Origin of the sequence: Heyndrickxia ginsengihumi (assembly GCF_011008565.1) — a bacterium.
Classification (GTDB): domain Bacteria; phylum Bacillota; class Bacilli; order Bacillales; family Bacillaceae_C; genus Weizmannia; species Weizmannia ginsengihumi.
The window spans coordinates 1-84,276 of record NZ_JAAIWK010000018.1 but is presented as its reverse complement, the minus strand read 5'-3'; the positions used below and the strand labels follow the sequence as shown (position 1 = coordinate 84,276).

Below are 84,276 nucleotides of genomic sequence, written 5' to 3'. Positions count from 1 at the left end.
AGTTCGACGTTGACGTGGCATAATAGCACGCTCCCTTAGGTTAGTATGTTAAGTGTACTAGCCCTTATAGTATCTGTCCAACTTAGTGTAGCCGATTCAGAACTTCCAGAAGATAGGGGCGAGGAGGCAACGTCCTGAAATGGGAATTAACGATTTCTTTGATGGGTAAAGCAATAAAGAGTGTCGACCAGTATAAGAAAATGGATGAGATCGCTATTTCAATTTTTCATAGACGTTGTTTATTGCAACTTAATTGATTCATTATATTACAGTATGGGATGAGACTTCTACGGGATCAGCGGTTAGCACGAACCACTTAAATTGATATCAACGACTGAGTAAAGGAGAACTACTCAAAGAGATAGTAAGCAAATCATAGTGATAAAAGAGAGGTCTCTTAGACAATTTTATAACAGTTAAATCGAATTTATTTAATGGTGTTTCGAATAAAATGAGAAAAATGCTAAAAAATAAAGAGGATGTATGTTTACATTCTTTACTAACATTGACATGAAAGGGAGATATAATGACAAAAGTATTATATATTACAGCGCATCCTCATGATGAGACACAATCTTATAGTATGGCGGTAGGAAAAGCTTTTATCGAAGCTTATAAAGAGGTTAATTCTGATCATGAAATCGTGAATATTGATCTTTATAAAGAAAACATTCCACATATTGACGGTGACGTTTTTAGTGGGTGGGGGAAACTTCGATCTGGAAAAGGATTCGAGGAACTTTCATCAGAGGAAAAAACAAAAGTTGGGCGGTTATCAGAGCTATGTGAACAATTTATCACTGCAGATAAATATGTATTCGTTACGCCATTATGGAACTTCTCATTCCCGCCAATTATGAAGGCATATATTGATGCGATTGCAGTTGCAGGGAAAACATTTAAATATACTGAACAAGGATCAGTTGGATTGTTAACTGATAAGAAAGGTTTGCACATTCAAGCGCGTGGAGGTATTTATTCAGAAGGCCCAGCAGCAGAATTGGAGATGGGACATCGCTATTTAAGTATCATTATGAATTTCTTCGGTGTTCCTTCATTTGAAGGGCTTTTTGTAGAGGGACATGCCGCAATGCCTGATAAAGCGCAAGAAATTAAAGAAAATGCTATCACACGCGCAAAAGATTTCGCACAAAAGTTTTAATCAACATGAGTCAAAAGGGCTCTTATTTCAGTGTAACCCCTATTGGATTATTCGATAGGGGTGTTCTTTTTCTCCTAAGATATGAATTGACTAGAGATTCTTCAATAACAATTTGCTATTTCTTTACGTGTAGGAGCGAAAGGATATATCTACTATGTAGAAATTTTCTAACCCACTGAGGGACAACCCGCTGTAAGCAAATACTTTACTTTCTCATTTAATCTTTCGAAAAAAGGATCAACCGTACAGATAAGAAATAGAATATCTTTCATGATATAAAACTGACCTATAAAAGCGGCTACAAAAAAGGATTTAAAACTGATCATTCTATTAGTTCGGAAACTCCTGTGGGAAAAGAAACATTCGAGACTTTGCTGTAGCGTAGTGACGAAGTAGCTCGGCGCTTGCCCGCGGAAAGCTTTAAAGAACAACTATTTAGAACTCTTAATTTTTGCTATTCATTTGAATATCTTTTATGAAGATTGGTGGGAAACAGTTATTGTAAAATGATAGCTTAAAAAAAGTAGAGTTCCGCTCATTCAAGTAGTTTACTTTTCCTTCCATCTCCTAGCGCTTTTTTTAGGAGCGCATTAAACAAATTTTTAAGTAACATTTCTCAAGTAGGTTAATGAGTGTTACCCGAATTTAGATAATGTCTTAAACAGGAGATCTATTTCAACATAAGAAATGGATTTATTTTACATCCAGTCAAATTGATTGTTTGGAATGAATAAAGTGTTTCCGTTTTGGGCTGATATCCATTTCTCTTTGAAGTTGGATACATACACTATGTTCGAATGACTTTGAGGAGGAGATATTAAAATGCAGAGACAATTATTTGGTAATTATAGTATGGGATTACCTGGAGGATTTCCGGGAATGGGAACAGGAGGTTATCCCGGCGGAGGATTTCCAGGAATGGGAACAGGAGGCTATCCCGGCGGAGGATTTCCAGGAATGGGAACAGGAGGTTATCCCGGCGGAGGATTTCCAGGAATGGGAACAGGAGGCTATCCCGGCGGAGGATTTCCGGGAATGGGAACAGGAGGCTATCCCGGCGGAGGATTTCCGGGAATGGGAACAGGAGGCTACCCCGGCGGAGGATTTCCAGGAATGGGATTAGGAGGCTATCCTGGAGGAGTAGGACATGGAAGTTACCCAGGAATGGGAACAGGAGGCTATCCTGGAGGAATAGGACATGGAAGCTACCCAGGAATGGGCATGGAGTCTGAAGGTTATCCAATGGGCATGAGTCAAGGAAGATATCCAGAAATGAGTATTGAATCTGAAGATTATTATCAGGATGGATATTACCAGGATTATACTTGGTAATTTCACATAAAGTTATGTGAAATTAGAAAGAACATTGAATGCTTTTTAGAGGCTGGGACAAAACTCAAAAGTGGTTAGCTAAAGACTAAAGACGAACATTGCACAAATCAGTTCCGAAAATATATGTAAACTCCTGCGGGAGGATAGGCCCACAAGCCTCCTGAAAGTGGAGTATATTTCCGGAGCAAAATTTGAGCGCAAAATTCAGATTTTCTTTAGTTAATATACTTTTGCCCCCAGCCTCTTAGCATTCTAGGCATTATGTGGAAGGATATCATTCATCATCATAGTAAAGGAAATATTATTTGAGGATTTTACGAATGTTGTTTCTAAAAAAATAAAAAATAATGTTTAGCCATTTAAAAAATGGGTAATGAATAAATGCTCACATAATACATAGCTTCTTAATAAAGTGAAATTTTTTTCACAATTATTTAGAAGTACAACTTCTTCAATTTTTTTAACCTCTACCCTATTATAGGTAGAGGCTTTTTTTAGGATTGTACTCCGCCCATTAGTAAACTTAAATATAACAAAAAGTTGGCCATAAATTAGAATATTTTGTAAAAATTACTGTTTTTTCTTTCAAAGATGCTCGCTGAAATCGCCGAGGAATAAAAAACTATTGCATGTTAGTTCCTGAAAATGCTCTTTCACACAGTTTTATATTACATTTTTAAAACTTGCATGATGATTCAACTTCAAAGGGATATTTACTCCTCTAGCTGGATATCCACCTTTTTTTCAATACGCAATAACTTCCATAAACCGTATGAAATGGCCCAAGCTAATATAAATAAACAAACTAAAATATATCCAAGTGAGCCAAAGTTTAACTGTTGTATCCATTTCCAAAAACCTTCTGTAAGCCCTAATTGTGGTGTAAGTACTTGAACTAATTCCACGATACCTACCAATAATGCTGTAACGACCGCTAAAGCAGTAACCGTCAAGTTATAGTAAACTTTTCGAATCGGTGAGATAAATGCCCAGCGGTAAGTAGATGTCATAAATATTCCGTCCACTGTGTCAAATAAACTCATGCCAGCTGCGAATAATAAGGGAAGCGCCAATATTCCTGTTACAGGAATAGCGCTTTTTGCAGCTCCAGCTGATATTGCTAGTAATGCAACTTCGCTAGCCGTATCAAAGCCTAAACCAAATAGAAACCCGATTGGATATATATGCCAGCTTTTAGTAACAAGCTTTAAAAGAGGAGCCACAAAGCGCGCTAACAATCCTCGTGAGTCCAATAGATTTTCTAATTTTTGTGCGTCAAAATTCCCTTTCCGCATAACGATGAATACTCTATAGATATTATACATAATGAATAAATTGATAATCCCCATTATTAAAAGAAAAATACCTGAAACGGATGTTCCGATGATTCCGCCAATATGTTGAAATTCCGGGATTTTTTTTATCGCCCATTGCGAGGCAAAGGCAGTTACAATTGCTATTAAGCATACTACAGTGGAATGACCTAAAGAAAAGAAAAAACCTACTCCTGATGGATTTTTTTGTTGCTGAACCAATTTTCTTACAGTAGTGTCAATTGCTGCAATATGATCTACATCAAAGGCATGACGTAAGCCTAATGTGTAGGCAACTAATCCGAGACCAAACAGGACTGTATGATCTTGTACTGAAATAAGAAGACACAAGATTCCAATGATATGTAACATTATGACGCATATTGCATAGCCAAACCAATTTTTTTTAACGTTTTTTTTCATAAGTTAGAGATCTCCTTATTTATATAAAATATTAAAAAAGTAGATTATTATAAATATTTTATATTTCAACAAAAAACTTCAAATTCCTTTTTTGATTAAAATCAACTTAAATGTTTATGATGTAAAGCCACCTTTTAAAAAAGATTAGAGGTAGCCTTATTACAAAAGATGTTTCCGCACTTCTTTTGTAATAAGGCTAAAAGAACGAATCAATAATAAAAACGTAATGTATCTGCTATTGAACATTAGTAAATTAAATTCCAATAGTCAGCATTCATAAAGTCAAGGTTCCAAATAGCAGAACCCGCTAGATGGAGTTTTGAAATAAGGTTTAGGTAAGCATGGTAAGAGATTGCAGTTGGTAGCCAAATTTTATAGTACATATTGTTGGCTGAATAAGTGATATAGTACTCACCGAGAGCGGAATTCCAACTTAAGTTCCTATGATTTTGCGTCACTAAGTTTGCGACATAATCAACAGAATAAGCAGGATCTTTCACAATATATCCTTGTTTGTCCTGTTCCCAAATTCTTGTATAAGCTGGCAATCCTAAAATAATTTCCTTAGATGGGATGCCTGTTTGAATAAATTCTTGCAAAGTGCTTTTTAGCCATGGCAATGATGTAATTGGACCAGGAGTAGGATCTGTTGACCAATGTTGATCATATCCCATAAACACAACATAATTACAATATTTTCCGAGGACCGCATGGTCAAAAGGAGATTTCTGATTTCCAGCTTTTGGATCTGGGGGGAGATCAATAGATAAAACTGTATTAGATTGCTTTAAACGATTGGACATCTGCTCGATAAATTGGGAGAATTGGTTGCGATCACGAACATCTACATTTTCTATATCTACATTTACCCCATCCCAATGCCCTTTACTGGCTGCTTCGCAAACTTTATTGATTACCGCTTGTGTTGCGGTAGAATTGGTCAGTAGCTTATGAATACTTGTTTTTGTATCTGTTTTCATAATAAGTCGTACCCAAACTTTTTTTCCTTGTTTATGAAGCGAGTCTATTGTGTTAGGCTCCGCAGTTACATGCAGTGCGTCATCATTGTCGATAGAAGCGAGTGCTGGAGAAACAATTTTAAGGTTTTGATAATCAGCGATTTGCGTCATTGTTTCTCCATTACCAGTTATCCACCCTAAAGTAAGAGAAGAACTTGATGAAGTAACGGATTGCTTATTTAGCAAAGATTGCTGTTGTATTAAGAGATTATTTGAGCTCCGATTAGGATTATTTACTGCAGAAACGATGATGCTTGGAATCAAAATAATTAGCATAAAAAAGAAAAATAAAGTGAATGAATATTTATGTATTAGTCGGTTTCTACCTGACTTATTAGAATTATTCATAAATGATTAACCTCCGAAAAAGGCGCTTGTAAATCTTTATTCTATTTTGTTTTTTAGCATAAAATACAAATCGCTTCTATTTAACAGATTCATTAATTATATATATGAGAGGCGCGCTGGAAAATGTATCGTTTTGTCCAAATGAAATGGACTATGGTTAAAAATAAAACGAAACATGAATGGACATGTGGTAACCTTGCATGATAGATGAAGGCCGCTTATTTTCGATAATATGTAACAATCTAAATTGAAAAGCAATCAAAGCGGTTGATGTGTGATAGAATTGCGGATAAATCGCTTGTCCCACGTACAAGACATCGCATGTTCGCAATCCCTCCATTTAAAAACAATTTCAGTGAGTCTTACTAAATTCTCCGTGTTTTTACATTCGTTATACCGATACATAATTCTTGATCTCCAGACCATAATAGTGATGATGTTTATTTTCAATAGGAGGAGATCAAAAACATGATGCAAAACCAACAGGAACAAATGCACCAAAATATGCATACAGGGGCTGTACCACCGCAAATGAACCATGGTGGTCATGAAGTATTTGATGTTCATGAAGTATTATCTGGGGCTGTAGGTACAATGGAACAATATATGCTGTTGCGCCAACATGTAAAAGACCCGGAATTACTTAGCATTCTTGATCGTCAATATCAATTTATGCAAGATGAATACAATATTACAGTTGAATGCTTTAAATCAGGACAAAATCCGTCCAAACCAACACAAAGTTATAAAATGAATCAAGATAATGACTTTGTGTACGGTTTAACACCATCACAACCTAAAAAGCCTGCGCAGTCTCCTGCAGAGCTCACTGATGCTTGTGTTTCAAGTATGATGCTTGGTAGTATAAAATCAGGTGCATCGATGAAAACAATAGCCGCACTAGAAACAACGAATCCAGTTGTTCGCCGCGTGCTTGCTGATTCTATACCAAATTGCATTGAAATGGCTTATGAACTCTCCATTTATCAAAATAAACATCATTATTACCAAGTACCACAGCTTGCGCAGCAAGATATGATGCAAATGGTAAATTCCTTTGCTCCTGCGCAAGGAATGATGCAGCAAACAACTAATATAAATAATATTAGTCATTAAAAGAGGATCGACAAAAAAGGGATTCAGAATCATTCATTCTGAATCCCTTCCTATTTTAAAATATACTAATGGTTTCAATATAAAAGTCAATTATTTAAACTCATTAAGAGGTGAGACTCCTGCGGGAAATTACGTTGAAGGGAGATCTAGCAGGAGCTTGTTACGAAGAGGTTTCAGAACCCGCCTGCGGAAAGCGAACCGTTGGAACGGAAGTCATTTATGGCAATGTTATGTCATTCATTATATTTGAGATTTTTTTATTCTTTCGTAATACTTCTATAAAGATTTCTGAAGCTTTCGTTTTAAAAGGTGTTTTCTGTGTGATAAAGGAAAATTGACGTAAAAAGGGTAATTCAGGTAATTGAAGAATTTGTAAAGTTCCAAGTGCAAGTTCTTTTCTAACGGCCCATTGAGAAAGCAACGAGATCCCAAGTCCTGCTTCAACAGCTTCTTTAATAATCTGTGTACTGCCAAATTCCATTATCTTTTCGGGACGAAGTTGAAATTCAGAAAATAATTTTTCAATTGCTTCTCTTGTCCCAGATCCTTCTTCACGTGCAATCCACGTTTCTTCCATCAATCGTGAAAACTGTAAATCCTTTTCATTTATAAAACGATGGTTCGCTGAGACAACAATAAACATGGAGTCCTCCGCAAAAGCTTCAAAGTATAGATCTTTATGTGTAATTCCACCTTCGATAATGCCAATATCGAGTTGGTGTCCTGCTACTAATTCCTCAATTTCCTTAGTGTTAGCAATCGTTATTGTTGGTTTAATCAAAGGATACCTTTCGTTCATGTAGGCAATTACATGCGGGAGGATATACTCACCATATGTATAGCTTGCGCCAATACTTAGATTCCCAATTGCATGATTCATGAGGTCATCTACTAAACATTGCATCCGGGTATAGATACCCAATATTTCTTTTGCATGATGATAAACAATTTCCCCAGCCTTATTTAATCGTACAAACTTGTTACTTCTATCTAAAAGTCTTGTTCCAATCGTTTGTTCCAACTGCTGTATATGTTGGCTTACTGCTGGCTGCGTCATATGTAGCTCATCTGCAGCTCGTGTAAAGTTTTCTTTTTCGACGACGGTTATAAAGACAAGTAAAAGCTGTTCCAATATTGGTTCCCCCTTATTATGTTTAAGCGTAACTCTATTATATAGAATTACTTATGATTATGATTATAATCATTTATTTTTCTTATTATAAAACATCCTTTATTCTAGAGATATAAGAAATGGAGATGAGGATATGAAATATAACAGTAGGGAAGAAAATGTGAGAGCTTATGCTAAAATATCATCTTTACTACGCACGTATATAGCAGGAATTTGTTTTACAATGATGATTGCCTTGTTTGGCTATGGATTAGGAAAAGTACCAGTGTTTAATTATGTTGGTCAAATGGCATGGGCCATCATTATAGCTGTGGTTTATCGGCAAATATTGGGCTATCCAGAAAAATTGCGTGCTGGAATTCAATTTTCTTCAAAAAGATTGTTACGCATGGCAATTATACTATTTGGATTAAAATTAAATATCGATGTAGTATTTCATCAAGGACTAATATTATTAATAAGAGATGTAGGTACCGTATTTTTTTCAATCATAATCACGATGTTATTAGCAAAGTGGTTGAAAGCAGATCTTCATTTATCAATTCTGTTAGGAATAGGTACAGGGGTTTGTGGGGCAGCAGCAATTGCCGCTGTATCTCCAATTCTAAAAGCAAAGGAGGAAGATACAGCACTTGGAGCAGGTATTATTGCCCTAGTTGGAACCATATTTGCAATCATGTACACAGTGTTGCGCCCATTTTTGCCTATAACATCATTGCAATACGGAATTTGGTCTGGCATAAGTCTGCATGAAATTGCTCATGTTGCATTAGCTGCATCTCCAGGAGGTCATGATGCATTAACAATTAGCTTATTAGCTAAATTAGGTAGAGTTTTTTTACTGATACCACTAAGTTTTCTTTTACTTTATTGGATGAAACGAAAAGGGAAACGTCAGCATAACACAAAAATAGAATTCCCTTGGTTTTTAATAGGTTTTCTTGCGATGAGTTTTTTTGGTAGTTTTATTGTTGGCAAATATCTTATCCTTCCAAAAAATATTATCAATGATATCTCTACTATAACAACATATATGTTAACAATGGCGATGGTAGGGTTAGGATTAAATATTCATTTAAAAGACTTACGAACGAAAGCACTACGTCCATTGCTTGCAATGGTTATCGCATCACTTTTATTGTCGTTATTATCTTATTTTTCATTAAAACTTTAAAAATACTAAGTTAATCATATGATACGTAATGTTGGTTTCCCTTTTTTAACTGGAAACAGTTTCTTCCATACCTAGTTGCCAATTTCCAAGTTTATAATAGCAATAAGCATTGGAGAACCATCATTTATCTCATATAAATAAGATTGCCAGCAAACTTAAACATAGATTCAATGGGGAGCCACACTCTGATACCGCTATATTTTAGCGGTCATTTTTTTGTCTTTATATGTATTTATAAAATGAATCATTAAGAAATCTGTATCATCTATGTTTCATGGTTACAATGATCAAAAACATGTAAGAATTGCAGAATGATTCACGTTATTTAAAGAGAGTTCATAGTATAAAGTAAAAGGGAGGAGATCTATGTGTTAAATAAGCTATTTAAATGTATAACGGTACTAGCTCTCTCCTTCGGGGTCGCCTTACCGTTTAGTTTCAACGCACAGGCAGCAACAAGTCCCGATGTGGATTTTATTGATGTATCGCATCATAATAGTGAGTTAGGATTACCGCTAGCATTCTATCAGACAATTAAAAGTGCCGATGTTAATAGTGTTGTCGTAAAAGTAAGTGAAGGAACTTATTATGTTGATCCTGCAGCATCGGTAAATATTGCAAATGCCAAACAAGCAGGATTAATTGTAAATGCGTACCATTATGCCCGTTTTACTAGTAATGCAAGTGCAAAAGCTGAAGCTGACTGGTTCGATAAGAAGCTACAGTTAGTTGGCTTTGATAAAGAAAAAGACGGTTATGTTGTAGTCGATGTTGAAGATAACAGTCTCCCAAGCAGTCCGAGTAAATTAACAGAATATACGAACACATTTATTAATGAGATGAAGTCTCTAGGATATAACAGAGTGGATGTATATAGCGGTTCTTATTTCTATAATAATCGCTTACAGCCGAAAGCTTTAAGCGTTAGTAAACCATGGCTGGCAGCATATCCTATTAATCCTATGAAAAATCAGCCAACAGCAAATTTTTCAAATGGCATAGGAGCTTGGCAATGGTCACAAAGTTATCGATTTATTGGGATGAATGAATATGGTAATTTTGATGTTTCGGAGGATTATGCAGGAAAATATACAACAAAAACATCACCTGAACAGGAAATATCCAAAAATGTGAAAACAATCAAAACGATTTCTCTTATTGATTATCTCAAATCCAAGAATATAGATTCATCTTTTAAAAATAGAGAAAAACTTGCTAATCAGTACGGAATTGTTGATTACAGTGGAACAAGGGCTCAAAATCTAGCTTTATTGTCTAAACTAAAAAGTGGCTTGAAACCAGCTAAAACGAACATTACAAATAGCAAGTTAACGACTGACACTAGCATAACTACAACACCAGCGACATACACCGTTCGCAATGGGGATACACTTAGTGAAATTGCTGTAAAATTTAATACGACAGTTTCAAAACTGAAATCGTTAAATGGCTTGAATAATGCTAATCTTATATATGTCGGTCAAAAACTCAAAATTAGTGGGGCGAGCCAGACAAATTCTGGAACCAACTACTATACAGTGAAAAAGGGTGATGTGTTAAGTCAGATCGCAAGTAAATACAATACGACTGTTTCAGCCCTTCAATCGCTAAATAACTTGAAAAATGCCAATGTTATTTACGTAGGCCAAAAATTAAAAGTAAGCGGAAGTACTAGCAACAGTACTGCAAGCAAGTATTATGTAATAAAAACAGGTGACACGTTAAGCGAGCTTGCAATAAAATACGGAACAACTGTAAACAAACTACAATCGCTTAATCATATTAAAAATGCAAATAACATTTATGTAGGAGAAAAAATTCAACTGAAATAAACGGATTGCACATTGGAATTGAATAGATGGTAATTCAGTAAATCGTGCTAATTACCATCTATTTACTTTTGAAAAAAATGTAAGAAAAGAGAAAATATTTTTATAAAGGAAGATGCTGGAGAATTGGTTAATAGTTTAAAATAAATTATATATGGATAGTCATGCCATTCAAAGGGTCTATACATTCATCATTTAAGGAGATTCAGAAGCTTATGGAAAATGAAATGATAACACTTTGTAATGAGAAAAGGGAACATATTGGGGTTGCTACCCGTGCGGAAATACATAAAAAAGGTTATTGGCATGAAACATTTCATTGCTGGTTCTTGAGTAACAACGAAGGAAAAGTATTCCTATATCTTCAAATTCGTAGTGATCAAAAGAAAGATTATCCAAACCTTCTGGACATAACAGCAGCTGGACATATTTTAGCAGATGAATCAATCCATGATGGGATAAGAGAGGTAAAAGAGGAATTGGGAATTGACTTAGCAATAGATGATGTAGTGTCATTAGGTGTTTTTCAAGATTGCATCACGACAAACGCTATAATAGATAAAGAATTTGGAAATGTGTTTTTATATGCTCGAAATCATATTGATTTTTCGCAATTTCACTTGCAACAAGACGAAGTATCCGGAATTGTAAAAACGCCTATAACGGATTTTGAGCAATTAATTGCTGGTCATATTGAAGAAATCCTTGTAGAAGGTTTTAAAATTAATCAGCATGGGAAGAAGTCTTCCATTTCGACAATGATCAATAAACATTCCATCGTACCGCATGAGCAGTCATATTTTGAAAATGTACTATTTGCGATGAAAAAACATGTATAATCGTTTCTGCAAAAAGATACTGAAACGATTATACATTGAATTTAGTTTGTCACAAAAATCTTTTCTTACCATCTATGATAAAGGAAAGTCTGTATATAACGATTAAATATTGCGAAGCAGAAATGTTTCTATAAAGCACATAAATAGATCCATTAAGAATTGATGATCGTGTAAAAAAGGAAACGGTGTGATGTAAATCTAAAAATCCAAAAGGTTCCAATGGCAAAAATTCCATATGCAAAACTGATGTCTATCATATATCCCCAAGGTACAATATAATCATGAATCGTCCACAACTTATAAGTGCAGGCTATTTGAAAAATGATTGTCATGAGTAATGATGTGAAAATTGTAACAGACAGATATGTTCTAATGATTCTTTTTGATGCAAAGAACAAAGTACACCAGGGAAGCAATAAAGCGCTGATGAGAAGTATTTTCGCTGCCAAATTCAATCCCCCGTATCTTATGAGATTTATTTGGAATGCAATAAAAAATTACCATCTAACGTAAGCATAACTAATGAGTCATGCTTACGTTTATGCTATTTATTTATGTGATGCTTGTTATCTTCCGTTTTGGTTTCGAGTATGCCGTATAACCCATTCATTGTTTGTTCTTCAGGATCTGCCCCGAAAGCTGTATTCTCAGCTGCACTTTTTAGATCAAGATTATTTGTATTTTTTTTGTTAGACATAATATCCAACTCCTAAATTAGATTAAGTAAAAACATCATAAATATACGTCTTTTAAAAAGGCATTGAATTTTTTCAGCAAATCTTTATTTACAGAGTAGACGCTAAATGATATATAATCCATTAAACGGAAAATGATCAATAATGAGAAAGGCAAAATGGCCTCACTTTGAATATGATAAAATTACGATGAAATAATTTATAGAATAAATAATTAAATCGAAACATAATTAACTAATATAAATAAAGTTGATCAGAAAATGGGAGGAAAAATTAACGCTGCCTAGTGATGGAGATTTGGGGGATCTCGTCATAAACTATTGGCTGAACAGGGGAGGATGATCAACTTGTTTCATGACTGGATGGATTCCTATATTTCAAAAGTTACTGGTAAATCGTATATTGAAACAGAAATTACAGAAATTTTGATTGAAATTTTTTCAATTTTAGATCAAAAACTAAAGAACTTGCAGCAAACGAGTATTCAATTTGTTCCTAATGAAAGTAAAATTATGTTGCCTGATTGTTCATTGACGTTTAAGATTCATAACGCAGCACTTGATATTTATAAATTTGATCAAAGTAATAAGAAGCTTTGTAGCATTCGTGTGTTAGATAGTCTTGATGAATATCACGTAAAATTGCCGGATGATAAGATTTTGCTTGAAACAAAAGATTTAAAAAAAGCTTTAGATTGTGCGCTATTTTATTTGCTAGTAGAAAATAAAAATAAATAGAAGGGCCATACTCAAAGATGCTTCTTCTTTAAGATGTAAACAGACTCCTAACAAAGGAGTTTTTTTATTGGAACTGATTGCTGCTCCGGGGATTCGCTTTCCGCGGGCGTCCCGTACCCTTCTCGGTACGTGCCTGCAGACGTCTGACTCGTGTATTCGAATCGGCATAGTATACAATCTTTTGTTAGGAATGTAGTTTATTTCTTAAGGTGAGCAGATGATCATGACGTTAATAGTATACGGCAAGCTAGACTGGCTTACAGATAAACGAGAAAAAAGAAGCCTTTTTTATTTCTTCCATAGTATTATTTTACCCAAAAGTTGGAAAAGGATTTTAATTACGGCATGATTTATATATAATATAAGTGATAATGATTATCATTATTGATTACTTGGGGGTTCTTTTGATATTAAAATGAACGGAAAGATTCCATTCTTTGAAGGGAGAATGTATTGATATGGACAAAGACTTTACAGAAAAAAAGTTGTACAAACAAAATGGATGGAGCCGTTTATTCCATAGGCTTTTAGAGATAGATAGAATAAGAACAAGCGAACAATCTCCGAAATTAACAAATACGTTTGAATTAGTTGTCATTAAAGAGGGGAAAGGAAAGATTATGATTGAGCAAGAGGAATTTCTTGCACACAATCAAGACATTTTTGTTATACATCCAGCTGAAGTTTACAGTATTGCATGTGATAAGCAAACACCTTTCGAATACTTACAATACAGATTTGAAGTGTTTAGCTATCCAACGAATGACTCAATACAATCCTATCCTTTGAAGGGAAAAATAGTTGTTGCACAAATTGAAGGAATTTTAAAATTGGCAGAGGATATATTTTTAATGAAAGATCACCAAAGCGGTTTAGAACAATTTCATAGGCGGGGGTTGTTTGAACAGCTTATATATCAAATTGAGCAAAATAAAGAAGTTGCAACTGAAAGAGATACATTTACAGCCATTGAACATACTCGATTATACATAGAAAGTCAATTTCATAGACCGCTATCCATTAAAACGTTAGCAGCTATGGCAAGAATTAGTCCAAAGTATTATTCGTCGTTATTTAAAAAAGAATACGGTGTTAGTGTTAGTGAATATATTACAACTTTGCGAGTTAATAAAGCAAAAAGGCTGTTGATAAAAGGAACAGAGACACTATATGAAATTGCAAAGCAAGTTGGCTATAAAGATGAATTTTATTTAAGCCGTAAATTTAAACAAATTGTTGGAATAGCCCCATCTATATATAGATTAAAAAGGAAAAAGAAAATCGCTGCATATGATTTGTCAACAACGGGCTACCTGCTAGCACTTAATATTATTCCTTTTGCTGCCCCTATCCATCCTAAATGGACAAACTATTATTATAGAAAGTATCGCGATGAAATTCCGGTGCATTTAAGTGCCTTTAAAATAAATCAAGATTGGAGAGCGAATATTGCGAAGCTTTTTAGCGACCGACCAGATATGATTGTAACGAAAGATACAATTAGCGTGGAAGAAAAAAGATTGTTAGAGCAAATCGCACCAGTTTATTATTATGCAAGTGAAAAAAACTGGCGAAAGCAACTGCATACGATTGCTCAATTTTTAGGAGAAGAGAGAGAAGCAGAAGAATGGTTATATGATTACGACCAGCAAGTTCAATATGTGAAACGTTCATTGGCCCCACATGTGCAAACAAAATCTTTTATTGTATTACGTTTATATCATCATACTCTCTTTATTGATCGATCAAAAACGATAGAAGAAGTGCTTTCAGGTGATTTGAATATTAATCATGGGAATAAGTTTAATGGTTTATTGCATAACCAAGTGATTACGATTCAGGAACTTGCGCAAATGAACCCCGATTATGTGCTTTTAAATATATGTCAAGAAGCAGTGACATTAAGAAATTGGGATATGATTAAAAATTCTAGTGCTTGGAACAGTTTATCATTTGTTCAACAAAATCATTTCATAATGATTTCTTCCGATCCATGGCGGGAATACTCAGCATTTGCACACGAAAGAATAATAAGAGAATTTCCGCTTCAATTATTAGACCATTGTCCAACAATAAAACAAGAAATCGTCCATGTTCAATAAAAGGTAAGATCGCTATAATTTCAATTGAGAATGATTATCATATCATTTATAAAAAATAGAATACATACAAAGGGAGAGGGTTTCTACATGAATAAAAAATTTTTAGCGCTTTTCTTCTCAAGCTTGTTAGTCATAACCGCATTAACCGCTTGTGCAGAGCAACAAACTTCAAAGCAAGTATCAACAGAAGATCATAAATCTTCAGAAAACAAACAAACGTATCAAACGATCACATATCTAGGGAAAAAATACAAAGTGCCAGCTAAAGTGGATAAAATTGTAACAGCTAGTCAAGAGGCGATGGAGGATGCTGCAGTTTTAGGCGTAAAACCTGATGGTGCAATTGCAACAGCAGGGGAATATCCTCAATATTTAGGTGACTCAATGTCGAAAGCAATTCCAATCGGTGACAAAATGCAGCCGAGCACTGAAACATTATTAAAAATAAAACCAGATGTCATTTTAGGAACTTCTAAATTTCAGCCTAATGTTGTAAAAAGCTTAAATTCAGTTGCTCCAATGATACCAATTTCTCATATATCGACTAATTGGAAAGCGAATTTGCTCGTACTCGCAAAGCTTACCGGCAAAACAAAAAAAGCTAAAAGTATTATCAAGCAGTACGATACAGAAGTAGCGGCAGTTAAAAAACAGTTAGAAGGGAAATTAGATGGTAAAACAGTGCTCATTATTAGAATAAGAGGAGGAAATATCTTTATTTATTCAAAAGATATTTATTTTAATCCTGTATTATACAGTGACTTAGGTTTAGAAGTTCCTGCAGAGGTACAAGCTGCAACAAGTCAAGAAATGATTTCATTAGAAAAATTAGCACAAATGAATCCAGATTATCTTTTTGTTCAATTTGACAAGGCGGAAAACAGTGCAAAACCGGAAGCATTAAAAGATTTTCAAAAAAATTCACTATGGAAAAGTATGAAAGCCGTTAAATCTGGAAAAGTGTATATTAACTCTGTTGATCCTTTAGAAGCGGGCGGTACAGCATTAAGTAAAACAGATTTTATCAAAGTTTTAAAACAAACTTTGGCTCAATAAGGTGCTGAGTAACGATGCAATCTAAGAAATCATTTCATTATATTATTTTAATTTGTTCACCAATAGCAATATTGTTAGCAATATTTTTATCTGTCCGTAGTGGTTCAACAAATATTCAAACAGGGCAAATTATAAGTGCAATAACGGACTATGATTCGAATAATATAACCGACCACATTATATGGACATCAAGATTGCCAAGAGCACTAAGTTCACTTTTAGTAGGAGCGCTTCTTGCTATGTCAGGAGCGATTATGCAAGGGATGACAAGAAATTACTTGGCATCCCCTTCTATTTTAGGAGTAGCAGATGGAGCAGGTTTTGTCATAACATTAGCATTTGTATTTCTCCCCAGCATGACATCATTAAAGATGCTGGTATTGTCTTTCGCTGGGGCAGCATTAGGAGCGGCAATCGTATTTGGTATTGCCTCATTAGTGGAAAATGGTTTATCCCCAGTAAAACTTGCAATCATTGGGACGATTATTGGAAATTTTTTTAGCAGTTTATCAGCAATTATTGCTTCCTATTTTCAAGTGTCACAGTCAATGAGTTTTTGGTACAATGCTAGATTAAATCAAGTAAATAATGATGTATTGCTATGCTCATTGCCATTTGTAGCAGTTGGAATCATGCTCTCTTTAATATTATCAAACTCTATTTCTATTTTATCTTTAGGTAAAGAAACTTCTATTGGTTTAGGACAGCGGCCGTTTCTTGTGAAAGTATTAGCTCTCTTTTCCGTTATGTTAATGACAGGAATTTCCGTTTCATTAGTTGGAAAAATTGGTTTTATTGGATTGATTGTTCCTCATATTACGCGTTTTTTTGTTGGGAACAATTATAAATGGGTAATCCCTTGTTCAGGAATAATCGGGGGAATTTTTTTAACGATTTGTGATGTCATTAGCTTCTATATTAATTATCCATTTGAAACACCCATTGGGGTAGTGACGTCAATAATTGGCGTTCCCTTCTTCCTTTACTTAATCAAGAAGAAAGGAGCGAAAGGCCATGAATAAGCAACTGTCAAATCGGTATTTCGCGGCAATGTGCCTCACCTTTATTCTTGTGGTTTTGCTCGCATACATAAGTTTGACATCTGGAGTCTATAAGATGACTTTCACTCAAGTTATAGATACCTTTTTCCGTATTCATCCAAGTAAAGACCTAGATTTAATTATATTTCATTTAAGATTGCCAAGAATCGTTCTTGCTGGATTAATTGGACTCGGCTTGGCAATTGCTGGGGGCGTCCTTCAAGGCATTTCTCGAAATCCTTTAGCAGATACAGGTGTGCTAGGGATTAATAATGGTGCAGGGATGGCGATAGTCATTTTTATGTTCTTTGTACAAGGACAAGTTACAAATTTTAATTGGAAAATGATTATGCTTATGCCCTTTTTTGGCTTAATAGGAGGGCTATGTTCAGCTTTTATCATCTTTTTCCTTGTATGGGAAAGAGGAAACCTCGATACCCAGAAGCTTTTACTAACAGGAATAGCGATCGGCACAGGATTAGGTGCATGTTCAATGTACATCTCATTAAAAATGAAAGCATCTGATTTTGAAATGGCAACAGTGTGGCTAGCTGGAAGTATATATAGTGCCAATTGGTCATATGTTATTTCGATGATTCCGTGGTTTCTGATATGTTTACCAATTTTAATAATTAAATCTAACAAACTAGATTTGTTTCGCTTAAGTCAGGATTCTTTAATAAGTTTAGGAGTTGCGACTGAAAAGGAAAAAGCCGTTTTACTTTTTAGCAGTGTCGGCCTTGTCAGTGCTTGTGTTTCGGTGGCCGGAAGTATTGGCTTTATCGGCCTTATATCACCGCATATTGCAAAAATCATTATAGGGAACAAATATAAAAGAATTCTCCCTTTAAGTGGCATGATAGGGATGGCTCTTGTCATTGGATCAGATCTTATTGCTAAAACGATTGTGGCTCCAGCTGAGTTGCCTGTTGGAATGATTATTTCTATCGTTGGTGTACCTTATTTTATCTATATATTAATAAAAAAATGAAAAAACAATAAGTAAAGAAGGTTTAAACATATGAAAAATAATCAAAATCTATTAACAATGATTGAAAAAAATGAGAATAATAGTGGGTTTTCAATATTTGGGACAAATCAATACGAGATTACATCTAAATATAACGATGAAACATACCACATTTTTGTATATCAGCCAAGTGAGGCGCCTCCAAGCGAGAAAGGCTTTCCAGTTATTTATTTGTTAGACGGAAATGCCATTTTCGGCTCTGTTGTAGAGGCAGTACGTATCCAATCCCGGAGACCCGAAAAAACTGGAGTTATTCCAGCAATTGTCGTCGCGATTGGTTATCCAATTATTGAACCATTTTCACTAACTCGCTTTAAAGATTACACAATAGGGAAAAAGGCAGAATCAGAAGGCGTGAGGAGACCAGATGGCTCACCATGGCCTGAGCAAGGCGGTGCAGAACAGTTTTTAGCATTTATTGAGCATGAACTAATCCCGCAAATGAACGAGCGTTTCCATATCGATGCTAATAGACAAACGATTTTCGGTCATTCTTTAGGTGGCCTACTTGTATTGCATACACTTTTTACAAAGCCGCATTTATTTCAATCATATATTGCGGGGAGTCCGTCTATTCATTGGAATGAAAGCATGATTCTTAAAGAGGAGCAACAGTTTATTGAAAATCTAAAAAAAGACCATAAACAACTGAAGCTTTTCATTGGTTTAGGGGAACTTGAAAAATATCATAAAAATCAAATCAAAGATAAAGCGCAAAATATGTCAAAAAGACTATCAATATATGAGATTTTTGGCTTACATGTAGAATTTACAGAGTTTACGCAAGAAGGTCACGTCTCCGTATTGCTACCATTAATTAACAAAGCATTGCGCTTTAGCCTGCACCCATAAATATATTGTTTCAATGTTCTATGATTAGTACTATTGGAATATTTACACAAATAAGGAAGTTTTGTATAGTGATAACAAACACAATTGATAATGATAATCATTATCAATTGTGTTTTAAAATACTAAGAAAGGATGGATGAACATGCTTCAGTTAGAAGGAAAAGTGGCTATTGTAACAGGTGCTGCGCAAGGAATTGGTGCAGCTGTTATGAGAGTCTTACTCGAACAAGGGGCGCATGTTGCAGCAATTGATATTAATAAAGAAAAACTCAATCACCTTGTATCGCAACTAAATATAAAGAAAGATCGAATCCAGGGTTTTCACACTGATGTAAGTAAGAGTGCAGAAGTTGAACAAACTGTAGCAATTATAGAAGAACAGCTAGGATCCATTGATATTTTAGTCAACGTTGCGGGAATTTTAAGAATGGGGTCCATTGAGAATTTTAACGATGAGGATTGGAAAGAAACTTTTCAAGTCAATACTACTGGAGTTTTTAATATGTGCCGTGCGGTGAGTAAGAAAATGAAGTCCCGCCAACAAGGCGCTATTGTCACAATTAGCTCAAATGCAGCATCAGTTCCACGCATGTTTATGTCGGCTTATGCGGCATCAAAGGCTGCAACTACTATGTTTATGAAATGCCTCGGTTTGGAGCTTGCAAGCTATAATATTCGCTGTAATGTAGTATCACCAGGATCAACAGAAACAGAGATGCAGACATCGATATGGGAGAATGAGCACGGCGAAAGGACTGTAATAAATGGCTCTCTTGAACAATTTCGTGTCGGTATCCCTTTAAAAAAAATAGCACAACCAGTAGACGTTGCAAAAGCTGTATTGTTTTTAATTTCAGACGATTCAAGTCATATTACGATGCATGATATACGAGTGGATGGCGGTGCAACATTGGGCGCCTAACTAAAGGAGGGAATACGTTATGAGTAACACTACAAGGAATAAGACGGCCAAAGAGATCATTCATGAATATGAAATTGATTCTTCATTTTTCTTATCGACTCCACAAAGAACATTATTGACTAAAGGAATAGTTACTAAATATCCTGATGATGACCTAAACAATGGAACAGGACAGATGTTAGAACAGATCAGGAAAATGTTAAGTAATGCTAAACTACAAGGAATGAATGATCCAATCGTCGTTGGCGCAATTCCTTTTGATTATACGAAATCTTTGCAATTATTTGTGCCAAAAGAAGTAGAAAAGTTAGGGCCACTTTCATTCGTTGAGGAGATACGGAAAGAAGATTTATCCAAAATAAAGTACGAAATGACTCCTGTCCCGGAACGTAAAGAGTACGGGGAATACGTTGCAAAAGCATTAAAGAAAATTACAAATCATGAATTAAGTAAAATTGTATTGGCGAGGTCACTTCATGTCAAGGCTGACAAAAAAATAGCTATTCATAAACTCATTCAATCTTTAGTAGCACAAAATTCAAATGGTTATACTTTTGCAGTCAATTTGCCGCAATCTGGGTTACGGGAGCGGAAAAGAACCTTACTAGGAGCAAGTCCAGAATTGCTTGTTTCAAAATCAGGGTCATATGTATGTTCTAATCCATTAGCAGGATCTGCACCTCGTAGTAAAGATCCTAAAGAGGACCAGCGCCGTGCAGAACAATTACTGCATTCTAGTAAAGATCGTTATGAGCATAAGTTTGTTGTTGATGCAGTTGCTCAAACTTTAAAACCATTTTGTACAAATCTAGAAGTTCCGACAGAACCATCGCTAATCCAGACTGAAACAATGTGGCATTTATCAACGGAGATTCGTGGACAATTGGCTAATCCTTCAACTACTGCATTAGAACTTGGATTAGCTCTTCACCCAACACCGGCAGTATGTGGGGCTCCTACTAATCTTGCAAAAGAAGCGATCCAAGAAATAGAAGCATTTAATCGCGACTATTATAGTGGAATGGTCGGATGGAGTGATGCAGACGGAAATGGTGAATGGATTGTAACAATTCGTTGTGCTGAAGTAGAAGACGACTTATTGAAACTTTATGCAGGAGCAGGCATCGTTGCAGGATCAAAAGCAGATAGCGAATTGGCCGAAACTTCTGCAAAACTCCGTACAATGCTGTTATCAATGGGAATATCTAGTGAATATTAATCTTGGAGGAATGAACAATGCTAGATGGATGCACACCGTGGCCTGAAGATTTTGCTAAGTTTTATAGAAAAGAAGGTTGTTGGCAAGGTGAGACCTTTGGTGAAATGTTGAGAGAAAGGGGGAAAACATTCGGAAATAGAATTGCAATTACATGTCAAAATCAGCATATTAGTTATCAAGAACTTGACAGGAAGGTTGACCAACTTGCGGCAGGTTTTTGTCGCTTAGGAATCGGCAAAAATGATCGCGTAATTGTACAATTACCAAATAAAATAGAATTTTTCGAATCTATTTTTGCTTTATTTCGTATAGGGGCAATTCCAGTTTTTGCTTTACCATCACACAGGTATAATGAAATTCATTATTTTAGTGAATTCTGTAATGCAAAAGCCTATATTATTCCCGATGAATACATGGGATTTGATTATAGAGTATTAGCAAGGAAGGTTCAACAATCTATTTTAAATTTAAAGCATATTATTGTTGTCGGGGACTCAGAAGAATTTCTAGAATTGAGCAATTTATATATGGACCCCATGGTTTATCCAAAAATTCAGTCTGATGATATTGCATTTCTTCAGCTTTCGGGTGGAAGTACGGGAATATCAAAATTAATTCCGCGCATGCACGATGACTACATTTATAGTTTAAGAAAAAGTGTGGAAATATGTCGACTGAATTCGGATAGTGTTTATTTAGCTGTTCTTCCAATTGCCCATAATTATCCGCTAAGCTCACCTGGTGTATTAGGAACACTATATGCAGGTGGAAAAATCGTTCTTTCAGCTAGCCCAAGTCCAGATGAAGCATTTCCCTTAATAGAAAAGGAACGGGTAACGATTACAGCTGTCGTTCCGCCGCTGGCACATATATGGTTAGATGCGGTTTCCACTCGTTCGTTCGATTTATCAAGCTTGCAAGTTTTACAAGTTGGTGGATCTAAATTTAGTTCGGAAGCAGCCCGTCGAGTTAAGCCTATTTTTGGCTGCAAACTACAGCAAGTATTTGGCATGGCTGAAGGGTTAGTAAATTATACGAGGTTAGATGACCCTGAAGAAATTATTGTTAATACACAAGGTAAACCAATGTCTGAGTATGATGAAATTTTGATTGTAGATGAGGAAGATAATGAACTGAAGCATGGACGAGTTGGAGAATTGTTAACAAGAGGACCTTATACAATCCGAGGATATTATAAGGCGGACCATCATAATGCTAGAGCATTTACGGATGATGGTTTTTATCGTACGGGTGATCTAGCGAAAATGAATGATTCAGGATATTTAATTGTCGAGGGCCGCGCGAAAGATCAAATTAATCGCGGTGGTGAGAAAATTTCAGCAGAGGAAATTGAGAACCATTTATTTGCCCATCCTTCAGTGCTGGATGTAGCAGTAATCTCTATTCCCGATAAATTTCTAGGTGAAGCAATATGTGCATGTATGATAAGCCGAAAAAGATCGATAGAAATAACTGCTATAAGAGATTTTCTAAAAGAGCGCGGTCTGGCAACCTATAAAATTCCAGATCGAATCGAATTCGTCAATGATTTTCCGAAAACCCCTGTTGGAAAAATTAATAAGAGAGCTTTAAGAGAGATAATAACTAATCAGTTATATGTTGAAAATTCATAATTATTTTTATGTTGAAAGGGTGTGTTTTGATGGCTATTCCAGCTATCACCAGTTATAAAATGCCAATACAGTCAGAGTTACCAAAAAATAAGGTTGAATGGATACCTGATCCAAAGCGTGCAGCATTACTTATTCACGATATGCAATATTACTTCGTAAATGCTTTTACAGAAAAGCAATCTCCGCGATCCGAGCTTATAGTAAATATCAACCATTTAAAAAATGAATGTCGCAAATTAGGCATTCCAATCATTTATTCTAGACAGCCTGGTGGACAACGTGCAGATCAACGGGGATTACTTCAAGATTTTTGGGGGGATGGAGTTGAGAATCAATTGGCTCAAACAGCAATTCTTGATGAAATAGCTCCTGATGAAAGTGACATCGTCATTACGAAATGGCGGTATAGTGCTTTTAAAAAGACGAATCTGCTTAATATCTTACAAGAATCCGGAAGGGATCAGTTAATTATTTGCGGGATTTATGCGCATATTGGATGTTTGCTTACGGCAAGTGATGCATTTATGAAAGATATTCAACCATTTTTTGTTACTGATGCAGTGGCTGATTTTTCCTTAGAAGAACATAAAATGGCTGTCAACTATGCAGCAAAACGTTGTGCCTATACGATTTCAACTCAAAATATTGTTTCCATGATGAACAAGATGGATCAAGTTTTAAGTCAAGGATATTTACCAACAAGTTTACAAGATGTTCGTGAGCAAATTGTTGAACTAATGCAGGAATCTTCTACGAACATTTCTGATCACGAAAATTTAATGAATAGAGGGTTAGATTCAATTCGAATAATGAGTTTAGTTGAACAGTGGAGAACCGGGGGAGCTGAAATCACTTTTATGGAACTAATTGAGAACCCAACGGTTTCTGGATGGTGGCATCTCTTATCAACACGCATGCTAGATAAGATTAGCAATTAAAGATAAAAGTATTTGTGGGACAGATTGTAAAGATTAATGTGTCGGGCATTCCTAAATGTGATGCCTGACAGCAATATGTCATATCTACAGAGTTTTTTAGTATAGAACAACAAATAAGGAGTGAAGATATAGATGATAGATCGGAAAAATACTAGATTGCCTCTTACTGAGGCACAATCTAGTATTTGGTTTGCTCAACAGCTTGATCCTAGTAGTCCTATTTATAATACAGCAGAATATATCGAGATTTTTGGTGATATCAATCCTGACACATTTGAACATGCGTTAGAAAAAGTCATATTTGAAACAGAATCATTATTTACTAGATTCGGTGAAGATGAAAAAGGGCCATATCAAATAGTTGTACCATTTAAGGAGATGCCATTTCATTATATTGATGTAAGCACAGAACAAGATCCTCGTGAACAAGCGATAAGGTGGATGAAAGAAGAGTTTTCACATCCTGTTAATTTGGAAAGAGATTCCATATTCACGGAAGCACTACTTAAGCTGTCTTCTAATCACTATATTTGGTATCAACGCATACATCATATCGCAATTGATGGCTTTGGCGCAAAGCTTATCATTCAAAGAGTCGCCAATGCTTATTCAGATATCATAAATGGGCAGCCATATGGGGGAAAACCATTTGATCCTATTAGTAAAGTACTTGAATTAGATAGGAAATACAAAGAATCTGAACAGTATCGTGTTGATCAACAATATTGGAGGGAGAAATTTAAAGACGGTCCAACTGTCGTTGGCATGAAAGATCATATTGCAAATGCTCAACATTCGTTTCTAAGAAATTCGATACAATGGTCACTTGCGAGCACTACACAACTGAAAAAAAGCGCCCATGATCTTCATACAAATTGGTACGAACTAATGGTTGCGACTGTTGCCCTCTATATTCATCGACTGACTGGTACAAACGATATTATATTAGGATATCCTGTGCTGAATCGCCCAAGTATAGATGTAATGAATATTCCAGCAATGATGATGAATATGATCCCGCTTCGTTTAACATTACAAGCGGATATGCAACTATCACAATTATTTGAACATGTAAGGGAAGTAATAAAAGAAAGCATGGCACATCATCGTTATCGACATGAGGTGCTGCGCCGTGATCTTAAATTATTAGGAGAACATAAAAGATTATTTGGGCCGATCATCAATATTATGCCATTTAATAATGATCTTCGTTTTGGTTCTGCTAGAGGGGTTACATATAATTTAGGAAATGGCCCTGTCGATGATTTTACTATTAATTTGCATGATATAGAGGGGATCGGATTTAGAATGGATTTTGATGCAAATCCGTCTCTTTATTCGATTGATGAACTGAAATCACACCAGCAGCGATTTATCCATTTACTTAAAAAAGTAGTGTCCCATCAAAAAGAGCAGCGTTTAGGTAGCATTCATATATTACTTGCTGATGAATACCAGCAATTATTGGAGGAACGAAATCAAACAGTTCAAGCATTGCCACATGATGGATTTTTACATGTCTTTGAGAAACAAGTTTTAGAAACACCAAATGCTAAAGCCGTTATATGTGGTGATGAACAGTTAAACTATCATGAATTAAATCAGTGTGCTAATCGCTTGGCGCATTATTTGTTAGCACAAGGAGTAAAAGCAGAAGATTACGTTGCCATTACACTTAACCGTTCAATTGATATGCTAGTTTGTCTGTTAGCAGTGCTAAAGACCGGAGCGGCATATTTACCGATAGATCCAGAATATCCTGACGAACGAGTGGCACATATGCTAAAAAATACAAAACCGATTTGTATACTTACAAATATAGAGGCCCAAAGAGCTCGCTTTATTCAGCAGTTCACTAATCATGTAATTGTCATCGATGATCCGAGGACAAAGAATCTATTATTGAATGCATCTTCTTTCAATCTTCATAAACATGTTTCTTGCATGCATCCAGCCTATATTATATACACATCAGGATCAACAGGAGAACCGAAGGGTGTAGTCGTGACATTAGATAGTTTAAATAATGTATTGTTTTCAATGCGAAATAAAATGCCCATAACGGCGAATGATCGTATGTTAGCAGTTACTACCGTTTCGTTTGATATTTCTGCTTTGGAACTTTTTCTACCGCTCATTTGTGGGGCGAGGATCGTTATTGCTGAAAAAGATGTCAATAAAGATCCAGCAGCGATAGCCAATCTAATAAAAGAACACAACGTGACAATGATGCAAGCGACTCCTACCCTATGGCAAATGTTAGCCGCGAATCAGCCTCATAGTGTAAGAGGAATGAAAGTACTCGTTGGAGGCGAAGCCTTACCGGGGCAACTTGCTTCAACGTTAAAAAACTTAAATTGCAAGACGACTAATTTATATGGCCCTACAGAAACAACGATATGGTCGATGCTATCTAATGTAAACGATGAACAAAAACAGACGCCTTCGATTGGACAACCGATATGGAATACGGAAGTTTATGTATTAGATTCATGTTTACAGCCTGTTCCAGCGGGGGCTATTGGAGAGCTCTACATATCAGGAAGGGGACTTGCACGAGGTTATAACAACCGGCCAGCATTAACTGCTGAGCGTTTTATTGCGAACCCTTATGGAGCGCCAGGCAGTCGAATGTATCGAACAGGAGATCTTGTGCGTTGGAATGAAAACGGAACCCTTGATTATATTGGCCGTGTAGATTATCAAATTAAATTGCGCGGATTTCGGATTGAGACAAGTGAGATAGAAGAAATATTAATGAAACACAACTCTGTTGAAAAGGCTGTAGTGCAAATAGGTACAGATCATGCTGGCAGTCAGAGGTTAGTTGCCTATATTGTGCAAGGGCAACACACAGTTTTTAATGAAATGGAAATCCGTAGTTATATAAGTAATTATTTACCGAGTTACATGATTCCATCAATATTTATCGTAATAAAAGAAATGCCATTAACGCCAAATGGTAAATTAGATCGAAATGCATTGCCAAAGCCTGAATTTACGATGAAGGTGGAAACGAGGAAACCTAGAACTCCTCAGGAAGAGATGCTATGTAAATTGTTTTCAGAAACTTTGCAAATCCCTGAGATTGGAATCGATGATAATTTCTTTGAAATGGGCGGGCATTCAATACTTGCTGTTCAGCTCATCAATTTAATCCGTGAAGTACTAGGGAAAAATATGACCATTGCCAAATTATTTGAATATCCAACTGTTGCACAGTTAGTTGCTCAATTAGAAGACAATCAATTAAACAAACCAATTATAGAAAAACAACCACGGCCTAGTCAGATTCCCCTTTCATTTGGACAACGCCGTTTATGGTTTTTGCAACATTTAGAGGGGAGAAAAGACGCATACAATATTCCTGTTGTCATAAAGTTGAAAGGAGATTTGAATATTCAAGCGTTACAACAGGCATTAATTGATGTCATTACTCGGCATGAATCATTACGGACAATGTTTCCGTCCGATGAGACTGGAATGTCATACCAATGTATACTTGAGCCACACGATTTTAAAATGAAGCTTGAGGTTATTAAAACAAATGAAAAACAATTTTTAACAGAAATAAACAAGGCAATTCATTACTGTTTTGATTTAACAACGGAACCTGCTTTTCGGGTAAACATATTTGAAATCAATCACAATCAATATGTACTATTACTGCTTATACATCATATTGCTGCTGATGGCTGGTCTTTGACACCGTTAACTCGTGATTTAGCTAAAGCATATCATGACCATTGTCATAAAAGCAGTAATGCTTTATCTCCGCTGCCAATCCAATATGCTGACTATACTATTTGCCAGCAACAATGGCTAAATGAAAGGAAAGGGGCTAAGCAGGTGTCACAGCAGCTTGCTTACTGGAAAGATGCACTTAATGGGTTACCCGATCAAATAGAGTTACCGACAGATTTTCCGCGTCCGATGCAATCTAGTTTTGAAGGTGGAATCGTTGATCTTACCATTGACTCCATCCTTCATCAAAAGCTTTTAGATCTTGCCCATAAGCGGAACGTTAGCTTATTCATGGTACTTCAAGCAGCAATTGCTGCACTGTTAACGAAATTAGGGGCAGGAAATGATATACCAATCGGCAGTCCAATTGCTGGAAGAAATCACGATTCATTGGAAAATGTCATTGGATTATTTGTCAATACGTTAGTCCTTAGAACCGATACTGCTGGAAATCCTAGTTTTAGTGAACTATTGTCTCGGGTAAAATATGCGGATTTATCTGCTTTTGAACATCAAGATGTACCATTTGAACTTTTAGTAGAACAATTAAATCCAACTAGGTATCGGTCTAAAAATCCGTTATTTCAAGTGATGTTTGCTTTTCAAAATATTCCAGATCCAAGATTGGAATTAGAGGATGTTGAAACGAAACTAGAACTTTATCACGTAGGTTCTGCGAAATTTGATCTTACATTTGAATTGCAAGAAGGGCGTAAAACTGACGGTTCTCCTAATGGTATACATGGATTCATTGAATATAGTAGTGATTTATTTAGAAGAACTACTATTGAAAAAATGGCTGAACGTTTTTTACAGTTATTGAAAGAAATAGTGAGCAAACCAGATGTGCCAATTGATAAATTAAGTATTATATTGCCAGAAGAACGAAAAATGCTTTTCACACCAGAACATAACAAACATGTTTCGAAAGTTTCGGAGAAAACGATACCTGCATTATTCGAAGAGCAAGCCGAAAAGAGACCGAATGCAACGGCATTAATTTTTGAAAATGAAAGACTAAGTTATCGTGCATTAAATGAAAAAGCAAATAAGCTTGCAAAACTGTTAATCGCTATGGGAGTTGGACCTGAAAAAGTAGTAGCGTTAGCTTTTTCAAGATCTATTGAGCTAGTGGTTGGAATGTTAGCAGTTCTTAAAGCAGGAGGAACGTATTTATCATTGGATCCAAATTATCCAGAAGACAGGCTTGCATTTATGGTGGAAGATGCTCAGCCGATATGTATACTTACAACAAAACATATTGCTTCAACAATAAAGACCATTGGGAATATAAAACATTTCACGGTTGATGAGCTGGAAGCACGCGAGGATATCAATCTGTTGCTTGAAACAAGTCCAATCAATAGTGAGCGACCAGAACCATTATTACCATCCCATTCTGCCTATATTATATACACATCAGGTTCGACAGGGAAGCCGAAAGGAGTAGTTGTTCCGCATCATAATGTTGTCCGACTTTTTAAATCAACTGATCACTTATTCCATTTTGGCGCTGATGATATTTGGACTTTATTCCACTCATATGCATTTGATTTTTCTGTATGGGAAATATGGGGACCGTTATTGCATGGAGGTAGTCTCGTCATTGTTTCACATAATGTTAGTCGTTCACCAAAACAATTTTTAGCATTACTAGCTGATGAACATGTAACAGTCTTAAATCAGACCCCATCAGCATTTTATCAACTTATGCAGGCAGATAAAGAGGATTCGGAAGTTTCGAACAGACTCTCACTACGGTATATCATATTTGGTGGCGAAGCATTGGAACTTAGTAGATTGGAAGAATGGTACAGGCGCCATGACGACATGCAGCCAAAATTAGTTAATATGTACGGCATTACGGAAACAACAGTTCATGTTACGTATATAGAGCTAAATGAAAAAATGGTTGCTGAAAGCCGTAACAGTTTAATAGGTTGCAGTCTTTCTGACTTAGATGTTTATTTGCTGGATTCAGAGCTACAAATAGTACCGCCGGGAGTTGTAGGAGAATTGTATGTTTCAGGTCCAGGACTGGCACGCGGGTATTTGGGACGACCTGATTTAACTTCAGAAAGATTTATAGCCAATCCGTATGGCCAGCCAGGGTCTAGAATGTATCGAACAGGAGATCTGGCTAAGTGGCATGCCAATGGACTGTTAGAATATGTAGGACGGGCAGATCAGCAAGTAAAAATAAGAGGTTTTCGTATCGAAATAGGTGAGATCGAGGCGGTTCTTGCTAAACATCCCGCTATAGAGCAAGTAGGGGTCGTCGTTCGTGAAGATTATCCAAATAATAAATGCCTTGTAGCATATATAGTTTATAAAAAAGGTATGAAAGGAACGACAGAGCATTTACGAAACTATGTAGCAAATGTTCTCCCTGGTTATATGGTACCATCATTTTTTATGTCCATAGAAAGTTTACCGTTGACACCGAATGGAAAGCTAGATCGTAAAGCATTGCCTGCTCCTGAAATAGAAATGGAACGATTAGACAGAGGCCCGCGTACTCCTCAAGAAGAGATTATGTGTAACTTATTTAAAGAAATTTTGCAGTTGAACAAAGTCAGTGTTAGCGAAAGCTTTTTTGAGCTAGGCGGTCATTCCCTGTTGGCTGTTCAATTAATGAGCCGAATTCGTGATGTATTTGGAACGGAATTAAGTATTGGAGATCTTTTCGAAGCTCCTACGATTGCAAGTCTTGTAGAAAAACTTGAGGTAGGAAGCAGTCAAAATTCATTAGCAATGTTATTGCCGCTTAGAACGTCTGGAAACAACTTGCCGCTGTTTTGCGTACATCCTGCAGGCGGACTTAGTTGGTGCTATGCCGGTTTGATGACGTCATTAGAAAAGGATTTTCCAATTTATGGATTGCAAGCGAGAGGGATTGAAAGGAATGAGCCATTACCGAAAACATTGGATGAAATGGCGCTCGAATATATTTGCCAAATAAAATCTGTTCAACCAAAAGGACCGTATCATTTATTAGGATGGTCACTTGGGGGGAATGTTGTCCATGCCATGGCGACAGAGCTACAAAAACAGGGAGATGAAGTTTCACTCGTAGTAATGCTAGACTCATATCCAAGTCAATTTCTTCCTATTGCTCAAGTACCGAAAGAAGAAGAAGTGCTCATCGCACTTTTAGCTTTAGGAGGATTTGAACCAGAGGATATATGTGAAAAAAATTTAACACAAAGTAACACTATTGAAATTCTTCTCCGTCATGGAAGTGCATTAGCTAGTTTAGATGAAGAGACGATTATTAACTTAAAAGAGACGTATAAAAATTCTGTTCGTATTTTAAGTGAATATAAACCAAAACAATTTGAAGGAGATATTCTCTTCTTTAGGTCGACAGTAATACCTGAATGGTTTGATCCAATAAGTCCAGATGAATGGCGGCCTTTTGTTTCAGGAAATATTTTTCAGTATGACATTCATTGTAGACATAAAGATCTTTGTCAACCAGGTCCGCTTTTTGAAATAGGTCAAATTTTAATGCGATTAATGAAAGAAAAAAATCAAATGATACTTTAAATGCTGGGAGAGATTTGCAATGCAAAATCCATTTGAGCTAAAAGAAGGCAGGTTTATTGTTTTATTAAATGAAGAAGGGCAATATTCACTATGGCCCGCAAGTTTTGATATTCCACTAGGTTGGAAAATGGTGTTATCTGAACATAGTAAAGATGATTGTGTAAATTACATCAATAAAAATTGGACGGATATGAGGCCAAATAGTCTCAAACTTAACAATTAGCATGATGGGAGAATAAAAATGGTTAGTTTGTATGAGCCTCGTGCGATTCCACTGTTAATGAATGATTGTCATGTGTGGTACTGTAGTATCAATGATATACAGCCATGGCATCTACGTTTGTTGAGTGAAGAGGAGCAAATAAGAGCGAAGTCATATAAAAAGGAACAAGATCGGGTCCGTTTTATTTTAGGTTGTACAATAAGCAGGATTGTTTTGTCGGTACAATTAAATATTGCTCCTCAGTTCGTACCTATTGCACGGATATGCCCGCATTGCAAGCATTTGCATGGCAAGCCAACATTAACAAGAGGAAATATTCAATTTTCTGTTTCGCATTCAGAAGATGTCATTGTGGTAGCTTTTATTAAAAATTACAAAATTGGAATAGATGTTGAATATATTGATTCAAATATCGATTTTCTTACATTGGAAAAGAGTGTACTTACAGAAGAAGAAAAGATGCAGCTTAGCCATTTGCCGTTACGAAAAAGAAGATCAGGTTTTTTGACCTATTGGACAAGGAAGGAAGCCCTTCTTAAGGCAACTGGGGAAGGGTTAATGACATCGCCATTAAATATTAGCGTTTCTAGTCCAAATCATCCTGCAAAGCTGCTTTCTTTTCATAACAGACCTAGTCTTATTCAGAACTCATTGTTAGTAGACTTAGACACTCGTTTAGGGTATATCGGCAGCCTTGCTATTTTAGGCGGTGAAACAATTCACATTAAACAATTTAACGGTTCTTTCATTTTAAAAGAGGCTTTTACTTCCTTAAACATGTAATTGCAAAGTCCCAGCAGATAACTGTTGGGGCTTTTTTATATAAAATCTGTGATATTTGTCATAGTTTCTTTAGTTCGTCACAGTTGTTACAAAATTGCCACTTCTATGACACAAAACAGCCATCATAATAGCTCTATAGAGTTATGCGGAGCAGTTTCATAAGGAATAAAATAAAGTTGAAATTACAAGTTAGCTGGAAGTAAATTGGTACTTTTTAGCTAGCTAAAGAAAAGGGGGATAACATTGGATCCGCTAAGTTTAGCAAGATTTCAATATGCTGCGACGACGATCTATCATTTTTTATTTGTGCCATTATCAATAGGTCTTGTGTTTATCGTCGCAATTATGGAAACGCTCTATGTTGTGAAAAAAGATGACGTTTATAAAAAAATGTCAAAGTTTTGGGGAAAGTTATTTCTGATTAATTTTGCGATTGGTGTTGTAACAGGTATTTTGCAAGAATTCCAATTTGGAATGAATTGGTCAAATTATTCACGGTTTATGGGGGATATATTTGGAGCTCCGCTAGCGATTGAAGCGTTGCTTGCCTTTTTCTTGGAATCAACTTTTATTGGAATATGGAACTTTGGCTGGGATCGACTCTCAAAACGCATTCATTTAGTAAGTATTTGGTTAGTTTCAATAGGGACGATTTTATCAGCAGTATGGATTTTAACAGCAAATTCATTTATGCAAGAGCCGGTTGGCTTCGTTGTTCGCAATGGCCGTGCGGAAATGACTGATTTCTTTGCATTAGTGAAAAATCCGCAACTATGGGTTGAATTACCACATACAATTTTTGGGTCTTTTGCAACAGGTGCCTTTTTGATTACAGGTATAAGTGCAATTATGCTGTTAAAGAAACGCGACATTGAGTTTTTTAAAAAATCCTTTCATATTGGTATAACAGTCGGATTAATATCTGGTGTTTTGCTAGCATTTGCTGGTCATGATCAGGCGAAGCATTTAGTGCAATCACAACCAATGAAAATGGCGGCAAGTGAAGGGCTCTGGAAGGATAGTGGTAATCCAGCAGCATGGACAGTACTTGCATCGATAAATCCAAAAACACATGAAAATACAGCAGAAGTAAAAATACCGTATTTATTAAGCTATTTATCTTACGGAAAATTTGACGGTAAAGTTAAAGGGATGGAAACGTTACAAAAGCAATATGAACAAAAATACGGTAAAGGAAATTATATTCCACCAGTAAGAACAACATTCTGGAGCTTCCGCATTATGTCATTGGCCGGTCTAGCACTTTGTGCTCTTGGAATTGTTGGGGCATTTCTTGCATTTAGAAAAAAATTAGTTGAAAGCAAATGGTTTTTACGAATCATGGTAGCAGCAATGTCTTTACCGTATATTGGAAGCATCACTGGGTGGATTATGACCGAAATTGGCCGTCAACCATGGACTGTATTTGGCTTAATGAAAACAGCAGACAGTGTATCACCAAATGTATCATCGGGAGAATTGCTTTTCAGTATCATATCTTTCCTTGGGGCATATACACTTTTAGCAGTTGTAATGGTATATCTTTTTGTCCGTGTAATAAAACAAGGACCATCAATGAAACAGGAAGATCCTAAAGTAATTTCGAATGATCCGTTTGATAGGGAGGCGTATCACCTTGTCGCTAAATGAGCTATGGTTTCTACTAATATCAGTATTATTCGTAGGTTTCTTCTTTTTAGAGGGGTACGATTATGGAGTTGGTATGGCAACACGCTTCCTCGCAAAGAACGAGGTTGAGAGACGGGTTTTAATTAACACAATTGGACCTTTTTGGGATTCTAATGAAGTATGGATGATTACAGCAGGTGGTGCAATGTTTGCCGCATTTCCAAACTGGTATGCGACATTATTCAGTGGATTTTATGTACCGCTTGTCTTAATGCTATTATTGCTGATTGCGCGTGGAACGGCATTTGAATTTAGAGGAAAAGTCGGCAACTCAAACTGGAGAAATACGTGGGACTGGCTCATTTTTCTAGCAAGTCTGCTAGTGCCGCTATTATGGGGAGTCGTTTTCTCAGCAATTGTTCACGGTTTACCAATTGATCATAACATGAATATGGACGCTGCTTTTTCAAGCTATTTAAATATGTACACGATTCTTGGCGGACTTGCAATTACATTACTATGTTTCTTCCATGGATTAGTATTTATTTGTTTACGTACGGTTGGAGATTTACAAAGACGTGCTCGGCAAATGGCTAAAAAAGTCATTGGCATTCTCGCCATCTTTTTAATTGCTTTTGTTATTGCCACTTATTTTTCAACCGATTTATTTTCAGTACGCGGCGGTTTGCTTGTTCCAATCTATGCCTTAGTTGTTATTTTTCTCGCTCTTTCTGGTTACTTCTTAGCTAAAAAAAGAGATGGCTGGGCTTTTGGAATGAATGCAGCAGTGATCGCCTTAACAATTGCTTCTTTGTTTGTAGGACTATTTCCGCGTGTCATGATTAGTAATATAAAATCGGCGTACGATTTAACGATTTATAATGCGGCATCTGGATCATATTCATTGACAGTGATGTCGATTGTGGCCGTAACGTTGTTGCCATTTGTTCTAGGATATACAATCTGGAGCTATATTGTATTTCGTAAAAGAGTTCATAAAGATCAGCATTTAGAATATTAAGTTGTAAAGGAAGTGAGCACTTGGCTCCTCATGGCAACTTGTCACGAGTATACGCCAAGTTAGAATATGGATCGTGAAATTTTAACTTACAAAGGGGCCAAGATCACTATTACAATGGTCAGCATCCTTACCTTACTTCAAAGTATGTGCATCATTTTACAAGCAGTGTATCTTGCTGATCTTATTTCACATTTATTTGCTAGAGAGGAAGTATCCAATTTAGTTCAAAAGGTATTATTATTTTTATGTGCTTTAGTTGGTCGTTATTGTCTTTCATTGTTGATCAAGAAAATTGCTTATCGTTTTGCTGATAGAACGGGCACCGACTTGAGAAAACAATTTTTTAGTACACTTTTTGAACTCGGGCCAACCTTTACTCAAAAAATTGGAACAGGAAAACTTGTTACATTATCACTTGAAGGTACTGCACAAATGAGGCAATATCTTGAATTATTTATTCCAAAAATCGTTGGAATGGGGATAATCCCAATCATTGTTCTACTATATGTATGCTTTCAAGATCGTATTTCCGCCATTATTTTATTTGTCACAATGCCTGTATTAATTATGTTTATGGTTTTGCTAGGATTGGCAGCGCAGAAAAAAATGGATATGCAGTGGGATTCATACCGTGTACTTTCAAACCATTTTGTTGATTCTTTACGCGGATTAACAACACTGCGTTATCTAGGATTAAGCCGTTCCCACGCAAATACGATTGGCAGAGTTAGTGATCAATATCGCAAAATGACGAATGCAACACTTCGAGTTGCATTCCTTTCATCATTTGCATTAGATTTCTTTACGATGCTGTCCATTGCGTTTGTTGCTGTCTCACTTGGCCTTAGGTTAGTGAATGGCCATATATTATTACAGCCAGCGTTAACGATTTTAGTATTGGCTCCTGAATACTTTCTTCCAATAAGAGAGTTTGGCAATGATTATCATGCAACGTTGGATGGCAAAGAAGCAGCACATGATATTCAGTCTATTGCAACAACCCAACAAAATTCGAAAGATATTGATGCATTTCATGTAAGCTGGGATGAAAAAAGTACACTTACATTAAAAAATATTAACGTACAGCATGAGAGCGATCGGAATGTATCACTAAAGAACGTACAACTGCAATTCAAAGGGTTTGAAAAAATCGGTGTCGTCGGTGCTAGCGGTGCAGGAAAATCAACTTTAATTAACGTACTCAGTGGGTTTTTATCTCCAACTGACGGCGTGATTCAAACGAATGGGCACATTTTACCATCTCTTGCATTTGATCATTGGCGTCACCAGTTAACATATATACCACAGCATCCGTATCTTTTTCATGACACAATAAAGAAAAATATCGCTTTTTATCATCCTGATGCAAGTAATGAGCAAATAAAAGAGGCTATAAAAGCAGCGGGTCTTAACGAAATTATTGCCAGCTTTCCTAAAGGCCTAGAAGAGATGATAGGTAACGGTGGAAGAACGATGAGTGGAGGACAGGAGCAAAGAGTAGCATTGGCTAGAGCGTTTTTATGTGGCCGCCCTATTTTATTGTTAGATGAGCCAACTGCACATTTAGATGTCGAAACAGAATATGAGTTAAAGAAAACGATGATTAAACTTTTTCAAAAAAAATTGGTCATATTTGCAACACATCGTTTACATTGGATGGAACAGATGGACAGAATTATTGTTTTAAAAGAAGGAAAAGTGGCTGAAATGGGGACACAAGAAGAACTATTGGCTAAAAAAGGTGAATATTATGAGCTTGTAAAAACGCAGTTGGAGGGACTACAGTGAAAACATGGTTTTTTCCATACTTGAACAGACATCGGCGTGGTTTTATGTTGGCGATCGTTTTAAGTGTGCTGGCAATATGTTGTGCTGCCGGCTTAACATTTACATCGGGTTATTTAATTTCAAAAGCAGCACTTAGACCGCCAAATATCTTAATGTTATATGTCCCAATTGTTGCAGTAAGGGCATTTGGAATTTTCAGATCTTCGCTCCAATATGCATCACGACTTACTAGCCATAATATTATTTTAAAGATTTTATCTGAAATGCGAATTCGTCTATATCGTACCCTTGAACCAGCAGCACTTTTCATTCGTTCGCGATACAAAACTGGGGATGTTTTAGGCATTTTATCGGATGATATTGAACATATTCAAGATTTGTATTTACGGACAATTCTTCCTTGTGTTATTTCGCTTTTTGTTTATGGAATGTGGATCATTTATTTAGGATATTTTGATATTACTTTTGCATTATTCATGGCTTTATATTTATTAATACTTATCGTTGTCATTCCTATTTTGTCTTTTATATGGTCAAAAAGAAAAAAACAAGCATTAGATAAAGGGAGACACGAATTATACCAAAAACTAACAGATGCTGTATTAGGTGTTGGCGATTGGATGATGTCCGGAAATAAAGAAGCATTTTTAATGAAATATGAGGAAAAAGAAAGATCGTTAAAACAGATTGAAAAGCGATTGCATGCAGGAAGAAGATGGAGGGATTTTTTTAGTCAATTGATTATTGGCGGCAGTGTGCTTTTACTCATGCTTTGGTCTGACAAAATGGTAATCAATCATCACTTTAATGCAACACTTATTGCAGCATTTGTTCTCGTAATGTTTACGATTGCCGAGTCATTGCTACCTATTTCTGATGCCATTGAAAGGATTACTCAATATAGTAAATCTTTTCAGCGGTTAAAGGATATTGAACTTACGAATAAAGGAATGATTAAAACAATTAGCCAGAACGAGGGTGTCCACTCACTTTCTACTGTGGATATACGATGTGAGCATGTCTATTTTAAATATGATGAAAACGATCAATGGGCAATCGAAAATGTATCGCTTCATATCCCACATGGGAAAAGAGTTGCATTAATAGGAAGAAGTGGTGCAGGAAAATCAACGATTATTCAGTTACTTTATGGTTCGCTTCTCCCACAACAGGGGATAGTTCGCTTTAATGATTTGTCGCCTGCAGCCTTTGGCTACAATATTTCCAAACAGATCGCAATACTGAATCAAAATCCTCATTTATTTGATACAACAATTGCTAACAATATTCGGTTAGGGAATGAAAATGCGACAGATGAAGATATAGTTCGTGTTGCAAAACAAGTAAAGCTTCATGACTATATTCAAAGTTTACCAAAAGGATATCAAACAAGAATGTTAGAAGCAGGCGGTAATTTTTCAGGTGGTGAAAGACAAAGAATTGCGCTAGCGCGTATTCTATTACAAAAAACTCCAGTAGTTATCCTAGATGAACCGACTGTTGGGTTAGATCCGCTTACAGAGAAAGATTTACTAGCGACAATATTTGAAAGCTTAAAAGATGTCACATTGATTTGGATTACACATCATTTAGTTGGCATTGAAAAAGTGGATGAAGTTATTTTTCTTGAGAAAGGGAAAATTTTATTACAAGGATCGCATGAGGAGCTATATAAAAATAGTGAACGCTATCGTCGGTTATATGAATTAGATGCACCGTTGCACTTAAAAGAAACGTTTTTCCGAGTTACGGTTTAATCGTAGCTCGTTTCTATTTTAGGGAAGGTGAAAGGGTTGGATGCTATTAATATTTTATTGATTTGTAAACATAGCCAGGAAAGAGAACGCATAGAACAGTTTTTAAAAGAAAATCAACATTTTCAGCTTACAGAAGAATTAAACGGAAATTGTCCACAAATTTATTTAATAGTTGCTAGCGATGGCTTCCAAGAGGATTGTGGAAAGATGATTAAACAATTAAGAAAGAAATGTCCTTTAGCGAAACTTGTCATTGTATCATCGGCCAGTATAAATTCTCTTCTCGAAGCAATGAGGTGCGGTGCAGACGGATATTTACCAAATATATTAGATAAACAGTTATGGCAACAATATTTACAGGAATTGGTATGTGGGGAACAGCGTTTTTCAGCAAAAGTAGGGGAACAGATGCTGGAAATGTTTGAAAATGTCCAACGCTATTTAGTAGCTAAAACATTAACAACGAGAGAGCGAGAAATCATCCAATGGGTAGCAGAGGGGAGTACGAATAAAGAAATAGCAGAAAGATTAATGATATCAGAGTACACTGTGAAAAATCATCTGAAAAATATTTTTCATAAATTACAAATTAGTAATAGAGTTCAGCTCGTTCGCTATGCTTTAATATTTGAAGATCGCCAAAAAAGGAAGTAAGTAAAAAATACAAATGCAATTTGAAAAACTGATAAAAATCATCTATGTAAAAATTACAGTGCCCATGCATATTTAAGTGAGTAAATGGAGATTGTAACATTACAACATTTATAATCATCATCCACAGCAAACGCTCTTCATATGAAGGGCTTTTTGCGTTTGCAAAATATTGTAGCAGGACGATGCTAAACTTTCACTAGTATACATGGACGGAAAATAGAATAATTAGTAGATTTAAATGCTATAAGTTTTTTGTGTTTAATAGAATAAATCTTTTAAGTTTACATATCTTTTAGTATAGAGCTTTTTAAATTCTTCTTTGCCAATGGTTTTATAAGCTTAAAAACTATCAATTGATTTAACAAAAAAAGAAATGACGTAATTGTCATTTCAATAAAGGGGTTAATGCACCATTTGGCGATATAACGCAATTACTTTTCCTAATATCGTTACTTTTTTTAGGATAATAGGTTCCATCGTCGGGTTTTCAGGCTGTAAACGAAAGTAATCATTTTCTTTATAAAATCTTTTTACAGTTGCTTCATCATCTTCAGTCATAGCGACAACAATATCTCCGTTATTAGCGGTATGCTGCTGGCGAACAATCACGTAATCTCCATCTAGAATTCCTGCATCGATCATGCTTTCACCAACGACTTCCAGCATGTAAATCTGTTCATCTGACGGAACTAAATGTTCAGGTAGCGGAAAATATTCTTCAATATTTTCAATGGCGGTTATTGGTATCCCAGCTGTAACTTTACCAACAACCGGAACATTTATAACGTTTTGACGAGGAATGGTTTCTTCATGATCAAGAACTTCAATCGCTCTAGGCTTAGTTGGATCTCTTCTAATAAGTCCTTTGCTTTCAAGTCTCGCGAGATGTCCATGAACCGTTGAACTTGAGGCTAGTCCAACAGCTTGCCCTATTTCCCTAACGGAAGGAGGATAACCTTTTGTTTTAACTTCTTCTTTTATGAAATTCAATATATCTAGTTGTCTTTTAGATAGCTTATTCATTATTAACACCTCAACGTTCCGATTTAATTATTATTCAGATCATCAGCATAAAAAATACCAATATTTTCTTAACCATAATTTTCTTATATTATATCAGAACATTTTTGATAAAACAAACATAAGTTCGAAAAACACTTGACGGAAACATTTGTTCGTTTTATAATTTCTTTAGACAAAAAACGAACAAACATTCGGGAGGAATCGAATATGAATATAGTATGGAAAAAATACAATTATGTTATCATTTTTATAGGTCTAACAATTCTAATGGGACTATGTTTTCTATTTAATATGGAAGATCATTCTAATCACTATCAAAATATTGTTGTCCAAAAAGGGCAAACTTTATGGAATATTGCTGACGAGTATGCTGATAAAAATTCAATGTCAAAAGATGAATTTATTCATTGGGTAGAAAACCATAACGAAATAAATGCTGATTTATTAAAGGCTGGTGAGGAAATTAAAATTCCAGTAACAGAACATCAGCATTCAGTGAATCAAAATCAAGAATACGCTTTAAATGATAAGTAGGGGTAATAATGAAGGCAATTATTTATTGTAGAGTAAGTACAACGAAAGAAACACAGGAAAGTTCTTTGGAACGGCAAAAAGATGAACTACTAAAATTAGCAAAAAAATGGAATTATGATATTGTATCCATCATTCAAGAGAAGGCTAGCGGCTATGAGATTGAAAGACAAGGTATATTAGATATGCTTGATATTATTAAATCACATAAAGTTGATGCAGTTTTCATTCAGGATGAAACGAGAATTGGAAGAGGGAATGCTAAAATTGCAATTTTGCATTTCTTATTTAAACAGGGTGTGAAGGTTTATACTTATTCACATAGCGGAGAACTTGAACTATCGGAATCTGATTCGATGGTTCTTCAAATTGTAAGTATAGTTGAAGAGTACCAAAGGAAATTACATAACTTAAAAATAAAACGTGGAATGCAAAAAGCAGTTGAAAATGGGTATAAGCCGTATAAAAATTTAAAAGGTAATGGTAATGAGCATGGAAGGGACCGTAAAGATATCCCACTTCAGGAAATTAAACGTTTGCGGGAAAATGGCTTAACTTTTGCAGATATTGCGGCTACTTTGAGAGGGTTTGGCTATGATGTATCAAAAGCAACAGTTCATAGAAGATATAAAGAATATTTACTAGATAACGATATCGAAGCAAACGATATTGATAGGAAAAATAACTAAATATATTTTTGTGATGTAAGGTACGCAGAATTTCGAACGGATTTGTTGATAGAAGAATTTTTTTTTAGTAAGATAACGTAAGATTATGTGTTAAAGGAGCAGATATATGCTATCCAAAGAGAAATTATTACGAATAAATCAATTAGCTAAAAAATCAAAAGAGCAGGGATTGACGCAAGAAGAAGCAAAGGAACAATCAAAATTAAGAAGTGAATATTTGAAAGCGTTCCGCTCTTCTATGAAACAGACAATTGAAAATGTTAGAATTTTTGATGAAGAAGGTACTGAAGTTACACCGAACAAACTACGTGAAATTCAAACAAAGAAAAAATTACATTAATATTAATAGGATGCTGGAATCACAAAAATACTTTAAATGATTCCGGCTATTTTTTTGCTGTTTTTGGAATGATAAAATGAGCAATTTTCGGTATTCCAACGGACAAATGGTGAACTTTTTTGAAATTGTTTGCATGGAAATCTAAACTACTATTGTAAAATAGTTGTATTATCGTGAAAACATGCTTATGATAAGATTGTAACTATAGAAAGAGAGGGTGTTTTTAATGTTTGATAAAACAGACGAACTTGCAATTACGACGATTCGTACTTTGTCAATTGATGCAATTCAAAAAGCAAATTCTGGGCATCCAGGACTTCCAATGGGTGCAGCTCCAATGGCATACACTCTTTGGACACGTTATATGAATCATAATCCAAAAAATCCTAAGTGGTTTAACCGCGATCGTTTTGTATTATCTGCTGGTCACGGTTCCATGCTTTTATATAGCTTGTTGCACTTATCAGGTTATAATTTAAGTATGGATGAAATTAAAAATTTCCGTCAATGGGGAAGCAAAACTCCAGGACATCCTGAATACGGACATACTGAAGGTGTCGAAGCGACAACTGGACCATTAGGCCAAGGTATTGCAATGGCTGTTGGTATGGCAATGGCTGAAAGGCATCTTGCCGGTGTGTATAATAAAGATAATTATAATGTAATTGATCACTATACATATGCTTTATGTGGCGATGGTGACTTGATGGAAGGAATTTCAAGTGAAGCAGCTTCATTAGCAGCGCATTTGAAATTAGGACGATTAGTCGTTCTTTACGATTCAAATGATATTTCTCTTGATGGTGATTTAAGTAAATCATTCTCAGAAAGTGTAGAAGGACGTTTTAAATCTTACGGATGGCAATACCTACGTGTAGAAGATGGCAATAATTTAGAAGAAATTGCCAAAGCGATTGAAGAAGCTAAACAGGATACTTCACGTCCAACAATGATTGAAGTGAAAACTATCATTGGCTATGGTTCTCCAAATAAAGCAGGTAAATCTGCCGTTCATGGTGCCCCGCTTGGAGAAGATGAACTTAAATTAACAAAAGATGCTTATAAATGGACATTCGAAGAAGATTTCTATGTTCCTGAAGAAGTATACGAACGTTTCCAAAAGGAAATTGTTGATAATGGTGCACAAAAAGAAAGCGAATGGGAAGCATTATTCGCTGATTATGCAAGCAAATATCCTGAACTAGCAACACAATTGAAACAGGCTATTGACGGTGAACTTCCTTCTAATTGGGACAAAGATATCCCTGTTTATGAAGAAGGAAAATCTTTAGCTAGCCGTGCTTCAAGTGGTGAAGTTTTAAACGGTATTGCCAAAAATCTTCCTAGTCTTTTTGGTGGATCTGCTGACTTAGCTGGTTCTAACAATACGCGCATGAAAGAGGACCAAGATTTTACTCCTGAATCATATGAAGGAAGAAATATTTGGTTTGGAGTACGTGAATTTGCAATGGGTGCGGCTTTGAACGGTATGGCATTACACGGTGGAGTTAACGTATATGGTGGTACATTCTTTGTATTCTCTGATTATTTGCGCCCAGCAATTCGTTTGGCCGCATTAATGAACCTACCTGTTACGTATGTATTTACACATGATAGTATTGCTGTCGGTGAAGATGGTCCAACACATGAACCAGTTGAACAACTGGCATCATTGCGTACAATGCCAAATCTTTCAGTCATTAGACCTGCTGATGGAAATGAGACTGCAGCTGCTTGGCGTCTAGCAATTACTTCAAAAGATAAACCAACGGCGCTAGTACTAACACGTCAAAATTTACCTACAATTAAAGATACTGATAAAAATGCTAATGAAGGTGTTGCAAAAGGAGCCTACGTTATTTCTCCGGCACAAAAAGACACTGCAGATGTATTGCTTCTAGCTACTGGTTCTGAAGTAAACTTAGCTGTTGAAGCACAGCAAGTATTATTAAAAGAAAATATTGATGCAGCTGTTGTAAGTATGCCTTCTTGGGATCGCTTTGAACAACAACCAAAAGAATATAAGGATACTGTTTTACCAAAAAATGTTAAGAAACGTTTAGCAATTGAAATGGCTTCTTCATTTGGTTGGGATCGTTATACAGGTGATGAAGGTGAAATTTTAGGTATCGATCAATTTGGTGCAAGCGGAAATGGAAACAAGGTTGTTTCTGAATATGGCTTTACTGTAGAAAATGTCGTTTCTCGTGTTAAAGCTTTATTAAACAAATAATAAGCAATTAGATTTTTATAAAAGAGATTCCATTTTAAAATGGAATCTCTTTTTTTGCTGTTTTTGATTGGAGTGAAGGAGGTGATACACTTGCGGAAAGCAAGCCCGCTGAAGTGAAAATCATTAAATAAGTAAATCTATTGAAAAGCACTCCTTTTAGAAAAGAGCTTTTTATATAAGTCTCTATTCTATTTCACATAAACAAATAGATATGACCTACTTGACAATGAATACTTGAAAAATAAACAGTTTCGACAAAAAATACCGAATTTTAGATCAATTTATGACATACATTTTATCTCCTATCAAGTATATTAATAGTAATGATAAAAGTAGGAGTGGATCTTACGTGAGGACGAGGACATATTATATTTATTTAATTGATGAAGATGTTGCAAAGTACTATCACGGTAGAGAGAGAATGTTTCATGATTTGTTCCATCAATATGTACATGTGTCCGGAAAAATGCGAAAGATTATTAGTAGGCAAATTCATTATATTACAAACCCAATTCCAATGTTAACCTTATATCAAATTATAAAGAATACGTTTTCAAATCAATGGGATTACGTAAACCAAACTGGCAGTTATCAGCTCTCAATTAAAAATGATAGGGATTTTATAGAAGTTACAATAGAAAAACAATATGTGCGATTAGACGTATACGGCAGTTTAGATGCTGAGTCAATCTTTTTTGAAGGAATAAGAGCCTTTAACGGCTACTTATTTGCAATTGATTTTGACAATCATAAATTTGGCTGGATTCGTCCGATAAAAGAAAGAAAATACGTATAAAACGACTTGAAACTATTGTATAATAATGAAGGATTTAGTACACTGTAACTATGTGAGTGAAGGAGGTATATTATGACTTGGGCTTTAATTCTAGTAGCTATTGTCGGCATACTAGTAGGTATTGTAATTGGATTTTTTATCGCTCGTAAATATATGATGAACTACTTAAAGAAAAATCCACCGATTAATGAACAAATGTTAAAAATGATGATGACTCAAATGGGGATGAAACCATCCCAGAAGAAAATCAATCAAATGATGAATGCAATGAATAAACAAATGAAGTAATCATTCCTTATGTGCACATAAGTCTCAAGAGGTTTCTTGAAAATAAATTTGATGAACTTTTCTTCATATAAAATTAATTTATGACTTTTTTAAAAAATATTTTAATCAAAGACCGTTCATTCTGTTGAAAACTAAGCAGAAGGCGGTCTTTTTATGTCGGTAGAGAAATGATTTAATAATGTTTAATTGCCTCATTTTGCCCTTTGTATCGAAAAATAATTGGCTCATGAACATTCTTAAATATATTGTATGTCATCTTATATTATTTTTCATGCTTAATACTTTCATTGATTAGAACGGAAGGATGCGAGACTCCTGTGGAAAAAGCGGGAAAGGTGAAACCCCAGAAGCGTGCAGCTCATCATCAGCCTATGGAAACGAAGTCCTTTTTTGATAAAGGACTTCGTTTATGATTTGTACTAGTTTTTTAACTGCGAGTATTTAAATATTCGCCATTCCTTATATATCGTGGAGGGGTTCAAGGACCCTTTTATTTTGTGAGATCCTCCCAGCTAGCATATTTATTGTAAGCAATAAAAGACTGCTCACCATTTTACGCTTTCGCTTAGTCTCTGTAAAAAGGATTATTATTAATGAGAATTAGGCTGTAAAATAGTGTTTTAATGTGTGAATGAAGCATAATATAGGAAATTAGAGCAGGACTTTCATTGCTTGAATAATAATGTGAAGGCTTAATAAATATAAATAAAGACAATAAGGGAGAGGATTCTGATGACAAGTAGGGTATTAAAATGGGTCGCAGGTGGTTTGGAGGCATTATTGGGTTTTCCGCTAATCGGGGGGACAATTGTACTTGGACTGTTTTGGACTCCGTTAGTCTTTATGCTGGCACTGCACATCGTTGCGCTTGTTATTACGATTAATGAGAATAAAAAAAGAACGGGGCATATTTTAGGGATTATAACATCTTGTGTAGGGTGGATTCCTATTGTTGGTATGGTTATGCATATTATTTCAGCGATCTTTCTTTTAATTGAAGCGGGGAAAGATGAAAAATACGAATAATAGGCATGAAAATATCTTTTTTTATGCGTGCAAACGGATTAAAATATCCAACAAATAAAATTTAATCATGGTTGAATATATCTAAATTCCTCTCTGTATTGATCTATTTGTGGCTATAATCTTCTGCACCTATTAGAATAGATTGCTTATACGTTAGCAACGAAACATCACATAGGAGCTAACTGTAAGGAAAACATCATTTTTTCAAATATGTATTATTGTTATTTTTGTCTTAACTTGTAAATGAATGATAAAGACGATGATGAGATTTGCAATATGGTGAAACAAACTGATGAAAAACGTAAAAGTGTGTAAAAAAATTTTACTAAAAAGAAACTAAAAAATATTTATTTAATCTGATAAAATAATGGTAGGGTCATTGAGGAGTGTAGAAATGGCTGATATAAATATAGCAATTTCTTTTGGAGCAGGAGTCATGAGTTTTATTTCACCATGTTGCTTGTCATTATATCCTGCGTTTATTTCATATATAACAGGCGTAAGTGTAAATGAATTGAATACGGAAAATGGAAGGCTACATAAAAGAAGCATGCTTCACGCTTTTTTCTTTTTAGTTGGGTTTTCAATTATCTTTATTGCACTAGGCTTTGGTACTTCCTTCATTGGTCAATGGTTTAAAGATTACCAGGATGTTATTAGGCAATGCGGCGCCGTTTTATTAATAGTGTTCGGGTTAATGATTGCAGGGGTTTTTAAACCTTCCATTTTAATGAGAGATTATCGCATTCATCCTAAGAATCGGCCAGTTGGATATATCGGCTCAATGCTGATCGGAATTGCATATGCAGCCGGATGGACACCATGTACAGGCCCTATATTGGCTTCTTTAATTTATTTAGGAATGACCAATCCTAGTTCTGCCTCCCTATATATGTTTACCTATATATTAGGGTTTTCGATTCCTTTTTTAGCGCTTTCCTTTTTTATCGGAAAGCTGAAATGGATACGCCTTTATAGTAATCTTGTTGTTAAAATTGGTGGATATTTAATGGTTGTAATGGGGTTTTTTCTCTTTTTTAATTGGATGACAATTGTTACTAGTTATTTAAGTATGCTGTTTGATGGATTTCAAGGTTTTTAACATATTTGTTTCATTAAGTTAGGGGAGGTCTTTTCTTTGGCAAGAGTATTAATAGTTGACGACGCTAAATTTATGCGATTAACATTAACGAAAATGTTGGAAAGTGGAAACCATTCAGTAGTGGGTGAGGCAGAAAATGGATATAGGGCGATTGAGCTTTATCGTGAATTGAAACCTGATGTAGTGACTATGGATATTACCATGCCGGAAATGACAGGAATGGAGGCTGTAACGCGAATTCTTGATGAGTTTCCTGATGCAAAAATTATTATTTGTTCTGCTTTAGGTCAGCAAAAGCTAGTTGTTGAAGCGATTGAGGCAGGAGCAAAGGATTTTATTGTGAAACCATTTGACGAAGCAAGTGTCCTTGATGCAATTAATCGCATAATGCAATAGTTAGAAAGGCGAAGATAAATAAATCTCACAAGAAACTAGACAAGTGAATGCAACTATGTTTTTATATTAGTAGGAACTTGCATTACATGATCATCTAAAAAAGAAGGTAAATTAAATGGAAGAAATCATTATTTCATTTATTATTGCAATATTAATGGGATCTTTAGTTATTTTCATTCGATTAAAAGGCCAAAAGAGACCTGTCGTTTCCGCAAAAAAACTTATTTTGCCGCCGTTTTTTATGAGTACTGGCGCATTGATGTTTATTTTTCCTTTTTTTCGTGTGACATCTGAAGAAATATTAGAATCAATTTTAATTGGTTTGGTATTTTCAATTTTTCTCATAAAAACATCTAAATTTGAAATACGTGATCATCAAATTTATTTAAAACGTTCAAAAGCGTTTCCATTTATTTTAATTGGACTGTTAATCATTCGATTAGTTATGAAACTTATTTTAAGTTCGTCTATTCATGTTGGTCAGTTAAGCGGAATGTTTTTCATATTAGCATTTGCGATGATTCTTCCGTGGCGTGTTGCTATGTATATTGAGTACAAGAAGTTACTGTCTAAATTAAATCCAGAAGTAAAAATGTAAATTTCAATATAAAAAAGAAAAAAGACACTTTTCATAGAGTGTCTTTTTCTTTTGACTCATTCTCTTTTCAAAAGTTTAGGTGCTGATCTAGTAAATCTAGCATAAAAGTGAGGCGGTATATTCCATTTTTTGAATATACCGCCTCACTATGTAAAAATATCGATTACTTCATTTGTTTTAAATGATCAAATGTTTGCTGCAATTGTATCATTTTTTCTTCTATCATTTCTTTCGTTGCTCGTTGTCCATCTTCCAAAATAATCGGATCACCGAAACGAATGAGCTTTCGTTTTCGTTTCAATAGTTCTTTGAAAGATTTTGGACCTTCATAAATAGCAGGTACGATTGGAACATTTGCTTTTAATGCAATCGTTACAGCACCTCTCTTTAATGATGTGTGCTCGCCAAATCTTGTTCCAGATGGGAAAATGCCAACGATTTTTCCTGCCTTCAATAATTTCAGTGGTGTCTTTAATGAACTAGGTCCTGGATTCTCACGATTTACTGGGAACGCATGCAGTTTTGTGATTAACCAGCCTAGAAATTTTGTTGTGAATAATTCTTGCTTCGCCATATAATACACTTGATGAGGCCAAATCGCTAACGCTAAAAAAATGATATCTAACCATGTGCGATGGGTACAGACAACAACGAAAGGGGCAGCGGGAATTTTATGTTTGTTTTCTACTTTTAGCTTGCCTCCCACTAATAATAAGAATATATGAACGACATGATATCCGAAACGATAAATTGTAATCACCCCCCACAAGCATTTTATACTATAAACATATAAAGATTCTACCCATTTGGAAAAAATCTTATAAAAATGTATAAGACGGATGAAATTAAATTATTCACAGCATTTGCTATAATATAAGTAAATTATTTTTTCTCGGAGGTATCGTTTTGAAGTTTATTCACACAGCGGACTGGCATTTAGGAAAACTCGTGCACGGTATTTATATGACAGAAGAACAAAGAGTTATTCTTAATCAATTTGTTCAATTAGTTGAAGAAGAAAAACCTGACGCCGTCATTATTGCCGGAGATTTATATGATCGTTCTGTACCGCCTACAGATGCGGTTGAACTATTAGATGAAGTTTTATATAGCATTAACGTTGAATTACAAACACCAATTTTAGCGATTTCAGGGAACCATGATAGTGCAGAGCGTCTATCCTTTGGTTCGTCTTGGTATAAAAATAGTCAGTTTTATATGCAAGGAAAATTAACAAATGATTTTCAACCCATCCGTTTAAATGGTGCTAACTTTTATTTAATTCCTTACGCAGAGCCTGGTATTGTAAGAGAGCTTCTTGATGATCCATCCATTCATAGCCATGATGAGGCGATGAAATCAGTAATTGGGCGCATTGAAGAAGGCTTAAATACTAGTGAGCCTAATGTGTTTATTGGACATGCTTTTGTGTTAGGAGGGAAAACAACTGAATCTGAAAGAATGTTGTCAGTTGGCGGCTCTGGCTGTGTTTCTCAAGAATATTTTGAGCCATTTAGTTATACAGCTTTAGGTCATTTGCATAGTCCAGATGCGATTCATCATGATAGAATCCGTTATTCTGGTTCACTATTAAAATATTCTTTTTCAGAAGCAAAGCAAAAAAAACAAGTATTAATCGTAGAGATGGATGACAAAGGCAATGTTCAAATTGAAACAAAATCATTAGTGCCAAAACGGGATATGCGCGAGCTTGAAGGATATATGGATGAGCTCTTAGATGCTTCCTTTTATACAAAACAGAATGTCGAGGATTACTTAAAAATTACCTTACTTGATGAGGATGCCATTATTGACCCAATGGGGAAGCTTCGGCAAATATACCCGAATGTCCTACATTTGGAAAGAAAGATCGAACAAAAAGATTTGAAGGAAAAGCGTTTGTTTCAATCGATGAAAAGCCAGGAAAAGAATGAACTTTTGCTATTTAAAGAATTTTATCGCGAAGTGACAACTGCCCAGTTTACAGAAGAGAAGGAAAAATGGTTGGCTTCAATGATTGATGAAGTGAAAAGGGAGAGTTTAATAAAATGAGACCTTTAGTATTAACTATGCAAGCGTTTGGTCCATACGCACAAAAAGAAGTGATAGACTTCACAAAATTGGGAAATCAAACGATGTTTGTGATTTCTGGAAAAACTGGAGCTGGGAAAACAACCATTTTTGATGGTATATGTTTTGCAATATATGGGCGTGCAAGTGGTGAGGATCGAATAGGAAATGAGCTAAGAAGTCAGTTTGCAAATGATGAAACAGAAACAGAAGTATCTTTAACCTTTTCATTGCGTAATCAGCAATATTATATTTGGCGGGCACCGCAGCAAGAAAAGAAGAAAACCCGGGGGGAAGGATACAAAACAATAGGGGCAAGAGCGGAATTATATCAACTAAATGAGCATGGTGATAAACAAATTATTGCTGCAAATGTTCGTGAAACAGATGAAAAAATAAAAGAGCTGCTTCAATTAGATGTGAATCAGTTTAGACAAATTTTAATGATCCCACAGGGAGAATTCCGTAAATTACTCGTTTCAGATAGTAAAGAAAAAGAAGTCATTCTTCAGCGCCTTTTCCATACCGAACTATACAAAAGAATTGAAGAAAAGTTAAAAGATGAAGCGACGCTTTTAAAGAAAACGGTTGAAAGCAAATTAGAAGAACGGAGTAAAGTGTTAAGAGAAATTTCATTTAGAGAAAATGAAGAGCTGAAGATCTTATTACAAGAAGAGCATCCGAATGATGTGTTGATATTACCGCTATTAGACCAAGAAATTAAGCGGCATATACAATTATTAGAACAATTACAGTTACAATACAATCAAAAAAAATATGACCGTGATCACGCAAAAAAGAAGTATGACGATGCAGAAGCGTTAATTAAACAATTGGAAGAGAAAAATCAATTAATGCATGAAAAGGAAGCATTAGAAGTAAAAAAACAAGAAATTCAATTGAAACAAGTCGAAATTGAATTTGCATATAAGGCCCAAAAGCTTGAACATCAGGAGAAAATATGCCATCGTCTAAAAAAAGAAAAGGACGATCGTGCGAACGAGTTAAAAGCGGCGGAAATGCGATTGTTAAAAGCAGAACAAACTTTGCAAGAAGCAGAGCATCAATATAAACAGCAAGTGGATAAAGAGCCTTTACGATTATCAATTCAAGAGCAGCTTACAACATTGAATAATATGCGTGAACAAGTTGAAACACTTGCCAAGCGTGAAATGGATGTAGAACACTATAAACATCAATACAATCAATATAAAAAACAAACGGCAACATTAGAGCAGAATCTCCGCGACGCAACGAAAAAGCTTACGAGTTTAAGGGAACAACAACTTGAGGCAAATAATACGAAAATACAAATCGTTGAAACCGAACGTGAATTAGAAATCGTGACAGATACTGTTCAAAGAATAGAAAAAGTGATCAATGAATGGAAACGAATTAACAATGCCAATCAATTATTTTTAGAAAAAGACAGACAGTTACATGATATTAAGTTACAGCTAAAGGATGCAAATTCGACTTATGACTATCTTCAGGATAAATGGCGATTGGCACAAGCAAGTATATTGGCAGAGCAATTGACTGAAGGGGTTCCTTGCCCTGTTTGTGGCTCAACACATCATCCAAGGGCAGCAGAAAAACATGGTGAAATTCCGTCAGAGCTTGATTTAAAATCTGCGAAAGAGAAACTAACGATGCTTGAAAATCGTCGGGCTGAAATAGAGGCGAGCTGTTCGCAACTGCAAGCAGAGATAAAGATCATGACTGAACGCGTCGACGACCTCATGATGACGATTAAAAAGAAAAATCCAGAAGTTGAGTTAAAGGATATTGATTTATTCCAGAAACAGTTGCAGAAGGAAAAAATAACGATTGTCTCCCGCTTGCAATCACAACAGCAAAAAGTTGAAGCACTAGAAAAGATAAACAGTGAACTAAAGAATTTAGAAGATAAGCAGAATTGTTTATCTGAAGCACTTGAGAAATCGATCCAGCAAGAACGAACGATGGAGCATCAATATTTTGATAAAAAATCAGCATATGAGTATGCTCTCCAGTCGCTGCCTGAAGCAATTCGAACGAAAGCACAATTTGAGAAACAAATTCATGATTTAAACGTAAAAAAACAAGAATTAGAACAACAATTTGAGTTTGCTAGAACTCAAGTACAGCGACAAAAAGAACATGTTTCAGCATGCATAGCTGCCTATGGACAGTTACAAGACCTTGTTAAGAAGATTGAAGAGCAATTAAAAGTTGAACGACAACAATTTATTCACTTGCTAGAAGAACAGGGGTTTAACAGTTTCCAGCATTATCATGATTCTAAGCGTGATCAACAAACAATTTCACTATTAGAGAAGAGTGTTCAAGTATATAGAGAAGAATATCGCTCTGTTTGTGATCGATTGCAATATATGGTAAATAAATTAAAAGATGTGGAAATGCCAGACGTGCAAATGCTTAAAAAACAATTTATGGAATTAGAACAGTCACTTACTGACCTGTTAAACGAACAAACAAGCATAAAAATACAAATTCAGAAGCATTCAGATATTAAACAAAAAGTAGAAACAATTAATGAACAAATGAAGAAATCTGAGCAGCAATATAAATTCATTGGTCATTTAGCGGATATCGCAAAAGGTCAAAATACGTATCGAATTACGTTTGAACGTTTCGTGCTTGCAGCTTTTCTTGATGATATATTACAAGTTGCAAATTACCGTTTGTATAAAATGACAAGCGGACGGTACAAATTACGAAGGAAGAAAGAGCGATCTAAGGGAAATGTACAAAGCGGTTTAGAATTACTGATTTTTGACGAATATACGGGTCAGGAAAGACATGTTAAAACATTATCAGGAGGAGAAAGCTTTAAAGCAGCACTTTCATTAGCTTTAGGTTTAGCCGATGTTGTTCAGCAATATGCAGGCGGAGTTTCCCTCGAAACGATGTTTATTGATGAAGGGTTTGGAACACTTGATCCAGAATCTTTAGATCAGGCAATAGAGAGTTTAATAGAAATTCAATCGAGCGGACGATTAGTAGGTATTATTTCACACGTTCCAGAGTTAAAAGAGCGTATAAATGCGCGTCTTGAAGTTATTTCAACGCAGACTGGCAGTCATACAGCATTTCAATTTCTCCAATAGAGCGTAGTCCAAAGGTGTAGCTCAATAAAATACCTATTATTATACTAGTTTGATTCGGGTACAAGGGAGGAGACTCCTGCAGAAAGCAAGCATTGAAGTGAAAATCAATTTCAAAGTTCAATTGCAGTGATGAGTGAAACAATATAAATAACATAGCAGATAAAAAATTCGAGTAACATAGAATTTTTAAAAAAAGGGTTCAGAATGAGATCTTTCTGAACTCTTTTTTCTATTTAATAAAACTATAGTTTGTTGGGTGTAATATTCATCTATATGACAACGAAACACTGTTGTATATTAATATGCCAATATTCGATTTTCTTCATCCAATCGTTTAATAAAGTCGTTTTATAAACTATATTGGAGATCTCTGCTACATCGATGATGATCATTGTTATAGACACTAGTGCATGAAGGAATGATATTAATATAATATCAGGATAATAAAGAATAACATCATTGAAAAAAGTTAAAACTATAATCGCAAATATTTTTAAGTAGCGTAAAGAAATTCTCTATATACACATAAAACTATTATTGTTAATGAAATATTATTCAAAATAGAATGAATAATTTATATTGAAAAATTATACTGATAAAAATAAAAAATAATTGACAATTACAAAATTCGACAATATACTAGTAATTGTAGTTTTCAGACTATATTAAAAAATAAAACATCTAAGGTGAGAATGTATGGGGAATTTATTTAGAAAAAAATCAATCGAAACAATGCTAGATCAGAGTAAAGCACATGCTTTGAAAAGATCGCTAGGGGCACTGGATTTGACCTTTTTAGGTATTGGGGCAATTATCGGTACTGGGATCTTTGTATTAACTGGCATTGTTGCTGCACAATCTGCTGGTCCAGCTCTTGTGATTTCATTTATATTATCAGGGATTGCCTGTGCTTTAGCAGCATTATGCTATGCGGAGTTTTCATCAAGTGTACCTATTGCGGGAAGTGTATATACGTATACATATGCAACAATTGGAGAGTTTTTTGCCTTTTTAATCGGATGGGATTTAATGCTTGAATACTTATTGGCAGTTTCGTCTGTTGCAACAGGGTGGTCAGCATATTTTCAATCTTTATTAAGTGGATTTGGTGTAAATATACCGAAAATTCTATCATCTTCACCAGGAAGTGGACATGGTGGTATTATTGATTTACCTGCTGTATTAATTATTTTATTTATAACAATGCTACTATCAAGAGGTGTTCAAGGTAGTGCGCGATTTAATAATATAATGGTTATTATTAAATTAATTGTTATTTTAGGATTTATTGTGACGGGTATCGGTTATGTAAAACCTGATAATTGGCATCCTTTTATGCCTTTTGGCTTTCATGGAGTAGTGACAGGAGCAGCTACAGTATTTTTTGCCTATTTAGGATTTGATGCGGTAGCGACTGCTTCAGAAGAGGTAAAAAAGCCACAAAAAAATGTACCGATTGGGATCATTGCATCATTGGGAATCTGTACAATTTTATACATTGTCGTTTCGGGAATTTTAACTGGCATTGTGCCATATACAAAATTAAATGTTAGCGATCCTGTATCGTTTGCACTTAAATTTATTAATCATGATAAAATGGCTGGATTAATTTCATTTGGAGCACTTGCTGGAATAACAACAGTTTTACTTGTAATGGCATATGGACAAGTTCGTATTACATTTTCTATGAGTCGTGACGGTCTGTTACCTAAGAGTTTTTCAACAGTACATCCGAAATTTAAAACTCCTTTTGTAAATACTTGGATTACCGGAATTATTGCTGCTGTAATTGCTGGCTTCGTTGACCTTACAACATTGGCTCATTTAGTGAATATTGGTACACTTGCTGCCTTTACACTTATTTCAATTGCAGTAATTATTATGAGAAAAACCCATCCAAACTTAAAAAGATCATTTAAAGTTCCGCTTGTGCCAATTTTGCCGATTATAAGTGCACTCTGCTGTGTTTACTTAATGCTCAATTTACCGGCAATTACATGGAAAGCATTTGTTATTTGGCTTGTAATCGGTATTATTGTATATTTCTTATACGCTAGGAAACACAGTCATTTAAATCATTCAAAAACGGCTAATCATACGATTAATGACTCTGAGCTAAATAAGAGATAATGAATTTGAGAGTGATCAATTTCTATGATCACCTAAAGGATACAAACAAACATAAAGTTGAATTGCCCTGTAAATGTTAGGCAATAAGCTAACATTTACAGGGTGCTTTTTTTATTGGATAGATTCTCTGAACAAGTTTTAGTAGCTGTTTTTAGCGAAATTAAATTGAAATAGTTTCGATGCATTCCTATGGTGACACCACTCATTACGCGCTTTCTGAAGAGGCTTGTAAATGAGTTAATGGATTTGAAGAATTGTTGAAAGTTTGAAATGACAATTGACAATTATATCAATCGACAATATACTACATAAAGTGTAGTTTTCAGACTATAAAAAATAGTAACATAGGGTGAAAAGAATGAATAATTTGTTTAGAAAGAAATCTATCCATATGATGTTAGAGCAGAGTAAAGGACATGTTTTAAAAAGAACTTTAGGAGCATTAGATCTAACATTATTAGGAATTGGAGCCATTATTGGGACAGGAATATTTGTATTGACAGGAATTGTCGCTGCACAGTCTGCAGGTCCAGCACTCATTATTTCGTTTATATTAGCTGGAATTGCTTGTGCACTAGCAGCGCTCTGTTACGCGGAATTTTCATCAAGTGTGCCAATTTCAGGAAGTGTTTATACATATACATATGCAACAATGGGGGAATTTTTTGCCTTTTTAATCGGCTGGGACTTAATGCTTGAATATTTATTAGCTGTTTCATCTGTAGCAACAGGCTGGTCTGCATATTTCCAATCATTACTTAATGGTTTTGGTTTACATATTCCAAAGATATTGTCGTCAGCTCCCGGCAGTGGCCATGGGGGGGTGGTTGATTTGCCTGCTATTCTCATAATCTTACTTATTACAACACTATTATCACGTGGTGTAGAAAGTAGTGCGAAAATAAATAACATTATGGTAGCTGTGAAACTTATTGTTGTCTTAGGATTTATCCTTGTCGGTGTGTTTTATATTAAACCGAGTAATTGGCATCCGTTTATGCCATTTGGATTTAGCGGTGTTTTAACAGGTGCAGCAACAGTATTTTTTGCTTTTTTAGGTTTTGATGCTGTGGCAACTGCATCAGAAGAAGTGAAAAATCCCCAAAAAAATGTTCCAATTGGAATTATTTCTTCGCTTGCCGTCTGTACCATTTTATACATACTAGTTTCCCTAATTCTTACCGGAATTGTTCCATATAATTTATTGAATGTAAATGATCCTGTTTCATTCGCACTTAAATTTATTGGGCATTATAAAATCGCTGGACTAATTTCTTTTGGGGCATTAGCTGGTATTACAACGGTATTACTTGTTATGATGTACGGCCAAGTTCGGATTTCCTTTGCCATTAGTCGTGATGGATTGCTGCCGAAGATATTTTCTACTGTCCATAAAAAGTATAAGACACCGTATGTAAATACATGGATTACTGGTTTGGTTGCTGCAACAATTGCAGGGTTTGTTGATTTAACTACATTAGCACACCTAGTGAATATTGGAACGTTGGCAGCTTTTTCTCTTATCTCGATTGCAGTCATTATAATGAGAAAAACCCATCCAAATCTTAAACGGGCATTTAAAGTACCGTTAGTACCATTGCTCCCGATAATAAGCGCAGCATGTTGTATATATTTAATGTCCAGTTTACCATCATTAACTTGGAAAGCTTTTATCATTTGGATTGCCATTGGGGGAGTAGTTTATTTCATGTACGGGAGAAAACATAGCCATTTAAATTGAAATACGCTTTTTATATTAAAATCACATATGGTTAATTAGCTTTAAGCGGGTGCCAGCATTTATAGATGTTTTCATTGTTTTTTAGTATTGTAGGTACATATACAACTTTTTCTATATATTTAGCATAGGGTATATGAGAATAGAAAAAGGAGTGAAATGATGTCAGACTCAAGACCAATTTACAATGGAAACATGCCTATAAATTACCAATCATACGGCGGTTATCATCATAGTTATCATCCACACCCACATCCTTATCCGTACCATCATCCACACCCATATCCATATCACCATCCACATCCGTATCACTACCATCATGGATATGTACACGGGGGATATGGTCATAGGGAAGAATAATGATGCAGGGAAGAGCGTCTCTTTAAAAAAAGGACGTTTTTTTGGAGGGCATTGAAAAAGTCCCTTTAATTTAGATTGTGATAGTAAATTGAGCTATTGATTTCTGCTCCAGGCGGTTTCGCTTTCCGCGGGCGGGCTGGGGAGGGGAGCTTCCTCAGTGCTTTTGCGCCTGCGGGGTTTCCCCTGCCCCTTACTACCGCAGGTGTCTTCGCCGACTTCCACTCCAATCAACCACGTTTTTTACCTAGGCTAGTATCATTCCTCATTATTAAGGGATTATGCCTTCTTTGCTGTATAATGATCATATCAATTTCAAACGAGTTTAAAAGATGTAAATCTTTTAAATCTGTTAATCAATAAAACCGTTGAAATTGTCATTGAAAAAATTATAAAGAGTAAAGCTATTATTGTAGATGCTACCTATACAAAAGCTTGCTGCAACCAAATGAAAACCGAGAGAAATACTGATGGACTGTTCTAAGAAACTGTGAAAAGTTATTTATCAGATAGATGAGTCATCTATGAAAAACAAGTTGCTTGTCAAAAAATATAACCGATGTTTTGAAAGATGAAATCGCTTATTGCCATAACTTATTGACGGAATTGAAAAGGAAAAAGCTCTTTTCGAGTATCCAAAAGTAAAGGAACATTTAAACCTTCTCAAAGAAACGGTTATTGATAATAATGAACATTTACAAAGCTCTGAAGAGAAGGATGCAAAAGAAGGTCATAAAACTGCTAATTCCCCCTTTTTGAATGGCTGTTTTGAATTTTACTTCATGGTTCAATTCATTCAATTACTTTTTTTGAACGAGATTTAAAATAGATTATAATAATAGATATTTATAGTTAGAAAAGGGTGTGAGTCAATGAATTTTGAAGATGAAGTAGCTGTTATAACTGGCGCTGGAAGTGGTATTGGAAGGAAAGTTGCAGAAGAATATGCAAGGAAACATGCAAAAGTGATTGTGGCCGAAACAAATCAGGAAACGGGAGAGTTTGTTGCTAACTATATAAAAGAAAAAGGCGGTGAAGCTGTCTTTATTCAAACAGATGTGCGAAACCCTGATGATATTGTCCGTTTATTTGCAAAAACAAATGAGCTTTTTGGAAAAATTAATATATTAATTAATAATGCGGGAATATCAAAATGGAAAGATCCTTTATTGCTAACAGTAGAAGAGTGGGAAAATATAATACATACAAATTTACGAAGTGTTTTTCTTTGTTCACGTGAAGCAGCTAAGTATATGAAAAAAAATGTGGATGGTGGAGCAATTGTGAATATGGCTTCAACACGGGCATTTATGTCTGAAGCTAATACTGAGGCTTACGCAGCAACAAAAGGGGGCATTGTCGCCTTAACACACGCGATGGCGATATCTTTTAGTCCTTATCATATTCGCGTCAATTCCATTAGTCCAGGATGGATCGAAACAAAAAATTATAATCAGTTGACAGAGCAAGATCATGACCAGCACCCATCAGGGCGTGTTGGAAAACCGCTTGATATTGCAAAAGGATGTTTTTATTTAACAGAACGAGAAAATGATTTTATCACAGGACAAAATATTGTGATCGATGGTGGAATGACCATTAAAATGATTTACGAAGAATAAAGAAGCTTTTCGGAACTAGATCATTTGTCATAGTGATTTGACAATTTTATTAAAGTAAGATACAATATAGGAGAATTATTTTTGTTCGGTTATTAAGGAAAGAGACAGTTTTGAAACTTATCGCCTGAATCAATTGAGCAAGGATAGTATTTTATTAGTGAATACTTTAGGAGGCAATACAAATGGAACAAGGTAAAGTAAAATGGTTTAATTCAGAAAAAGGTTACGGATTTATTGAACGTGAAGGCGGAAGCGATGTATTTGTTCACTTCTCAGCGATTCAAGGCGACGGATTCAAAACTTTAGAAGAAGGTCAACAAGTATCTTTCAATATTGAAGACGGTGCTCGTGGTCCTCAAGCTGCAAATGTAGAAAAATTATAATAAAAAGACCCGTCAGGGTCTTTTTTTATTTAAGGTATTTTTCCTTTACATCTACATCGTAGACTTATAAAAAGAGGGTCTTTATTTTTCATAAGTTAAAAAATGTTCAATCACTTTTTGTAATTGTTGTAATTCCTTTATATCGAAAATAGCAAGATAATTTCCTAAAGAAGTTAATACGCTTTCAATTACAAACTTCCTCGGTTGCTTCGTTTCTTTAAGCTCTTCTTCAAGAAAGTTTACTAGCTCCAGTATATTGTCTTGATCACCTTCTGAGACGTTTTCCTTGATCACCTTTTTCACCTGGGCAATGGCATCCTCTAATGATCTTTCAATATTATTTTCCTCTGAAGAAGGATACCAATGTTCAAATATATTTTCTTCTAATAATATTTCCTTTGCCATCGATACTTCCTTTACCATTCCTAGCAAGCGATTAATTGTATAGTTAACAACTTGGTATTCATTCACATGTAGTTTCTTTGAATGATTCATAAAATAAAAACGCAAATTTTGATGAAGCATTCCATAAAACATAATACTGCAGTCCAATAAGTATGGCTTTGCCTCTTCGCCAAAAAGATCAATAAGACGCCGATATAGCCACTTAAGATCTTTAAGATGTATTCTCTCGATAAAATCATTTAAATCAGGATCGTTATAATAAAATATTTCTTGAACGAGCGTAATTAATTGGAATCTTTTATTTATATCAAGGGATAACAGAATTTGGCTTTTGAAGATATCGACATCTGTTGGACTTTGACCAAGTAATAGTTGATTACGTTCATTTTCTAATATTTCATGAGAGTCATTAATGATACTGATGAGTAATTCTTTTTTGGAAGAGAAATAATTATAGAAGGTTCCTTTTGAAATTCCGCTTTGTTCAATAATTTCCTGAATAGAGGTGGTTTGAAAACCATTATTGACAAATAATTGCCGAGCTATATTCATTACGTGCTGCTTACGATCATTCATGTTAAATATCACCTATAATTTCACAATAATTAATCTATAACATTATAGTAGCCTATTTTTAAAGGATAGACAAATAATACCTATTACTTAAATTAACATTTCACTTGAAAAAAGTTATTTGAGAGTATATTATAAATTACATGATTTATAATCAAGGTTCAAATAATTGAACCTGTGGTATAAACGAAAGGAGAATTTATTACTTGAGTACAACAACAATGGTTGAAGAAAAGAAGGTTCCTTACGGGATTATCACCATTTTACTGATTGGAGCGTTCATTTCTCTTTTAAACGAAACATTATTAAACGTTGCGTTACCTTCGATTATGAAAGACTTAAATGTTTCAACTTCGACGGTACAATGGCTGTCTACAGGATATATGCTTGTCAATGGGATTATGATTCCAACTACGGCATTCCTAATTGAAAAATTTTCAGTGCGCCGCTTATTTTTAGTTGCGATGGGATTATTCACAATCGGTACAATTACCGCGGGCGTGGCACCTAATTTTTCGACTTTATTATTGGCGCGTCTCATTCAAGCATCAGGTTCAGCAATCATGATGCCATTACTAATGAATGTATTATTAACAAGCTTCCCGGTTGAAAAACGTGGTGGGGCAATGGGGATCTTTGGCCTAGTTATGATTTTTGCCCCTGCAATAGGTCCTACATTGTCTGGATGGCTTGTAGAGCATTACTCATGGAGAATGTTATTCCACATTGTTACACCGATCGCTGCACTTATATTTATCCTTGCAATCTTTTTATTAAAAGATCATAAAGAAAAAGTCAATATACGTCTTGATCTTTTATCATTAGTATTGTCAACTATTGGATTTGGTGGTTTATTATATGGATTTAGTAGTGCAGGTAATAAAGGCTGGGATAACCCTATTGTTTATGGAACGATTATTGTTGGTGCCGTCTCTTTAATCTTATTTATTTGGCGTCAGCTTGTTTTGGATCAACCGATGCTAGAATTTCGAATTTATAAGTATCCAATGTTTGCACTATCTTCAGTTATCATGATTGTAATCATGGTAGGGATGTTTGCAGGAATGCTTTTATTACCGATATATTTGCAAAATATAAGAGGTATCACACCATTGCATTCTGGTTTGTTGATGCTCCCTGGTGCAATATTAATGGGGATTATGTCGCCAATAACAGGGATTTTATTCGATAAAATTGGTGCTAAAATATTAGCGATTATTGGATTGGCAATTACAATTGTAACTTCTTACTTTTTCAGCCAATTATCACTTACAACAACATACACTGAATTAATTATATTGTACACTTTGCGTATGTTTGGAATGTCAATGATTATGATGCCTGTCATGACAAACGGTTTAAACCAATTACCAGGAAAATTAAATGCCCACGGTACTGCAATGAATAACACGTTACAACAAGTATCTGGTGCAATTGGTTCTGCATTTTTAGTTTCAATCATGTCAAATCGCACTGAAACGCACGCAAAAGATTTAACAGAAAAAGCGATGAGTAAATTAACTGGTCACCCTTCACCAGATGCAATCGCACAAATGAAGCAGCATATTGGGATGAAGGCAGTAGTTGAAGGAATAAACGATGCTTTCTTAGTTTCTGTAGGAATTATGCTCATTGCATTTATTCTCGTATTCTTTATGAAACGTGTAACGCCATATGAAAGTCAAAAAATAAGTAATACAAATGAAAAGGAATCGAAAAAAGTATTAAAGAGTGAATTAGAATAGATATTATCGTTGAGATGTACTTACGGTTTCAATTTGTCGATAAGTGGTTCAGAATGGTCTCATTCTGAACCACTTTTTAAATTACTATATTAATAGTAGGGATAAGGTGAGGAAAACGAACTCTTTTTATCGGCAATTTACATTAAAAAGAATAAAAAATGTAAACAATCTTTCGTGGGCTGGGAAAATGCTTAAAAGTGATTAGCTAAAGAAGAACATTGCACAAATCAGCTCCGGAAATATACGTAGACCTCCTGCCGGGAGGATAGGCATCGGTGAGACCCCGCAGTGCAGACCAGGGCTGCAATATTCGGGTTTTCTTTCGTTAATATACATTTGTCTCAGCCTTTTAGACGAAACAAACACTTTTGTTCGTTTATATTGTTTTATACATAACAATGATGCAGAATTCTACATCATATAAACGTTTGAATTCATATATGAAAAAAGGTCATATGATTATAAAGGAAAGCGCTACAAACGAATGATGAAACATAGATTTAGGCAGAAAATATTTAGAATGTAATAAAAAATAATTTATTATTTCAATTTTTAAGATTGTATATTCATACAATATATATTATAATAATGCACATACATCAATACAGGGAGATGAAATACGTGAAAGTTGGTATTGTTGGTGCAAACGGATATAGTGGAGCTGAGCTCATACGCTTATTGCTACAACATCCATATGCGAGCATTGAAGTACTCATTTCTAATAGTACAACTGGAAGTTTACTAACTGAACAATATCCACAGTTTCAAGATATTATTCATATGAAATTAGATACCTTCAATATAAATGAGATTGCGAGTCGAGTCGAGTTATTGTTTTTTGCTACACCTTCTGGAGTGGCAAATAAGATCATTCCGTTATGCTTGGAAAAAGGAATTAAATGCATAGACCTTTCCGGTGATTTTAGGCTAAGGAATGGGGATGATTACGTTCATTGGTATGGATTTGAACATGAAAATGTTGAGTATTTAAGTAAAGCTGTATATGGGCTTGCAGAATATAATGAAGAAAAAATAAGAAATAGTCAATTAATTGCTAATCCAGGGTGCTTCCCTACTGCAACACTGCTCGGTTTATTACCAGCATTACAAGGTGAGTGGATTGATCCTAATTCGATCATTATTGATGGAAAGACAGGTGTATCTGGAGCGGGTAGGAAACCAAAAGTTGGAAGCTTATTTAGTGAAGTAAATGAAAACGTAAACGCCTATAAAATCGGACATCATCAACATATTCCAGAAATTGAACAGAGTATTTTTGATGTGACGGGTAACAAAGTGAACATATCTTTTACAACACATTTAATTCCTATGACACGAGGAATTATGTGTACAATGTATACGAAATTAGTAAAAAAAGGAACAATTGACGAGGTCCATCAATACTATGAAGATATCTTTAAAGATAGTGAATTTGTTCGGGTTAGACCAATAGGAAACATTCCTGCAACAAAAGAAGTATATGGCTCTAATTATTGCGATATCGGTTTATACGTGGATGAGAGAACTGATCGTTTAATCATTGTTTCAGTTATTGATAATCTTGTAAAAGGAGCGAGTGGTCAAGCTATTCAAAATATGAATCTCGTAAATGGCTGGGATCGATCAGCAGGATTAGCATCTGCACCAATTTTTCCTTAATGAAAAATTTACAACTATTGGAGGATAACGATGAATAAACTTTATGAGAAAACAAATGCTGCATCATATTACATAACTCAAGGTTCAGTTAATAGTCCAAAAGGTTTTCGTGCCGGAGGGTTCCATTGCGGTATAAAACGGAAGCGTCCAGATTTAGCATGGCTTTATTCAGAAGTACCTGCAAATGCTGCAGCGGTATACACGACTAACCAATTTCAAGCTGCACCAATCACAGTGACAAAAGAAAGCATATCAATTGATAAACAATTACAAGGTATGATTATTAATTCCGGAAATGCAAATGCATATACTGGAGAGAAGGGGCTTGAACAAGCTTATTTGATGAGAAAATGGTATGCAGAAAAAGTTGGAACTAAAGAACATCTAGTGGGTGTAAGTTCTACAGGTGTTATCGGAGAACCGTTACCAATTGAAAAAATTAGAAATGGAATTGCCAACATTTCGGTCGAACAAGAGGATATTATAAATTTTGAAAAAGCAATCTTAACAACAGACACTTTTACAAAACATGTATGTGTAAAGGTAGAGATAAATGGAACTGAAATTACAATTGCAGGAGCTGCCAAAGGTTCAGGAATGATTCACCCAAATATGGCGACGATGTTGTCATTTATTACGACTGACGCCGATATTGAACAGGAATCTTTGCAGTATGCTTTAAGCAATATTATTAACGATACATTTAATATGATCACGGTTGATGGCGATACGAGTACAAATGATATGGTTGTAGCAATGGCAAATGGAATGGCAGAAAATGAACAGCTTTCAGTAAACAATCCTTATTGGGATCAATTCTACGAAGCATTCACATACGTTTGTCAATCATTAGCTAAATATATCGCTAAAGATGGTGAGGGTGCAACGAAATTAGTAGAAGTAAAGGTTACAGGTGCTAAAACAAAAGAAGATGCCAAAACATTAAGCAAGACAGTCATCGGTTCAAACCTCGTTAAAACTGCGATATTTGGAGCAGATGCCAATTGGGGAAGAATCATTAATGCAATTGGATATAGCGGAGTTAAAGTCGATCCCATGTCAATTTCTATTGCGCTTGGATCGATTACAGTAGTGCATAACGGCGTTCCTGTTGATTTTTCTGAAGAAGAGGCTACCCAATATATGAAGGAAAGTGACCCGGTTCAAATTTTCGTTGCGTTACAAGATGGAAATGATGAAGCAATTGCATGGGGATGCGATTTAACATATGATTATGTGAAAATTAATGCATCCTATCGAACTTAAGAAAACAGTGCATTTGTATTGTTAAAAATGTATATTTATTCAGTTTAATAATTAAATATAAGGAGTTGTCAACGTTGTCTTATGTCGTCATTAAATGTGGTGGAAGTATTTTAGAACAGCTGCCAGAAACATTTTATAAAAGTATTCTTCAATTAGTAAAAGACTATCAATTAAAACCAATTATCGTTCATGGTGGGGGGCCGGAAATCTCTAATTTACTTGAACAAATGGAAATTGAAACCACTTTTATGAATGGCTTGAGAGTGACAACTGAACCTGTACTAGATGTCGTCGAGATGGTTTTATCGGGATCTGTCAACAAAAAGATTAGTAGAAAACTTACTGCATGTGGTGGGAAAGCTGTTGGAATTAGTGGGATTGATGGATCATTATTGCTTGGAAAACAAAAGGATTCAGATTTAGGATTCGTTGGTGATATTTTATCAGTAAAACACGATATCGTGAAAGAATTACTAAATGAAAACTATATTCCGGTTATTTCACCACTTGCACTCGATGAAAACGGTCAGCGTCTTAACATTAATGCTGATACTGCTGCAAGTGCAATAGCTAAAGCACTAAACGCGCAGTTATGGATGATCACAAATGTACCTGGCGTAATGAAACAGGATAAAGTTATCTCCCAGCTGACCTTAGATGAAGTCGAGCAGTTAATAGATGAAAAGATTATTACAGGTGGAATGATTCCGAAAGTACATGCTGCCTGTGAATGTATTGAGTCCGGTGTAAAAGAAGTAGTGATTATCAATGGTTTAGAGGAAAATGGATTATTAAAACTTGCAAGTGGCAAACAAATCGGTTCAAAAATCATCGGAAAGGAAGTCCTAATCAATGGATAAATCATTAATGACAAAAGAAAAGTCTTCCCTTATGAATAACTATTCCCGCCTTCCCATTACATTTGTGAAAGGAGAAGGAAGCTTTGTTTGGGATGAGCACGGAGATAAATTTCTAGATTTCACCTCTGGTATTGCAGTTTGTAATTTAGGTCATGTACCTGATCAAGTTAAAGAAAAATTGATGTCACAATTAAGTCAAATATGGCATACATCAAACCTATACGAAATTCAATCTCAAAAAGATCTAGCAAATTTATTAACAAATGTTTCAGTATTTGATCAGGCATTTTTCTGTAATAGTGGTGCAGAAGCAAATGAGGCTGCGATTAAACTTGCCAGAATATTTGCAGAAAAAAAAGGAGAAAAGCAAAACCGTACAATCGTAACATTTGAGCATTCATTTCATGGACGTACACTTGGAACATTATCTGCGACAGCGCAGGAAAAAATCCAAAAGGGATTTGCACCAATCCTCCCAGGTTTTACATACTTATCATATAATGATTTTTCACAGCTTGAAACATTACAAGAAATTGACCCAATTGCTGTCATGTTTGAACTTGTACAGGGTGAAGGCGGGGTTATTCCCGCAGAGAAAGAGTGGATTGATGCACTCGTTTCAATTTGTAAGCAAAATGGAATTTTACTCATCGTGGATGAAGTGCAAACAGGGATGGGGCGAACTGGTACATTATTTGCATATGAACAATACGGTTTTGAGCCGGATGTTATAACACTTGCAAAAGGATTAGGCTCGGGATTTCCAATAGGTGCAATGCTAGCTAAAAAAGAAATTGCTGAGGCTTTTGCACCAGGAACTCACGGAAGCACTTTCGGAGGAAACCCACTAGCTGCAACAGCAGGTCTTGCAACATTGCAGACTTTTATTTCGGAAGATATCGTTAAACATTGTGAAGAACAAATCGAGTATCTATGGTCGAAACTACACGAGCTACAATCATCGTTTACGGAGATTAAAGAGATCCGCGGAAAAGGAATGCTCATCGGATTAGTATTTGCCGATAATGTATCAAATATTGTAGCGAAAGCGTTAGAGGAGAAACTATTAATCTTATCAGCTGGCGCACAAGTCGTTAGATTACTGCCGCCACTTACGGTTACAAAAAAAGAGATTGATTGTTTTATCGAAAAAATGTCAGCAGTTTTGAAGGACGTTTTTACAAATGCATAATTAGCGCACAAGGAGGTTAAGAACATTGAAAAATGGTTATATCATTCTCGAAACGGGGGAAATGTTTGAAGGACATTTTGTTGGAGAGGAACAAGATGTTCACACTGTCGGAGAGGTCGTTTTTAATACGAGCATGACAGGCTATCAAGAAATTATGACAGACCCTTCTTATGCAGGACAAATAATTGTATTTTGCTATCCGTTAATTGGAAATTATGGAGTAAATGAGGAAGATTATGAAAGCATAAAGGTTGCCGCCCATGGAATGATTACGGGAGAGATTTGTGAGGAACCTAGCTTTTATAAAGCGGAATTCTCGGCTATCTCTTATTTACAGCAATTTAATATCCCGTGTTTAACAGGTGTCGATACTAGGGCGCTTGTGAAAACAATTCGCAAGCATGGAACAGTTAAAGGATTATTAACAACTGATAAAACGAAACAACTACCGGCCTCAGATAATGGCTTTTATATTCCAAAAGTTTCGACAACAGCATTAAAAACATGCGGGGAAGGCACTAAACATATTGTATTGATGGATTTTGGTTATAAAAAATCTATCGTCGACTATTTATTAAAGCATCAATGTAAAGTGACGATTGTTCCATATAACTATACGTGTGAGCAAATCAAAGCTTTGCAACCAGATGGGGTTGTGCTTTCTAATGGTCCTGGAGATCCAATGCAGCTGCAACAATGGTTACCAGAGATCAAACAAGTAAGCGAATCGTTCCCAACTCTTGGAATTTGCTTAGGTCATCAATTATTAGCACTTGCAAATGGCGCCAAAACGAAAAAACTACCTTTTGGACATCGCGGTGGGAATCATCCAGTAAAAGATATCCGTACAGGAAAAGTGTTTATTACATCCCAAAATCATGGTTATGTTGTTGAAGATGAATCAATTGATGAAACCGTGATGAAAGTTGTATTCCGTAATGTCAACGATGGAACTGTCGAAGGATGTATTTATCAAAACAAAGCAATTATGACTGTTCAATTTCATCCGGAGGCCCATCCTGGACCACAGGATACAGAATATATTTTTACTCAATTTTTACAACAAGTTCAACAAAAAGCGGGTGTTTTTACTTATGCCAATCAATAAAGAGATAAAGAAAGTACTTGTAATCGGTTCTGGTCCGATCGTAATCGGCCAGGCAGCAGAATTTGACTATGCCGGCACACAAAGCTGTCTAGCTTTAAAAGAAGACGGAATCGAAGTTGTTCTCGTAAATAGCAATCCGGCAACAATTATGACAGATGAGGAAATTGCAGATCGAATTTATTTTGAACCGTTAACAGTAGAATCGATAGAAGCGATTTTAAAGATAGAACAGCCTGATGGAATTATTGGGACATTGGGAGGGCAAACAGGGTTAAACTTAACTGTTCAATTATATGAATTCGGTCTATTAGAAAAATATAATGTGCAATTACTTGGTACATCTGTTGACTCCATTCAAAAAGGGGAAGACCGTGAAAAATTCCGCCAACTAATGATTGACATTCATGAACCGATTCCGCAATCGAAAATTATTGAAAGTGTTGAAGAAGGTTTTAAGTTCGCACATGAGATCGGTTATCCAGTTATTATTCGTCCGGCATATACACTCGGAGGTTCCGGAGGCGGCTTTGCGGCAAATGATGATGAGCTAAAGAAAGTATTAAAGAAAGGCCTTGAGCTAAGCCCGATTCATCAAGTCCTTCTTGAAAAAAGTATAAAAGGTTGGAAAGAAGTAGAATACGAAGTTGTTCGTGATGAAAATGATACATGCATTATCGTTTGTAATATGGAGAACATTGATCCAGTTGGCGTTCATACCGGCGACTCGATTGTTGTTGCACCATCGCAAACTTTATCAGATGTACAATATCAGATGCTTAGAAATGCGTCTTTAAAAGTCATTCGTTCACTTGGGGTTATTGGTGGATGCAATATTCAATTTGCACTCGACCCTTATTCAGATCAATATTATATTATTGAAGTGAATCCACGGGTAAGCCGTTCATCAGCATTGGCATCGAAAGCGACAGGTTATCCGATTGCCCGCATCGCCACGAAATGTGCAATCGGATACCATTTAGATGAAATTATCAATCCAGTAACAGGTCATACTTTCGCATCATTTGAACCTGCATTAGACTATGTTGTCGTCAAATTTCCACGCTTTCCATTTGATAAGTTTTCAGAAGCGGATCGCACACTTGGGACACAGATGAAAGCAACAGGAGAAACAATGGCGATTGATCGTACATTTGAAGGAGCACTTAATAAAGGAATTCGTTCGCTAGAAATGGGATTATCAAGTTTATTTCATCCTTTTTTCAAAGAGATGGATATTCAAGCACTTATTCCTTATTTAGTTGAAGCAAGTGATTTAAGAATATTTGCGATTGCTGAATCGATGATAAAAGGATTAAGTATAGAAGAAATTCATCAATATACAGAGATTGACCGTTGGTTTTTAGAAAAAATTAAAAAAATTATAGATATTGAAAAGCAATTAAATGAATATTCAATTGAAACTGTTCCAACTGAAATATTGGCAAAGGCAAAAAAAGTGAATATTAGTGATGAACGTCTAAGTGATTTATTAAATTGCAGTGAAGACAAGGTTCGCACAAAAAGAAAAGAGTTGGGATTGAAGCCTGTCTATAAGTTAGTTGATACTTGTGCGGCAGAATTTGAAGCTGTTACTCCGTATTACTATTCAACATGGGGCGGGACAGATGAAGTAGAAGTATCCGATCGGAAAAAAGTACTAATCATTGGCTCGGGCCCGATTCGAATCGGTCAAGGGATTGAGTTTGATTATTGCTCTGTTCATGCGGTGATGGCTTTAAGAAAGCTTGGTTTTGAAACGATTGTAGTGAATAACAATCCTGAAACAGTAAGCACCGACTTTTCTATTGCTGATAAGCTTTATTTTGAACCATTGCGCCCAGAAGACCTTTTACACATTATTGAAAAAGAAAATGTTGCCGGTGTATTTACACAATTCGGCGGTCAAACAGCGATTAATGTCGCAGGCGCTTTAGAAAAAGCAGGAGTACCATTGTTTGGAACAAGTGTTGAAGCGATGGATAGATTAGAAGATCGTGACTTGTTTTATTCATTATTAAATGACTTAAATATTCCACATATTAAAGGAAAAGTAGCTCATGATGTCGAAATGCTGAAGAACGCTGCGAAAACGTTAGAGTTTCCAGTACTCGTTCGTCCTTCATATGTGATCGGCGGGCAATCGATGTTTATTTTTTATCATGAACATGAGCTTGATGCATATATTCAAACATTACACTATACGGAAGAAAAAAATTGGCCTTTAATGATAGACCAATATGTTCCTGGACTAGAATGCGAACTTGATTGTATTAGTGACGGAAAGAACGTTTGGATCCCAGGGATTTTTGAGCATATTGAAAGAGCGGGTGTCCACTCTGGAGATAGTATTGCAGTTTTCCCTCCCCAGCATTTAACAGATAAACAGAAGCAAATGTTAGTAGATTATGCTGAGAAGATTTGTATGAAAGGGGAAATTGTTGGTGTCGCCAATATTCAGTTTGTCATTCATGATGATGTTGTTTATGTGTTGGAGGTTAACCCGCGGGCATCAAGAACAGTGCCGATTTTAAGTAAAGTAACTGGTATTCCAATTATTGATTATGGCATTCTTGCGCAAACTGGTCAGCCATTGAAGCAGTCCGGTCTTGCAATGGAACCAAATTTAGTTGCAGTAAAGGCACCTATTTTTTCTTATACAAAATTAAAAAATGTTGATCCTGTGTTAGGTCCTGAAATGAAATCAACAGGAGAAGTGTTAGGAATTGATGAAAATGTGGAAAAAGCATTGCAAAAAGCATTAATCTCCACCCAGTATCCTGCATTTGAACAAATGAGTGAAGCGAAACCATATATCTTTTGTTCGGTTACCGATCGATATAAGGCCGATTCACTGCCGATGATGAAATCGTTATACGATAATGGCTTTCAATTTGTTGCAACAGAAAAAACGGCGGCCTATTTACGTCAACATGGAATTGCAGCTGAAATGCTGACGACAGAAAACGTACCATCATTTTTTAGCGAAAATGATGTAAAAGCAGCTGTTATTATTCCTACAAAAGGTAGAGATAAAAGTACGGTCGGAAATGCCCTTCGTGAACAAGCGATGCGTTTTTCTATTCCGCTTGTTACAAGCATCGATACATTTCAGTCAATTGTTTCTGTCATGAAACAACCATCAGTTATTCAAGCGAAAGCTCTTAATGATTTTCAACGTTTTGTAGTAGAAGTATAAAAAGGGAGGAAGAGATCTATGAGTCAATATGTTGAAACAAAGAAGAAAAAAGATTTTTTAACAATTGGTGAACTATCAACAGAAGAAATAAATGAACTGCTTTCAGAGGCAGTTCATTTAAAAAAAGAACAGAAGCAAGGAAATGCAAAGCCATATTTAAAAGGTAAAGTGCTAGGCATGATTTTTGAAAAATCATCAACACGTACACGGGTTGCCTTCGAGGTTGGCATGCTTCAACTCGGTGGAGAAGCATTATTTTTAAGTTCAAAAGACATCCAACTCGGACGCGGTGAGACTATTCATGATACAGCGAAAGTTCTTTCTAGATATGTTGATGCTTTAATGATCCGTACTTTTGCCCATGAAACAGTTGAAGAATTTGCCAAGTATGCAACAGTACCAATTATAAATGGCTTAACTGATCTGCATCACCCAACACAAGTAATTGCAGATTTACTGACAATCTATGAATATAAAGGAAAACTCTCCGGTTTGAAAGTATGCTATATCGGGGACGGCAACAACAATATGTGCCATTCTTTGCTGGAAGGTGCAATGAAAGTGGGAATTCATATATCCGTCTCATCTCCGAAAGGGTATGAACCTAATCAGGCAATTGTTGAACAAGTCAAACAAGAAGCACAAGCAAAAGGATTACAAGTTGAATTTGGTCATGATCCTGAAGATATGATCAAAGACGCTGATGTTGTGATTACAGACGTATGGACGAGTATGGGGCAGGAGGAAGAAACTCAAAAACGGTTGCAGGCGTTCTCAGCTTATCAAGTAAATGAATCATTATGCAAGCTTGCCAAAGAAGATTATTTATTTCTTCATTGTTTGCCAGCACACCGCGGTGAAGAAGTAACAGCAGAGATAATAGACGGACCTCATTCGGCTGTGTTTGATGAAGCGGAAAATAGATTGCATGCCCATAAAGCAATTTTGAAAAAACTACTGGAAAAGTAATCTTTATTTTGTTATGATAAGAATGTATAAAAATTCAATAATAATATTATTTATTCATAATAGATAGGGAGAGACGAATCATGGCAAAAGAGAAAATTGTTTTAGCTTATTCTGGTGGTTTAGATACATCTGTTTCTGTTAAATGGATCCAAGAAAAGTACGGATACGATGTAATTGCAATGGGAGCTGACGTTGGCGAAGGAAAAGATTTGAGTGCGATTCGAGATAAAGCTTTAAATGTTGGTGCAATTAAGGCAGTGATGATTGATGCAAAAGAAATGCTTGCAAAGGACTATATTCTGCCGGCATTGAAAGCCAATGCTTTATATGAAGGAAAATATCCGCTATCATCTGCAATTAGTCGTCCGCTTATTTCAAAACTACTTGTCGACGTTGCTGAACAAGAAGGAGCTGTCGCTGTTGCACACGGCTGTACTGGTAAAGGGAATGACCAAGTGCGTTTTGAAGTATCTGTGCAAGCATTAAATCCAAATTTAAAAGTCGTTGCGCCTGTCCGTGAGTGGGGGATGACGCGCGATGAAGAAATCGCTTATGCAGAAAAAAACGGAATTCCAATCCCAATTGACCTAGATAATCCATTTTCTATTGATGCAAACATTTGGGGCAGAGCATGCGAAGCAGGCGTGTTAGAAAACCCATGGAATGAAGCTCCTGAAGCTGCATTTGACTGGACAGCGCCAATCGAAATGACACCTGATAAACCGGAATATATTGAAATTACATTTGAACAAGGTGTTCCTGTTGCATTAAATGGTGAAGAGATGGGGCTTGTTAAATTAATTGAAACTTTAAATCTATTAGCAGGAAAACATGGAGTTGGAAGAATTGACCATATCGAAAATCGCCTCGTTGGTATTAAATCCCGTGAAGTATACGAAAATCCTGCTGCATTAGTCTTAATTAATGCGCATAAAGAGCTCGAATTTTTAACACTTCCACGTGAAGTTACGCAATTTAAAACAACGGTAGATCAACAATTGGCTAAAATTATTTATGAAGGTCTTTGGTATTCACCATTAAAAAATGCTCTTGACGCTTTTGTAAATGAAACACAAAAAACGGTGACTGGAACAGTGAAAATTAAATTATTTAAAGGTCATCACGATGTTGTGGCACGTAAATCTCCTTATAGCTTATATAATGAAGAACTAGCCACTTATTTAAAAGGAGATACATTTGATCATAATGCTGCAGTTGGCTTTATTAAACTTTGGGGATTACCAACAAAAGTGTATGCAGAAATTCATGAAAAAGAAAAAATGTTAAATAAATAAGATTGGAGGATTGTGTCCCGAATAGGTTCACAATCCTTTCATATAATATACTACTTATGAAAGTTGGAGGTACGGATTGTGTCAAAATTATGGGGCGGTCGTTTTACAAAAGAAACAAATAAACTAGTAGAAGAATATACAGCATCCATTTCTTATGATCAAAAGCTTGCATTTGAAGATATTGAAGGAAGCATTGCACACGTAACGATGCTTGGAGAATGCGGCATTATTCCGAAAGAAGATGCTGATACGATTCAGAAAGGTCTTCAAACAATTGCTGAAAAAATTCAAGCTGGTCAAGTTGAGTTTTTAGTTGAACATGAAGATATACATATGAATATTGAAAAGATGCTAATCGATGAGATTGGCCCTGTCGGTGGTAAACTACATACTGGCCGCAGTAGAAATGATCAAGTGGCTACCGATATGCATCTTTATGTACGTAAAGTAACGAATGAGATGATTGAATTAATTACAAAAGTTCAAGAAGCATTAGTAGAGCAGGCAAAACATAATGTTGATACTATTATGCCTGGATATACCCACTTACAAAGAGCACAGCCGATTCTTTTCGCACACCACTTACTTGCTTATTTTTGGATGTTAGAGCGTGATAAAGAAAGATTTTCCGATAGTATAAAACGGACAAATTGGCTGCCGCTTGGAGCTGGGGCGCTTGCTGGAACAACATTTCCAATTGATAGAGAGCGGACAAGTGAGCTATTAGCTTTTTCAACCGTTTATCCTAATAGCTTAGATGCGGTAAGTGACCGTGATTTTGTGCTCGAATTTTTAGCAAATGCTTCAATTCTTATGACACACATTTCTAGACTATCAGAAGAAATGATTATATGGTCAAGCCAAGAATTTCAATTTATCGAGTTAGATGACTCTTTTTGTACTGGCTCAAGCATTATGCCGCAAAAAAAGAACCCGGATGTTCCAGAATTATTACGCGGAAAAACAGGAAGAGTGTATGGCAACTTAATCGGCTTACTCACCGTGCTGAAAGGCTTGCCGCTTGCTTATAATAAAGATATGCAGGAAGATAAAGAAGGAATATTTGATACGGTAAATACACTTGATGGTGCATTAAAATTACTTGCGCCAATGATTGCTACAATGACAGTTAAACAAGAAAATATGTATAATGCCGTATCCAATGACTATTCAAATGCAACAGACATTGCTGATTATTTAGTAACGAAAGGGTTACCTTTCAGAGAAGCACATGCAATTATCGGCCAAATTGTTTTATATGGCATTCAGCAGCAAAAGTATTTATTACAATTATCCATTGATGAATATAAAACATTTAGTCCTCTTTTTGAAGAAGATATATATGCAGTGTTGGAGCCAAAGCATGTCGTTGAGGCACGTAATAGTATTGGGGGAACAGGGCATCAACAAGTGCTGAAACAGCTCGAATTGGCAGAGGAAAAACTCGAAAAAATGTTTTGTTAGATCAAGCGTAAATTACTTGTGTTATAATCTGAAATATTATAAACTAATAAAAATCAGTATATCTATACATCTTATCAAGAGAGGTCGAGGGACTGGCCCGTGGAAACCTCAGCAACCGCCACATAGTGGAATGGTGCTAATTCCAGCAAGAAATTATTCTTGGAAGATAAGAGTTTATTACCGTAAACTGCCTCTTTTCTTCTTTAGAAAAGAGGTTTTTTATTTAGGAAGGGTTAGGGTGAATGAAAATGAGCGAAGTGATTATTATATCGGGGAGTCCGTCAGCAACGTCTTCCTCAGAAGCTGCCTTGTACTATCTACAAAAGCAAGTTGAAAAGGAAGGATTAACAACAAGCTTTTATTCCGTTCGCGATGTGTCACCAGAAGATCTATTTTATGCACGATTTGATAGTAAAATCATTCAAGAAATAAGCAAACAAATTCAATCAGCAAAAGCAGTGATTATCGGGTCTCCGGTTTATAAAGCTTCCTATTCGGGTGTACTAAAAGCTTTATTAGATTTATTGCCAGAGGATGTATTTCAAGATACACCAGTGTTGCCAATAATGGTTGGTGGAAGTCAATCACATTTATTGGCTGTCGATTTTGCATTTAAACCGCTTTTGTCGAATATGAAAGGTGAACTATTAAGAGGGGTATATGTTCTAGAACAATTTATTCAAAAAAATAATTCAAACCATCCAATTGTCAATGAAGATATTTTATTGAGACTTGAAAGCCAAGTACAGGAATTAATTAAATTAATCCATGCTGCATCTACATATGTCCATCATTAACATCTTTCCTATTAAAATAAATGGAAGTCTTGATTTTAATATAGCAATAAGGGTGCTGACTAGTTAATAAATAACGGTCAGCACCCTTATTTTATTTTCGCTAATATGATCTTAAAAATGACAATCAATAAACAGAGGAAATTCATAATAAAGAAATTAGAAGTAATGAGAAACAAACATGATACACATACTGATTTAACTAAAAATTAAGTTTCGCATGATATTTTCATAGAGGTAGCAGGGGTTCCTAATAGAAATCACCTGCAAAATGTTGAAAATAAAGGAGGTTTCTAAACTTTTGCCAAAAAAGAAGTATCTTTACGAAATTGATTTTATGCGGATGCTGATTATGTTCGGGGTATTATCTGTTCATACTACAAGTATTTTTACCAGTCAGTTAAAAGATTGGACTACAGAATTTTTAGCACTTTCCGCCATCCACTCATCCATGCATGTTACCCGTATGGCTTTTATGTTTATTACAGGGTTAGTATTGTTTATTACTTATCATCATAGAGAATTCCATGTTTTTTCGTTTTTGAAGAAACGATTATTTCTAATAGCGATTCCGTATCTAGTTTGGAATGTAGTCTACATTTTATTTGAAAGTACTTATGAAATTGATTTACACGGGTCATTTATGGGATTTTTAAAGATTTTATTGCTTTCCCTCATACACGGAGACCAATTTTATATTTACTATCTGCTGATTACTTTTCAATTCTATTTGGTTTTCCCGATGCTGCTTTTCGCTTTGCGTAAATATGAAAAATGGCATTTGCAAATTTTTATATGGAGTTTTTTATTTCAACTATTATTAATGTCATTTTATAAATTTGCAATCCCACATTTAGATCAATCAAACTGGCCATATTTGCTAACAAATTACGGTGTCTTTTTCGTTACTTATCAATGCTGGTTTGTAACAGGTGGCATTGTTGCTTGTCATTATGACATGATTTGCAAATTTATAGAAAAACATTATCGGCTTATAGGGGCCATCCTTTTTCTGGGAATCATTTGCATGTGGGGGCATTACTATCTTGACAGGGCGATCTTACATGAAAGTGATCATAAAGCTCAATCTGTCCATCAGCCAGTATTCCTTCCATACAGTTTATTTGTAATTGCGGTAATGCTTTATCTTGGCAGAAAGTGGGCAGAAAGAAGGACAAGAAGAAATTGGCAAGGATTTAGCCGATTTGTCGGTATCGCTTCCAGTACTTCCTTTGGAATGTACCTTGTTCAGCCGTTTCCAATATATATTGTAAATCAATATATTCCTAGAATTGCGAATGTTCACTGGCTTTTCTATTTGTCAATTCCAATCGCCATTTTATTTGTTTATGTGAGTTCTATGATTCTTTCGTATTGTATTGGGAAAATCCCATATATATCATATTGTGTCGGTCAAAGAACAAAGAAAAAGCCAAATACAACCAGAGCTATTTCAAGTTTATCGCAAAGGTAGTGACAACATGAAAAAAACAATTTTATTAAACATATTTGTAACTTGCCTTCTAGTATTTGGATTGGTACTCGGAGGTTGTAGTTCAACTACTAAAAGTGATGAAAAGGTTGTAAAAATAGGTTACCAAAAGGGTGATCCACTCGCAATTGTGAAATCATTAGGCGAACTAGATTTAGAGTTAAAAAAGCAAGGATATAAAGTTGAATGGAAGCAATTTCAAGATGGTACGGCGCTGACAGAGGCTTTAAATGCAGGAAGTATTGATTTTGGAAGAACAGGCAATACTCCGCCTGTATTTTCGCAAATTGCAAAAGTGCCTTTTGTTTATGTTGCTGCGGGCAAATCTAAATCTGAAGGCAGTGGAATTTTGGTGCCTAAGGGATCAACCATTACATCTCTTGCTGATTTAAAAGGAAAGAAAATTGCATTCTCGAAAGGGACAAGTTCACATTACTTATTGTTGAAGGCTTTGCAAAAGGCCGGATTAACAATGAAAGATATAAAACCGATTGATCTGTCACCAGGAGATGCTCGCCTTGCTTTTCAACGAGGACAAGTTGATGCGTGGGTAGTATGGGATCCATATACCGCATCAACTGAAATCAATACAGGAGCGATATTACTTGCTAACGGTAAAGGATTAACTACCGATCGAGATTTTTTCCTGGCAAGTAAGAAGTTTGCACAAAACCATAAAGATGTCGTTCAAGTAATAGTAAAGGAAATTAGTAATGGAATGGATTGGGCTAATGATCACCATAAAGAACTCATTGATATGTTGGCAAAGGATATGAAAATGAATAAGAAAGTGATTCAACGAGCAGTTGACAGACGGATTTATGGTGTCGATTCATTATCGACTAATATTATGAATGAACAACAAGATATCGCTGATTTATTTTACAATGAAAAAATTGTACCCGAAAAAATAAACGTCATGGATAATGTCATGAAATAAGATAGGAGGTAGAAAAAATGCGTTTGGAAAAAAGATGGATGAGCGTATTCATGCCTTGGATGGTCCCGCTTCTCATAGTCGTTATTTGGCAGAGCTTATGCAAGTTTGGGGTGATTCCAACGAGAATTTTACCCGCCCCAACAGATGTATTGAAGGCTGGAATTCGTCTTGCAGCTACAGGCGAATTGTATCAAAACATCTCAATAAGCTTATGGAGGGCGCTGGCAGGATTTGTCATTGGCGGATCTATTGGCTTTTTGCTTGGACTTTTCAATGGAATGTTTAAAATTTCAGATTTGTTATTTGACACATCGATACAAATGCTTCGAAATATTCCACATTTGGCACTAGTCCCACTAGTTATTCTATGGTTTGGCATTGATGAAACATCCAAAGTATTTTTAGTAGCTTTAGGGGTGTTGTTCCCTATTTATATCAACACGTACCACGGGATAAAGTCCGTAGACAAAGGTTTGATTGAAATGGGGAAAGCTTATGGATTAAAGGGAGTGCCTTTGTTTCTTAAAGTATTTTTACCTGGTGCATTGTCATCGATTTTAGTTGGTATACGATATGCTCTCGGAATTATGTGGACAACTTTAATCGTAGCAGAAACAATTTCTTCCTCATCTGGAATTGGGTATATGGCGATGAATGCGCGCGATTTTATGCAAATGGATGTCATCGTTTTAAGTATATTAATCTATTCGTTATTTGGTAAATTATCAGACATTATTGCCAAATTATGCGAAAGAAATTGGCTAAAGTGGAACGAATCACGGTAAGGAATAAAAAAGAATGTTGCAAGAAGGAGGAGTGAATGGAATGGTTCAAAATAAACAAATCCAAATTAAACATGTAACAAAGTCTTATGGTAAGCTAGATGTTTTAAAAGGAATAAACTTATCTATAGAAAAAGGAGAGTTCATTGCAATTGTTGGAAAAAGCGGATGTGGAAAAAGTACGTTGCTAAGAACAATTGCTGGTTTAGAAAAGATTGATAGTGGAACGATAACGATTGATGGGGAAGAATTAAAAGGTGTAAACCATCATGCCCGTATGATGTTTCAAGATGGGAGGCTTCTTCCTTGGAAGAGAATTCTGCCAAATGTCGGAATTGGTTTAAAGGGTCTTTGGAAGGAAAAAGCATACAAAGCTTTAAAATTAGTAGGTTTAGAGGATCGTGCCTTCCAATTTCCATCTGTTCTTTCTGGTGGTCAAAAACAGCGGGTAGCGTTGGCTCGGGCTCTTGTCCATGAACCAAAACTACTGCTTTTGGACGAACCGCTCGGTGCATTAGATGCTTTAACGAGGTTAGAAATGCAGAATTTAGTCGAGGACATATGGAGAGATAATAAAATGACAGCTCTGTTAGTAACACATGATGTCGAAGAAGCAGTAAGATTGGCTGATCGCATTGTCTTATTAGAAGAAGGGAAGATTGTACTCGATCAATCTATCAGCCTATCACGTCCAAGAAAACGGTCAAATCCATTATTTACAAGACATGTTGAAGAAATTTTAAAACATATTGTTCATCCGCAGGAACAAGATAAGAAGCATTCCTTTGCTTAAGTGAATAAAGAACTAAAACGGCAGCATGAAGCTGCCGTTTTAGGTTATAAAGTGTTTTAAACTTGAGTGATCATTTCCGCTCTGACGTTCGCTTTCCGTGGGCGTTCAGGGAGCCTCATTATCGTAAGCCACTGTAGGATTCTCTATTGACATGCTGATCCCGCAAAACTCTCCACTTCAATTGAATCGTATTAAATCAATAATTGAAATATCGATATCATTAAGTTAAAAAGTTTGTTTACCATTATTTGTTCCTTTTTTAATGAATGTTGATCCCTCTAGAGGGGGACACTTTGATCTATTTGTCATTGCATTTTTGTAGATAAACTGAAACTTTATTACAGTAATGAGAAAACTTTATGCATACTATTAAAAGTCATTTCTATTATTTAAGTTTATCTCACTTCCTATAGAAAATTCCACAGCGGCGAAATTGTATTTAATAAAAAGTTGCTTATTGCAAATAAAAGAATAAGATCGTTCATGAAGAATGTATAATTTATTAGAAAATCCCTTTAATATAGTGTGAATAACAAAAAAGTAGGAGCTTTTTGATTGGATTATTCGTGTAAGTCTAGGAGGTGGGGGAATATTATAGAGTTTCGTGCAAAATTTTTAAATAAAAACACGTTGGACATATGTCCAACGTGGTAAATAAAGTTTAAAAATATTATTATTTTCTACTAACATTAGTAGCATAAACTATGGGCTAGGTTTGTGCACTAATGTTAGTATGTTCCTACAATAATTAGTGATTTTGAACTTTAGAATAGGCAATTTCCATTTCTTTCAATTTCTTTCGTTGAATTTTTCCAGTAGGACCAACGGGTATTTCTTTTACAACCTTTACTATAGCAGGGCATTTATAGTTTGATAAAGCGTTTTGACAGTGGGATGTCACTTCTTTTATCATTTCTTTTGGATCTACATTAGGTAAAGATGAAATGACATATGCGGCAACTTGTTCCCCGTAAACAGGGTGTGGTAATCCAATAACGGCAACTTGTTTAATAGTTGGAATTTGGCGGATTACATCTTCTACTTCATATGGACTTATTTTCTCCCCACCGCGATTGATCATTTCCTTTTTTCTACCGACGATAAATACATATCCTTCATCATTGATATAGCCTAAATCCCCTGTATGGAACCAGCCATTTCGAAAATCGTGTTGGTTGTCAGCTTGTTCATAAAAGGTAATAACATTGTTCCCGCGGATCGTAATTTCTCCAATGTTCATCGGTTCTACATTTTTGTCGTTATCATCGACAATTCGCAATTCTAGGCCAACTGGCAATCCTACCGAACCTAAAACTCTTTTTCCTGGTGGCAGTGGATTCACACAAATTTGACTAGCAGCTTCCGTCATGCCATAAGATTGAATGAGCGGTATTCCTGTCATCTGTTCAAAACGTTTTGCATGTAAGCTAGGAAGTTGTGCCGATGCCGAACGAATAAATCTTAAGGAAGAAGGTATATTGTCAGGTTGAGGCGTATTAAGGAGAATAGAGATAATCGCGGGTACAGCTGATACCCATGTGACGCCATTTTCCTGTATGATATTCCAAAATTTTGAAGCACTAAACTTAGGTGCGATGATTATTTTTCCATCAGATAAACAGGTAGAGATTAGCGCAACAATTTGCGCATTAATATGGAACAATGGTAAAAAGCAGTATGTGATGTCCTTGCAACTAAGTTGATGAGAACGTATGATATTTTCTGCTGCAGCTAAAATATGTTTATGCATTAAGCCTACAGCTTTCGGTCTACCAGTCGTCCCTGAAGTATATAATAAGATAGCAACAGCATCATCAGAAGGTTCTGGAATGGAAGGAGGATTTGATACGACTGGTATTGTTGTTTCATACCAATCTTCCTGAAGATATTCAAACCGTTTCAACTCATTTGATGCCGAGTTTAGTACAAATAGATTTTTTAACGTATGAACTTTTCTGTTTGAATGAAAAAGAAAAGCTGCATGTTCTTCACCTACGAAGCCGCAAATTGGATTTGCCCTTTCTATAAAAGTTTTCAATTCAAATTCGGGCATATTAGGATTAATTGATGCAACAACTGCACCATAGTCGATAATTGCAAAATAAATATAGGCAAATTGATATGAATTTGGATAGCTCACAAGAATTCGATCACCAGGGCGAACATTTGCGGCAATTAAATAGTGTTGGATCTTTTCAATTTCGGTTAGAAATTCATTGGTTGAATACCATTGTCCATCTTCTTGAATAAAAGAATCTTTAGATTTAGCCAATACTTGGTGTAGTCTTTTCGTCAATTCAGACACTTGATCAACTCCTTGTAAGAAATAATCGCGTTTACTTTACACATGATTAAAGAAAATTTGATTTGTGATTATCTTCTCGTAGAGCATATCAATCAAGACTTAATATTTTCTTAACAGCTATAATGGGTATCACTTTGTAAAAGGAGTGTGGCATTCTTGTAGTACTAGAAGATCTAATGTAAAGTTATGCTATTCATTTTTATTAAGATGGCAGATGATTTTTATGAAAAATATAAATGGCGAGGAAAAAAAATGATGGAATTTGGAAGGAAATTCATTTAAAAAATTCCCTTTTTATCATGTATGTTTTTTTTGGAAAATTTTTCATATAGCCAGCTAAACAGTACAATAAGACCAATACCTAAGAAAATAGTCGATAGGATCGTTATGATTGCTTTTAAGATGATGGCGACCATAATACATACAACAAATATTGCTAGTTTTTCCATTGACTTTCCTCCGTTCGCCAAATGTACATTGCTATTATTATATACTAATAAAATACATATGAAAATTGCTATCATACCTAATGGAAAATAGTTGATGACGAGATCTTAACTCGGAATAGTAAAGTATATTGTACCGTCTTTTATCTGTTTTTAAATTAGTTTGAGGTAGAGGGACCAATTGTTCGAAATTTTAATGATGTATTACTTACAGGGATCATTAGATAAAGAACTGCAAAAAAAAACATTTCTGGCTGGATGGGAAAAAGATTCGGCGATTATTTTTTTCGGGGGTACATAGGAGAAAATAAAAAACAGCTATATGATAACTGTGGGAATGATGTTTCAGTCTATAAACATTAAATTTGAAGCAGTCGACATCTTGTCTTTCAAACGAATGCTTCATTAGTAAGTCAACCTTTAAGATTCATTTGCATCCGTAAAGTACGTTAAATAAAAAATATAGATGAATGATGATGCCAGTATAAATAGGAAAAATGTATTGAGTAAAATTCCCATAATATCCTCCTTTATCATGTAAGAAGATTGTAATTCTCATATATTAAATTGTATACACTGTTTACTAATGATAAATTAAGATTCAATTAACGCAGTGTAAAATTACAATTATGGGACGGGACATTAAAAATTGTATATCATTGTTACGACGAATCGAGGCCATTAAATGGACATTAAAGGTTTGCTTGCGGGCTTTATATGTTAAGTTTATTTAATGGCCACTTAGTTCCATTTGCTTTCGTAAATCGATGTACAGCCGCCAATTGGAATGTCATGCTGGGATAAATCATGACTATTTTTTCCATGTACATTCTCACATGTTTTATTGATACATATGACTATTTTTAACTACTTCTATGCAAACTATGAAAATCCTTTTTATTGTTGTAAAAAGGTAAATGGACTTGGTCATTACCGATCAGTTGCAATCTAAGGGTGCGTCGTAAAACATCATTTCTTTCAGTTGTTTTCATATTCTGTCTGCAGAAATCAAACCTCCTTTTAATGAAAAAACAACGTAGATTAGGGGAACACATTTTCTAATCATCATTATTGATTTTTTAGACAGATGTTGTTCACATAAACTTTACACAAAGTCGATTGAAGCGGAAGGATGTGAGACTCCTGCGGGAAAAACGGAATAGATGAGACCCCGCAGGCGTGCAGCGCCGAGGAGGCTCAGCATTCGCCCGCGGAAAGGTAGTATCCTGGAGCGGAAATTAACCTCTTGATTCACGAAAAAACAATAAGTATCCAAGAATAACCGTTTAAAAAATTTTTACTTTTTAAGAGGCAGTATTGTTGAGAATAAGATGAATAGAGCGGAAGGATGTGAGACTCCTGCGGGAAAAGCGGAATAGATGAGACCCCGCAGGCGTGCAGCGAGGCCACTGAAAATCTTACGTTTTTATATAAATTGATTTAGCAAAGGCAGAAAAAAGGCAGTTTGTTGTTCTAGTTCAGACAACAAACTGCCTT

The 84,276-nt window shown here is 35.5% G+C and carries 65 protein-coding genes, 1 pseudogene and 1 riboswitch; of the genes and pseudogenes, 57 read left to right on the top strand and 9 right to left on the bottom strand.

Going from position 1 to position 84,276, the window contains the following annotated elements; genetic code table 11:
* The first annotated feature begins 526 nt into the window (after nt 1-526).
* On the top strand, nt 527-1,162 hold the full coding sequence (locus tag G4D61_RS11750; protein WP_025731474.1) for an FMN-dependent NADH-azoreductase: 636 nt from the start codon (nt 527-529) through the stop codon (nt 1,160-1,162).
* 822 nt (nt 1,163-1,984) lie between these two features.
* On the top strand, nt 1,985-2,494 hold the full coding sequence (locus G4D61_RS11745) for a hypothetical protein (RefSeq protein ID WP_205603269.1): 510 nt from the start codon (nt 1,985-1,987) through the stop codon (nt 2,492-2,494).
* 713 nt (nt 2,495-3,207) lie between these two features.
* On the opposite strand, the gene G4D61_RS11740 is transcribed toward G4D61_RS11745, so the two are convergent.
* Both G4D61_RS11740 and G4D61_RS11735 read right to left on the bottom strand, forming a co-directional pair.
* A complete protein-coding gene (locus tag G4D61_RS11740) occupies nt 3,208-4,230 on the bottom strand; it encodes a HoxN/HupN/NixA family nickel/cobalt transporter (RefSeq protein ID WP_025731476.1) in 1,023 nt (340 codons plus the stop codon).
* A 245-nt stretch (nt 4,231-4,475) separates the two neighbouring features.
* Nucleotides 4,476-5,597, bottom strand: coding sequence for a glycosyl hydrolase family 18 protein (locus G4D61_RS11735; RefSeq protein WP_163174034.1), 1,122 nt, complete (start codon nt 5,595-5,597; stop codon nt 4,476-4,478).
* A 471-nt stretch (nt 5,598-6,068) separates the two neighbouring features.
* Here G4D61_RS11735 and G4D61_RS11730 point away from each other — a divergent pair, with 471 nt between their 5' ends.
* Entirely contained in the window at nt 6,069-6,713 is a 645-nt protein-coding gene (locus G4D61_RS11730; protein ID WP_025731478.1) for a spore coat protein, read from the top strand.
* Between the two features lie 217 nt (nt 6,714-6,930).
* Here G4D61_RS11730 and G4D61_RS11725 read toward each other — a convergent pair whose 3' ends face one another.
* Nucleotides 6,931-7,845 carry a LysR family transcriptional regulator gene (locus G4D61_RS11725; protein ID WP_025729274.1) on the bottom strand — a complete coding sequence of 305 codons (915 nt, stop codon included), beginning with the start codon at nt 7,843-7,845 and terminating at the stop codon, nt 6,931-6,933.
* 133 nt (nt 7,846-7,978) lie between these two features.
* On the opposite strand from G4D61_RS11725, the gene G4D61_RS11720 reads away from it, so the two are divergent.
* From G4D61_RS11720 to G4D61_RS11710, 3 genes are all read left to right on the top strand, one after another.
* On the top strand, nt 7,979-9,019 hold the full coding sequence (locus G4D61_RS11720) for a YeiH family protein (protein WP_163174032.1): 1,041 nt from the start codon (nt 7,979-7,981) through the stop codon (nt 9,017-9,019).
* Between the two features lie 368 nt (nt 9,020-9,387).
* Nucleotides 9,388-10,851, top strand: coding sequence for a LysM peptidoglycan-binding domain-containing protein (locus G4D61_RS18525; RefSeq protein ID WP_025729271.1), 1,464 nt, complete (start codon nt 9,388-9,390; stop codon nt 10,849-10,851).
* A gap of 212 nt (nt 10,852-11,063) precedes the next feature.
* Nucleotides 11,064-11,687, top strand: a complete 624-nt coding sequence (locus G4D61_RS11710; protein ID WP_025729270.1) for an NUDIX hydrolase — start codon at nt 11,064-11,066, stop codon at nt 11,685-11,687.
* A gap of 544 nt (nt 11,688-12,231) precedes the next feature.
* Here G4D61_RS11710 and G4D61_RS11705 read toward each other — a convergent pair.
* A complete protein-coding gene (locus G4D61_RS11705) occupies nt 12,232-12,384 on the bottom strand; it encodes a DUF4021 domain-containing protein (RefSeq protein ID WP_081750028.1) in 153 nt (50 codons plus the stop codon).
* A gap of 345 nt (nt 12,385-12,729) precedes the next feature.
* Here G4D61_RS11705 and G4D61_RS11700 point away from each other — a divergent pair, with 345 nt between their 5' ends.
* The 18 genes from G4D61_RS11700 (at nt 12,730) to G4D61_RS11615 (ending at nt 39,060) form a co-directional block, all read left to right on the top strand.
* Nucleotides 12,730-13,119 (top strand): hypothetical protein, encoded by a 390-nt coding sequence (locus tag G4D61_RS11700; RefSeq protein WP_025729266.1) that lies wholly within the window; start codon nt 12,730-12,732, stop codon nt 13,117-13,119.
* Nucleotides 13,120-13,577: 458 nt separating this feature from the next.
* Nucleotides 13,578-15,221, top strand: a complete 1,644-nt coding sequence (locus G4D61_RS11695; RefSeq protein ID WP_163174030.1) for an AraC family transcriptional regulator — start codon at nt 13,578-13,580, stop codon at nt 15,219-15,221.
* Nucleotides 15,222-15,308: 87 nt separating this feature from the next.
* The gene (locus G4D61_RS11690) at nt 15,309-16,277 is read left to right on the top strand and encodes an ABC transporter substrate-binding protein (protein WP_025729262.1); all 969 of its coding nucleotides are present in this window, start codon (nt 15,309-15,311) and stop codon (nt 16,275-16,277) included.
* Between the two features lie 14 nt (nt 16,278-16,291).
* Nucleotides 16,292-17,299, top strand: a complete 1,008-nt coding sequence (locus G4D61_RS11685) for a FecCD family ABC transporter permease (RefSeq protein ID WP_025729260.1) — start codon at nt 16,292-16,294, stop codon at nt 17,297-17,299.
* Nucleotides 17,292-18,308 (top strand): FecCD family ABC transporter permease, encoded by a 1,017-nt coding sequence (locus G4D61_RS11680; protein WP_163174028.1) that lies wholly within the window; start codon nt 17,292-17,294, stop codon nt 18,306-18,308. Before G4D61_RS11685 ends, G4D61_RS11680 begins: the two co-directional genes overlap by 8 nt.
* Nucleotides 18,309-18,338: 30 nt before the next feature.
* Nucleotides 18,339-19,199 carry an alpha/beta hydrolase gene (locus tag G4D61_RS11675; protein WP_231473064.1) on the top strand — a complete coding sequence of 287 codons (861 nt, stop codon included), beginning with the start codon at nt 18,339-18,341 and terminating at the stop codon, nt 19,197-19,199.
* 136 nt (nt 19,200-19,335) lie between these two features.
* Nucleotides 19,336-20,121 carry a 2,3-dihydro-2,3-dihydroxybenzoate dehydrogenase gene (locus G4D61_RS11670; protein WP_025729254.1) on the top strand — a complete coding sequence of 262 codons (786 nt, stop codon included), beginning with the start codon at nt 19,336-19,338 and terminating at the stop codon, nt 20,119-20,121.
* A 19-nt stretch (nt 20,122-20,140) separates the two neighbouring features.
* The gene (gene dhbC / locus G4D61_RS11665; protein ID WP_025729252.1) at nt 20,141-21,340 is read left to right on the top strand and encodes an isochorismate synthase DhbC; all 1,200 of its coding nucleotides are present in this window, start codon (nt 20,141-20,143) and stop codon (nt 21,338-21,340) included.
* A gap of 17 nt (nt 21,341-21,357) precedes the next feature.
* Nucleotides 21,358-22,974, top strand: a complete 1,617-nt coding sequence (locus G4D61_RS11660) for a (2,3-dihydroxybenzoyl)adenylate synthase (protein WP_163174026.1) — start codon at nt 21,358-21,360, stop codon at nt 22,972-22,974.
* A gap of 29 nt (nt 22,975-23,003) precedes the next feature.
* Nucleotides 23,004-23,912, top strand: a complete 909-nt coding sequence (locus tag G4D61_RS11655; RefSeq protein WP_025729248.1) for an isochorismatase family protein — start codon at nt 23,004-23,006, stop codon at nt 23,910-23,912.
* Nucleotides 23,913-24,044: 132 nt separating this feature from the next.
* Entirely contained in the window at nt 24,045-31,205 is a 7,161-nt protein-coding gene (locus tag G4D61_RS11650) for a non-ribosomal peptide synthetase (protein ID WP_163174024.1), read from the top strand.
* 19 nt (nt 31,206-31,224) lie between these two features.
* Entirely contained in the window at nt 31,225-31,428 is a 204-nt protein-coding gene (locus tag G4D61_RS11645; protein WP_035348704.1) for an MbtH family protein, read from the top strand.
* Nucleotides 31,429-31,446: 18 nt separating this feature from the next.
* Nucleotides 31,447-32,211 carry a 4'-phosphopantetheinyl transferase family protein gene (locus tag G4D61_RS11640; RefSeq protein WP_163174022.1) on the top strand — a complete coding sequence of 255 codons (765 nt, stop codon included), beginning with the start codon at nt 31,447-31,449 and terminating at the stop codon, nt 32,209-32,211.
* A gap of 243 nt (nt 32,212-32,454) precedes the next feature.
* Nucleotides 32,455-33,861, top strand: coding sequence for a cytochrome ubiquinol oxidase subunit I (locus G4D61_RS11635; RefSeq protein WP_163174020.1), 1,407 nt, complete (start codon nt 32,455-32,457; stop codon nt 33,859-33,861).
* A complete protein-coding gene (gene cydB / locus G4D61_RS11630) occupies nt 33,848-34,861 on the top strand; it encodes a cytochrome d ubiquinol oxidase subunit II (protein ID WP_025729242.1) in 1,014 nt (337 codons plus the stop codon). The genes G4D61_RS11635 and cydB overlap by 14 nt, the downstream gene beginning before the upstream one ends.
* A 66-nt stretch (nt 34,862-34,927) precedes the next feature.
* Nucleotides 34,928-36,649 carry a thiol reductant ABC exporter subunit CydD gene (gene cydD, locus G4D61_RS11625; protein ID WP_025729240.1) on the top strand — a complete coding sequence of 574 codons (1,722 nt, stop codon included), beginning with the start codon at nt 34,928-34,930 and terminating at the stop codon, nt 36,647-36,649.
* On the top strand, nt 36,646-38,406 hold the full coding sequence (gene cydC, locus G4D61_RS11620; protein WP_163174018.1) for a thiol reductant ABC exporter subunit CydC: 1,761 nt from the start codon (nt 36,646-36,648) through the stop codon (nt 38,404-38,406). Before cydD ends, cydC begins: the two co-directional genes overlap by 4 nt.
* 36 nt (nt 38,407-38,442) lie before the next feature.
* Nucleotides 38,443-39,060, top strand: coding sequence for a response regulator transcription factor (locus G4D61_RS11615; protein WP_025729235.1), 618 nt, complete (start codon nt 38,443-38,445; stop codon nt 39,058-39,060).
* A gap of 402 nt (nt 39,061-39,462) precedes the next feature.
* Here G4D61_RS11615 and lexA read toward each other — a convergent pair whose 3' ends face one another.
* The gene (gene lexA / locus G4D61_RS11610) at nt 39,463-40,083 is read right to left on the bottom strand and encodes a transcriptional repressor LexA (protein WP_025729233.1); all 621 of its coding nucleotides are present in this window, start codon (nt 40,081-40,083) and stop codon (nt 39,463-39,465) included.
* Between the two features lie 207 nt (nt 40,084-40,290).
* Between lexA and yneA the strand changes: the two genes are divergently transcribed.
* The 10 genes from yneA to G4D61_RS11560 all read left to right on the top strand — a co-directional run bounded on the left by yneA (nt 40,291) and on the right by G4D61_RS11560 (nt 48,082).
* Nucleotides 40,291-40,617, top strand: a complete 327-nt coding sequence (gene yneA / locus G4D61_RS11605; protein ID WP_025729231.1) for a cell division suppressor protein YneA — start codon at nt 40,291-40,293, stop codon at nt 40,615-40,617.
* 8 nt (nt 40,618-40,625) lie between these two features.
* A complete protein-coding gene (locus G4D61_RS11600; RefSeq protein ID WP_025729229.1) occupies nt 40,626-41,303 on the top strand; it encodes a YneB family resolvase-like protein in 678 nt (225 codons plus the stop codon).
* A 106-nt stretch (nt 41,304-41,409) separates the two neighbouring features.
* Complete coding sequence (locus tag G4D61_RS11595) at nt 41,410-41,643, top strand: DUF896 domain-containing protein (RefSeq protein ID WP_025729227.1); 234 nt, start codon at nt 41,410-41,412, stop codon at nt 41,641-41,643.
* A gap of 226 nt (nt 41,644-41,869) precedes the next feature.
* Nucleotides 41,870-43,876: a transketolase gene (tkt, locus tag G4D61_RS11590; protein WP_025729225.1), complete on the top strand. Its 2,007-nt coding sequence runs from the start codon at nt 41,870-41,872 to the stop codon at nt 43,874-43,876.
* Nucleotides 43,877-44,225: 349 nt separating this feature from the next.
* Nucleotides 44,226-44,672 carry a sporulation inhibitor of replication protein SirA gene (gene sirA, locus G4D61_RS11585; RefSeq protein ID WP_025729223.1) on the top strand — a complete coding sequence of 149 codons (447 nt, stop codon included), beginning with the start codon at nt 44,226-44,228 and terminating at the stop codon, nt 44,670-44,672.
* Nucleotides 44,673-44,744: 72 nt separating this feature from the next.
* Complete coding sequence (locus G4D61_RS11580) at nt 44,745-44,960, top strand: YneF family protein (protein WP_025729221.1); 216 nt, start codon at nt 44,745-44,747, stop codon at nt 44,958-44,960.
* A 732-nt stretch (nt 44,961-45,692) separates the two neighbouring features.
* Nucleotides 45,693-45,986, top strand: a complete 294-nt coding sequence (locus tag G4D61_RS11575) for a hypothetical protein (RefSeq protein WP_025729219.1) — start codon at nt 45,693-45,695, stop codon at nt 45,984-45,986.
* 394 nt (nt 45,987-46,380) lie between these two features.
* A complete protein-coding gene (locus tag G4D61_RS11570; RefSeq protein ID WP_025729218.1) occupies nt 46,381-47,088 on the top strand; it encodes a cytochrome c biogenesis CcdA family protein in 708 nt (235 codons plus the stop codon).
* Between the two features lie 36 nt (nt 47,089-47,124).
* Entirely contained in the window at nt 47,125-47,484 is a 360-nt protein-coding gene (locus tag G4D61_RS11565) for a response regulator (RefSeq protein WP_025729217.1), read from the top strand.
* A 115-nt stretch (nt 47,485-47,599) separates the two neighbouring features.
* Nucleotides 47,600-48,082: a CcdC family protein gene (locus tag G4D61_RS11560; protein ID WP_025729216.1), complete on the top strand. Its 483-nt coding sequence runs from the start codon at nt 47,600-47,602 to the stop codon at nt 48,080-48,082.
* 163 nt (nt 48,083-48,245) lie between these two features.
* On the opposite strand, the gene G4D61_RS11555 is transcribed toward G4D61_RS11560, so the two are convergent.
* On the bottom strand, nt 48,246-48,833 hold the full coding sequence (locus G4D61_RS11555) for a lysophospholipid acyltransferase family protein (RefSeq protein ID WP_035348718.1): 588 nt from the start codon (nt 48,831-48,833) through the stop codon (nt 48,246-48,248).
* 155 nt (nt 48,834-48,988) lie between these two features.
* Between G4D61_RS11555 and G4D61_RS11550 the strand changes: the two genes are divergently transcribed.
* The 8 genes and pseudogenes from G4D61_RS11550 to G4D61_RS11520 all read left to right on the top strand — a co-directional run bounded on the left by G4D61_RS11550 (nt 48,989) and on the right by G4D61_RS11520 (nt 59,495).
* A complete protein-coding gene (locus G4D61_RS11550) occupies nt 48,989-50,134 on the top strand; it encodes an exonuclease SbcCD subunit D (protein WP_025729211.1) in 1,146 nt (381 codons plus the stop codon).
* On the top strand, nt 50,131-53,265 hold the full coding sequence (locus G4D61_RS11545) for an AAA family ATPase (protein WP_163174016.1): 3,135 nt from the start codon (nt 50,131-50,133) through the stop codon (nt 53,263-53,265). Before G4D61_RS11550 ends, G4D61_RS11545 begins: the two co-directional genes overlap by 4 nt.
* Before the next feature lie 696 nt (nt 53,266-53,961).
* The gene (gene bcaP, locus G4D61_RS11540; RefSeq protein WP_025729207.1) at nt 53,962-55,395 is read left to right on the top strand and encodes a branched-chain amino acid transporter BcaP; all 1,434 of its coding nucleotides are present in this window, start codon (nt 53,962-53,964) and stop codon (nt 55,393-55,395) included.
* Nucleotides 55,396-55,753: 358 nt separating this feature from the next.
* Nucleotides 55,754-57,136: a branched-chain amino acid transporter BcaP gene (bcaP, locus tag G4D61_RS11535; protein ID WP_163174014.1), complete on the top strand. Its 1,383-nt coding sequence runs from the start codon at nt 55,754-55,756 to the stop codon at nt 57,134-57,136.
* Nucleotides 57,137-57,295: 159 nt separating this feature from the next.
* Entirely contained in the window at nt 57,296-57,493 is a 198-nt protein-coding gene (locus G4D61_RS11530; RefSeq protein WP_163174012.1) for a hypothetical protein, read from the top strand.
* 322 nt (nt 57,494-57,815) lie between these two features.
* Nucleotides 57,816-58,245 (top strand): annotated as a pseudogene (locus G4D61_RS18195) (IS5/IS1182 family transposase); the annotation flags it as partial.
* 117 nt (nt 58,246-58,362) lie between these two features.
* A complete protein-coding gene (locus G4D61_RS11525) occupies nt 58,363-59,112 on the top strand; it encodes a glucose 1-dehydrogenase (protein WP_163174010.1) in 750 nt (249 codons plus the stop codon).
* 182 nt (nt 59,113-59,294) lie between these two features.
* On the top strand, nt 59,295-59,495 hold the full coding sequence (locus G4D61_RS11520; protein WP_025729201.1) for a cold-shock protein: 201 nt from the start codon (nt 59,295-59,297) through the stop codon (nt 59,493-59,495).
* Nucleotides 59,496-59,576: 81 nt separating this feature from the next.
* Here G4D61_RS11520 and G4D61_RS11515 read toward each other — a convergent pair whose 3' ends face one another.
* A complete protein-coding gene (locus tag G4D61_RS11515; protein ID WP_025729199.1) occupies nt 59,577-60,476 on the bottom strand; it encodes a TetR/AcrR family transcriptional regulator in 900 nt (299 codons plus the stop codon).
* 218 nt (nt 60,477-60,694) lie between these two features.
* On the opposite strand from G4D61_RS11515, the gene G4D61_RS11510 reads away from it, so the two are divergent.
* The 15 genes from G4D61_RS11510 (at nt 60,695) to G4D61_RS11440 (ending at nt 80,028) form a co-directional block, all read left to right on the top strand.
* The gene (locus G4D61_RS11510) at nt 60,695-62,218 is read left to right on the top strand and encodes a DHA2 family efflux MFS transporter permease subunit (protein ID WP_035348714.1); all 1,524 of its coding nucleotides are present in this window, start codon (nt 60,695-60,697) and stop codon (nt 62,216-62,218) included.
* Between the two features lie 621 nt (nt 62,219-62,839).
* Nucleotides 62,840-63,877, top strand: coding sequence for an N-acetyl-gamma-glutamyl-phosphate reductase (gene argC, locus G4D61_RS11505; RefSeq protein ID WP_025729195.1), 1,038 nt, complete (start codon nt 62,840-62,842; stop codon nt 63,875-63,877).
* A 30-nt stretch (nt 63,878-63,907) separates the two neighbouring features.
* Complete coding sequence (argJ, locus tag G4D61_RS11500) at nt 63,908-65,143, top strand: bifunctional glutamate N-acetyltransferase/amino-acid acetyltransferase ArgJ (RefSeq protein ID WP_025729193.1); 1,236 nt, start codon at nt 63,908-63,910, stop codon at nt 65,141-65,143.
* Nucleotides 65,144-65,217: 74 nt separating this feature from the next.
* The gene (argB, locus tag G4D61_RS11495; protein WP_025729190.1) at nt 65,218-66,003 is read left to right on the top strand and encodes an acetylglutamate kinase; all 786 of its coding nucleotides are present in this window, start codon (nt 65,218-65,220) and stop codon (nt 66,001-66,003) included.
* A complete protein-coding gene (argD, locus tag G4D61_RS11490) occupies nt 65,996-67,195 on the top strand; it encodes an acetylornithine transaminase (RefSeq protein WP_025729188.1) in 1,200 nt (399 codons plus the stop codon). The genes argB and argD overlap by 8 nt, the downstream gene beginning before the upstream one ends.
* A gap of 25 nt (nt 67,196-67,220) precedes the next feature.
* Nucleotides 67,221-68,303, top strand: a complete 1,083-nt coding sequence (locus G4D61_RS11485) for a carbamoyl phosphate synthase small subunit (protein WP_025729186.1) — start codon at nt 67,221-67,223, stop codon at nt 68,301-68,303.
* Nucleotides 68,290-71,499, top strand: coding sequence for a carbamoyl-phosphate synthase (glutamine-hydrolyzing) large subunit (gene carB / locus G4D61_RS11480; protein WP_025729184.1), 3,210 nt, complete (start codon nt 68,290-68,292; stop codon nt 71,497-71,499). Before G4D61_RS11485 ends, carB begins: the two co-directional genes overlap by 14 nt.
* A gap of 18 nt (nt 71,500-71,517) precedes the next feature.
* Nucleotides 71,518-72,468, top strand: a complete 951-nt coding sequence (gene argF / locus G4D61_RS11475; protein WP_025729182.1) for an ornithine carbamoyltransferase — start codon at nt 71,518-71,520, stop codon at nt 72,466-72,468.
* A gap of 80 nt (nt 72,469-72,548) precedes the next feature.
* On the top strand, nt 72,549-73,763 hold the full coding sequence (locus tag G4D61_RS11470) for an argininosuccinate synthase (protein WP_025729180.1): 1,215 nt from the start codon (nt 72,549-72,551) through the stop codon (nt 73,761-73,763).
* A 78-nt stretch (nt 73,764-73,841) separates the two neighbouring features.
* A complete protein-coding gene (gene argH, locus G4D61_RS11465; RefSeq protein WP_163174008.1) occupies nt 73,842-75,227 on the top strand; it encodes an argininosuccinate lyase in 1,386 nt (461 codons plus the stop codon).
* A 68-nt stretch (nt 75,228-75,295) separates the two neighbouring features.
* Nucleotides 75,296-75,400: riboswitch (SAM riboswitch) on the top strand.
* A 75-nt stretch (nt 75,401-75,475) separates the two neighbouring features.
* Nucleotides 75,476-76,024, top strand: a complete 549-nt coding sequence (ssuE, locus tag G4D61_RS11460) for an NADPH-dependent FMN reductase (RefSeq protein ID WP_025729176.1) — start codon at nt 75,476-75,478, stop codon at nt 76,022-76,024.
* A gap of 298 nt (nt 76,025-76,322) precedes the next feature.
* Nucleotides 76,323-77,495, top strand: a complete 1,173-nt coding sequence (locus tag G4D61_RS11455; RefSeq protein WP_235425170.1) for an acyltransferase — start codon at nt 76,323-76,325, stop codon at nt 77,493-77,495.
* Between the two features lie 7 nt (nt 77,496-77,502).
* Entirely contained in the window at nt 77,503-78,453 is a 951-nt protein-coding gene (locus G4D61_RS11450; RefSeq protein ID WP_163174006.1) for a sulfonate ABC transporter substrate-binding protein, read from the top strand.
* 17 nt (nt 78,454-78,470) lie between these two features.
* Nucleotides 78,471-79,238, top strand: coding sequence for an aliphatic sulfonate ABC transporter permease SsuC (gene ssuC, locus G4D61_RS11445; RefSeq protein ID WP_025729168.1), 768 nt, complete (start codon nt 78,471-78,473; stop codon nt 79,236-79,238).
* 40 nt (nt 79,239-79,278) lie between these two features.
* A complete protein-coding gene (locus G4D61_RS11440) occupies nt 79,279-80,028 on the top strand; it encodes an ABC transporter ATP-binding protein (RefSeq protein ID WP_035348709.1) in 750 nt (249 codons plus the stop codon).
* A 748-nt stretch (nt 80,029-80,776) separates the two neighbouring features.
* Here G4D61_RS11440 and G4D61_RS11435 read toward each other — a convergent pair.
* Nucleotides 80,777-82,333: an AMP-binding protein gene (locus tag G4D61_RS11435; protein WP_025729166.1), complete on the bottom strand. Its 1,557-nt coding sequence runs from the start codon at nt 82,331-82,333 to the stop codon at nt 80,777-80,779.
* Nucleotides 82,334-82,611: 278 nt separating this feature from the next.
* Nucleotides 82,612-82,782 carry a hypothetical protein gene (locus G4D61_RS11430; protein WP_163174004.1) on the bottom strand — a complete coding sequence of 57 codons (171 nt, stop codon included), beginning with the start codon at nt 82,780-82,782 and terminating at the stop codon, nt 82,612-82,614.
* Nucleotides 82,783-84,276: the final 1,494 nt, after the last annotated feature.

Excerpts from the sequence above, each read along its gene's own strand:
- dhbC (WP_025729252.1), top strand. The coding sequence starts at position 20,141 with ATGAGTAACACTACAAGGAATAAGACGGCCAAAGAGATCATTCATGAA.
- G4D61_RS11740 (WP_025731476.1), bottom strand. The coding sequence starts at position 4,230 with ATGAAAAAAAACGTTAAAAAAAATTGGTTTGGCTATGCAATATGCGTC.
- G4D61_RS11560 (WP_025729216.1), top strand. The coding sequence starts at position 47,600 with ATGGAAGAAATCATTATTTCATTTATTATTGCAATATTAATGGGATCT.
- G4D61_RS11695 (WP_163174030.1), top strand. The coding sequence starts at position 13,578 with ATGGACAAAGACTTTACAGAAAAAAAGTTGTACAAACAAAATGGATGG.
- G4D61_RS11595 (WP_025729227.1), top strand. The coding sequence starts at position 41,410 with ATGCTATCCAAAGAGAAATTATTACGAATAAATCAATTAGCTAAAAAA.
- argD (WP_025729188.1), top strand. The coding sequence starts at position 65,996 with ATGGATAAATCATTAATGACAAAAGAAAAGTCTTCCCTTATGAATAAC.
- argJ (WP_025729193.1), top strand. The coding sequence starts at position 63,908 with ATGAATAAACTTTATGAGAAAACAAATGCTGCATCATATTACATAACT.
- G4D61_RS11705 (WP_081750028.1), bottom strand. The coding sequence starts at position 12,384 with ATGTCTAACAAAAAAAATACAAATAATCTTGATCTAAAAAGTGCAGCT.
- G4D61_RS11650 (WP_163174024.1), top strand. The coding sequence starts at position 24,045 with ATGATAGATCGGAAAAATACTAGATTGCCTCTTACTGAGGCACAATCT.
- G4D61_RS11675 (WP_231473064.1), top strand. The coding sequence starts at position 18,339 with ATGAAAAATAATCAAAATCTATTAACAATGATTGAAAAAAATGAGAAT.
- G4D61_RS11510 (WP_035348714.1), top strand. The coding sequence starts at position 60,695 with ATGGTTGAAGAAAAGAAGGTTCCTTACGGGATTATCACCATTTTACTG.
- G4D61_RS11530 (WP_163174012.1), top strand. The coding sequence starts at position 57,296 with ATGTCAGACTCAAGACCAATTTACAATGGAAACATGCCTATAAATTAC.
- G4D61_RS11745 (WP_205603269.1), top strand. The coding sequence starts at position 1,985 with ATGCAGAGACAATTATTTGGTAATTATAGTATGGGATTACCTGGAGGA.
- G4D61_RS11600 (WP_025729229.1), top strand. The coding sequence starts at position 40,626 with ATGAAGGCAATTATTTATTGTAGAGTAAGTACAACGAAAGAAACACAG.
- cydD (WP_025729240.1), top strand. The coding sequence starts at position 34,928 with ATGGATCGTGAAATTTTAACTTACAAAGGGGCCAAGATCACTATTACA.
- G4D61_RS11470 (WP_025729180.1), top strand. The coding sequence starts at position 72,549 with ATGGCAAAAGAGAAAATTGTTTTAGCTTATTCTGGTGGTTTAGATACA.
- G4D61_RS11660 (WP_163174026.1), top strand. The coding sequence starts at position 21,358 with ATGCTAGATGGATGCACACCGTGGCCTGAAGATTTTGCTAAGTTTTAT.
- G4D61_RS11545 (WP_163174016.1), top strand. The coding sequence starts at position 50,131 with ATGAGACCTTTAGTATTAACTATGCAAGCGTTTGGTCCATACGCACAA.
- G4D61_RS11515 (WP_025729199.1), bottom strand. The coding sequence starts at position 60,476 with ATGAATGATCGTAAGCAGCACGTAATGAATATAGCTCGGCAATTATTT.
- yneA (WP_025729231.1), top strand. The coding sequence starts at position 40,291 with ATGAATATAGTATGGAAAAAATACAATTATGTTATCATTTTTATAGGT.
- carB (WP_025729184.1), top strand. The coding sequence starts at position 68,290 with ATGCCAATCAATAAAGAGATAAAGAAAGTACTTGTAATCGGTTCTGGT.
- G4D61_RS11525 (WP_163174010.1), top strand. The coding sequence starts at position 58,363 with ATGAATTTTGAAGATGAAGTAGCTGTTATAACTGGCGCTGGAAGTGGT.
- lexA (WP_025729233.1), bottom strand. The coding sequence starts at position 40,083 with ATGAATAAGCTATCTAAAAGACAACTAGATATATTGAATTTCATAAAA.
- G4D61_RS11750 (WP_025731474.1), top strand. The coding sequence starts at position 527 with ATGACAAAAGTATTATATATTACAGCGCATCCTCATGATGAGACACAA.
- bcaP (WP_163174014.1), top strand. The coding sequence starts at position 55,754 with ATGAATAATTTGTTTAGAAAGAAATCTATCCATATGATGTTAGAGCAG.
- G4D61_RS11575 (WP_025729219.1), top strand. The coding sequence starts at position 45,693 with ATGACAAGTAGGGTATTAAAATGGGTCGCAGGTGGTTTGGAGGCATTA.
- argF (WP_025729182.1), top strand. The coding sequence starts at position 71,518 with ATGAGTCAATATGTTGAAACAAAGAAGAAAAAAGATTTTTTAACAATT.
- G4D61_RS11440 (WP_035348709.1), top strand. The coding sequence starts at position 79,279 with ATGGTTCAAAATAAACAAATCCAAATTAAACATGTAACAAAGTCTTAT.
- ssuC (WP_025729168.1), top strand. The coding sequence starts at position 78,471 with ATGCGTTTGGAAAAAAGATGGATGAGCGTATTCATGCCTTGGATGGTC.
- G4D61_RS11680 (WP_163174028.1), top strand. The coding sequence starts at position 17,292 with ATGAATAAGCAACTGTCAAATCGGTATTTCGCGGCAATGTGCCTCACC.
- G4D61_RS11450 (WP_163174006.1), top strand. The coding sequence starts at position 77,503 with ATGAAAAAAACAATTTTATTAAACATATTTGTAACTTGCCTTCTAGTA.
- G4D61_RS11670 (WP_025729254.1), top strand. The coding sequence starts at position 19,336 with ATGAACATGCTTCAGTTAGAAGGAAAAGTGGCTATTGTAACAGGTGCT.
- G4D61_RS11580 (WP_025729221.1), top strand. The coding sequence starts at position 44,745 with ATGACTTGGGCTTTAATTCTAGTAGCTATTGTCGGCATACTAGTAGGT.
- ssuE (WP_025729176.1), top strand. The coding sequence starts at position 75,476 with ATGAGCGAAGTGATTATTATATCGGGGAGTCCGTCAGCAACGTCTTCC.
- G4D61_RS11570 (WP_025729218.1), top strand. The coding sequence starts at position 46,381 with ATGGCTGATATAAATATAGCAATTTCTTTTGGAGCAGGAGTCATGAGT.
- G4D61_RS11690 (WP_025729262.1), top strand. The coding sequence starts at position 15,309 with ATGAATAAAAAATTTTTAGCGCTTTTCTTCTCAAGCTTGTTAGTCATA.
- G4D61_RS11720 (WP_163174032.1), top strand. The coding sequence starts at position 7,979 with ATGAAATATAACAGTAGGGAAGAAAATGTGAGAGCTTATGCTAAAATA.
- G4D61_RS11685 (WP_025729260.1), top strand. The coding sequence starts at position 16,292 with ATGCAATCTAAGAAATCATTTCATTATATTATTTTAATTTGTTCACCA.
- G4D61_RS11520 (WP_025729201.1), top strand. The coding sequence starts at position 59,295 with ATGGAACAAGGTAAAGTAAAATGGTTTAATTCAGAAAAAGGTTACGGA.
- G4D61_RS11730 (WP_025731478.1), top strand. The coding sequence starts at position 6,069 with ATGCAAAACCAACAGGAACAAATGCACCAAAATATGCATACAGGGGCT.
- G4D61_RS11710 (WP_025729270.1), top strand. The coding sequence starts at position 11,064 with ATGGAAAATGAAATGATAACACTTTGTAATGAGAAAAGGGAACATATT.
- G4D61_RS11735 (WP_163174034.1), bottom strand. The coding sequence starts at position 5,597 with ATGAATAATTCTAATAAGTCAGGTAGAAACCGACTAATACATAAATAT.
- bcaP (WP_025729207.1), top strand. The coding sequence starts at position 53,962 with ATGGGGAATTTATTTAGAAAAAAATCAATCGAAACAATGCTAGATCAG.
- G4D61_RS11645 (WP_035348704.1), top strand. The coding sequence starts at position 31,225 with ATGCAAAATCCATTTGAGCTAAAAGAAGGCAGGTTTATTGTTTTATTA.
- G4D61_RS11655 (WP_025729248.1), top strand. The coding sequence starts at position 23,004 with ATGGCTATTCCAGCTATCACCAGTTATAAAATGCCAATACAGTCAGAG.
- tkt (WP_025729225.1), top strand. The coding sequence starts at position 41,870 with ATGTTTGATAAAACAGACGAACTTGCAATTACGACGATTCGTACTTTG.
- G4D61_RS11640 (WP_163174022.1), top strand. The coding sequence starts at position 31,447 with ATGGTTAGTTTGTATGAGCCTCGTGCGATTCCACTGTTAATGAATGAT.
- G4D61_RS11430 (WP_163174004.1), bottom strand. The coding sequence starts at position 82,782 with ATGGAAAAACTAGCAATATTTGTTGTATGTATTATGGTCGCCATCATC.